The organism is Bacillus sp. M5A3_1b (assembly GCF_053345335.1).
This window is the reverse complement of sequence record NZ_JBKEZY010000002.1, coordinates 461,374-576,716: the sequence shown is the minus strand read 5'-3', so window position 1 is coordinate 576,716 and position 115,343 is coordinate 461,374. Positions and strand designations below refer to the sequence as shown.

Below are 115,343 nucleotides of genomic sequence, written 5' to 3'. Positions count from 1 at the left end.
AATTTGTGCAGCACATAACGAAACTCGGTGAGCTTAGACAAGCGAGACCATCTTTACGCCATGGAACGTTTGAGCTTTTATACGATAAAGATGGAATGAGTGTACTGAAACGAAAGTATAAAGATGAAGTAACATTAGTAGCGATTAATAATACGAAAGAAACACAAAAAGTTGCTTTACCTGTAAGTGCAATTGGCGAAAAACAAGAGTTACGAGGATTGTTAGAAGATGAAATTATAAGAGAAGAAAACGGAAAGTTTTATCTTGTTTTAAAGCGTGAAGAATCAAATGTATATAAAGTTAACGGGGAAACAGGTGTGAATTGGCTATTTATCTCTTTAATCGTCGGTGTGAACGTATTGTTTATTGCTTTTTTAATTGTGGTTAAAAAGAGACGGAAATGAGTAGCGTTTTTTTTAGTAGTTCTTCAGTTTAAGGTGGTGAGGTATTTGCGGAAAAAGAAGTGGTTCGTTCTATGCTTATGTGTTTTTATCGTATTCGTAAGTTTTTATTTTTGGGAAAAGCGTGATGATGGGGAATTTGTTCGGTGGGGCGATAGTATTCATTCTGTTGATACGGCAGTTCTGAAGAGAAACGATATAAAATACAAAATCGAAAATGATAAAGTATACATACCTAAAAAATCATTTGATAAAGCAATATGGTGTTGCTCTTAATAAATGCGAAATCTCGGTGGGACAGGCTAAGGAGAAAACTTTCTCCCTAGTCTGTTTTTTTTTTTGTGAAGTAAGACTCTCGCCTCAAAATGCAGCTGAGCAAGGAAGTGAAAAGACCGATAGAAGAAACAATAATTGCAACTATATTGATTTTACATTACATTAAAGGATGAAGAAATATTCTGATACTCATTGAGGGCTATATTTGGGGAGGAAAAATGGGATTTTACGATTTGGGTATTACTATTAAAGAACTTAGAATGAAAAAGAATATATCACAATCTGAATTGTGTCATGGAATATGTTCACAAAGTCAAATTAGCAAAATAGAAAAAGGTATAATTTATCCATCTAGTATATTGTTATATCAGTTATCTGAAAGACTTGGTATTGATCCAAATAATATTTTCGCACTAACTCAAAACAAAAAACTAAAGTATGTAGAAAATGTAAAATATGTAATGAGAGACTGTATAAAGCAAAAACAATATAATGAACTTTACGAAATAGTGAAACAAGAGAAAAACGAAAGTAATTTCCAGTTAAAAGAAGATAAACAATTTCTAATATGGCATGAAGCAATTGCTATATTTCATGTAAATACATCAATAAAAACTGCTTTAAATCTTTTAAATAGTGCATTAAAACTAACTGTAACGAATGGTGATTTTTTATCAGAAAGAGAAATAGATATTATGCAGTCAATGGCTATATTTTATGGGGAAAATAAAGAGTATGAAAAGAGTATTAATATATTAAGAAGATGTTTAACTAATTTTAATAAGTTAGATTTTCCTAGAGATAAAGAGATTAAATTAAAAATCATTTTTAATTTAGCCAAAATTTTAGGTCATGCAAATCAACATGAAGAGGCAATAAAATACAATGATATGGGTATCAAATTAGCTATTAATCTAAACACGTTATATTTATTAGGTGAATTATATTATGGGAAAGCTTGGAATTTACTAAAGCTGAAACAATATAATGAAGAAGATGTAGCTGATAACATGAAAAAAGCATTATTTATCTTTGAACTAACAGAAAAAGAAAATCTGATCAAAATAGTTAAAGAAAAATATTTTGAAAAACAAAATAAAAAATGACTCATAATTTCTGATGAATATCTTATTAATTTCTATAAAAAAGGCACCTTATGGTGTCTTTTTTATAACTTATATCATCAATTATTACATTTTATAGGTTTCTTATACCAAGCTTTGTTGATGTATTTACACTTCGCAGGTGTTGAAGTTTTAGGTGTATCCCCGGGTGTAGTTATATTATTAGAACACCCTGCAATATATAGACAGAATGTAGTTAATAAAAAACATAGTATTAATTTCTTCAAATAACCACTTCTAACTCTTTTTTAATTAACATTTGTTCATAAAATAAATTCCTTACTAATTTTACATTACATGAAAGGGTGGAAAATATTCTTATACTCATAATTTGTTACATTTGAGTGGGGAGGGAGGTTTTTGCGCCGATTATTAAAAGGACCTTCTTCGTTTATGCATAATAATTAAATACCCATTCTAAAAATCTGATTGCTCGTAAGCTTAGACTTTGTAATATTTTCTCTACAAGCTAAAAAGAAAAACACCCTCTGCACAGAGGATGTTTTTCTTTTTAGCGGTAGTTAATAAATTGTACGTCAATCGGTAAATCAGCGCTGCGAACTGCTGCGATAACTGCTTGTAAGTCATCACGGCTTTTCGCTGTAACACGTACTTGGTCATCTTGTACTTGTGTTTTTACTTTTAATTTCATTTCTTTAATGATGTTGTTAATTTTTTTCGCGTTATCTTTATCGATACCTTGTTGAAGTGTTGCGCGTTGGCGAACAGTGTTACCAGTCGCAGCTTCAACTTTTCCGTAATCCAAGTTTTTAATTGGAACGTTACGTTTTACAAGTTTAGAAATTAGAACGTCTTTTACTTGGTCTAATTTGAACTCATCGTCAGAAGTTAAAACAAGTACTTCTTTTTCTAATTTAATATCACTTTTACTTCCTTTAAAGTCATATCGGTTTTGGATTTCCTTTAATGCGATGTTAATTGCGTTTGTTACTTCAGGTAATTCTACTTTCGAAACGATGTCAAAAGAACTATCTTTTGCCATAGTTAGCACCTCCAAATAAATTTCTAATCTTTTTATGTACTGTACATACTAAAGTATAGCTGAAAACGAGCCTAGACTTAAGTGTTTTCATACTTATATTTATGTAACCTCATTTTATTATAGTGAATTTTGGGCAGTTGGACAAATAAAGGAAAAATCGTGTTATAATTAACTTTTGTTTGGAATGATAAAAAATATAAAAAAGTTAATTTTATATATATAGAAGGGAATTAAAAAATATGTATTTACAATTAGGATCGATTGAACAGGTAACTGTTTTACGCGAAACGGAAATCGGCTATATGGTTGGGAATGAAGAAGAAGAAATCTTCTTACATAAAAACGAATTAGTTGGAGAAATTGCAGAAGGCGATACGATTGATGTATTCTTATACCTTGATCACCAAAATCGTATTTCAGCAACAATGAAGGAGCCGCTTATTACAACTTTTGATTGGAACTGGGTAAAGGTTGTAGAAGTTATTCCTAGTTTAGGTGTGTTTGTTAATATTGGTGTATCAAAAGATATACTAATCCCAGCTGATGAGTTCCCGATTTATATGCCAGTATGGCCAGAGGTTGGAGACGAATTATATTGTACGTTAAAATTAACGAATCGTGATCGCCTTATCGCTCTTCCCGCAAGAGACAGTGATATGCAAGAAATTATCGTAGATGCGACGCCATCTATGCGTAATAAAAACGTAAATGGACGTGTGTATCGTTCACTTCAAGTTGGTTCATTCATATTAACTGATGAGCATTTCCGTGCTTTCTTACACCATACTGAAAGAAAAGAACAAGTCCGCATCGGTGAACGTGTAACGGGCCGTATTATTGATGTGAAAGATGACGGTACAATTAACATTTCACTTCTTCCTCGTAAAGAAGAAGGAATGGAAGATGATGCTACTGTAATTTATGCATATATGGAAGAACGAGGCGGAGCAATGCCGTTTTGGGATAAGAGCCACCCAGAAGACATTAAAGAACGCTTTAACATGAGTAAAGCTGCATTTAAGCGCGCACTTGGTAAGTTGATGAAAGAAGAAAAGGTTTACCAAGAAGAAGGTTGGACTTACTTTAAGAAATAAAGTGAATGAAAAAAGAACTATTTTTTCTCTAAATTTTTAAGAGAAGAGATAGTTCTTTTTTATTATAAAGTAGATAAAAAGTAAATAAGGTGTAATAAAACGTTTAATCTACAAATATTTTACTGTATTTATAAGGAAAAAGGAATATAAAATGGTAAATTGTCGGAAAATATACATTTTTAGAAAAAATGTCATAATATTGTCGTTTTTATGTTGAAGCCCCTTGGAAAATTCTTTAAATTGTTAATTGTAAGAATAAAACCGATGCGAATTAGGGGTGAATGTATGGAAAAGAAGCAAGTTAAGAAAAAGTGGTATAGGTACTTCATGCAGCTTATGGTAGTTGCATTAATTGTTACTTCTATACCGATGAATGGACTGGCGGAAACGGTACCGCCGTTTACACCGTCGCCAAATTCAGAACCGAGTCCACAAGTAGAACAGAAAGACGAGAAGGAATTACCAGCTCCACATCCAGATCAGATAAAACAAAAAAATGCGAATGCAAAAGCTAAGCCGACTGAAGTTGTAGAAGAACGGACGGAGACAGAAAAGGTTTTTGATAATCAAGATGGTACGTTTACTAAAAAAATATATACGGAACCAATTCATGCAGAAAAGAATGGGAAATTAGAAGAGGTTTCTACTAATTTAGTAGAATCACCAGATAAAAAAATCGTAACAGAAAATACAGCATTAAAGCCGAAGTTTGAGAAAGTAGTAAAGGATGGAAAGTATGTTCAATTCGAAGTGGATGGACATACGATTCAGTATGAATTGACAGGCGCACGTGGTGAGAAGGGTGAATTAAAACCGACAGCTGTTACAGCGTCGCATGAAGAGAATACAGTATGGTATAAAGGGATTTTTCCAAGTATTGATTTAAAAAGTACAACATTTAATGAAAATGTAAAGGAAGACTTCGTTCTTCATCAATATACAGGGCATCACATTTTTTCATTCGAATTACAGACAGATTTACAGCCGAGTTTAAAAGAAGATGGTTCTATTATTTTTCAAAATGAAAAAAAGGAGAATGTATTTGTACTACCAAAGCCTTATATGGCTGACTCAAATATTAATCAGGAATCCGGAGAAGCTGTTACATCTCAAGATGTGAAATATGAGATAACTCCTGCTGGGGGGAAGAAATACAATTTAACAGTTACTGCAGATCCAAAATGGTTAGAATCAGCCGAACGTAAGTATCCTGTTTTTATAGATCCCTCGGTTACGGTAAGGGGATTTGAAAATGCGTATGCATCAAATGCAGATCCTAATATTAATTATTCAGGCGGTAGTTTATGGGATGAAGGACAAAAGGCATATACGTTAAAAGTCGGTTATTTTAATGCAGGAACAGGCACAAATGATGCTTTTATTAAACCTGATATTTCTAATTTAAAAGGCGCAACAATTCAAAGTGCAACATTTCATACGTATGCTATATGGCATTATTACGGGGATAGCCCAAATGGTGTATGGCTTGATGAAGTAACGGGAAATTGGAATGTTTCTAATATTAATTGGAGTAATAAGCCAGGATCAAATAATATTGCTCAAACAAATGTAGGTCGGGGGAAGTGGGCGCAATTTAATGTAACAAATACAGTAAAAGCGTGGGTAGATGGAACGAGACCGAATTATGGATTCAAATTACATGCTAACGGAAATGGACAGACGCATTGGAAGAAATTTGTCGCAGCTCAAAATGGTTCGAATGCGCCATATTTAGCGGTTAATTATTCATATGAAAAATTGAATAAACCGAGGGTACAAGCGTATTCGAATGGAACTGGAAGTGAATCAGGGCATTTCAATATACAATGGGACGCAGTTCAAGGTGCAAAAGGATATAAAGTTGCCATTTTTAATGGATATGACTATGAATATATTCCTGTCGGAAATGTAACAAGTTGGAGTACGAAAGATAAGAAAATCTTCCCTACACAAGATGAAATAAATGCAGGGAAATTTGAGTTTCATAAAGATGGAAAGGGGACGGATTTTTCCGTAAGCCCTGGCCCAATATACAAAAATGCTTATTTGGCAGGTAGCCCATATGGGGATTATAGTTCAGCTCGTGGGTACTGGATTCGAATTGTAGCGGAATATCCATACGGTGATAGTCCGCTGTCTGATGAAACAGTTTCCTATGTTCCGCTAGAGCAAGTAAAGAGGCCATCTGGATCAGCTTATACAAATGGGCCGGGTAGTAATACAGGATATGTATCAGTAAAGTGGGATCCTGTACCAGAGGCAAGTGGTTATAAAGTATGGATTTATAACGGGAAAGACTATGAAGCATTTGATGTTGGTAATACAACAACTTGGACAACGCAAGGACAAAATATTTGGCCGACAGAAGCGGAAATTTCTAGTGGGAAATATCAACTTCATCATGACCAAAAAGGAAATGAGCTTTCGCTAGATCCATCTCCAGTCTACCGCAATTCTGGTGGTATATATGGTGGTTCCAAAAACTATTGGCTCCGGGTAACAGCGTATAGTAAAGCGGGTCATGCAGAAAGTGAAATTTCACAAGAGTTTACACCAACTTTTTCGAATGAAGTTTCTTGGCTTGGCACGAAAGATTATTGGGCGGCAGTGAATGTAATTGGCGGAAAGGTTACTGCTATTAATGGAAACTTTGTTATGGATGAGACGGATTTTAATCTGTCTGGAAAAGGCCCGAATGTATCTATTGATCGAACGTATAATAGTCAAGATACCGGAACTGGTTTATTCGGAAAAGGCTGGCATAGTTCATTAGAAGAAGTGATTAAAGAAGAATCTTCTGGAAATATTTTATATACAACGAGAGACAAATCCACATTACTATTTACTAAAACAGGTGATAATCAATATCAAGCACCTAATGGTATTCATTTAGAAGTAAAGAAAATAGCTGATGGATTTGAATTAAAAGATAAAGATCAATCTGTTATAACATTTTCAAAGCAAGGAAAAGTACAACAAGAGAAAGATAGCTTTGGAAATGTTGTGAAGTATGAATATGATACAAATCAAAGGCCGATTAAGATTACAGATGCATCAGGACGTACTATTACTATTACGTATACAGGGAAATTCGTTTCTCAATTTATAGGGCCAGAAAATAGAACTGTAACGTTCGAATACGAAAATGATCAGTTAGTAGGATCTACGACACCAGAAGGAAAGAAGTATCGTTATGGCTATGAGAATGGAAAACTACGTTATACGTTTGATCCGAAACATACGGAAACAAAACCATATAAAACGACATATACGTATGAAAATAATAAATTAGTAAAGGTAACAGACCCGCTAGGAAAGGAATCGGTATTATCTTATAACGATGCAGCTAAAGAGGTAACGTTGACGGATGCTAAAGCTCGTAAAACGGTGCATAGCTATAATCAAGCTGGTAATCCAGCAAAAATAGTTGTAGATGCAGAGCAATTAAAGTTAACGACAACATATGAATATAAAGCGAATCACTTGGAGAAAACGACAACGCCTAAAAATCAAGTGGAAACAGTCACGTATGATAACAATGGTAATGTGACTTCTGTAACAGATCCAACAGGGACTGAAAAGTTTGAATATAATAAAAATAATGATGTTATTAAAGCGACAGATGTAGAAGATCGGAAAACTACTATAGCGTATCAACAAGCAAATGCAGCTGTTTCAGAAACAAATCATGTCTCCGAAACAGCTGAAGTAAAACAGTATGATAAATTTGGGAATGTCATTCAAACGAGTAAAAATATTGGTGTAGGAGGAAACCTTCTAAAAAATCCAAGCTTTGAAATGGACACATTACAAAATTGGACAATGGTGAATAAAGATAGTAAGGGCTCTATGACAAAGGATGTGGAAGGAGCACCGGGTGGGCTTGGTGGCTCAGGTTCATTGAAGCTAACTGCGCAAATAACTGGGGCTAGTTCTTGGGGGTATACAGCCATAGCACAGGAGGTAGAAGTAGAACCTAATACGAACTATACATTAACGGGTATGGTGAAAACTACACTGAAAAATGCAGATGCCTATTTTAATGTCATGTTCTTAGATGAAAACGGAAATCCGACTGGTGGAACGGATTGGTTCGACCATCGCTCAAATAATTTAAAATCAGAAAATGGATGGTCGAATCGGCAATTGACGTTTAAAACGACAGATAAGGCAAGTAAAGCAAAAATACATTTAGTCATTGAACATGAAAGAGAATCTGTAAGTGGAGCAGCTTGGTTTGATAAGTTGCAGCTTGAAAAAGGAGATGTATCATCTAGTTTTAATCCAATTGTAAATAGTAGTTTTGAAGAGTATTCGGAAACTGGATCTGTTCCGAATTGGACTAGAAATTGTCCGGAAAATTGTAATCGAAAAGATATAGCAACAGAAGGATTTCATGGTGGTTCTTCTATTGTATTAGAAAACTTACAATATAATCAGAAGGACATTAGTTACCAAAGTCGTGTTGTACTAAATCAAAAACAAGAACAAAACTTAACTTTAACTGCTATGTCAAAATCCGAGAAAGTAGAGAATAGTGCAGGAGAAAAATTATCGAAAGATTATGCAGTACGAGCAGATGTAACGTATCAAGATGGTAGTACTGCCAATTTTACAGCTATGTTTCCGAATGGAACGAATGATTGGAATCGTAGTGCGGTATTCATTCCAGCGACAAAGCTGATTAAACATATCGATACTTATTTGTTATTTAGAAATGAAAACAAAGGAAAAGTATGGTTTGATGATATTCGGTTATTAGAAGGGAATGTGCTTGTCAAAAATGAATATGACAACGATGGAAATGTAACAGCTTCGTATGATGAAGAAGGAAATAAAATAGCCTTTTCTTATGATGGAGTCGGAAATAAAAAGTCAGAAACCGATGAGAGAGGGAATACAAAATCTTTCGATTACAATAAAGATAATCAACTTAAAAAAGTGACATTAAAAAATGGAACTTCTGTTGGTTATAATTATGATCATAATGGCAATACAACTGAAAAATCTATAATGTTTGGTGGGAAAACACAAACACACAAATATGAGTATGATGTAGATAATAAAATTACAACGTATATCGATGCGTTAAATCGCCGCATTGAATATGAATATGATGCAAATGCAAATAAGACAAAAACGAAAATGCCAAATGGCTCACTGATTGAATGGGGTTATGATACAGCGGATCGCATTATGGGTGAAAAGCGAAATGGAAAAGATGCCTTTACATTCGAACGCGATGCTAATGGGCAAGAAACGAAAGTGAAAGATCACGTAAATGGGGTTGAAAAAAGCAAAACATATGATACAGCAGATCGGATCACGAGTATAACGGATAGCCGAGGTGGGAAAATTGATTGGGCATATCATGATAAAGCAAATAGCAAAACAGAAAAGTTAAAAGAACAGTCAATTACACACGGTGGGTATAACAGTAAAATAAAATATGAATATAATGCTTTAGATCAAAACACATCTGTTTGGGATGAAATGTGGGCACATTATAATTTCTATTATGATGAGAACGGCCACGTACGTACGTATATCGCACCGAATGATGCTAGTGCAACGTATAATTATGATCAAACAGGGAAACTATCAGATTTAGCTATTGCAACACCAAAGCAAATGTTACTATTAGAGAAATATGAGTATGACAAAACAGGAAACCGTACGAAGATTAAACATGAAAGTCCTGATGGGAAAATAACGGAAACAAATTATGTATATGATCCAATTAATCAATTATTAAAAGAATCTACACCAAATGGAACAGTTAGAGACTACACGTATGATGGATTTGGCAATCGTACGAGTGTGAAAGTAACAGAAAATGGAAAAGAAACGAAATCAGTAATCGCAACATTTAACGAAGGAAATCAACTTCTAAAATTCGGAAACGAATCGTTAACGTATGACGCAAATGGTAACCGTACATCTGATGGGAAATACACATACACATGGAACGAAGCAGACCAACTTGTTGCTGTAACGAAAAAAGGGGAAGCCAAACCGTTCGCAACATATAAATACGACAACGAAAACCGTCGTATTGAAAAGAACGTAAACGGACAAGTAACCCGTTACTTCTACGACGGTGACAGCATTAACCCGCTATACGAAACAGACGGGAACGGAAAAGTCCTCCGTCAATACGTTTACAACAAAGACGGCGTCCGCCTAGCAATGAAAATACAAGGTCAATCGGTATACTACCACTACAACCCGCGCGGTGACGTAATAGCAATGACCGACAAGGACGGACAAATAGTCGCAAGCTATGAATACGATGCATGGGGGAACGTCTTAAAGAGTGAAGCAAAAGGAATCGCAGCGGACAACCCATTTGGATATGCGGGATACATGTATGATAAAGAAATTGGGATGTATTATCTGATCGCGAGATACTATAACCCAGAGCATGGTGTGTTCTTATCGGTGGATCCGGATCCGGGTGATGAGGATGATCCGGTTACAATGAATGGATATACGTATGCGGACAATAATCCGGTAATGATGGTGGATCCGGATGGGCATTGGGCATATCGTCCTTGGGGAACGACACAATTGTGGGTTTATGATAAGAGAACGGCTTATGCCAATGATAGGGGAGTAAGAGCGGGAATAAAAAGTTGGGTTGAGAGCTATGGTTTCAATTTTTCTGGAGCTGGTAACATAGCGGGGAAGGTTATGCCTTTTGGAATAGCTGGATATGCAGGTTGGTCTGGATCTATAAAACAATCCAAACAAAAAGCAGGTAGCGTAAAAGTTGGCAATCGAGTCGGAAAACATGTAGTTGTGAATAATGCGAAAAAAACAGCGACTAAAGCACTAATTATGAGGGGGAGTAAGGCTTTGGGGGTATATGGATTTCTTCCAGATGCAGGAGTATTTTTAGATGGATATTATAAAGGGTATAAAACAGCATATAAAAATTATAATCCTAAAAGAAACTCTAAGAAAAGTAAGAGATAGGAGCGGTATATGTCTAGTAGTGAAATTATTTATGGTGTTTTTGCTTTTGGCTGGATTATATATGCTGTAATTATTACTTGGAGGGCAAAAGAATATAAGAGATTGAGTGTAGTGTTAATATTATTAGTTTATATGATTTTGATAGCTTTTACTTCTTATTTTGATTTTTTTAGTTGGAAGGTTAAATGTTTAGTTGTATTTTCTTTATGTGTGCTTTTTATCGTAGCTGGCTTTTTTGAAAAAGAAAAGTAAAGTTGACTCAGTGTATCTCAAAATTTAAACAGTTAGTTTAATTTTGGGGTACACTTTTTTATTTAAAATAACACCTTCATTCTTTAAGAATAGAGGAGGATAAAAGATACATGGATAAAGAATATGAACAACTAATAGTTAGGAGCTTTTTCCAAAAAAAAATCCAGGATAGAATTATTTTTGAACTAACTTCACCCCAAAAAAGAATGAAGGCATTAGGTCGTCTGGCGCATAATTATGATACTATCTTAAATTCTATGTATTTTGAAGCTATTCCAAAAAATATGGTATACGCTGAGGGAATATCAACTCAATTAAAAAAATATGGAGCAAATGATTTTTGTTACGTAATGTCCCTTATTAGTGAAATTGATGGGAGTTTTATGAAATTAGAATGTGCAATAGAAAAAGTTATGTGGCGTGGTTTACCTTGCTTAATTTCATGCATACCGAATAAATTATTATATTTTCAATCTGAGCAGGTGAGCGGTCCCCCTGAAAGATATATTCTACGTAAAAGTTGAATAAACTAAAAAATTCATTTCTATAAAAATATATACAAGGCACAAGAAATAGTGACACCATCAATACATTATATGAATTATATGGAAATGGAACTATACTTTGTCAATATGTATATGCTACAAGTGGCACGCGCTTTGCTATGGAATCGCAAGGACAATCGGTATACTACCACTACAACCCGCGCGGTGACGTAATAGCAATGACCGACAAAGGTGGGCAAATAGTCGCCAGCTATGAATATGATACATGGGGTAACGTCTTAAAGAGTGAAGCAAAAGGAATCGCAGCGGACAATCCATTCGGATATGCAGGATACATGTATGATAAAGAAATGGGTATGTATTACTTGATCGCTCGTTACAGCAATCCAGATCATGGTGTGTTCTTATCGGTGGATCCTGATTCGGGTGATGAGGATGATCCGGTTACAATGAATGGATATACGTATGCAGACAATAATCCGGTAATGATGGTCGATCCTGATGGGCATTTAGCGTGGTTTATTCCAGTCGCTGTACACGGGGCGAGAATCGCTGCTCCGCATGTAGGTCGTTTTGTTGGTAAACAATTGGCTAAGCGTGCTGTAAAGCGACCATTAAAATACAAAAATACGAGAGCAGTAGCAGGTAAAATTACTGGATATACAAAACATGGCATAAATCAAGCAATTAGTCGTGACGGTGTAGGAGTATCATCTAAGGCCATTTTAAATGCTGTTAAAACTGGTAAAAAAGTTATACAAAGTGGTGGTAGAACTAAATATACTAGTAAACAAGCTGTAGTAGTTTTAAATAACAAAGGTAAAGTAATTACAACTTTTGCTAAACGTACAAAATACACAAGGAAAGGAAGAAAATAAGTTTGTTTAAATTAAATAAAGAGATGCAGATTTTATTGAAACAGACATTAGAATCACAAAAAAAAGATTTACTATGGCTAAATATCTATGAAGACCTAAGTGTGATAGAAACTGAAAAAATAAATGAATTGAGAGATATTATAGCAGATGAATTAATAGAGAAAGGTTTTGATGAACGAGACAATATAAACGATTTGGGAAGAGCATTAGAAGAGCTAATTGATAACTTAGGAAAATTAATACCTTAGAAAATGTTAAGATGTATTGCGAAGTTTTTAGCAGATGGAAAGTTCCATTAATTACAGAATTAAAGATTATATAACTTTTAATAATGCGCTTAATACCAGCGTAGCTATGATTAGAGTCAAAGTAATTTCTTTTGTAACAAAAATGATTGAGTGCTGTGAAAAGTAGTTATGCGGGCTTTGTTGGATTTGGAAATATAATGAATAAGGTGCTAGCCTTTGGTGTTGGTGCAACTTATGGATGGAAATCATCTAGAAGTAACTCAAAAAAACAAATCGCAAATTTATCGCCGGGACAGCGCGTTCAAAAGCAGCAAATACTAAAAATGCAGTGAAATTAGCGGCTAAAGGAGCGTTATTCACTGGTAGTAAAGCTGTTGGCGGGATAGGGCTGATTCCGGACATGGCGGTTTTTGTAGATGGGTATTATAAGGGGGATAAAAAAGGATATAAAGATTATAAGCCGAAAAAACTAATTCTAAGAAAAGAAGGAGATAGATTAGTAAAATGGAGACGACACATACGATGACTGGTGTATATAATGTTGTTTTTATTGTAGCATTATTGGTGATTATGTTAAAAAGGAAAAACTATCTAGTTACAATAGTGTTAGTAGTAAGTCTCATATATACAATTCTAGTAAGTTTTACTTCATATATGTCGTTCTTAGGTTACACAATTAACGTGATAATTGTAATTTTTCTGGGGATTAGTTTTATCTTAGCTAGTATTTTTGAAAAAGAAAAGTAAAGTCTATTCGGTGTATTTCAAAACCTAAACAAATAGTTTAATTTTGAGATACACTTTTTTATTTTAAATTACTTATTCTTCTATGACGGTAATAGAACCAATCCATGAGGAGAAGGGAGGTATGATAATGCAAGATAATGTACTAGAACAATTAATAAAAAGACTTTCCGTATTATCCCCTGAAAAAGAACGTGAAATATTAGCGGTCGATTTAAATGATATATATGAGAGTAGTAAAAGTTTTGAAAAATTACTTGAAAATATTATAAACTCTCAGCAATCTAAAGAAGACTTAATAGATGGGCTAATTGAAGTGGAGATAGAATTAGATCACATCAATTGGCATTATAAAAGCGTGAAGACAAAGTTGAAAATATTGATGAAAGATTAAAAAGCACGATCTTATTTAATTAAATAAGATCGTGCTTTTTTAATTCCCTTGCTCATGCGCAAGAGTAAACGTATCTTCCAATTCACTATCGTTTATTTTAATATTTGCCTTTTTTAATTCCTTTTGTATTAACTTATGACTGAATGTAGGGTCGGCAATACGTTCTGCTTCTAAGTTTTTACGGATGGAGTCTTTCACTTCATCGTAAGGTTGTAAATCTTTTTTATCAGTTAATTTAATAATATGATAACCGTTTGGTGATTTAACGGGATTGCTAATTTGTCCGACTTTTAGTTTATAGGCAGCTGTTTCAAATTCAGGCGCCATTCTGCCTGAATTGAAGTATCCGAGGTCTCCACCTTTATCTTTTGATAGTAGATCTTGCGATTCTTGTTTTGCTAATTCTTCAAATGAAGCGCCAGCATCTAATTTTTTCTTTATTTCTTTCGCTTCATTTTCGTCACTTACTAAAATATGACTCGCTTTAATTTCTGGTTTATAGTGGTCTTTCACGTCTTTTTCTGTAACACTTTTCTTAATTGCTTCATTCATAGCAAGTTTGAACTTAATTTGATTTTTGAAATCAGCTTCATCTTTTAAACGATTGTTTTCGAGTACTGCTGTGAATTGATCTCCATATTGATTTTTCGCTTTTTGTACTTCTTTATCTACATCATCGTCAGATACTTTATATTTTTTCGTGATAACGTCTTGTGCCATCATTTCGTATAGCATGTCTTTTCCGTAACGATCTTTCAACTGTTTTTCGAAGTCGCTCTTCGTAATGGTTGAGTCTGTTGCTGTAGCGACTGTAGCTGAGCTGTTTTTTTGTCCACAAGCAGCTAGCATTAATATACTTATTAGTGCAGTAATAATGAAAATGTGTTTTCCTCTCATGCCAACACCTCATCCGAATATGTTATCGCTATTGTAGAATATAGAAGTGAACATGAAGTGAATTTTTAATGTTTTTTCCCTGTAAAATGTAAAAAAAGTACATCAACAATATTGTTGATGTACGATGGGATCAAAGGTGATCAGTCTTTTTAGAATAGGCACGCTTACCTTGCTGAATATTTTTTTGTTCTTGCTCATTTTTTTGTGTACGCTTTGCATTATTATCGCGTGCTTTTTTGTCGTTATCACTCGTATGTGGCATATGTATCAACTCCATTTCTAACCGTTGTACGTTTATCATTTCCTTTTTCGTAAAGACTATGTATAGCAGTGCATTCATGAATAATAAAGGTGGATTAGAAATGGATTTCAAGTTGAATTATACCGAACTTATAAAGAAGTTAATCGTTGTAATTGTCGCAGGTTTGTTAAACGCGATTGGAATGAATTTATTTTTAACGCCAGCGAAAGTGTACGCGAGTGGCTTTGCTGGATTGTCTCAATTGTTATCACAAATATTAGGGGACTTTTTATCTATTCACATATCAACGGGGGTATTGTTTAGTTTGTTTAATATTCCCGTCGTTATTTTAGCGTGGAAAAAGGTTGGAAAGGCCTTTACTTTTTTTAGTTTTCTTTGCGTCATATTTATGACTTTGTTTCTAGAAATCATCCCGGTTAGAGCGGTTTCGAACGATATTATATTAAATGCGATTTTTGGTGGGATTATTTCAGCGATTGGGGTAGGGATTGCGTTGAAGTGGGGGGCTTCTACAGGTGGTTTAGATATTATCGCCATGATTTTATCAAAGATTAAAGATAAGCCTGTCGGTACGTATTTTTTCTTCTTTAATGCACTGATCATTATTGCGGCTGGCTATGTGTATGGATGGGAAAAAGCATTATATACTTTGGTGACTTTGTATGTGTCAACACGAATTATCGATGCGATTCATACGCGTCATGTGAAGATTACAGCACTGATCGTTACGAAGAATGGGGCAGATGTACGAAAGGCGATTCAGTCTCGCTTAGTGAGGGGGATTACAACTATACCAGCAACAGGCGCTTATACAAATGAAAATAAGGAAATGTTAATGATTGTTATTACGCGTTATGAGTTATATGAATTAGAAAGGGTTATTAGGCAAGTGGACCCAGGTGCATTTACAAACGTATTACAGACGGTTGGGGTGTTTGGCTTGTTTCGAAAAGATTAAAGAGGACCAAAGCTGGTCCTCTTTTTTAATGTAAATTCGTAATATTTTGCAACTGCTCCTGCATTTCACGTAGCTGAACTTTTTCAGCTGTTGAAGAGTTTGCATAAGCAGAGTGCAAAGCGTTTTTTGCTCTATATACGAGATCTTGTTGCTCAGTACCGCTTGAACAAGTGACGGCATTTGCAACGGCATCTCTAGCTTGTTGGAATAGTAAGTTCCCCATTTAAACCCCTCCAAAAGAAGAGTTACTTCTCGCTTTTTCTGCCTCAGCTAATGTACCACGGTACGGGAATCTTGCATCATGCTTCATAACAGCATCGGCTCCTTGTTGGATAAAACGTTTTGATTTGTTCTTTTTACCCATTCGAAAAACCCCCTTTATTTAGCTGAAAACAATCGACGCGCTGACTTTTGCGTCTAATCATAGTATGAGCGTTTGGCGAAAAACTATAAGCAGGGAATTTTTAGATTACAACCCAAGAACCTCTTCTAAATATAGTGCAATACCATCTTCTTCGTTCGTTAATGTCGTATGGTTTGCGAGTGATTTTAATTCAGGGATGGCATTTCCCATTGCGATGCCGTGACCAGCAAATTCAATCATTTCAAAGTCGTTATCTTCATCACCGAAAGCGATAATTCGCTCTTGTGGAATGTTGTAATGACTAGAAATTTTTTGTAATCCGACAGCTTTATTTAACCCGCTTTTTACGATTTCAATAATCGGCCAAGGTGCGCCCCACTTTCTATGGTCGATTACTTCAGCATGCATATCAGTTAAATGTTGACGAATTGCACTGGAATGCTCGTCATGTGCGTCAATTAATAAGCAGGTTGGATGATCGTTTAGAGTATTTAATAAGTCTCCTGTAAAAATATTTGGAGAACCGAATTCGAAAATATGTTTTTTATCTTCATCAATTTCACGAACATACACATCGTCCATTACTTCAGCGTATATATTTTTCACGCCAAAATCAAAGCAAGCTCGGACAATTTCTTGGGCTGTTGCTAGCTCAAGAGGAGAGTGATGTGTTCCCCACTTTGAATCAAGAGGGTGATGTACGTAAGCGCCATTAAAGTTTACGATTGGTGTACTCAGACCAAGTTCTTTATAGTAATCATAACTAGCGCGGAATGGACGTCCTGTTGAAATAACGACAATATGTCCTTGTTCCTTTGCTTTTGCAATTGTATGTTTTGTGCGAGTGGAAATTATTTTGTTGTCTGTTAATAAAGTGCCGTCTAAGTCTAATGCGATTAAATGCTGTTTATTCATAATTTCACCTCTTATAATATTTTTTTGTTTCTATCTGTATTTCCGTTTTTAATATGCAGAAATAAGAGGTTAAACTGGGTGAGAACACCAAAGATGGAAAGTTCACTATATATCCATCTTACGTCGCAAAGTGCTGTGGTGTCTACTATTTCTCGCTGGAAATTAAGAAAAGTCAACATCTTTTTAGAAAGTTCAAACAATGTTTCTTTCGTTATGTACAAATTGTGAAAAGGGTTACATTGCTCGTATGATGAGGCTTATAATGAACATGTAATCTTCTCGTATATGTTTGACTCTCCTTTGAAGCTGGCCTATAGTAGGTTGGTTTCTTTTTTTTCTACAAATAGGAAAGAAATCCCTTCCTAAGCTTGTGTCATTCATGTATATGTACAAGAACGAAATGTAGTACTTGTTTCCTAAACATGACAGAAAAGCTTTCTTTTAAAATGGATATACTAATGAGGCAAAGACGTCATGGAAGGAGAATGGAAATGGGACAAAATCGCAGGTTTCGTTCTGGACAAAAAGCGCCAAACGATGGTATTTACGTAGAAATTGGTGAAACAGGAAGTATGGTAAAAGATCCGCAAATGGTGAAATTAACTGCGGGTGAAAAGTTTCCAGATAACGCGAATCATAACCGTCAGTGGACATATAAAAGAAAACCGTAACAGGAGCCGCAATTATTATTGCGGCTTTTTTGTCGTTACGCATTGCGTATATTTTTTCAGTTGTATAATGAATGTTCCCTTTTTCTTTTTCCAATAATAAGTTTGAAAATACATAAGCAAAATTATTGTATAAAAAAGTCAGTTGGCGTATAATCAAATCAAAGGTCAAAGAAAGTCAAACATTTGGAGGACTGTAAAGATGGACTTAAATCAAATGACAACAAAAACACAAGAGGCGATTATGAGTGCCCAATCTTTAGCGGTATCTCATCATCATCAAGAAGTAGATACTGTTCATCTCTTGTTTACATTATTAGAAGAGCAAGATGGATTAGCAGTGCGTATTTTTCAAAAAATGAATGTCGATATAGAAGCGTTAAAGCAAGGCGCCGAAAGTTTAATTAAGAAAAAACCTTCTGTAACGGGAAGCGGTGCAGAAGTAGGAAAATTATATATAACAGGTGCTCTGCAACAACTACTTGTAAGAGCAGGAAAAGAAGCAGAGAAATTGCAAGATGACTACATTTCAGTTGAACATGTATTGCTTGCTTTTTCAGAAGAAAAAGGCGATATAAATCAATTACTTACAAGATTTCACATTACGAAAGATAACTTATTACAGTCTTTAATGACAGTTCGGGGGAATCAAAGAGTGACTAGTCAAAATCCAGAAGCAACTTATGAAGCGTTAGAAAAATATGGTCGTGATTTAGTGGCGGAAGTGAGAGCAGGGAAAATTGATCCTGTTATCGGTCGCGATAGTGAAATTCGACGTGTAATCCGCATTCTTTCACGTAAAACGAAAAACAACCCGGTTTTAATTGGTGAACCCGGTGTTGGTAAAACAGCAATCGTTGAAGGATTAGCACAGCGTATTGTGAAGAAGGATGTACCAGAAGGATTAAAAGATAGAACAATCTTCGCATTAGATATGAGTGCGCTTGTAGCTGGAGCGAAATTCCGTGGTGAGTTTGAAGAGCGTCTGCAAGCTGTATTAAATGAAATTAAAAAGAGTGAAGGTCGCATTTTATTATTCATTGATGAACTTCACACAATCGTCGGCGCTGGTAAGACAGAAGGTGCGATGGACGCAGGAAATATGTTAAAACCGATGCTTGCGCGTGGTGAACTGCATTGTATCGGGGCAACAACGTTAGATGAGTATCGTAAATATATTGAGAAAGATCCGGCGCTAGAAAGACGTTTCCAACAAGTATTAGCAGAAGAACCAACTGTTGAAGATACAATTTCCATTTTACGTGGTTTAAAAGAGCGTTTTGAAATTTATCATGGTGTAAATATTCATGACCGCGCGATTGTAGCAGCATCCGTTTTATCAGATCGATATATTTCGGATCGTTTCTTACCAGATAAAGCGATCGATCTTGTTGACGAAGCGTGTGCAACAATTCGAACAGAGATTGATTCTATGCCAACAGAATTAGATGAAGTAACGCGCCGCATTATGCAGCTGGAAATTGAAGAAGCGGCTCTTGGAAAAGAGAAGGACTTTGGTAGCCAAGAACGCCTGAAAACGTTGCAACGTGAATTATCGGATTTAAAAGAAGTTGCAAGTGGTATGAGAGCGAAATGGGAAAAAGAAAAAGAAGATATTCATAAAGTGCGTGACTTACGTGAACATTTAGAGCGTCTGCGCCGTGAATTAGAAGAAGCAGAAGGTAATTATGATTTAAATAAAGCAGCGGAACTTCGTCACGGGAAAATTCCTGCAATTGAAAAAGAGTTAAAAGAAGCAGAAGAAATGGGCGCACATAATAAACAGGAAAATCGTTTGTTACGTGAGGAAGTAAGTGAAGAAGAGATTGCTGATATTGTTTCACGATGGACTGGTATTCCTGTCGCAAAACTCGTTGAAGGTGAACGCGAGAAATTACTACGCTTAGAGCAAATTTTATCAGAGCGTGTCATCGGACAAGAGGAAGCGGTAAGCTTAGTATCAGACGCAGTTCTTCGTGCACGCGCTGGTATTAAGGACCCGAACCGTCCAATTGGTTCCTTCATCTTCTTAGGACCGACAGGTGTTGGTAAAACAGAACTTGCAAAAACGTTAGCGCAGTCTTTATTCGATAGTGAAGAGCAAATGATTCGTATCGACATGTCTGAGTATATGGAGAAACATGCTGTGTCACGCTTAATTGGTGCGCCTCCTGGATATGTTGGATATGAAGAGGGCGGTCAATTAACAGAAGCGGTAAGACGTAAACCGTATTCAGTTATTTTGTTAGACGAAATCGAAAAAGCACATCCAGAAGTATTCAACATTTTATTACAAACGTTAGATGATGGACGCATTACAGATTCGCAAGGGCGTACAGTAGACTTTAAAAACACGGTTATTATTATGACTTCAAATATTGGATCTGCTCATTTGTTAGATGGATTAGAAGCAGATGGCTCAATTAAAGAGGAATCAAGAGAACTTGTAATGGGGCAATTAAGAGGACATTTCCGACCAGAGTTTTTAAACCGTGTCGATGAAATTATTTTATTCAAACCTCTTACAACGAATGAAATTAAAGGTATTGTTGATAAAATTGTAAAAGAATTACAAGGTCGTTTAGCTGACCGTCATATTACAGTAGAATTAACAGACGCAGCGAGAGAATTTGTTGTAGAAGCTGGCTTTGATCCGATGTACGGAGCTCGTCCATTAAAACGATATGTACAGCGTCAAGTTGAGACGAAATTAGCGAGAGAATTAATTGCAGGAACAATTACTGATAACAGTCACGTAGTTGTTGATGTAGAAAATAACGAATTAGTCGTTCATGTAAAGTAAAATAAAAAAGAGTTCGGATAAAATCCGGACTCTTTTTTTAGTGTTGTTCTACTGGCTCGTTTGGAATTGTAGCTGAAATTGCTAGTACTAACACCGCAAGAACAACCGAGAAAATAGACGCTTGGTTAAAATCGTATGTACCGCCAGTCATAGAGCCGATTACGTAGCTCATCATATGTACAAGCGCGAACGACCAAATTAATGCCCAAATGAAACGCATATTTTACACCTCTATTCGTTCAATCTGTCCTTATTGTAACACAATTGAAAAAAGAATATAGAAAAATATTTGTAGATTTTTCAACGCAAATTTGCATTCCGCTCATACATTATAGAAGAGTACTTTTATACGTTTAGAAAATAAGGCGGGGGAAAAATGAGTATTACGGAACGTTTTTTTTATTTAGAAAAAGAACCATGTGTCATTTATTTACCGGAGAAGCCAAATGGATTTTCTGTTATGCTTCTCGGTGATTATAACTACTTTATTGAGAATGGTACAAGTTTATGGACACAGCATGCAGGTAGATCTTATTTTTTACATGGCCTTATTGAGGAAGGCTACACGGTCTTTTCTTCTAATTTATACGGAAGACATTGGGGAAACGACCAATCTGTTCGTCTAGCAAAACGTTTATATGACGTTGTTTTGAGAAAAGAGACATTAAATGCGAAAATGCACATTATGGCAGATGGTATGGGTGCACTTGTAGCACTTGAAATGATGAACAAATACCCTGAATGTATACGCTCTGTCATTATGTTAAATCCGTGTTTAGATTTACCAGAATATGTGGAGTTTGAAAAAGAGCATAAGTTTTTTTACAAAAGATTAGTGAAGGAATTAAGTTTGGCGTATGATTCCAAAGAAGAAGAATTAGAATCCAAAATAAATAAGAAATCATTTACGCTTCTTCCGTCTTGTGTACCTGTTAAAGTTTTCGTATCAACACAAGAAAAAAGAGGAAGAAAACAGTTGTTACGTAAATATGAGAAAATGAGGCAATTCAATCAATGCGATACTTCTGTCTTATTCCATCTGCAAGATGTGAAATATAAAATGGTTAGGCAAACGACTGATTTCTTTAAAAAATATGAAGAAGAATTGTGAAGCTCCCATATACATAAATGAGGAGCTATTTGTTTCAAGGAGAAAGGGTTGGTGGTATGGAGCGCGTGCTAATTATAGGTGCACTTACGTTTGTAGGTTATCACCTTGTGAATAAAATGATTGCAGAAGAAGTAGAAGTGTACGGTCTTGATTTTGATGAATTCGAGAATATGAAAAAAATTAATGAAGAGAAGTTATTGTTGATTGGACGAAATGCGTTATTTACGTATTATTCGATAAGAGATGAAGATGGATGGAGATCAGTAGAAGGAGAGAAGTTCGATACTGTTTACTTTTGCTTGTATGAGCCAAATCAACAAAGTGGTTTTCGGAATGAAAGAGTTATATTACAGTATTTAAAGCGGATTATAAGGCTGTGTGCAGAGCAGAAAGTGAAGTTAAATCTAATTTCTTCTATTGAAGTAGGAAACGCAGATGAATCTGAAAATAAACGTTTATTTTTGAAAGTGGAAGAAGGATTGAAAAAAGGAGAGGCACCATATAGTGTATTTCGAGTTCCTACATTATATGGGCCATGGCAACCATCTTTTATGATGTATCATCAGCTCATTTTATCAGAACTGGATGAGAAAGAGTGCCATTATGCGAGCGAGGAAAATGGAAGTGATCTATTGTACGTGGAAGATGTATGTGAATACTTATGGAACAATGGAATGAACGCGGAGCATCTCGGCATATACAATTTACTTAGTGGTAAAAAGTCATTATGGAAAAAAGGTATGAACCTTTTACGTGCAGCGGATAAAGTGAATAAAAAGAATGAGGAAGAACGAAATGATGCTGTCGAGGTTATTTCGATAAAAAGAAATACCCCGTTAGAATACGGTTTAAATAAACAATTGGCACATATGAAAAAATATAAAGAGTTATACGAAGGATAGCGAGCGTGTTACACTATGTATGTGAAAGTTTTAATGGAGAGGAAGAACATAATATGAATGAGAAAAGCATGCAATTTTTACAAATCGCAATGAAGCATTTACCAGAAGCAAAGGCCATCTTAGATTCGAATGGAATTGCGCTTGATATGGAGAAAGCACAACCAGTATTAGAGTTATTGATGAAAGTTATGAACGAAGCATATGAGCTTGGGAAAGCAGATAAAGAATAAAACCTTCTTTTTTGGAAGGGAAGAGAGGCTCGAACCGTGGATAGAAGCGGTTCGGGCCTTTTTATATTTCAAAAGAAACAGGAAAGGTATGTTTCTGTTTCTTTTAATAAACAATAAAGTGAATAATGCTGGATTTATGTTTTAACTGAAATATATTCTAGACAAAAATACATTTATGTTTTAAAATTAGTACCAAGTCATAATAATTGATATAAAACGGAGGGCTGCGATGTGAACGTGGGCATTTTAGGGATCGGAAGATATGTGCCAGAAAAAGTAGTCACAAATCACGATTTAGAGAAAATCGTAGATACATCGGATGAATGGATTCGTACGAGAACGGGAATTGCAGAAAGACGCATTGCCGATGATACAATAGATACTTCATATATGGCGGTAGAGGCTTCTAAAAAAGCACTTGAAGATGCCGGGATTAGCGGAGAGGATATCGACCTGATTTTAGTGGCAACAGTAACACCAGATCGCGCATTCCCAGCAGTAGCTTGTGTCATTCAAGAAGCCATTGGCGCAAAACACGCAGCCGCAATGGATTTAAGTGCAGCGTGTGCTGGTTTTATGTACGGAATGATTACAGCGCAGCAATTTATTCAAACGGGAACTTATAAAAATGTATTAGTAGTTGGTAGTGATAAACTATCTAAAATTGTAGACTGGAATGATCGAAATACAGCAGTACTATTTGGAGACGGAGCCGGTGCTATCGTAATGGGGGCGGTTTCAGAAGGAAGAGGCGTTCTATCTTTCGAATTAGGAGCAGACGGAAGCGGCGGTAAGCATCTTTATCAAGACGAGTATGTTATGATGAACGGCAGAGAAGTCTTTAAATTTGCTGTTCGCCAACTTGGTGATTCCTGTCTTCGCGTGTTAGAAAAAGCGGGACTTACGAAAGAGGATGTGGATTTTTTAGTACCACATCAAGCGAATATTCGTATTATGGAATCTGCAAGAGAGAGATTAAATTTACCACAAGAAAAAATGAGTATGACAATTGAAAAGTTTGGTAATACATCAGCTTCTTCAATTCCAATTGCAATGGTAGAGGAATTGCAAAATGGACGTATTCAAGACGGTGATTTAATTATACTTGTTGGTTTCGGCGGCGGATTAACATGGGGAGCAGTTGCTCTTCGTTGGGGTAAATAAGGACTGAGAGAAAAAAAGGAGTGTATTTTGTATGGAGAAAAAGAGGGTCGTAATTACAGGACTAGGAGCTGTTACACCGATCGGAACAGATGTTGAAACAGCGTGGGAAAACATTAAAAAGGGTGTATCTGGAATCGGACGACTTACAAGAATTGATCCGGAACTGTTTCCAGCAAAAGTAGCAGCAGAAATTAACGACTTTGAAGTCGAGAAATATATTGATAAAAAAGAAGCGCGCCGTATGGATCGCTTTACACAATATGCAGTAGCAGCAGCGAAAATGGCAGTTGCAGATGCAAAGCTTGAAATTACAGAAGAAAACGGACCTCGAATTGGTGTATGGATTGGTTCTGGTATTGGCGGTATGGAAACATACGAAGAACAATTTAAGATTTTTACTGAGAAAGGTCCGCGCCGCGTGAGCCCATTCTTCGTACCAATGATGATCCCAGATATGGCAGCAGGTCAAGTATCGATCGCAACAGGAGCAAAAGGAATTAACACTTGTTCTGTAACGGCTTGTGCATCTGGTGCAAACTCAATTGGTGATGCATTTAAAGCAATTCAACGCGGTGATGCTGATGCAATGATAACAGGCGGAGCAGAAGCGCCGTTAACAAGTATGGCATTTGCAGGATTTAGTTCAGCGAAAGCATTAACATTTAATGAAGATCCAGCAACAGCTTGCCGTCCGTTTGATAAAAACCGTAGTGGTTTCGTAATGGGTGAAGGTTCAGGTATTTTAATTCTCGAAGAATTAGAGCACGCATTAGCTCGTGGTGCTCACATTTATGCGGAAATCGCTGGTTACGGTGCAACTGGTGATGCATTCCATATTACAATGCCGGCTCCTGGCGGTGAAGGCGGCGTGCGTGCAATGCGTCAAGCTTTAGCAGATGCAGGTCTACAGCCAGAAGATATTGATTACATTAATGCGCACGGTACAAGTACGGATGCGAATGAAAAGTATGAAACGATGGCAATTAAAGAAACGTTCGGTGAGCATGCGTACAAAGTAGCAATTAGCTCAACGAAATCAATGACAGGTCACTTATTAGGAGCAGCTGGTGCTGTTGAAGCGATCTTCTCAATTAAATCAATTACAGACGGAGTAATCCCTCCAACAATTAACTATGAAACACCAGATCCAGAATGTGACTTAGATTACGTACCGAATAAAGCGAGACAACAAGAAGTAAATGCAGTATTAAGTAACTCACTAGGATTCGGCGGTCATAACGCAGTATTAGTATTTAAATCGTATAAATAATAGATGAGATAAGGAGTTTTTTCGCACTATATTGCGAAAAAACTCCTTATTTATTTTTACGCCTTTTTCTCCTTTTGCATATACATAAGAAAAAGGAGGGATAAAGATGGGGATTGTTGAAACTGCTGAGTGGTTACATCTATATTATGGACGTCCAGAAAAGCTGTGTGAAAAGTTTACGAAGTATATCCCGCTGCCAAAAGAAAGATTGTATCGCTTTTTAATTTCTAAAGGTATGTACCGCCCAGTTATACGGGGAGAACAAGAAGTTAAAGAGTTAGAGAAAAAGGAAGTTTGGAAAGAGTTACGTACGGAGTATGAGAAACTAAAAAATTGGTTAAAAGGTCCGGATGTCCCTGTCTTTATTTTATTATCAGATTCATATAATCGAACTGTACAAGAAGAGTATAACGGTAGGGCTGGATTATCTATGCGTCATGTTATTTTCTTATTCGTATGTGGACGGAATTCGGTGGAAGAATTAAAGGTGTTATTGGCGCATGAATATCATCACATATGCAGGTTACATCAAATTGAGACGAAAGAAACAGAATATACATTACTTGATACGATGATTATGGAAGGGCTAGCTGAGCAAGCGGTAACGGAAAGATATTCAGAAAAAAACAATGCACCGTGGACGACGTATCTTTCAAAAGAAGAGGCTATTTATTATTGGAAAAATGTTGTACATGAAAGAATAAGTATAAAACGAGGAACAAGGGAGCATGACATCTTATTAAATGGATTTCACTCTTATCCGAAGATGCTTGGTTATGCGCTTGGATTTCATATTGTCAAAGATTGTGTAACATTGGAAGGAGAAGATACACTTTCTTTATTATCTACAGATGCAAAAGAAATATTGAATAAAGCAAATACATTTCATATATAAAAAACAGGAGCTCTATTTCCTGTTTTTTTTAGTATTAATAGAAGAAAAAATAATAATTAGAATATATTTCCTTAGGTGGAATAAAGTTAAGAAAAATTGAACATAATGATTGATACAAACAGTAGTGAAGTGAGGGGTAATGAATGTTATATCTACATGATGTATGGGTAAATTGGTTTGAAGGTGAAGAGAATGGGTATAACGTTTGTCATTTTTACGAATGGCGGAAAGATGATACGATTGAGCTATTAGATCAAGTGCCATTATTAAAAGTAGATGCCACATTATATCATTACATCGAGGACGAATTGTTAGAGCTTCCACAAAAATTGTTGGAAGACGTACATCATAAGGCATATATTCGTAAAAATCATGAACGTTTGCAGCAAGAGTATTGCTTTGTTGTTACAGATGGAAAAGGAATTATTGCGATTGACACAATTGGTTACAATGTACCAATTCGAAAGAGTAGACTTATACCGCGCCAAGAGCAGATGGTATATGAGATGGTAGAAAACGTACAAGCAGAAAAGTATGAGTTCCAAGTAGAAGAAATGGAAAAAGAACATCATATTTTATCACCATCACCTTTCATTATGAATGGTTTAACTCGTAAAGAAAGACAGCTGAAACAATTATTATTTATGGCGTTAGATCAATTACATACAACGAAAAACACAGCAGAAATTCGCTATTGGTTCACAGAGTGGGATCCATCAGCATATGGAATGGTTCAACATATGGAATTTGAAGATATTTGGGCTAAACTGTATGATGAGGCGAAAACAGGCTGGTCTGAGAAGCACGAACAATTATGCGAGCGTCTCGTAAAAGGACAGCCATTTTTTGAAAAGTTATGGGAAATGGAAAACGAGCAAAAGGTAAATTAAAAAACCGCCAATTGGCGGTTTTTTTAATTTGTTGTAACTTAGCTCCAGCGGCAAGAATGTTCGGTGGCTTCGCGCCTTCCTGCGAGGCAAAAAGCGCCTCTACGTCAGGAGCTCCATCCCCCTCACATTCTAAGCGAGCCGCTTCCGCTTTATATAGAAATCCAGCTCCGGCAGCAAGCTCTTCGTGTCTAAGAACCTTCCGCATAAGAAGATGAAAAGCGTCTTCTATGCGAAAGAACCTTAGCCAGTCAGAGCTGAACGAGCTGCCTCCGCTTTATATGTTACCTACGTTTTCTACTTAGTCCCATTGCGTTTTCTACTTTGCGTAGTTGTTTGAATGCAACGCGGTTTGCTTTTTCTGCACCTTTGTCTAGAATTTCGTCTAGTTCTGGTGAGTTGATTAGTTCGTTATATTTGTCTTGGATTGGACGAATTGCTTCTACGACTACTGCTGCTAGGTCACCTTTGAAGTCTCCGTATCCTTTTCCTTCGTACATTGCTTCTATTTCTTCAACTGTTTTTCCAGAGAATGAAGAGTAGATTGTTAATAAGTTAGAGATTCCAGGTTTGTTTTCTTTATCAAATTTCACGATACCTTCAGAATCAGTTACAGCACTTTTAATTTTCTTTTCAATTGTTTTTGGTTCATCAAGCATACTGATCATTGCTTTTGGATTCGGATCAGATTTACTCATTTTTTTCGTAGGTTCTGTTAATGACATAACGCGAGCCCCTACTTTTGGAATACGAATTTCAGGAACAGTGAACACTTCACGGAAGCGTTTGTTGAAACGCTCTGCTAGGTCGCGTGTTAATTCCATATGTTGTTTTTGATCATCACCAACAGGTACGATTTCAGTGTTGTAAAGTAAAATATCAGCTGCCATTAATGGTGGATACGTTAGTAATCCAGCTGGAACTGAATCTCTACCAGAAGATTTATCTTTATATTGCGTCATACGCTCTAATTCTCCAACGTAAGCAACTGATTGCATAATCCATCCTAGTTGAGCGTGTGCTGGTACTTCTGATTGTACAAATAAAGTAGCTTTTTCAGGATCGATGCCGCATGCTACATAAAGTGCAGCAAGACTGCGAATGTTTTTACGAAGTTGTACGGGATCTTGAGGTACTGTAATCGCATGTTGGTTTACAATACAGAAATAACAGTCGTGTTCATTTTGAAGCTCTGTAAATTGCTTCATAGCTCCTAAATAGTTTCCAAGTGTAATCGTTCCACTCGGCTGAATACCAGAAAAGATAACTGACATAAGTAATTCCTCCTAAATTTGAATGCGTGATGGGGAAGGGAAGGCAAACAAAAAAGCCCATTCATCCCAAAAACTATAGGGACGAATGGACCGCGGTACCACCCTAATTATTTCACTACTGTGAAATCTCTCTAATCCATAATAACGTTTGGATATAACGCCAAAGCCTACTACTTTCGGTTCGGTTTGGTGCTCAAAAGCCCATTCCATACTGCGCAATTACTTGTTCACACCAGCCACAAGCTCTCTGAAATTGCCTCAATATGTACTCTTCTTTATCATCGCATACATGTAAATTTATTTATTGTTACTTAAGCTCTTTTAATATGAAAGAACTAAAGTTTTATAACAAAATGTTTTGCTGATTATTATATCATATGGGATAGTGTTTGCAAACTACATCAAAATAGTAAAACTAATGAGGGTCGAGAACAACCCAAGAACGATCCCGGTAATGCAAATTGGATACGTCCATTTGAATGAATATGTTTTATAAATACGTTCTTTCTTATCGACAGGTTCCTCTACTTCTTCAATTAAAGACTCAATTTTTTTATTCGTACCAAATACTCTTTGGAATGCGTAAATTGTTACGTTAAAAAATCCATTTTGAAATATGAATAAAAAACCGCCTATAAGAATAAAAAATAGTGCGACATAAAACGATATATTGACAAAATTCAACAAAAATTGCGATGAAACGAGGAATGCGCCAATACTAGAAGCGATTATCGCTATGAAAATTAGTATACAAGTATGAAAAAAAACTTTATCCAAAATGTTCCCCTCCGTCAAAATATTACTAGAATTATTATACTATAAAAGCTATAATATGTACTAGAATTAATTTTTTGAAAATTATACGCAATTAAAGGTCTGATTTCAAGATGATGGTAGCAATGTTAACGTATCCCTTTACAAAAAAATAAAAAAATAAATATTTTATTAAAAATTTTAACAAAAAAACAAAAAACTATATTCACAATTGTTATATTATATGTATAATGAAAATTGTAGAAACTTGGAGATTATTCTTTCAATTCTACTTTTTTACAAGTGAGGGTACAGGAAGTGCAATTAGGGGAGGCAACACAACATGAAGAAAAAGATACCGTTATTACTTGCATCGACGTTGACTGTCAGTATGTTAGGAGCTTGTAGTTACCAAAAAGAGGATAATAAAGCAGGCGCAAAAGAAAAATCCTCAAACAAGCAAGTGTTAAATCTAACCGAGACAGCTGAAATCCCAACTATGGATACGACGTTATCAACAGATGCAGCATCTTCTAACATCATGAATAACACAATGGAAGGATTATATCGTCTGGGGAAAGACGATAAGCTTGTTCCAGGTGTCGCTAAATCTTATGAGAAATCAGAAGATGGCAAAAAGTATGTATTTAAGTTACGTGAAGATGCGAAATGGTCTAATGGTGAACCTGTAACAGCGAAAGACTTCGTTTATTCTTGGCGAAGAGCTGTAGATTCAAACACGGGTGCCAAGTTTGCTTACATACTATTTGATGTTAAAAATGCGGAGAAAGTTAACAAAAAAGAATTACCAGTTGAAGAACTTGGTGTAAAGGCAATTGATGATCATACACTTGAAGTGGAATTAGATAACCCTGTTCCTTATTTTGTAAGTTTAACAGTCTATCCAACATTGTATCCTTTGAATGAGAAGTTTGTAACAGAACAAGGAGCAAAATTTGGATTAGAATCCAATACGACACTTTATAATGGTCCATTCGTATTAAATGAATGGAAGCATGAACAAAGTTTCCAACTTAAGAAAAATCCAACGTATTGGGAAAATAAAGAAGTAAAACTTGAGGAAATAAACTTCAATATTGTTAAGGATCGTTCAACTGCTATAAATTTATATGAAACGAAAGCAATTGATCGTGTAGTCTTAACATCAGAGTTTGTAGACAAATACAAATCAGATGCTGACTTTAAAACGATTAAGAGACCATCTACACAATTTATTCGCTTAAATGAAAAGAATAAATTTTTAGCAAATAAAAATATCCGAAAAGCAATTGCAATGTCCTTTGAGCGTGAAAATATCGGGAAAGTTATTTTAAACGATGGTTCAGAGGGGATATATGGTTTTGTTCCGAAAGGCTTAGCAAAAGGTCCGAATGGAAAAGACTTCCGTGAAGAAAACGGAAAGCTTATAAAAGAGGATATTAAAGAAGCGCAAAAATACTGGGAAGCTGGTAAAAAAGAACTTGGTGTAGACAAAGTAGAGTTAGAGCTATTAAACTTTGATACTGATGATGCTAAAAAAATCGGAGAGTATTTAAAAGGCCAATTTGAAAAGAACTTACCAGGTTTAACAGTTTCAACAAAAATGCAGCCATTTGCACAAAAATTAAAACTTGAAGCAAGTGGAGATTACGCAATGTCATACGCGGGATGGAGTCCAGATTATATGGATCCAATGTCATTCCTTGAAATGTATACGACAGGTAATGCGCAAAACAAAGTAAATTACGCAAATGCAGCGTATGATGATTTAATTAAAAAAGCGAAAACAGAAGTTGATGTACAAGCTCGCTGGGATGCATTATTACAAGCAGAAAAACAACTGCTTGAAGATGCAGCGATTGCTCCAGTATATCAACCCGGAAAAGCTTATTTACAACGTGGCTCAATTACTGGCCTATTAGAACATAAATATGGCGGAGAATTTAGCTATAAGTGGGTTGAACTAAAAAACTAAAAATGGTTTCCATCATGAATAAGGGTATATGCCTATGATGGGCATGTGCTCTTATTTTAAAAAAATAAAAGTAAGAATATTTTAAACTATCTTATTGCTTTTGAGAAAAACGGGGAGGTGCTTGACTATGGGACGTTATGTATTAAAACGTTTCGTGTACATGGCTTTGACATTATTTTTAATTACTACACTGACTTTCTTTTTGATGAAATTACTTCCGGGTTCTCCGCTTAAAAACCAGGAGAAACTATCACCGGCACAAAAAGAAATCATTCTTGAAAAATATGGCTTAAATGATCCAGTACCAGTTCAATATGCACGTTACTTAGGTAACTTAGCAAAAGGTGATTTAGGGGTATCATTCCAATATGATAACCGTCCAGTAACAGATATGATTGTGGATCGCATTGGACCATCAGCACAACTTGGTTTACAAGCGATTATATTAGGAACATTTATTGGTTTAATTTTAGGAATCGTTGCGGCACTTCGTAACAATACGTGGGTCGATTATGGGGCGACAATTATTTCCGTACTCGGGATGTCGGTACCATCGTTCGTATTCGCCGCATTACTACAATATTTTGTAGGGGTAAAACTTGGGTGGTTCCCAGTAGCATTCTGGAAAGGACCAGAGTTTACCGTAATGCCTACAATCGCTTTATCGATGGCAGTTATCGCAACAATCGCACGTTTTGCTCGTGCAGAGTTAATTGAAGTTATGCAAGCTGATTACATTTTAACAGCGAAAGCGAAAGGAATTAGTCAAGGCGTTATCATTATTAAACACGCACTTCGTAACGCGTTAATTCCAGTAGTAACAATTTTAGGACCAATGGTTGCAGGTTTAATTACAGGGACATTAGTTATTGAGCAAATTTATGCTGTACCAGGACTAGGGGAACAGTTCGTTAAATCTATTACAGTGAATGACTATACAGTTATTATGGGAACTACAATTTTCTATAGTGCGATTTTCATCTTAGTTATTTTCATTGTCGATATTTTATACGGAATTATTGATCCTCGTATTCGTTTAGCGGGAGGGAAAAAATGATGAAAGATGTACAAAAATTATCTCCAGATTTATTTCAACAAGCCAATCAAAATAATGTTGATAATGAAGTCATTGCCCGTCCAAGCTTAACGTTTTGGCAAGATGTAAGAAGACGTTTGTTCCAACATAAAGGAGCAATGTTCGGTTTCGTTTTATTAGCGCTTATTATATTACTAGCAATCTTAGGACCGATGGTAAGTAAGCATTCTTATAAAGAGCAAGACTTAGGTCGTGCGAAATTACCACCGAAAATTCCTGTTATTGAAAATGTTCATTGGCTACCATTTGACGGTACGGATCAATATGGTGTTGACCAATATGAAAAACGTGATATTAAAGAGTATTTCTGGTTTGGTACAGATGATCTTGGCCGCGATTTATGGACAAGAACATGGGAAGGGACGCGTGTATCATTATATATCGCTCTTTTAGCAGCGGCGATTGACTTAGTAATTGGAGTTGCTTATGGAGGTATTTCAGCGTTCTATGGCGGTAGAGTAGATAATATTATGCAACGTGTTATGGAGATTATTAACGGTATTCCATACTTAATCATCGTTATTTTAATGGTAATCATTATGGGATCTGGTATATGGTCAATTACACTAGCAATGGCGATTACAGGTTGGATAGGGATGTCACGTATCGTTCGTGGACAAATCCTGAAATTAAAAAATCAAGAATATGTATTAGCATCTCGTACATTAGGTGCAACAAATACACAATTAATTGTAAAACACTTAATCCCGAACGTAATGGGACCAATTATCGTAATGACAATGTTTACAATTCCAACAGCAGTGTTTGGTGAGGCATTCTTAAGCTTCATCGGTTTAGGTATTCAGCCACCATTCGCATCACTTGGTTCTCTTGTAAATGACGGTTATAAATCAATTCAAACGTATCCACATATGATGTTCATCCCAGCGGTTGTCATCAGTATGTTAATCTTAGCATTCAACTTAATGGCAGACGGATTACGCGACGCGTTAGATCCAAAAATGCGTAAGTAAAAGAGGGGAGAAGTAAAAATGAAAACATTGCTAGAGGTAAAAGATTTGCAAGTCTCCTTTGATACACATGCAGGTGAAGTACAAGCTGTACGCGGTGTTACTTTTGATTTAAAAAAAGGAGAAACATTAGCGATTGTAGGAGAATCTGGTTCTGGTAAATCAGTTACTTCTAAAGCGTTAATGGGATTAATTCCGAATCCTCCAGGGCGTATTAAAAACGGTGAAATCGTATTTGAAGGTCGTGACTTAACGAAACTGACAGAAAAAGAAATGCAGCAAGTGCGCGGGAAAGATATCGCGATGATTTTCCAAGATCCAATGACATCATTAAATCCAACGATGACAATTGGGAATCAAATTATGGAAGGTCTTATTAAACACCAAGGGATGAGTAAAGCAGACGCACGTAAAGTTGCGTTAGAATTAATCGACCTTGTAGGTATTCCGAATCCAGAAGCGCGTTTAAAACAATATCCTCACCAATTCTCAGGTGGTATGAGACAGCGTGTAGTTATTGCGATGGCGTTAGCTTGTAACCCGAAATTATTAATTGCCGATGAGCCGACAACAGCGCTAGACGTTACAATTCAGGCGCAAATTTTAGAGCTTATGAAGGACATTCAGCAAAAAACAGAAGCGGCAATCATTTTCATTACACATGACTTAGGTGTAGTGGCAAACGTTGCGGACCGCGTAGCAGTTATGTACGCAGGTAAAGTTGTTGAAATTGGAACGGTTGATGAAATTTTCTACAATCCAAAACATCCATACACTTGGGGCTTAATCGCATCTATGCCAAGTTTAGATGGTTCAGAAGAAGAGTTATACGCAATCCCTGGAACGCCTCCAGATTTATTAAAGCCGCCAAAGGGAGATGCTTTTGCACCACGTAATCCACAGGCATTGAAAATTGATTTTGAAATGGACCCACCTTTATTTAAAGTAAGTGATACACACTATGCGGCAACTTGGTTACTTCACGAGCAAGCTCCAGAAGTAAAACCACCGGCAGTCGTTGAAAAACGCATTCTTCAAATGAAAGCAGGTGAACAACATGACTAAACAACGTGAGAAATTAATTGAAGTAAAAAATGTAAAACAGCACTTCGACGTGAGTGGTGGTGTTGTCAAAGCGGTTAATGATATTTCATTTGATATTTACCGCGGAGAAACATTTGGTCTTGTAGGAGAATCAGGTTGTGGTAAATCGACAACTGGAAGAACGATTATTCGTTTATATGATGCAACTGCTGGTGAAGTGTTGTTCGATGGTGAAAATGTACATGGTAAAAAATCACGTGCAGAGCTGAAGAAATTCAACCGTAAAATGCAAATGATTTTCCAAGATCCATATGCATCATTAAACCCTCGTATGACAGTAGGGGATATTATTGCAGAAGGTATTGATATTCATGGACTAGCAAAAGGCAAAAAAGAGCGTATGGACCGTGTTCATGAATTATTAATTACAGTTGGTTTAAATAAAGAGCACGCAAACCGTTTCCCGCATGAATTCTCAGGTGGACAACGTCAACGTATCGGTATCGCTCGCGCACTTGCTGTAGAGCCTGAATTTATCATTGCCGATGAGCCAATCTCAGCACTTGACGTATCAATCCAGGCGCAAGTTGTAAACTTACTGAAAAAGTTACAAAAGGAAAAAGGTTTAACATACTTATTCATTGCCCATGATTTATCAATGGTAAAATACATTAGTGATCGCATCGGCGTAATGTACCGTGGTCAAATCGTTGAGCTAACAACAAGTGAAGAGTTATATGCGAATCCAATTCATCCATATACGAAATCACTATTATCAGCAATTCCGCTTCCAGATCCAGATTATGAGCGCAATCGTAAACGTATCGTATACGATCCATCTCAGCATGATTATGCTAGTGAAGCACCAACAATGCGTGAAATTCGCCCAGGACATTTCGTATTATGTTCTGAAGCAGAGTATAAGAAATATAAAGAGATTTATCAATAATAAAAAAGCCAATCTTCCGTTAAGAAGATTGGCTTTTTTCTACTATATAATAGATTTGTCAACATTTCTCGGTAAGTCGATATATTTAAAGAATCGCAGATATAAGTTTCCTTTACGAATGACTACACCTTAATTAAACGAGTGTTACTGTGCTTGAACAGAAACAATTTCCTCTTGTTCTTCAGGTTTAACGAGTGCATAACGTTCCCACGCCCTACTTTTCCAGCGGAAGAACATAATAATGGCACGTGTCCATTCATCAATAGCAATCGCTAACCAAATACCAACGAGCCCCATATCTAAATGGAAGGCGAAAAAGTAACCGAGTGGTAAACTCATTAACACCATAGAGAATGCTCCGATCAAAACTGGGTACTTTGCATCACCAGCTGCGCGAAGTGAATTGATAATGACGATATTCATCGTACGTCCCGTTTCAAGTAGCACACTTAGTAAAAGAACTGACGCACCTAGCGTAATAATGTGCGGATTATCTGTAAATAGTCCCATTAATTGTGTACGGAATGTAACGACGAGAGCGACCATACATAAAGTGACGCCAATTGCCCATTTTACACTTTTCCATACGCGTTCATACGCTTCATCTTTTTCACCACCGCCAACGAGGCGTCCGATAATAATGGCTGTTCCCATACCGATCGCAATCGCGAATAAATAAGTGAACATAGAAATGTTCGTAGCGTATTGTCTAGCCGCTAATGATTCCGTTCCTAAGTATGTTGCATAGTATAAGAAGACAATTTGGCAAGCTTGATACATAACCTGCTCAAATGCAGATGGAATCCCGATTTTTAAAATTTTTCCGATGTATTCCTTTGATAAGGTGAAGTAATATTGTAATTTCACACGGTATTCCATAACGCGGTACAGTAACCAGAAGAAAACGATAAGTGCGATAAGTCGGCTGACAGCAGAAGAAATGGCAGCCCCTTGTACACCGAGTTCTGGGAAACCAAATTTCCCGAAAATGAGTACGTAGTTTCCAGCGATATGAATAATATTCATTCCAAGTGAAATAAACATCGCTTGCTTTGTGAAGCCGTGTACGCGGATAATTGCGGCTAATGAATTAATAATAGCTTGAAGGAAAATAGCGCCTCCGACGATGGATAAATAGTTTTGCGCATACATGAGTACATCGCCTTGTAAGTTCATTGCCATCATCATATGTTTTGAAAATAAAAGAAAGCCAGCGCTTATAATGAGTCCGACCACTAAATTTAATGTGACGGCTAAAGCTGATATTTTAGATGCTTCCATAAAACGTTTGGAACCGAGGTATTGAGATACGACGATAGCTGCGCCGTTCCCGATGACTTCTAGTACCAAAATAGCGATATGGAGATATTGATTCGCTGCACCAACCCCAGATACAGCATCGTCTGATAATGCACTTAACATGAAAGTATCAGCGATCCCCATTAACATAAATAGAAAAACTTCTAGAAAAATAGGCCATGTTAATAAGAATAAACTTAATTTCTCTGTCGGCCCGTTTTTTGCCTGAATTGCTGCCATGTCCGTCCCCTCTTTACCGATATCTATTTTTAGCAAGGTGTATCGTAACATACTTTCTTATCCTTTGCACTCATTTTAACCTACATATCTTTATTATGAAGGGAGCGCTATTTTATGATAAAAAGAGAAGGATAATTATGCACAAAGTATTATGGAATATAAAAATTGTTTTTCTCTGATAATTTAGAAAAATATAAAAATATTTATTTTCAACACTTTAGTAAGGATAATCAGTAATATGAAACGTTTACAAAGGTTTATTTTTTAACAGAAAATTTTAATAAAATAGAAATATAAATATACAAAAAATATATTTGTGTGTATAATATGAATTGTTAGAACATATATATATTTCTTTTTGTTTGAAAATGAAAGGGCTAACATTTTTGTGGAGGGTGGAAGTATGAAAAAAAAGATGCCAGTTTTTGTAGTATCAACAGTAGCGATGAGCATGATGTTAGGGGCATGTAGCTACCAAAAAGATGAACCGCAAGCGAACGCAAAAGGGGATAGCGGGAAAAGCGGTGCGAAGCAAGTTATTAATCTAACAGAAGTGTCTGAAATTCCGACAATGGATACAACACTTGCCTCGGATGCTGCTTCTTCAAAAGTTATGAATAATACGATGGAGGGGCTATATCGACTTGGGAAAGGCGATAAGTTAGTTCCAGGTGTAGCGAAATCCCATACGAAATCTGAAGATGGTAAAAAATATACATTTAAATTGCGTGAAGACGCTAAATGGTCGAATGGTGATCCTGTAACAGCAAAAGATTTTGTATATGCATGGCAAAGAGCTGTTAACCCTGATACGGCAGCGAAATCAGGATATATCATGCTAGATGTGAAAAATGCAGAGAAAATTAATAAAAGAGAGCTATCACCAGATCAATTAGGTGTAAAAGCGATAGATGATTATACATTAGAAGTTGAATTGGATAATCCAGTTCCATATTTTCTTGATTTAACGGTGTATCCACTATTTTTCCCATTAAATGAGAAGTATATGAAAGAACAGGGACAAAAATTTGGTTTGGAAGCAAATACAACTTTGTATAACGGTCCATTTGTATTAAATGAATGGAAACATGAACAAAGTTTCCAATTAAAGAAAAGTCCAACCTATTGGGATCAAAAAGAAGTGAAGTTAGAAGAAGTTAATTTTAATGTTGTAAAAGATACAGGAGCAGCTGTTAATTTGTATAATACGAATGCGATTGACAGAGTCGGTTTATCAGCGGAATTAGTTGATAAGTATAAAGGGCAAAAAGATTTTAAAACAATTAATGATCCAACTGTGTTCTTCTTGCGTTTTAATCAAAAAAATCCAGCGTTAGCTAACAAAAATATTCGTAAGGCTATTTCTAGTGCATACGATCGAGATGGTATTGGTGAGGTTATTTTAAACAATGGTTCTAAGGGAGCTTATGGTTTAGTACCATCTGATTTTGTTAAGGGACCAGATAAGCAGGATTTCAGAAAAGAAAATGGAAAAATTTCAAAAGTAGATGTGAAGGAAGCTAAAAAATTCTGGGAGGCAGGAAAGAAAGAATTAGGTAAGGATAAAATAGAACTAGAATTTTTAAACTTTGATAATGAAGAATCTAAGAAAATTGGTGAGTATGTAAAGGGGGAATTAGAAAAGAATTTACCAGGTCTAACAGTAACGATTAAAATGCAACCATTTGCACAAAAATTAAAACTTGAAGATAGTGGACAGTTTGATATTTCATTTACTGGATGGGGACCTGATTTCCCTGATGCAATCACATTCCTTGATATGTTTATAACAGATGGTTCACAAAATAAAATGAGCTATTCTAATGCCCAGTATGATGGCCTTATTAAAAAGGCAAAGCAAGAAGGTTCAGATGTAAAAGGACGTTGGAATGACCTGTTAAAAGCGGAAAAAATCTTATTTGAAGATGCAGCAATTGCACCAGTATTTCAACGCGGTAGATCTATATTAGAAAGAGAAACAATTAAAGATGTATATATCCACAAATATGGCGGCGAATTAAGTTTTAAGTGGGCATCTGTAGAAAAATAAAAAAAGCAGGCTAACCGCCTGCTTTTTTTTAATACGTACGTTTCTTATAAATGCCTTTCCCGCCAACTTGGTTCCAGCCGGATTGTACATCCAAACTTTTATTAACAAACTTCATCTTTTCTTTTCCGCCAAAGAGTTTTTCACCAATGCTATTTGTAATGACACCAATCAATGCTGTGATTCCGATGATGAGGGCAGCAACAGTGACAAAATCAATAAAAAAAGCAATCATTTGCAAATTCCCCCTTTGCCTGTCTGTATGTTTATTGTATGAGATAAAAGATAAAAAAGAAAGAAATGTCAGAAAAATAATTGATTTATTTTAGAAATCGTATAGACATGGATGAGGATGTTTGTTAAAATAAGAACAAATGTTCCTTTCGATTCTCACTTGTATAGTCTTACATTTCTTAATTGATTTATGAAGAAAAGGTAAGAAAACGTTCTCTTTTTCATAGAGAAGATTATGGAGAAATAACTGTATATCACATGAAAAATCTATGACAAGCCAGTATTAAGAGGGTTGAAGGTTATTGTTAAATTACAGCTGAATTGAGTGTGATCATGTTACATAGCAGTGGAATACACGGAAGAGTTTTCTCAATTAGAAGGAAATTTACTGTATATTTCTTGCAAAATCTATTGTATAATGATTATAGAAGTTACTTATTAAAAGTAATTGTTGTTTGCTCAAAGTTGTTGCTTACATGAAATGAGATTTTTTGCACTTTGTTATAAGACAAGGTATCGTAAAAAATTGCTGAATTTAGAAATTTAAACTGTAATTAGTACAGAATTTGTACTCTTTAAGGAGAGTGAGCTTTGTATGGTAACATTATATAGTTCTCCAAGCTGTACGTCTTGTAGAAAGGCGAAATTATGGCTAGAGGAAAATCATATTCCTTATACAGAACGTAATATTTTCTCAGATCCATTAACGATTGAGGAAATTAAAGAGATTTTACGTATGACAGAAAGCGGAACGGATGAGATTATTTCTACTCGTTCGAAAGTTTTCCAAGAATTAAATGTAAACTTAGAGTCTTTACCACTTCAAGATTTATATAAGATGATTCGTGACTATCCAGGGATTTTACGTCGTCCAATTATGATTGATGAGAAGCGCCTTCAAGTAGGTTACAATGAAGACGAAATCCGCCGTTTCTTACCACGTACAGTAAGAACGTTTCAATTACGTGAAGCACAGCGTCTTGTAAATTAATTATAATAATATGAAAACCTTCTACCTATTATATAGTAGAAGGTTTTTTTTAATGTTTCACATTTCGTAATCGAACTTGTTGCACGATAATACCGATGCATAGAACAGTGAAAATGAATAAGAAAGGCATGCTTGTGGTGAAATTTGGATTATTATGAAAGAACGTTGCAAGCCTGTCTTCATGTGTAACCATTTTTCCTGCTGTATAGGCGAGAATCGCTGCTCCGCAATAAATGAGGAATGGAAAGCGTTCCATAAGTATTAAAATAAGTTTGCTGCCCCAAATAATAATCGGGATAGAAATGAGTAAGCCGATTATTACGAGTAAAAATCTTCCGTGAGCTGCACCTGCAATGGCAATAACGTTGTCAAACCCCATAACGAGATCTGCGAATACAATTGTACGCACAGCTTGAAATAAAGTTGTTTTCCCCTGAATAGCAGAAAGATCGTTGCTATTATCAGTTAGTAAATTTACTGCAATTAATGTAAGTAAAACGCCCCCGATAAGTTGTAGAAATGGAATGTCGAGTAAATAGACAGCTAGTATAGTAAGGATAATTCTTAGTACGATTGCTAAAAGAGTACCAATCAAAATGGCTTTATTTCGTTTCGATTCAGGTAAATTTCGACTAGCTAGTGCGATGACGATTGCGTTGTCACCACCTAATACAACATCGATACCGACAATCATTAGTACAGATGTTAAAAACTCTAAGTCCATTCGTCTGCCTCCATTTATGATGTTTTAATAAGCGAACTGTATGTATGTGGTGAAGAGAGAGACTAAATCACCTTCTCTAATAAAAGTTTCACTTTATTACAGTGTACGGGGGAGGGGGGAAATGTATGTCCAAATTTTTCATGAGTGAGAAATCGCTATAATGATATATTTGTGTAGATGGTCGAATAAAGATAGGCATATAACTATTTTTGTAAAATAAATCGATTTTATTTCCATTCTGGAGAATCTTATCATAAAATGAGAGTACAAGAATCTATTGATTTGTCATATGAGTGGGGAATCCCTTCATAACAATTCTAAGCAGGAAGGGAGAGTTGTATTTTGGATATTGAAAGAATTAATGACCATACGATGAAATTTTTTATTACGTACATTGATATAGAGGATAGAGGGTTTAATCGTGAAGAAATTTGGTATGACCGCGAACGAAGTGAAGAGCTCTTTTGGGAGATGATGGACGAAGCTCGTGATCATGATGATTTCTTTATTGATGGACCGTTATGGATTCAAGTGCAAGCAGTCGATAAAGGGATTGAAGTACTTGTAACGAAAGCAGAGCTTTCAAAGGATGGACAAAAGCTAGAACTACCAATAGGTGTAGATAAAATTATAGACATTCCTCTAGATGAAGGCATTGAATCATTATTCCAGCAAGAATTAGTGGAAGAGGTAGAGGAACAAGCAGGAACAAACTTTAACGAAGATGGTACGTTTGGATTTTTAATTAAATTTAATGATTTTGAAGATGTCATTTCATTAAGCCACCGTCTTATCTTTGAAGATATAAAAGATGAGCTGTATTCATTTGAGAACCGCTATTATGTATATGTGGAATTCGATGAAGTGCTACATGATGAAGAAGAAATTGATCGTATTTTAAGTATTGTTTTAGAATACGGAGAAGAATCAACTTTAACAATTCATCGTGTAAGTGAGTATGGGAAACAAATTGTGAAAGAGCATGCGCTTGAAACAATTCGCAATAATTTTCCTGCTAAAACGTAGGCCGATTTCTGTAGTATGAAATCGGCTTTTTATATGAAGAATAGGAAAGCTTTCTTAGTAAGGAGGTAAGAGATGAAAAATACGTTAAAGTTGATTTTCTTTGTTTTACTATTGTTCGCGTTATTTGTTTCGTTACGTATGTTTATTGATGTAGCATTTTATTCGGATGTAATTGGTATAAAAGATGTTTCGATTTTAGGTATTATTAGTATTTTATTTACGGTATCTGCATTTTTAATTGGCTGCGTTATTTTCTTAGAGAACCGTCATCCGTCTAAAACACTTACATGGCTCATTGTGTTAGGTATTTTTCCGGTATTTGGATTCTTCGCTTATTTATTATTTGGACAGAACTTTCGGAGGAAGAGAATGTTCCAAAAGAAGGCGTTGCTCGATGAACAAGCATTTTTACAATATAAAGGGCATGAAGGTTACGAAGAACGGATTTTGCGCAATCATAAGCACCAAGAGCTGTTATTTCGTTTAGCGGACCGCTTAGGCGCTTTAAATATTTCATTTCAAACTGAAACGAGAACATTAACAAATGGAGATGAAACGTTTCAGGCCATTTTAGATGGATTAAAACGAGCGAAACACCACATTCATATGGAATATTACATTGTGCGTGATGATAAGCTTGGAACAGAAATTAAAGATATTTTAATACAGAAATCAAAAGAAGGTGTTGTCGTTCGTTTTTTATATGATGCGGTTGGAAGTTTTAGATTATCGAATTCATATATTGAAGAATTGAATGATGCAGGAGTAGAAATGATTCCGTTTTTCCCTGTGCGCTTTCCGATTTTAAACGATAAGATTAATTATCGAAACCACCGGAAAATCGTTATTATTGATGGAAATGAAGGATTTGTCGGTGGATTAAATATTGGTGATGAATATTTAGGGAAGGATAAATATTTCGGTTTTTGGCGAGACACGCATTTATATTTGCGTGGTGAAGCTGTTCAAAGCTTGCAACTTATTTTCCTTCAAGATTGGTTTTATATGACTGGTGAGGCTGTGCTGGCCCCTGAATATTTACAAGCGAAAGCAGTTGAGGGTGATCATTGGGGAGGCGTACAGCTCGTTGCAGGTGGACCAGATAATAAATGGGAAACAATTAAACATTTATACTTTGCCATGATTTCATCTGCACGGAAATCAATTTGGATTGCGACGCCGTATTTCATTCCAGATGATGATATTTTATCCGCATTAAAGGTAGCTGCACTTGCGGGTATTGATGTCCGTTTGTTAATGCCGAGTAAGCCTGATAAGCGCACCGTCTTTTACGCATCGAGATCGTACTTCCCAGAGCTTTTAGATGCAGGGGTAAAGATATATGAATACGAAAAAGGCTTTCTTCATAGTAAAGTTGTCATTGTTGATTCTGATTTAGCTTCAATTGGGACTGCTAATATGGATATGAGAAGTTTTCATTTGAACTTTGAAGTAAATGCCTTTTTATATGATACAGACAGCATTCGAAAACTTGTTCAAGATTATAAAGAGGATATAGAAGAATCAAGTGAAATTCATGTCGATCGTTTTCATAAAAGGCGTCTTCATAGACGAATTGTTGAATCGACGTATCGATTATTATCACCTTTATTATAAAAAGAGATGTCCGAAATTGGGACATCTCTTTTTTAAAAGGAATTTGTAATAAATTGTAGAATATAAGGAGCTGAAAGGGTGTGATTCCGATGTTTATCGCCAAAAGAGAAAGCGGAGAAAAAATCCATCTACTCTATCATCATGATGAAGAGCTTTTACATCGTATGCGTAAAAAGGAAAGCTTCTTTTGCATAGCTTGCGGGAAGGAAGTGCAAATGAAATTAGGGAAACAAAAAAGTTGGCATTTTGCTCATAAGAAAATGGACGCGTGTCTTGCCTTTTATGAAGCAGAATCTATGTATCATATGCACGGTAAAGAATTGTTATATAGGTGGTTCAAACGTCAAAACTTTCCTGTGTATATAGAGCACTATCTTCCAGAAATTCAGCAACGACCAGATATTTTCATAGAGAGAGCAGGGAGAACAATTGCGATTGAATACCAATGCGCCAATCTCTCTATAGAGCAGCTGTACAATCGAACCTATTCGTATTGGCGAGCTGGTATACAGGTTATTTGGATCATTGGTGGAAATCAATTGAAAAGGCAATCAGCATATTGGATGAAATTCTCCTCACTTATGGCTTTCTCCTTACAATCTTATCCTCAGCCATTTCTTATTTTCTTCTGTTCGAAACAAAAATCATTTATGAAATGCGCGTTTCTCACTTCATTTTCTACAAGCGTCTCTTTCTCACATATTATCTATTTACCAACTGAAACGACTACTTTTGAAATGCTCTTTTCTCCCGTCTCTTTCCGAAAAGAAACATTAGGTGAGGAATGGAAAAAGCGAAAGAGCTATTTTCGGCAAAATGCTCTGCCGATTTGGAATTACAATCATAAGTCACTATTACGCCTTTTATATCAATGTAAATGTACCCCAGCAAATTTTCCTTCTGAAATCGGTGTGCCACTCCCGTCCTCCTTTGCTTTTCAAACAAATCCATTTATATGGCAAGCTTTTCTATATATAAAGTGTATAGGTGAGCTTACGGTAGGGGATTGTATTTCTCTTCAATATGTATGTAGTTATGTGAAAACGTATACGAAAAGGCGCATGCTCCCGTACTTTTCACGGCATATATGGAAAGTAGCAGTTGCTGAATATATGACATTTTTATGTTATGCAGGTGTATTGCAGAAAGTAGGGACTTATAAGTACCGGAAAAAAAGAGAAGTAGTTATGTTAAAAACAGAGGAGGAAGTTATAAAATATGATGAAATTTGCTTAACGTATGCCTTATCTTTATTTGAGGCAAAGTACAACATGAGAGAAGGAAAAGGGGATATAATAAAGACTGATCATGAAGGAATTACATAAGAAAAATCGAATTGTATGTAAGTAGAGATATTTAAAGGAGGGCTTAAAGGATGTCTGAACAAAACACAACAAAAACATTACCAGATCGCAAAGAGATTGAAGAATCAAGTACGTGGCGACTAGAAGATATTTTCCAAACAGATGCAGAATGGGAAAAAGAATTCCAAGCCATTAAAGAGCTATTACCGAAGTTAACTGAATTTAAAGGGAAACTTGGTGACTCTGCGAACAATTTACTTGAAGCATTGCAATATGAAGACGAAATTTCAATGCGATTAGGTAAGCTATATACATATGCACATATGCGTTACGATCAAGATACAACAAACTCTGTGTATCAAGCATTAAATGACCGCGCAACAAATTTATATTCACAAGTATCTAGTAGCACAGCATATATTGTGCCTGAGATTTTATCGATTTCAGAAGATACACTGCAAACATTCTTGACAGAAAATAGAGACTTAAGTGTATATGAACATGCATTAGAAGAAATTACGCGTCAACGCCCGCACGTATTATCTGAAGCGGAAGAGGCTCTATTAGCAGAAGCATCTGAAGTAATGAGTGCGTCAAGTAATACATTTGGTATGTTGAATAATGCGGATTTGAAATTCCCATCTATTAAAGGTGAGGATGGAGAAGAAGTGGAAATTACACATGGTCGTTACATTCAGTTTTTAGAAAGTGATGATCGTCGTGTGCGCGAAGATGCATTCAAAGCTGTATATGAAACGTACGGGAAATATAAGAACACATTTGCAAGCACGTTAAGCGGAGCTGTGAAACGTAATAATTTCAATGCGCGTGTTCGTAAATACGATTCTGCACGTCAAGCGGCATTAAGTAATAATAATATTCCTGAAGCGGTGTATGATCAACTTGTTGAATCTGTAAATGATAATTTACACTTGCTACATCGTTACATTGATATTCGTAAGCGTGCACTAGGACTTGATGAGCTTCATATGTATGATTTATATACACCACTTGTACCAGAAGTGAAAATGAACGTGAAGTATGAAGAAGCACAAGACATGTTATTAAAGTCTTTAAACGTACTTGGTGATGAGTATGTTGACATTTTAAAAGAAGCATATGAAAATCGCTGGGTAGATGTGTATGAGAATAAAGGAAAGCGAAGCGGAGCATATTCATCTGGTGCATATGGAACAAATCCGTATATTTTAATGAACTGGCATGATAATGTAAATAATTTATATACACTTGCTCATGAGTTCGGTCATTCCGTGCATAGTTACTATACAAGAAAGACGCAGCCGCACGTATACGGTGATTATTCAATCTTCGTTGCGGAAGTAGCATCAACTTGTAATGAAGCACTTCTAAACGATTATTTATTAAAAACGACAGAAGATAAGAAAGAGCGTCTATACTTATTAAATCATTATTTAGAAGGATTCCGTGGTACTGTATTCCGTCAAACGATGTTCGCAGAGTTTGAGCATATTATTCATAAGAAAGTACAAGAAGGACATGCGGTTACGCCAGACATGTTAACGGAGATCTACTATGATTTAAATAAGAAATATTTCGGTGATGCTTTAGTAATCGATGAAGAAATTGGTTTAGAGTGGTCTCGTATTCCGCACTTCTACTACAACTATTACGTATACCAATACGCAACAGGATTTAGTGCAGCAACGGCTTTATCTAAACAAATTTTAGAAGAGGGGCAACCAGCAGTAGAACGTTACATTAATGAGTTCTTAAAAGCAGGAAGCTCAGATTATCCAATTGAAGTGCTGAAAAAAGCTGGAGTAGATATGGCATCTCCAGAACCGGTAAAAGAAGCATTGCAAGTATTTGAAGAGAAATTAAATGAATTAGAAGCATTATTATTTGAAGAGAAGTAATTGTAAAGACGAGGAATTTACCTCGTCTTTTTTTGTTTTAAATATTTTTGTCGATATTTGTCGAAAAAATAAGGTGGATTTCTTTCTTTTTTCTAAATTAGAAGGCAGTTTTACAGGTGATTTTTGTAGTTAAAACCCTTTAAATCGTTTTTTATGGTTGAAATAAGAGAGAGCGATGACAATGACTCCAAATAAAAGAGGGAAGGCAATAATTTTAGGAAAAGCTTGTAGTAGAGAGAGGATGTACAAGAAAAAAGAAACGATGACAGCTAGTAAGATAAGTAAAATATACGTTTTTTTCATACGGAACACCTCCAAAATAGCTTTTTTATAGCTTATTCAGAAATGAAAACGTTTAGAATGTGACAAAAGTGTGAAATTCGACAAAAGGGGTTGTCATCTGACGTCGAATCTTGTAATATAATAAGCGTGAACGAATTCACATACAAACATATACCCCTTTGTTTGAACGTGAAAATTTCTCCCATCCCCTTTAATATTTTTATAAGCCGTAAAGAAGAAGACCTGGTGTTTTACACCAGGTCTTTTTCTTTTGCTATCCATTTCCAATAACGTTCACATTTTACGTCAATCATTTGTACTTTTCGTTTCAGTTGTAATTTTTTCAGTTCACGCTCGATCTCTTGCTGCGAGCAGTCATATATAAATGCTACTTCTTTTGAAGATATAAATTGCGTTGCTTCTAGTAACACTTCTAAAGGTGGTAATGGTTCTGGCTCGATTTCACATTTTACAAGTTCTTTCAATAATTGTACGTATACGTCGTAGGAATAAGTTCCAGCGATTTTAATACCTTCTTCATCTGAATTCGCATGAAAGAATACGAGAGAAGGTATTTCTGTAATATGCATCTCATTTGTAAATTTTAAGTCACATTGGAAAGCTTTTTTTGCGCTAGCGGAATGTAGGTCTTTTTTAAATTCTTCTACATCAATATCGCTATCTCTTGCACATGCAAGTAATAATTCGCAGTCAGGGTTTGATACATTTTCAAGGAAAATGTATTCTTGGAGTTTTCGCAAAAACTTCGAACCTGCTTTTCGGCCCTGTAACTCCGCTGCCTTAATTGCCATCGAAACTAAATATGGTGTTGACGATGCTTCTTGCATATGTACCTTTCCATCACATGAAAAACCTTGTAAACTTGTTGTCTTTTCCCACACAAATCGAATATTAGCAGGTTTATTCCATTTGTGTGAGGAAGCGTTCGTTCCATCCACTTTTCCTGTTACGATATGACGAATAGAGAAGTATTTCCCGTATTCAAGCCATAGTTTAATAATAAAGGGCTCAATTTCCCAGCAATCTTTGCAAAGTGGATCAATAAATAAATATGCTTCTACAGACTTATGCTCGCATGCGGAAGGAGATGGCATATTTATATGCGTTGCTTCCTGCTTATCCATTACACTTCACCTGTTTCGTTTGGAGTATTAACCATATGCTGAGCAGTTAACGCTAAACGTTCAAAAACGAACTCTCTTATATGACCGTGCACTCCTGTGTCATCCATTGCTTGCTCCATACATGATAGCCAAGCCTCTGCTCGTTTTGGAGTAATCTCAAACGGAAGATGGCGTGCTCTTAACATAGGATGACCATGTTCTTCAGTGTACAAATTAGGACCACCTAAATATTGCGTTAAAAATTGTTTCTGCTTCCTAGCGGTTTCTGTTAAATCATCCGGGAAGATGGGAGATAGGTCAGGGTGTTTACTGACATAGGAATAAAACGTGTCTACTAATATTGCAATGCATTGTTCACCGCCAATTGCTTCAAATGGTGTCATCGGTTGCTTGCTCATCCTTTATAAACTCCTTTTTCCATGAAATGTATATCTATTGTAGCAATGGAATGTTCTAGAGGGCAAATAAACAGCCTTCATAACGTTCTTTGCTTATTTTTCAAATGTAAAAGAATCTTTTCCTTTTAAAAAGTGAGATATATCCACTAGTAGAACGTATTCACTAGTGGAATTTTCACTTTAGCGTGCTTTGTTTTGTTTGGCAAGGAAAAAGCGTTTTACTTTATTATTTGTATGACGGATTGGTATGTCGTGCTGTTTTAATAAATGAATAAATGCAGCTTTTCCTGTTTCTTCATCTTGCACTTCAAATTCAATTTCATAATCATCGTGATTGTAATAGAAACTATGATCAAAGACAAGCGTTCCGCCTTCAAATAGTGTTTCGGCTCTTTCAGTTGTTAAACTACCCATATAAGTTAAAGTGGAAACAGGAATTTGTAATTTGTGTAGTTGATCCATTACAGCCCCTGGAATGATTCCGTTTGTTTCCATCATCATTCTTGCTTCGTCTTCTGTTACGACTTGATGCGTCTCTAACAAGCCGATTTCTGCAGGTTGTTTCAATGTTAATGTATAAGTTTCTCCTTTATGACGAATACGAAGTGCAGAGCCAGCTTCTTTTAACGAGAAGCCCGGTGTTTCAAAGTAGTGATTCACCTGTTTCGTAAATACCTCAATAGAGAATGATTTACATAATGTATCGAATTCTTCTTCTGTAACAATATTTTTAAATTCAATTTCAATTTCTTGTGTCATTGTATGCGCGCTCCTTTTAAAAAATAATTCTTTACACATTATCGCTTTTTCATAAATTTGGTTCAATGTTTTATTTGTTTGCGTCCATGTTATGATACAATAATACTGTTAAGTAAGACAGGAAGTTGAGATGGAGGAGTTAGAGCATGCAAAATAAAATTCAAGTTAAGAGCGTAGAAAAGAGAGAGAATGCGCTTATTTTTTGTGCGGAAAATAATGAAATAGAGGTAAAGGAGTTAAGTGCGCGTAATCACGTACTTGTAGACTCAGACAATTTATCATTTTTATATATTTTAGAAAACGAATCATCTTTCATTTATGTAAGTATTCCGCACACATGCTGGGAAGCAATGCATGAAGCGATGAATAACGATATAGTAATGTTCGTTCGTGTGAATGACGTTGAAATGGAATTAGAAAATTTAAAAGAAGAAGTAGAATATTTAGTTGAAAATATTGAAGGTAATGCAAATTACGGAGAAGAACTAGTAACTGCTGTAGAAAAAGTATTTCTATAAGCAAATGGATTGATTTTGGTGGTGGTTGAAATGAATCGAAATTGGGAAGAATTTTTAGCACCTTACCATCAAGCGGTGGCAGAGCTGAAAGTGAAACTAAAAGGAATGCGTACTCAATTTGCAATGTTAACAGAGCATTCTCCAATTGAGTTTGTAACAGGAAGGGTAAAGTCGGTTGCTAGTATTATTGATAAAGCGGAGAAGAGAAATGTACCGCTAGATCGGCTGAGAGAAGATATGCAAGACATCGCGGGCCTTCGAATGATGTGTCAATTTGTTGATGAGATTAAGCCTGTTGTAGAATATCTTCGAAAACGAAATGACTTTGAAATCGTGGAAGAACGTGATTATGTCACGCAAAAGAAAGATAGCGGCTATCGCTCTTATCACGTTGTCATTAGTTACCCCGTTCAAACGATTCAGGGAGAAAAAAAAGTATTGGTAGAAATCCAAATACGCACGTTAGCAATGAATTTTTGGGCAACAATTGAGCATTCTTTAAATTATAAATATAGTGGACGTTTTCCTGAAGATATTAAAATACGCTTGCAACGCGCAGCGGAAGCGGCGTTTTTATTAGATGAAGAAATGTCTTCTATTCGTCTTGAGATTCAAGAAGCGCAGAAAGCTTTTTCAAGAAAACAAGAAACGAAAGATTCCGAATCATAAACTAGAGGGTGTTGGGCGATGAAATTTACAATTATGTCAAAGGGAGATCAATCATCAGATACACTGGCAAGCACGATGAAAGAATACTTGCTAGATTTTGGATTTATAATGGATGAAAAGGAACCCGATATTGTAATTTCTGTTGGGGGAGATGGAACGCTTTTATATGCATTTCATCGTTATTATAATCGATTGGATGAAACAGCATTTGTTGGTGTACATACAGGGCATTTAGGTTTCTATGCAGATTGGTTACCGACAGAAGTAGAGAAATTAGTAATTGCAATTGCTAAAACACCATTCCAAGTGGTGGAATATCCGCTTTTAGAAGTGATTATTCGCTATGTGAATGGGAGTAAAGAGTCACAGTATTTGGCGATGAATGAAGCAACTGTTAAAAGTGCGGAAGGTACATTAGTAACAGAAGTGGAAATACGCGGAGAGTACTTTGAAACGTTCCGCGGGGATGGCCTTTGTATTTCTACTCCTTCGGGAAGTACTGCGTATAATAAGGCGCTTGGCGGAGCGATTATTCACCCTTCTATTGAAGCGATTCAAATTGCAGAAATGGCATCTATTAATAACCGTGTGTTTCGTACTGTAGGCTCGCCACTCGTATTGCCGAAGCATCATACATGTGTATTGAAGCCGGCTGCAGGAATGAACTTACAAATTACGGTGGACCATTTAACGATGGTTCATCAAGATGTGAAATCAATCCAGTATCGCGTTGCAAACGAGAAAGTACGATTTGTTCGTTTCCGTCCGTTCCCGTTCTGGAAACGAGTTCGTGACTCGTTTGTTGCAGATAAATAGAAAGGGTTTATATATTTGAACAGATTTACATTGAAATGGGATATAGAATCGGCTGAAGAGGGAACTTTAGTTAGAGAATTTTTAAAAACAAAAGGAATTTCTAAAGCCGCCTTAACGGATATAAAATTTCGCGGCGGAGCTATTGAAGTAAATAATCAACATGCCAGTGTTCGTCATCAGTTGCAAGCTGGTGAAGAATTACGTGTCTTTTTTCCAGTGGAAGAAAGAAGTGAAGGGATGATTAAAGAAGATATCCCTTTATGTATTGTATATGAAGATGATGCGGTTCTTGTCATAAACAAAGAGGCGAACATGTCAACGATTCCGTCTAGAGAACATCCGGCAGGTAGTGTTGCGAATGCGCTCTTATCTCATTATGATAAGCAGCATCTTGCAAGTACGGTGCATATCGTAACAAGATTAGATCGTGATACTTCAGGGCTTATGCTTATTGCAAAAAATCGTTTCGTGCATCATCTTTTATCGAAACAGCATCAACAAAAAGCTGTGAAAAGAACATATGAAGCAATTGTTCACGGTGAGATGATAGAACGAGAAGGAACGATTGATGCACCGATTGGACGAAAATCGGATAGCATTATTGAGCGAACCGTTTGTGAAAATGGGCAAAGAGCAGTTACTCATTTTAGAGTGATGGATAGCGCCAATCATAAGACGCATGTATCACTTGAGCTTGAGACCGGAAGAACGCATCAAATTCGTGTACATATGGCTCATATAGGCCACCCGTTACTTGGTGATGATTTATATGGAGGAAGAAGAGATGTGATAAAACGTCAAGCACTTCATAGTACATCTTTGGCGTTTTATCATCCTATTTTAGAGAAGGAAATGTCTTTCACTACAACGATTCCAAACGATATGGAAGAGGTATTAAGGCATACTTAAAAAGGGAACAAAATTCTTATGTAACGAAGAATTTTGTTCCCTTTTTTCTTAGCGGAATAATATTAAAATTTGATTTTCACCCGTGCGCTTTATAACGAAAAAGCCACTTTCGGATTTTGTAGCAATGCCATCGTTATTTGGACGACAATATCCATGCGTTTCGCAAGTGCCGTCATCGCGTACTAACATTTGTCCAATTAATCCGACAGGAAGCCACTCGGTACGATCTTTTCTTGCTATATATTTGCAAGTTGGATCCCATTCTGTATTTAAAAGAGGTTGTATGTCTTGCGATTCCGTACGTACATATTGGCGTTTTCCAAAGTTATCTGTTTTATAGCGTTTTTGCCAACTTAAAGCACCGCTATTTCCTATAAGGGCGGGGGTTGCACTAGATATTCCTAAAATGAATGAATCGTTTGAAGTAGCGATCCGAATTTTTTCTTCGCTACTAAATGTAACGAAATAACCTACATCAATAAAATTATTGTCTGTTGTTTCAAACATTTGTGCAAAATCAGTTCCACTTGCATTGTAAGAAGCGCCATCAATATACATTTCCCCATTATGAGCAAGCCACTTTGCACCGATATTATGATCGGTTTCATTTGTGCCGTTTGCAATAAACCAAGAATAAGATTCTTCTGCTGTGCCGAAGCGCCCCATAATATGGCTACCTGCAAAATGAGCTGTTGATGTATGATTACCTTCCGCATGAGAAGAGAATCCGTTAGCGATAGTCGCGGTTCCTTCTGCATGTGCTGCTTCGCCTAAAGCGATTGTATGTTTACCTTCCGCATGAGAATAAGAGCCACCTGCTGTCGTTTCACTTCCTTCACTATGGGAACTATGTCCAGTTGCTTTCGTTTTTGATCCTTCCGCATGAGAGAAAGAAGCTTTTGCGTGTGTAAGAAGTCCTTCTGCATGTGAAGCTGTACCCTCTGCATTAGAGTGAAGCCCCTCTGCATGTGCATATCGTCCCCCTTTTTTTACTTTTGTATTTTCAGGTGTAGGAGTTTGAATTATAATCGTTTTTTCTGTTTGTATATCATTGGATGGTGCTAATGCTTCTCTTATTTTTTTCACTTGATTTATAATAGCAGCTGGAATTTCTGATTCTGCTTTTTTATTTATTGCTACAGGGATGTCTTCTTCTGTATTTTTCTCTGTTTGCTCAGAAGGCACAACCTGTTCAGTGTGAGTAGAGTGAGGTTTATTTTTTTGCTGCATCTTTGTTTTTCTATTATCGATTATGCGGCTCATTACAGCATTTTCTAAAGAGACATATTTTGGTTTAGCTTTGTTTTTGGGGGAAGCCCCTTGTCCGTCCGGTTCTTCTAAAGCTGCAGCTCGAATGCTGCACCAGTTGTTAATTCCGTACATGGGCAGATAAAAAGGCGGGCATTTTCTTTTTTGTTTAGAAGATTTTTTCTTCATTCTGTCACCTCCTGCGACAGTATATGCCGTGTAATTAAAAAAAGATGCACTTTATTGCATCTTTTTTTAATTACTTTACCTAGTTTTTATAGGAGAGCCGCCTAAATGATACGGTAATCCTCGTAATTTGTGAATGATATCTAAATAAGGGTCGTTATGAAATTGGGCGAAATTTTTCAGGGACAAAAGACAGGGAGGAAGGGACGGAAACGGTCTCCATCTCAGGATAACGTAGTCCGGTTAGTTTGCCACCAAATACAGCGCCAGTGTCAATATTGACTGTATGATTTACGAAGCGAGGTTCTTTAACGGGTGTATGTCCATATACAATCCAAGCTTTTTCTTTATATTCTTGTGCCCAGTCGCGACGGACAGGAGAGCCGTCAGCATGTTTTTCTCCTGTAATATCGCCATATAATACAAAGGTTTGTACTTTTTTATCTTGTCTTCCTATGTAATCTTGCCGAATTCCAGCGTGACATACAATTAACCTTTTCTCATCGAGTACGTGATATAAAGGGGATTGCTCATAAAGTGTGATGAATTTTTCTTTTATAATGTTTTGTTTATGAGAAGGCAGTGCTTCATATTCGGCAACAGTTGTTTCGAGTCCATGAGCGATTGTCACATTACGCCCAAGGAAAAAACGGTATAGTTTATTACAGTGATTTCCCGGAGCGTAATAAGCTGCTTTTTTATTTATGACAAGTTCCCATACAATTTCAATCATACGTAATGAATGAGGGCCGCGATCTGTAATATCACCAACAAAAGCAAGCCTACGTTGGTCAGGGTGAAACGGCAGGTCACTATTCCAGTTGTATCCGAGTTTCGTCGTTAAATCTTGAAACTCTTGAAAGCATCCATGAATATCCCCTATAATGTCAAATTTCATATTTAAACCTCCACCATATTTTTCATTAGTATATCTAAAAAAGGATAGAGATAAAAATATACTTTTTTTGCTCGTCATTTAAACATAAAGATTTTCGTTCTTGAGCGAACGTTTAAAACGAATCCAATCGCTATCATGTATGTGAGTAAAGAACTTCCTCCGTAGCTCATAAGGGGTAATGTAATTCCTGTAATAGGTAGTAATCCGATGGTCATCCCGATATTTTGAAATACTTGAAAGGTAAACATTCCGATTGTACCAGCACAGATGTAACTACCGAAAGGATCATTACTTTCTAAAGCGATATGAATCATGCGGAAAATAAGTAGGAAAAAAAGTGAAATAATGACACTTGCACCTAAAAAGCCGAATTGCTCAGCGACATTGGTGAAAATAAAATCTGTATGTGGTTCTGGAAAGTATACTTGTCCATTTTCCCAACCTTTTCCTTGCATTTCCCCTGATCCAGTAGCTAAGAAAGCTTGTCTTAATTGATAGCCTTGCGCATCATATTTGTATGGCGCTAACCAGCCGTAGAAGCGATTTAGTTGATATTCTTGTAAAATGTGTGCTTTAAAGAATTTTGTATGAGTAAAAAAAATATACGTTAATGTAACGCCAGCTACAAAAATACCAGAAACTAATCCGAAAATAAAACGCCAACGTATACCAGAAACTAGTATCATTGCTGCGAGCATAGCTGAAATTACCATTGTGTTTCCTAAATCAGGTTCCTTTGCAATAAGTAGTAGTGGCGGCAAACTTGTTGCGCATATTTTTCCGAGTAATAGAAAATCGTCGTGTATTGTTCGGAAAAAATATTTCTCATTGTGATTTGCTATAATTCGTCCGGTGACGATAATTAAAAACAATTTCATAATTTCAGAAGGCTGGAAATTTCCGATGCCTGGAAGCCTGTACCAAGCGGTCGCACCTTTTATTGTAACGGCACCTGGTACTTGAAGTTCTAGTCCAATTAGTAGTACCAGTGCAAAGCTATATAAATACCAAGCAATTTTTTGATAACGATCGAAATCGATAATCATAATAAAACCGATGGCTATAAATCCAATGAAGTACCATTGGATTTGCTTTAATACAAAATTTACATTTTGCAAAAATGGTGGTAAAGAGGCTTGTGCACTTGCAATTGCAAAGCAACTAACAGTCCCAATGGCAAATAAGATGAATAGTAATACGTAGTCTATTTGATATTGAGAATTCGGATCTTTCAATGTATGTATTCCTTTCTATCGCCTAGTAAGTATATGGATTATGTCATGAAAAAAATAATATACAAGCAGACTATGCATACATTTATTCCACTATTTGTGGGAAGTCATACATCACACGGAAGGAATAGTGCCTACCGTGTGATGGACTATATTTCCCGGAGTTCTTTTGTAATGATATTTAAACAATAGGAGAGACGGGCATATGTATTTTTATCTGGAATGAGGTTTGGAAATAAATCGTAAAATTTGGTCGCATTTTTATACCATCCGTAAGCTCTTATCAAACCTTTTTTATAATATTTGGCGTCTTGTAAGAAACCATACTTTTTCGAGGTTAAAACGAGCTGAGAAAAATCTTCACAGCCCTCAAGGAATTTGTGACGTACTTGCTGTCCAGTATGAAGACGGAATGAGCTTAAGGGTTCAGTTATATACATCGCATCACCTTTTGAAAGTAAACTTATCCAAGAGGCCATATCAACACTACAACCATATTTTCTGCCATTTAAAGTGCCGAAAGGTTCCGTTAATAGGCTTTTTCTAAAGAGTACGATTGTAGGCTCACCGATAATATTTTGTCCTGCTAGAAGCATACGGTTTCCAAAATCTTTCCCATTTAGTAGAGTATCTTCATCATATAATTTTTTCATGGAGGGATGTTGTTCAATTATATCTCCATTATCATCAATCCAAGTGCGATAGGATGTGATAAGCGCGAGATTCTTATTTAAGTCTTGTTGGAAATGAAACATCATTTTTTCGATTTTATTATTATAAAATGTATCATCGTCCATTAAGAAATTTATGTACTCTCCATTTGACTGTTCTAAGAGCATGAGGGCGTTATGAAATTGTCCTAGAGTAGAGGCATTTCGAATGTATGTTATATGTTTATGCTTATGTAAATAATGTCTGTATATTAATTTTTCTGTTTCATTAGTTGTACTATCGTCCCCTACAATAATTTCAATATTTGAATACGTTTGCGCTAATGCACTTTCTAAAGCAATTTTAAAATAATGTGGTCGATTATAGGTGGGAATAAGGATGGAAACGAGAGGCGGATTTTTTATATTATTCATATACAACTACCTTTCAGAAGTTTTTTGTGTAAGAATAATATCTTGATAACTTGTATGTTCAGTTCTGCTACACCATGAACCATAATGAGGAGGGGACTGTATTTCTAGCCCATGTTTATTTAATAGGGCACGAATATCTTCCTCAGGATAGGCAACTGCGAAGTTCGGGATATCTTTATTTAGAACATAACAATTGTCAATTTGATGATAAAAACCTAACGTACTTAATCCTGTATTTAAGTAATAGGATGATTCAGGGTTAATTAAAAAGAAAGTAATAAAACATCTCCCATCTTTTTTCAGAACTCGTGCAATCTCGCATACGTAATGTTCTAATTCTTTCGGAAGGAGATGGGTAAATACAGACGTTAAAAAAATAAAATCGAATGATTCATCTTCATATGGAAACTTGTATTGGGAAGCGTCTTCTTTTCCATCGGGATTGTAGAATTGATTATATATATCGACATGTTCAAAATGGAAATTGTTACGGCGTGTAGAAATGTTATTTTTGCACCATGTAATTCCCGCATTGAATAAGTCAAATCCATAATAAGTACCTTCATCGCTTAAATAATTCATTAATGGAACCGCCATTCGGCCAATGCCACAGCCTACATCTAACACTGTTTCATTTGATTTTAAATTGCCAATTTCAATAAAATACTGCATAAATTCTTTTCCAACTTCTTCAAAATCACCACCTACATATTGAACAAGTTCTGGGGGTGGAATTAATGTGATTTTTTTCTCGTTTTCGTTCATACATTCACTCCGTCCTTGTAGTAAAGTAGGGGATTTCTATTGTATATATAAGTTAATCATTTATAGTGAGGGGAACTTTACACAATTAGTTCTTATGAATAAGTAGTGTAATAGAACCCCTCAAAAAATAAAATTGTATTCTATTCTTTTCGCCAATAAATACCGAAATCATCAATCTTAGTAATAGGAGCTTTTAAGTTTCTTTCATTTCTAAAATCTGTTACAGCCTCTGCGCATGTTACCAATCCGTAATCATCAATAATAATATAGCCGCCTGTTGAAACTTTATCGTATAAGTTGACAAGACTATCCATCGTTGATTCATACATATCACCATCAAGGCGAGCGATTGCAATTTTTTCTATCGGTGCTGAAGGTAATGTATCTTTAAACCAACCCTTTAAAAATTTCACCTGATCATTTAATAAATCGTATTTTCTAAAGTTTTCTTGCACTGTTTCTAAAGAAACTCGTAAGTAATCGAATGTGTGCAAATAATCACCGTAATCTTTCGGATATTGTTCTAAGTTAGGTGCTGGCAGACCTTCAAACGAATCGGCAACCCACACAGTACGATCCGTAATGTTGTTTGCTTGTAAAAAACCATTCATAAAAATGCAAGATCCTCCGCGCCATACACCCGTTTCAATAAAATCACCTTCTATATTTTCCCTTACAACAGCTTCCATCGCCTCATGCAATTGATTCATACGTTTTCGACCAACCATACTGTGTGCTGCTCTTGGCCAATCCTTGCCACCTTGACGCTCACTTTGTGAAACGTGAGGATCAACGATTTTTAAATTGTGATTTTCTACGTACTGTTTAAGAAATAAAGGAAGCGGAACTGTAACTGGTTCATATGATAGCTCTTTAGATATATGTAAAGAAGCAGGTAAGTATGGTTCGTATTCTAACCATATTTCAAATAAAATTGTTTTCTTTAATAATTCAAGATAAAGCTGAACAGCTGATTTATTTTCCATATAGGTGCCTCCTGCGGAATGTCATACAACATTATGACTATGTAGAAAAGAAAGATTTAATGATTGAATTTACAAATGAAAAAGCAGTAAGACTGATATCAGTCTTACTGCTAAGTACAAAATTAAGCGATTTTCTCAATAATAATGGATGCACTTGTACCAAGAGCTAGTGATAATCCAATTCCTGTAACAACTGCTTCAACGAGTGATGGTGTTGTCGTAATTTGTGTAATGGCTTGGATAACGATAGGAGCTCCAAGTGAAATTAAGCTTGTGCCCCCACCCGGTACAGTAACGCCATTAACTTGAATTGCAAGACTTCCTAATAAACTTACTGCTGCTGTATAAGCAATAACAGTAATTTTATAGAAACCAGTTTCACTAATTACGAAGGTATCGGCATCCATTTGAGAAATTGCCGTACCAAACTGAGATCCAACGGTATTAAATGGTACTGGATCATTAATCCCAAGAGCTAAAGAAACTGTAGCTGAGTTAAAGGCATATAATCCTGCTGGAAGTCCTAAGCCAGAAGGTCCAGTTGGCCCAGTCGGTCCAGTAGCACCGGTAGCGCCAGTAGCACCAGTTGGTCCAGTAGCACCGGTAGCGCCAGTAGCACCAGTTGGTCCAGTAGCACCGGTAGCGCCAGTAGCACCAGTTGGTCCAGTAGCACCAGTAGCGCCAGTAGCACCAGTTGGTCCAGTAGCACCAGTTAGCCCAGTCGGTCCAGTCGGTCCAGTCGGTCCAGTCGGCCCAGTCGGTCCAGTCGGTCCAGTTGGTCCAGTCGGCCCAGTCGGTCCAGAAGGTCCAGTTGGTACAGTTGGCCCAGTCGGCCCAGTTGGTCCAGTCGGTCCAGTCGGCCCGGTAGGAAGGGTAAACGGTGGTATTGGTGGTAATGTTGGTCCTACAAGATTAGGGTCAAATGCACTAGCTGATAAAGATTCATCGGGATTTAATCCATCTGAATAATTATTATTTGACATAAATTCACCTCCATAAAGCGTTCATTATATAGTAGATGCAAAACCGGAAGAAAATGACACGGACATTTGAATTATTGAAAAGAAATCTTAAACAGCTTGTGCAAGTTAAAAAAATGGAAAGTTTATTGTATGTATAACATATGATTGATTTGGAAGAGGGTGATTATGTTGAACAAGCAAGGAATTACAATTAGTTTATGTATGATTGTTCGAGATGAGGAAAATACAATAGGTCGATGTTTAGACGCAGTGGAAAAAATTGTGGATGAAATTATTATAGTTGATACAGGTTCCATTGATCGAACGAAAGAAATTGTAGCTCAATATACCTCTAACATATATGACTTTCCATGGATTAATGATTTTTCGGCAGCTAGAAATTTTTCTTTTTCGAAAGCAACGCAAGAATATATATTATGGCTAGATGCTGATGATGTGTTATTAGAAGACGCTCAAGAGGCATTGAAGTTATTAAAAAGAGAGTTAGATCCTAATGTTGATGCTGTTTCAATGCCTTATCATCTTGTAATGGATTCTAATGGGAAACCTTTATACTGTACAAAAAGATATCGGCTTGTAAAGCGTGAAAAACAATTTGAATGGTTTGGAAAGGTGCATGAGTATTTAGCTATTTTTGGTGAGATTTTTAATAGTAATGTGGCGATTACACATAAGAAAGAAAAGAAAGTAACGAATCGTAATTTGAAAATTTTTCAAGATGCTGTAGCAGCTGGAGAGGAATTGAGTCCGAGAGATTTGTTTTATTACGCGAATGAATCTATGGATAATCAAAAATATGATGATGCAGTTCTGCTATATGAAACATTTCTTAATCAAGACGAAGGTTGGTATGAAGAGAAAATTTATGCATGTGGTAAATTAGGAGATTGCTATGCAAAGCTTGGAATGTGGGAGAAGGCAGTTGAATCTTGTGTAAAGTCATTTCGGTATGATGTCCCTAGAGGAGAGAATTGTACAAGAATAGGATATATATATATGGATCAACAAAAATACAATGAAGCAATTTTTTGGTTTAAACTTGCAACAGAAGTGACAATGGCAACAGAGAGTCCTTTTCACAGTCCAGCTAGCTACACATGGATTCCCTATTTACAAATGTGTATTTGTTATAGCAAGTTAGGCGAGCAAGATAAAGCTTATTATTACAATGAATTAGCAGCTTCTTATGTTCCGAATAATGCTGCAATTGAATACAATCGCAAATATTTTCGGAGTGTTTTTGATGAACAATATAAATCGTTATAGGTTGCGTTTTTATTACGATTCTAACTCTAATAGATTGGCTATATAGTAAAGTATCGGCAATGTAACCAGTACTGGTTACATCTATAGACTTTAGATGAGATTTATATTTCAAATTCAATTTGCATAAGGAGTGTGTAAAATGAATTCCCCAAAAAATTCTTTATACGAAGAAAAGTCCGGGCATTATTATAATGCAGTGAATCCGAATTTATTAAAGCATATAAAAAAGGAATGGAAAGAAGTTCTTGATATCGGTTGCTCGAGTGGTGCACTGGGAGCTGCCATAAAAGAAAATGGCACACGTGTATCAGGAATAGAGGCATTCCCAGAGGCGGCAGAACAAGCAAAAGAAAAACTAGATCATGTTGTTTTAGGAGATATAGAAACAATGGATATGCCGTATGAGGAGGAGCAATTTGATTGCATTATATTTGGTGACGTATTAGAGCATTTATTTGATCCGTGGGCTGTAATAAAAAAAGTAAAACCATATATAAAGCAAAATGGTGTGATTTTGGCTAGTATCCCGAACGTTTCACACATTTCAGTATTAGCTCCCTTACTTGCTGGAAATTGGACGTATACAGAATATGGTTTATTAGATAAAACACATATTCGTTTCTTTACATTTAATGAAATGCTACGAATGTTTTTAAAAGCAGGCTATTCAATTAGTAAAGTAGATCGTGTATATGTTGATCATAAAATGTATGAACCGCTTATTGAGGAATTATATGGAATTTGTAAAAAATATCGTCTTGGAAGTGGCTTCATGGCTGAGACGGTTGTATTTCAATATATTATTGAAGCAGAAAAATCACAATTATGAGTGCTGCAGATAAAACAATATTATTTGTTACGTGTATAAATGATCGGCAAATGTATGCACAATGTGCGCGACATATATTACAATTGCCAGTTCCTCCAGGATATACGATACAGTTTATGCCGATTCGGAATGCAAAAAGTATGACGAGCGGATATAATAAAGCGATTTCGCATCCAGCGAAATATAAAGTGTATATACATCAAGATGTTTTCATTGTAAATATGGGATTTTTATACGGATTAATTCAATTGTTTCAGGAACATGAACATCTTGGAATGATTGGTATGGTTGGAGCCCAATATGTTCCTCCAAATGGAACATGGAATGTAGGCAGAGGAGTTGTTGGGAAAGTAATTGGTTATATGAATGATTTATTTTATATGGCCAGTCAAGAAAAACCGTACCATGAGTCAAAAACATTTATGCCCGTTGAATGTATTGACGGTTTATTGATGGCAACGCAATACGATATTCCGTGGCGGGAAGACTTGTTTGATGGGTTTGACTTTTATGATGTGTCTCAATCATTTGAATTTAGAAAAGCTGGCTATACAGTGGGGGTTCCTGTACAGCGTGATGCGTGGTGCATTCATTATCATATTGATGTGAATATGACGAACTATGAAAAGTATAGAAAGATATTTGTGGAGCACTATATGTCAGATGTAAATCAAGACGAATAGAGGGGCTACAAAATGAAAGATCATACAATATTAGTCGTTGTTTGTATAAATAATGAAGAGCTATTTGAACAATGCGAGAGACAAATACGAAACCTTTTTGTTCCCCCTGGTTATGTTGTACAAATTTTTCCGATACGGGATGCGAAAAGTATGGCAAGTGCATATAACCGAGCACTTGCATATCCCGCGAAGTATAAGGTTTATATACATCAAGATACTTATCTTATTAATCGAGAGATGTTTTATACACTCATTTCTCTTTTTAAAGACAACGAAAAACTTGGTTTAATTGGCGTAGCTGGTGCTCAGTTTTTACCGAGTAACGGGATATGGTGGGAAGGAAAAAATTTAGTAGGGAAAGTGATTGAGTACAGAAGACAGAATTATCAACTATTAAATTTGGATCAGCTGTTTTATGAGAATCAATCATTTATTTCGGTTCAGGCAATTGATGGATTATTAATGGCTACACAATATGATATTCCGTGGCGAGAAGACTTGTTTCAAGGATTCCACTTTTATGATGTGTCGCAGTCTTTAGAGTTTCAAAAGGCGGGTTATTTAATTGGTATCCCTAATCAAGCAAATTTGTGGTGTATTCACTACAACGGGGATGAGTTTGATGCGGATACATATGAGAAGTATCGGAAAGTGTTTGTAGAACATTACAAAGATATACTATCTCCATCATAAGGGAGAGATGCAGGATGAAAGGAATTATTTTAGCTGGTGGAACTGGATCGAGATTATATCCAATAACGAAAGTAACGAATAAACATTTGCTTCCTGTTGGACGTTACCCAATGATTTATCATGCGGTATATAAACTAAAACAATGCGAGATTACAGATATTATGATTATTACAGGTAAAGAGCATATGGGGGATGTTGTTAGTTTTTTAGGGAGCGGTCAAGAGTTTGGCGTGTCCTTTACGTATCGTGTGCAAGATAAGGCTGGCGGAATTGCACAAGCATTAGGGCTTTGTGAGGATTTCGTTGGGAATGATCGCATGGTAGTTATATTAGGGGATAATATCTTTTCTGATGACATTGGTCCGTATGTTGAAGAGTTTGCAAATCAAAAAGAAGGTGCGAAAGTACTGCTGCAATCTGTAGATGATCCGGAGAGATTTGGTGTAGCAAATATTCAAAACCGAAAAATAATTGAAATTGAAGAAAAACCGAAAGAGCCGAAAAGTTCCTATGCAGTTACAGGAATTTATTTGTATGATTCGAAAGTTTTTTCTTATATAAAAGAATTAAAACCTTCTGCAAGGGGAGAACTTGAGATTACTGATATTAATAATTGGTATTTAAAACGAGGGGTACTTACTTATAATGAAATGAGCGGTTGGTGGACTGATGCGGGAACTCATATTTCTCTTCAAAAGGCGAATACGTTAGCGCGGGATATAAACTTTGGTAAACAGTTTAACGGAGAATAGGTGAGAATATGAAAGTTGTAGAAACAAACTTTACCGATGCAAAATTGTTAGAACCGAGGTTATTTGGAGATGAGCGTGGCTTTTTTACTGAAAGTTATAATAAGAAGGTGCTAGAAACATTAGGGGTTACGTATTCGTTTGTGCAGGATAATGTTTCTTATTCAGCAGAAGCGGGAACGATTCGGGGATTACACTTTCAAAAAAATCCGAAAGCACAAACGAAACTTATTCAAGCTATGCAAGGAGCAATCTATGACGTTATCGTTGATTTGCGAAAAGATTCACCAACGTTTAAACAGTGGAGAGGATATATTTTAAGCGCGGATAATCATCGGCAATTGTTAGTGCCAAAAGGATTTGCACATGGTTTTTGTACACTTGTGCCGCATACTATTGTTATGTATAAAGTAGATGAGTATTATAGTGCTGATCATGACTCAGGGGTACTTTGGGAAGATAAAGAATTAGCAATTCCATGGCCGGTAACAAATCCTATTTTGTCTGACAAAGATCGAATATTACCGTTGCTTCAGGAATGTGAAGATAGCTTTTGAGTAGGAGAGTTGTTTATGAATATATTAGTAACAGGTGGGGCTGGATTTATTGGAAGTAACTTTGTTCATTACATGTTACAAAACTATGAAACATATAAAATTATTAATTACGACGCATTAACATATAGCGGGAATTTAAATAATGTGAAGTCTCTTCAAGGGTATACTAATTACTCTTTTGTAAAAGGGGAAATTCAAAATGGAGAGCTGCTAGAGCATGTCATAAAAGAGCGAGACGTCCATGTGATTGTAAATTTCGCAGCTGAATCACATGTGGACCGTAGTATTGAAAATCCGATCCCTTTTTATGATACAAATGTAATTGGGACAGTCACATTATTAGAATTAGTAAAAAAATATCCACATATTAAACTCGTGCAAGTATCAACAGATGAGGTGTACGGCTCTTTAGGGAAAACAGGGCGATTTACCGAGGAAACCCCGTTAGCTCCAAATAGTCCATACTCTTCAAGCAAGGCGAGCGCCGACATGATAGCTTTATCTTATTATAAAACATATCAATTACCAGTTATAGTAACGCGTTGCTCCAATAACTATGGGCCGTATCAATATCCTGAAAAGTTAATTCCGTTAATGGTTACGAATGCGCTGGAAGGAAAAAAACTACCGTTATATGGCGATGGATTAAATGTAAGAGATTGGTTACATGTAACGGATCATTGTAGTGCGATTGACGTTGTTCTGCATAAGGGACGTACAGGAGAAGTATATAATATAGGTGGAAATAATGAAAAAACCAATGTAGATGTTGTGGAACAAATTATCTCTCTCTTAGGAAAAACGAAAGAAGATATTGCGTATGTTACAGACCGTTTAGGGCATGATCGTCGTTATGCGATTGATGCACAAAAGATGAAGAATGAGCTCGGGTGGGAACCGCAGTATACGTTTGAACAGGGGCTAAAAGAAACGGTGGAATGGTATGAACATCATATAGAATGGTGGAAACCACTAAAAGAAAAATAAGGGGCATATAAATGAAAGAGCGGATTATCATAACGGGAGCAAATGGTCAATTGGGAAAGCAACTACAAGAAGAGTTAAATGCTGAAGAATATGACATATATCCATTTGATAAAAAGTTACTAGATATAACAAATATATCCCGAATGCAGCAAGTGATACAAGAAATAAGGCCACATATAATTATTCATTGTGCAGCGTATACGAAGGTTGATCATGCTGAGAAAGAACAAGACCTTGCTTATGTAATAAATGCAATAGGAGCTCGAAATGTAGCGGTTGCTTCACAAGTAGTAGGGGCGAAATTAGTTTATATTAGTACCGATTATGTATTTCAAGGTGACAGACCAGATGGTTATCATGAGTTTCATAATCCATCACCAATAAATGTATACGGGGCTTCTAAGTATGCGGGAGAGCAGTTTGTCAAAGAGTTACATAATAAATATTTTATCGTTCGAACATCGTGGTTATATGGTAAGTATGGAAACAATTTTGTGAAAACGATGATGCGGTTAGGAAAAGAAAGAGCAGAATTATCTGTTGTAGCGGATCAAATTGGTTCTCCTACTTATGTGGCGGATTTAAATGTGATGATTAATAAGCTCATTCACACTTCTTTATACGGTACGTATCATGTATCAAATAGAGGCTCATGTTCTTGGTTTGAATTTGCCAAAAAAATATTCTCGGATGCAAATATGAAAGTGAATGTATTACCTGTTTCAACCGAAGAATTTGGATCGGCGGCAGCTAGACCGAAATATTCTGTTTTCCAACATAACATGCTACGATTAAATGGTTTTTCACAAATGCCTTCTTGGGAAGAAGGATTAGAGCGGTTTTTTATAGAAACAAAAAGTCATTAACAAAATTTAAGTTAATGACTTTTTTGTTTGCCTTTAAGAGGTTTTATGGTACTATAATTATAGTATCAGGTACTAATAACAAGTATAAGCAATTCTGGGAGGATATATCATGGAACTATTACAAGGGAAAACATTTGTTGTTATGGGCGTTGCGAACCAAAGAAGTATTGCGTGGGGAATTGCTCGCTCTTTGCATAATGCAGGTGCAAAATTAATATTCACATATGCAGGAGAACGTTTAGAAAGAAACGTTCGTGAATTAGCGGACACATTAGAAGGACAAGAATCACTTGTATTACCTTGTGATGTAACAAATGATGAAGAACTTACAGCTTGCTTTGAAACAATCAAGCAAGAGGTTGGTACAATTCACGGTGTTGCACACTGTATTGCTTTTGCAAATCGTGATGATTTAAAAGGTGAATTTGTAGATACTTCTCGCGATGGATTTTTACTTGCACAAAATATTAGTGCATTCTCTTTAACAGCTGTAGCAAGAGAAGCGAAGAAAGTAATGACAGAAGGCGGAAATATTTTAACGTTAACATACCTTGGCGGCGAGCGCGTTGTGAAAAACTATAACGTTATGGGTGTTGCGAAAGCTTCATTAGAAGCGAGCGTAAAATATTTAGCTAACGATTTAGGCCAACACGGCATTCGCGTTAACGCTATTTCTGCAGGACCAATTCGTACGTTATCTGCAAAAGGCGTAGGCGACTTTAACTCAATTTTAAGAGAAATTGAGGAGCGCGCACCACTTCGTCGTACAACAACTCCAGAAGAAGTTGGGGATACAGCAGTATTCTTATTCAGTGATTTAGCACGCGGCGTAACAGGAGAAAACATTCATGTTGATTCAGGGTATCATATTCTAGGATAAATATAATATTAATTTCTAAAGGACAATCTCTAAATGCTGAGATTGTCCTTTTTATTTGTTCTTAGAAAGAACGATTTTTAACGAAAGTTCTTACCACGTGATGAATATAACTATAATAGTACACGATTTATTCAGCTACGTATGGAAGTGGGAGGGACGAGTGTGAAGAATAAAAATAAAAGTTCAACAGTTGGAAAACCGTTGTTATATATCACGCAAGTAAGTTTAGAACTTACTGCACCAAAAATAAAAAGGATTATCCTGACAAACTTTGAAAATGAAGATCCAAAAGAGAAAAGTAATAGAAATGAAAATATTGTAAGCAGTGCTGTGGAAGAGGTAATAGAACAAGAACAACAAGAAGAGCAGCAAGTGGAAGAAAAAATAGAAGAAGAGGAAAAAGAAGAACACGCAGAACAAGAAGAACAAGAACAGCAAGGGCCAGTAAGAACTGTCCCGTATAATAAATCATTTAAGGATATGAATAATGAAGAAAAAATTCATTTTTTATTAAACCGCCCTCATTACATTCCAAAAGTAAGGTGCAGAATAAAAACAGCTACAGTTTCTTATGTGGGATCGATCATATCGTATCGTAATGGCATTGTATCTATTATGCCGCAAAATAGTATGAGAGATATTAAGTTGTCTATAGATGATATCCAATCGATTAGTATGGCCGGCTTTTAAATATGTAAAGGTGGTAGAAAGCTTCTACCACCCCAATAGTTTTTTAGTTTACTTAACGATAGAAACGTCGCGTAAGCATTGAATCGCACAGAAACAACTTAAATCAACAGTAATGCAAGTAGTTGTCGATATTAATCTTGCATTTGGTACAGCTAAAAACGTACAAATTGGATCGTCACCAGGTGGTACCGGAGAACTGTCACCTAAAACTACAGTTAATACACGTAGTACAGCACAGCTATCATCATCTACACTTTCCACACGGAAAATTGGAGATCGGCAGCTAGTAAGGCTTGCAGATGGTGCGAATGCTTCAAAAGGTTCTCCAGTTTTTGTGTATAAAATAAAAGGGCGTGTATTTGCTACTGACGCAGTATTGTGTGCACCTAAAAATGGGATTTCACAACCAGATCCACACGTTGTTGTAGAACAATCTTGTAATTCATTGATGAATTTTACAACGTCAACTACACAATGAGAAGAGCCATGGTGTTTATTTTCGTTACAACTCATTAATGTCACTCCTTATCTTCTTGTTTGTATTTACATTAATAAGATATTGGAGTCGAGGAGATTTGGTCACAATCTCAAGACCTTTTTTTTTAAATAGGCGAAAGAAGATAAGGGAAGGTGGAATCATGCTGTTTACAAGCTGGCTTTTATTTTTTATTTTTGCGTTAGCTGCCTTTAGGCTCACTCGTTTAATTGTTTATGATAAAATTACAGCCTTTTTGCGAAGACCGTTTATTGATGAGTTAGAGATTACAGAGCCAGATGGAAGTATATCAACTTTTACAAAAGTAAAAGGTAAAGGATTAAGAAAGTGGGTTGGCGAATTATTAAGCTGTTATTGGTGTACAGGTGTATGGGTTAGTGCTTTTTTATTAGTTTTATATAATTGGATTCCTATCGTTGCAGAGCCTTTACTTGCATTATTAGCTATTGCAGGAGCAGCGGCAATCATTGAAACGATTACAGGATATTTTATGGGAGAATAATATATTTTCATAGTACGAGAAAAAGCGGAGTTTAAAAGAATGAGGGAACGGAAATACAGAGTTGTTCATATAGTGAATAGACAGAATTGACAGTAGAGGAGATGTTTGCTGTGAGTAATAGTCCAAGGCAAAATTCATATGACCTGCAGCAATGGTATCAAATACAGCAACAGCACCATGCACAACAACAGGCATATCAAGAACAATTACAACAACAAGGATTTGTGAAGAAAAAGGGATGTAATTGTGGGAAAAAGAAGAACAAAATAAAACACTATGAAGAATGAAACACTCATGCTACTGTGAGTGTTTTTTATTATACATATAAAAAGCGGTATTTCTGTATTAGAAATACCGCTTTTTACTAGCTAATTTGAGCAACTGTTAATGCTGCTGCACGGATGTCTACAGTTCCAATTAACTCAACTGGTACAATTTGAATTAAGTCACCAGGATTTAAGTTAATAAGAATAACCCCACTGGATACGTCTACTTCACCAGTACCAATAACGTTAGAACGAACTGCTGTACCTGATCCAGGAATAATGTTAGCTGGCGTGTTTAATGATAAGAAGAAACGACCAGCTTCTGGTGCAGTAGGTACGTTATCAAGACTAATTGTTAATGTATAACTAATTTGATAAATACCAGCTCGTAAAATTCGAATACCATCTCCGACACTTACTGTATCGTTGATTACAGGAACAGTAATATTTGGATTTGGACTTACGCTAGGTAATAGTAGTGGTGTAAATAGTGAAGCGAACTGAGGTGCAGAAGCATTGAAAGCAAAACCAAAGGCAGGTAGTGTACTAGCTGGTTTCGCCTCGCAATCGATTTTAGTAAATTCGCAATCAGAAGAGAACATGTTTTTCACTCCTTTATCTGTTTCTACTTTCAGTTAATGAAAGGGACAGGTTCTATGTTCTAGACAAGTTCCCAATTTTAAGAAATTTACATAATAATACTCTTTAAGCATGGATTGGGTGGCAGATAATTCTGCCACCCAATCCATGCTTAAATCAGTATTTAGTTTTATATAGAAACATCGCGTAAGCATTGAATAGCGCAGAAGCAACTTAAATCAACAGTAATACAAGTGGAGGTTGATATTAGTCTTGCATTTGGTACAGCTAAAAACGTACAGATTGGGTCGTCACCAGGTGGTACAGCGGTACCATCACCTAAAACTACAGTTAATACACGGAGTACAGCACAGTCATCATCATCTATACTTTCTACGCGGAAAATGGGAGATCGGCAACTAGTAAGGCTTGAAGATGGTGCAAATGCTTCAAAAGGTTCTCCAGTCTTTGTGTATAAAATAAAAGGACGTGTATTCGCTACTGATGCATTGTTATGTGCACCTAAAAATGGAACTTCGCAACCGGATCCACATGTTGTAGTTGCGCATTCTTGTAATTCATGTATAAAACGAACGACATTCGATACACAGTTGAAATCACAATCATGGTGATGATGGTCTTCGTTACAATTGCAGCTCATTATGTTCACTCCTTATCGTGAGTTCTGACATACACTATTACAATATGAATGAGATATGGTTGATATTACGTTAATTCTTACGATAAAAGCAGGGAATTTATATAGTAGGGATGTACATAATGCAATATAAAAAAAGACATCCTTATTTAGTGGATGTCTTTTCAGGTAAATCATTTCGCGCAGTATATAAAAAACGAGATATATCTAATTTTTTTCCTCTGAAAAATTGCGGAGAGGAAATGTAAAGTTCTTCTTTCGCACGTGTAATTGCGACATAAAGTAGTCGACGTTCTTCTTCTAAAGCTTCAGAAGTCTCTGTAACACGATCATTTGCATCTTTTAAAGAAGAAGTATGGGGAAGAATACCATCGCTCGCTCCAAGTAAAAAGACGCATGGAAATTCAAGGCCTTTTGCGTTATGAATAGACATAAGCGAAACAGCATTTTTTTCCGGCATTGTTTTTAATGCTTCCATTTCTTTTTGACCTTGAATTGCTTCATCAATAAATTGTAAATAAGCTGGAATATCGGTGAAACGAGTTGCTGACTCCATTAATTCTTCTAACATTTCTTCTTGTATATCTTTATGCATCGTAAAGGAAGAACGATCGTTACTTTGTAAGTACTCTAAATACTTTCCTTTACCATGAATAATTTCTTTTAATGCTTTTTTCGGTTCTAATTCTTTTATAAATTTAATAAAATCGATACGCTCATTTACCTTTTTTACTTGAAAAGGTTTTAAGCTCGGATTTAATAATAAGAAATGAAGAAGAGAAGGGAACCGCCCCTCACCATATTTCCATTGTTCACGTTCAATAAATGAAATACAATCATCACGCCCGATATACATAGTTGGCAATATATTTGAAAGTGATTCTAGTCGAAACGGTTCAATCACCAGTCTTAAATGATCTAATACAGGCTTAATTAAAGAATGTTCATAAAATGATTGACTCGCCCCGTGCTTAATAAATGGGATTTTGTGAATTGTAAGCTGATCAAGTAACGAACGGCTTACAGAATGTGTGCGATACAGTAAACAAAAATCTTTATAGTTGCGTTCGCCGCTATCTACTTTTTCTTGAATGAGCTGCAAAATTTGATTTGCTTCATCAAGAGTCGTAGCAGGTCTTGCGTAAAAAGGTTGTACACCTTCTTCACGCACAGAATATAGCTCTTTATCAAAACGTTCTTGATTTAGTTTGATAACTTCATTTCCAAGTCCGACGATAAAAGGATTGGATCGATAATTCGTATTCAGTGCGATAATCGTAGTGTTATCAAATTCTTTTGGAAAAGATAAAATAATTTGGTGACTTGCTCCTCGCCAGCCATATATCGCCTGGTCGTCATCACCCGCGATAAATAAATTATTTCTTGGCGTGGCTAACAATTTTACAATTTCATATTGTGCATACGATGTATCTTGGAACTCATCTACTTCAATATAGTGGAAACGTTGTTGTAATTGGGTAAGCAAAGGAGCGTTATTTTCTAACATATAATATGTTTCTAATAAGATGTCATCGAAATCAATATAATTATATCGTTGTTTCACTTCTTCAAAACGCTCGTATACTTCTTTAAATTCTTGTTCAACGGGTGTTTTTGCTTTTACATCTTTCGGACGATTCAATTTGTTTTTCTCAAGTGAAATCATAGCGAGCATTGTTTCAGCATCATAATCGTCTTTTAGACGCAATTCTTTCAAGATTTTCTTTATCATAATTTGTTTATGTTTTTCATTTGCTAAAATTTGCTGATTATATCCTTGACTACGAAGCAATTTTAAAAAGACAGAGTGGAATGTACCAGCAACAACGTAGCTACTTGCAGCACGATTCATACCTGGTAAATTTGCTACACGGTTTCGGATTTCTTCAGCTGCTTTTTGTGTAAATGTAAGCAATAAAATATTTCGGGGATGAACTTGTTTTACATTTACTAAATAACCTACGCGGGTTGTTAAAACAGATGTTTTCCCGCTTCCGGCACCAGCCAATGTAAGGACAGGGCCTTCTGTCGTTCGCACAGCCTCTAATTGTTTTTCATTTAAAAAAACATTTTGTTGTTCGAGAGCGCGAAAATACGCCGCATCTGCATCTTCTTCCATAATTAAATGGGTAGATGTTTTCGGAATATGGTATGTTGCACGCGGAATATCAGCGTGCGTTAATGATTTTTGTGAAAATTTTTCTTGTGTCATATATTCACCTTCAAAACTATAGCATCAACATTTAACTTTAGCGGAAGAAAAAGAAAATAGCAATGTAAAAAACAGGAGGGGATACCTCCTGTTTTCAAATTACAATTCTTTTATCATAACGATGTGAGGAATATTTGCTTCCATGAATACATCAGAATGCGTTACATATCCAAGTTTCTTATAGAAATCTTCAGCATGTGTTTGGGCATGCAGCTTTAATTTTGATAGCGAGTTTTCATTCGCATACGCTTCAAGTGCATCCATAACAATTTTTCCAATGCCTTTTTTACGATGGGAAGCTAGTACGCAAATGCGTTCCATTTTTCCTATTCCATCCAGTATGCGAAAACGACCAGCACCAACTGGAACATCATTATCATATATAACAACGTGTGTTGAAGTTTCTTCAAACTCATCATACTCTTCGTCAGCAGAAACTTTTTGTTCATTTACAAATACTTGTTTACGTACAGAGAATGCATCTCTTAGTTGTTCGTCCGTTTGTACGATCTGTGCGTGCAAATTAGTTGTTCCCCTTTCCAAGGTGGAATGTTTCGTATACAGTCCACGTTCCGTTTTCTAATTGATATAGAAGATGGAAGCGATCAATCGGTTGTTCATAATAGAAATCTTTCATACGTAATCGACCTAATACATCAGCATGCTCTGCATCGGATAAGCCTTGTCCGATTGTTAAATGAGGTACGAAAGCGTACTCGCGTTCTTGTATAAAGAATTCGCTATGCATTTCCTCATTTAAGAAAGTAAGTTCAGGTGTTTTTTCTACTTTAAAATAAAGAACATTATTAACAGGTGCGAATGAACCAACTTTTCCGACATGAAGGGTGAAAGGGTTCGTTTTACTTGCGATTGTATGTAATTCTTTTACAATCGATTCTAATTGTTCATCTTGCGTCTCAAAGGGTGTTTTCAATGTAATATGTGGCGGAACTAATGCGTAGTGCGGATCATAACGTTTACGCAATCCGTTCGCTTTATCTTGAATCATTTTAGATGGAAAAATTACAATGCCTAATTTCATGTTCCAATTCCTCCCTTTGTAAGTCTAGTTAGATTTTGAGAAAATAACTCTCTTAATCCATTATATCAAATTATTCTGAATACTGCTCTCTATTATTTCATTGATAGAATATGAGAGAAAGCTTTCGGTAAATCAGTTTGCCAATATTTCCACGTGTGGTTACCTTCAAATTCTTCGTAATGCGTGATGAAATTTCTATCTGTAAGAAGCGTATTGAGCTCACGGTTCGGCCCTACGAAATCGGATACTTGTCCATCAGTGCGTTTTACAGCTGTTTCTTCTGTCCCAATAACGTGATAAAGGTCTAGCGCCTCCGGATTTTTAAAGTCTTTTGCTAAGTTCATCACTGTTGCATCCACAAATGGCGATTGCATAACGACTTTACCGAATGTATGCGGATACATAAGTGCAGTCATGAAGGAAACTGTCCCGCCAAGAGAATCACCAATTAACACACGACCTTTTCCCATTTGGTATGTTGGATAATTTTCATCGATATATGGTGCAAGTTCATGAGCAAGGAAACGAATATACGCAGCGTTTTTCACTTCATTTGGGAAATATTTTTCTTTACGATCGTGTACATTTTTATATGGAATACCGACAATAATTGTACGGTCAATTTCTTCAGTTTCACGAAGGCGCTCAATTACACGGTGCGCTTTACCAAGCTGAAAATAATCTCTACCATCTTGTGCAATTACAACTGTATGTTTGTGCAGTGGTGTGTAATTTACTGGTAAGTAAACGAGAAGTGTAACATCTTCTTGAAGTGATGCGCTATAAAATGAAATTTCTTCAATTCTCCCTATTGTTTGATTCATGTGGATCCCCCTAAATAAAAATTTACTGTAATGATTGTAAGAGCGACGCTTGTAGTGAAAAAGAAAGAAATATTCACTAATAGGTGCTTTCGTTTCTATTTTACCATAATGGTACGAAGAATCTAAAAAATTAGTATTTAAGTTATAAAAGAAAACGGATATAATGAAGTGGGATTTTTGACAGGTGAGAGGGGAGACGGAATTTGAAACAAGAAAGATCAATCGCACTACCATTAGCAATTTCCATTATAGCCATTTCATTCGCAGCAGTTTTTGTAAAGATGTCCTCAGCACCATCTTCAATATTAAGTATGTATCGATTATGGATTATCGTACTTATTATGCTGCCTATCGTTTGGAAAAAAAGGGAAGAGTTTAGTAAGATTCAAATAAAAGATTGGGGATTTTTAATTGGATCTGGTTTCTTTTTAGCGCTTCATTTTCTTTTGTGGTTTGAATCTTTAAAGCATACGACAGTTGCTAGTTCGACGATTATTTTAGCACTTCAACCAATCGTATCTTTAGTTGGAGGTTTTTTCTTATTTAAAGAAAGAACAACATACTCAGCCATTGCGACAATGGGAATAGCGATACTAGGCGTAATGTGTATTGGGTGGGGAGATTTAGGATTAAGTGAACAAGCAATTTATGGAGATATATTATCCTTTTTAAGTGTAATAGCGGTTGTCGGTTATTTATTTATCGGGCAAACAACAGTAAAGAAAGTATCACATTGGATTTATAGCTTTACAGTTTTTGCATTCGCAGGTATTTTTATGGGGATTTATAATATAGTATTGCAAGTGCCTTTTACAGGTTATACGAAGTGGGATTGGACCGTTTTTCTTTTACTTGCGGTTGTGCCGACAGTGTCACACGTCATTAATAATTGGTTATTAAACTACGTAAATGCAACAACAATTTCAATGAGTATTTTAGGTGAACCAGTTGGAGCATCTATATTAGCGTTCTTCTTACTCGGTGAAAGACTAAATGCCATGCAAATTATCGGTAGCATGCTCGTATTGTTTGGTGTATCTGTTTTCTTACTACAGCAACAAAAACGAACAGCAAAAAATGTAGTAAATGAGCCGGCGTATACACAGGAATTATAGTATTAGGGGAAGAAAAGAGAAGTTGTAATACTTCTCTTTTTGTTTTATAGAAATATAGAGGAAGAAGGGGGAGGAAAATGGAAGAGGTATTAAAGAAGTATATGCAGAACCTTACAACACTAAGTGAAGAAGAGCAGCACATGATTCTCAGTGAATTACAAATTGAAGAATATAAAAAAGGAACAGTGCTCCTAAGGCAAGGAGATGTTCCTTCGAAATGTTATTTTGTATTAAAGGGATGCATTAGGCAATATTGTATAGATGAAACAGGGAAAGAGGTTACATCAAACTTTTATACAGAAGAACAAGCAATCGCAAATTTTAATCATCATAAACAAGATAAATCATCCCCGCATACGTTAACGTGTTTAGAAGACTGTCTAGTTGTAGTTGGCGACCTGCATAGTGAAAAGGACATGTATAAGAAATATTCACAATTAGAAGAAATGACACGCCAAATGATTGAATACAACTTCGGTGAGGTACAAGAAGAACTTTTATTATTTATTGCATCGACACCAGAAGAGCGCTACAAATCATTATTACAAAAACGACCTCATTTAATCAATCGTGTTCCTCAATATCAATTGGCAAGTTATCTAGGTATTACGCCAGAATCATTAAGCAGAATTAAGAAAAGACTCAAACAGTAGCGTTTTTTCCACCCCTAATCAATAGCCATATACTAAATCCGAGTTCACCTGCAATCATTGGCAATTGGAACAGTGTGTGTACGATTGAGATTATTATATCGTATTGTGAAAACAGTGTATTCATGACGTGAATTACGATATAACCGATAGACGCGAAGAATAGTAGTATACTAATACATTTCGGTATATGTTTAGATAGGAAAGCTACATAACCTAAAACGAAAAGGTGTAAGCCGAAAATGATTAACCCTACAGACCAAATGCATTCGAAGACACTGAGAGACAACATCACATATGTTTCTGGATTCGCAATCGTACTTTTTGAAAGTAGCAATGCCAATATTAGATTGAATATGGCGATTCCAAGTATCGCTGTATACATAAGACGAAGCAAGGCAGCTAGTAATGAGAGGCTAGTATGAATTGGTTTTAGAAAGAAATAAAGAGCCCACGCGGCGACAATATCAGTAATAAAAATGATAATCCACCCAAAGATTTCTGCTTTGAAAAGTGAATTTGAAGTTTGGATATTATGGAATGTTATACTCGCGTCTTCTTGTACAACGAGATTTCCATGAACAAAACCGTAAGAAAAAAATGCAGTGAATGCCATAACAAGAAGAGAAGCGCCAGCAAATAAGGCATACTTTCGTTCACTCATAATATGTCCTCCTATTCTAATGTTGTTTTCATTGTAATAAGGAAGAGGAGGGAATTCATTGACTTAAATCAAGAGAGGGGGAGTTTAGTGGAATTTTCATCAAAAAAAGATATATGGTTATATCCGATTTTTTTCGTTATCATTGGAGCGTGTTTTGCTCCTCTATTTGCAGGAAAAGAGTATTTTCTTTTATTTTTTACAATTCCGTTAGCAATATTATTTATGTGGAGTTGGTTTTCGACAAAATATATCGTCGGAGAAGAAACAATTACAATTAGATCAGGTCTCGTTAAAAAAAGCATATTTATACGAGATATAAAACAAATTTCAAATACGAAAAATCCAATAGCTGCTCATGCATTGTCATTGGATCGACTTGAAATTGTTTACGGCGCACATAAAACAGAAGTTATTTCTCCTAAAGATAAAGACCAATTCATCAATCTTGTTACAAGTAAAAATCCAAAGTAAAAGAGTGGCTAGGAAGCCACTCTTTTACTTTGGATTTGTCATATAAGGTTGTACATGAATAATACATAGGTCACGGAACTTTCCTTCAGTAGTTGTGACAATTACGACTGCTCTTCCGGCACTTTTTCCAGTAATCGTTACCGTATCACCTTTTGGATACATTGTGATAACATCAGCATTCATATTTGTCCAAATAAGTTCTTTATTCGTTGCTTGCACTGGCAAAACGGAGGCTGATAACTCAGTGCTTTGTCCAGTTCTTACTTTCAACTTATTTTTTTCCATATGAACACCAATGACTGAAATAACAGAAGGAGCGATTGAAATTTTAGGTGGATTAGGTTGTATGTTCAAACGAGACGCAGAAGTATTTGTAATAGGTGAAAATTTTCGTGTTTGTTGTTGCTGGAAAGCTGCTAACATGTTGGAGTCCCCTTCCTGTATAAGTGCTGATAGTACTACTATAAAGGACTAGTGTTATGTTTAATTTAACGAAACATAAAGAAATTGTTAAATTCGAGTAGAAGATTGTCGAACTTTCATAAAAAGAAAGCTCTGCTGATACGATAACAGCAGAGCTTTTCCTTTATAGATTATGACTATGTTGTTTTTCGAAATTCTCAAATTGCTCTTCAACTTCTTTTGAAGGTTGTGTTAGTAAACTAACAATTACGATGGCTAGTAAACTAATAGCGAAACCTGGAATCATTTCATATAAGAAATCTTTTAAGAATTCGAATTGAGTCCATATAATAACAGTAGCGGCACCAGAAATCATACCAGCAAGTGCGCCCCACTTCGTCATACGTTTCCAATATAAGCTTAATAAAATAGCAGGTCCGAATGAAGAACCGAAACCAGCCCAAGCGTATCCAACAAGAGCTAAAATCGTATCATTTTGTTTAAACGCTAATGCGCACCCAACTAATGCAATAACAAGTACAGCCATACGACCGACAAATACAAGCTCTTTATCAGAAGCAGAGCGTTTAAAGAATGTACGATATAAGTCTTCGGTTATAGCACTAGAAGTAACGAGTAATTGAGATGAAATTGTACTCATAATAGCTGCTAAAATAGCTGCTAATAAAAATCCAGTAATAAGTGGGTGGAATAAAATTTTTCCTAGTTCAAGGAAAATTGTTTCTGGATTAGATAATGTTAACTCTTGTTGTGAGTAGTAAGCGATACCGATAAGACCAGTAAACATAGCTCCAACAACAGAGAAAATCATCCAGCTCATACCAATTCTTCGTGCGCTTTTAATCTCTTTTACAGAAGAAATCGCCATAAAGCGTACGATAATATGAGGTTGTCCAACATAACCAAGGCCCCAGGCGAATAAGGAAATCATTCCTAAAGTAGAGGCACCTTTAAAAATATCTAGACGTGTTGGATCTACAGAACGAATTGTATCAAATGCAGGTCCAAGTCCGTTCGAATTCATAATTGTTACGATAGGAACAAGAATAAGAGCAATTACCATAATGATTCCTTGTACGAAGTCTGTCCAACTTACTGCTAAGAAACCACCAAATAATGTGTAAGCGACAACAACGCCTGCAACAATGAATAATCCAACGTGGTAGTTCATACCAAATGAATTTTCAAATAATACAGCGCCTGAAACAAGTCCTGAAGCTACATAAAAAGTAAAGAAAATCATAATAACAAGTCCGGATACTAAGCGTAGCATGTGAGATTTGTCGTGGAAGCGGTGTTCCAAAAATTCTGGGATAGTAATAGAGTTGTTTGCAATTTCAGAGTAGGTACGTAAGCGAGGAGCGACATAAAGCCAGTTTGCGTATGCACCTAGTGTTAGGCCAATCGCAATCCAACTACTACTCAATCCAACGCTAAACATTGCACCGGGTAAGCCCATTAAAAGCCAACCGCTCATATCGGATGCTCCAGCACTTAATGCTGTTACTGCGGGGCCTAGTGTACGCCCGCCAAGCATATAATCTGTTAAGTTGGACGTTCGTTTATAGGCGAAATAGCCAATGACTAACATCCCGAGCATGTAAATAGAGATTGAAGTTAAAGTTAACATCTGCGTACTCATGAAGTTCCCCTTCCTTTTGTCATGTCTTTTGATGCGTTATGCATATTTATAATCTATCATGATTATTCTGAAAAATCCATACAGAAATATGAATTTTCAGAAATGTAAGCGTTTTTTGATATCATTTTACTTTTTTAATATATAATATTCAAACAAAAAACCTTATTTTTAATAGAGTATTTATTATATTTACATAAAAAGAGGTTGTTTTGTCAATATAATATTGAAAGGAGAGAAAAATAAATTTTTTTTAAAAGTATTGACTTATGAAAAAAGTAAGGTCTATAATGAGTGCAACTTAAAAAAATGCAAGCGTTGATGAAGAAGAGTACACATGATGAACATGTCAGAGAGCTGATGGTTGGTGCGAATCAGTATGGAATTGATGTGGAATGGGCTTCGGAGCTTCCAAACCGAAACGAAAGAAGTAGGCTTTGGCGACATGATCTCATCGATACAAGAGACACGTATTGTTTTTGATACGGTAAAGTGCGTTACATTCGTAACGAATTAAGGTGGCACCACGGGAGTACCCGTCCTTTCTATAGGATGAGTACTCCCTTTTTGTGTACAAAAAATTAAATAAATGAAATCGTTGAAGTAAGAAGAGTACGTATATTGGAGACGTTACAGAGAACCGGGGATAGGTGGGAGCCCGGTGCGGTGCCATATACGGAATGGGCTTACGAGAGGTATGCTGAACAATTATTTTCAGTAGGCAACCCGGGTTCCGCCGTTACAAGGATAAGGTATATATTTTGTACCTGAATAAAGCGGGATGCTTTTGCGTCCAACATGAGGTGGTACCACGGTAAATTTATCGTCCTCTACATATTTTCGATATGTAGGGGACTTTTTTATTTTTCAGATTGAGGTGAAAGGCATGATGACAAAAGAGGAATTTATGAAGCAAAAAGAACAGGGAAGAGCATTTTTAGTAATCGCTGAAGAAGAAGGAGATAGCATTACGCCAATTTCTTTATATAGACGTATGAAGGGAAAGAAAAAGTTTTTATTAGAAAGTTCGCAGCTTCATCAAGATAAAGGACGCTATTCTTACTTAGGATATAATCCATATGGTGAAGTGAAAAGTGTTGGTACGGAAGTGGAACGAACGATTTACGGCAGGGCAGAAAAGCTGCAAGGTAACGTACTACAAGTGTTAGAAGAAGTAATCGCGTCAGCACAAGTAGACAGTCCATTCCCGTTTTGCGGAGGAGCAGTTGGTTATATTGGCTATGACGTCATCCGGCAATATGAAAACATTGGAGCAGATTTACACGATCCATTGAATATTCCGGAAGTACACCTTTTACTGTACCGTGAGTTTATCGTGTATGACCATTTACGCCAAAAATTATCATTTGTATATGTATGCAGGGAAGACGATTCAGCAGATTATGAAGAAGTATATGAAAGATTGCAAGTATACAAAGAGGAAGTGCTGAGGGGAGAAGAAGCGGAAGTAACTGAAATAAAATCAACATTATCATTTACTTCTTCAATAACTGAAAAAGAATTTCGCGCGATGGTAGAAACGGCGAAAGAACATATAAGAACCGGGGACATATTCCAAGTCGTACTGTCACAACGTTTGCAAAGTGAATGTATGGGGGATCCATTCGCGTTATACCGAAAGCTTCGAATTACCAATCCGTCACCATATATGTTCTATATCGATTTTCAAGATTATGTTGTACTCGGTTCTTCGCCAGAAAGTTTGTTATCAGTTAGAGAAGATAAGGTGATGACGAATCCAATTGCGGGTACGAGGCCGAGAGGGAAAACGAAGGAGCAAGATGCGGAAATTGAAAAAGAACTGTTAGAAAATGAGAAAGAACGAGCGGAGCATATGATGCTTGTAGATCTTGGTCGGAATGATATTGGCAGAGTAAGTGAAATTGGATCCGTGACGATAGATAAATATATGAAAGTAGAAAAATACTCTCACGTTATGCACATTGTATCTGAAGTTTACGGAACATTGCGAAAACGAATGAGTGGATTTGATGCATTAGCGTATTGCCTACCAGCAGGAACAGTGTCGGGAGCTCCGAAAATTAGAGCGATGGAAATTATAAATGAGCTAGAGAATGAAAAAAGAAATGTATACGCAGGTGCAGTTGGATACGTTAGTTTTTCAGGGAACCTTGATATGGCGCTCGCCATTCGAACGATGGTTGTAAAGGATGAAAAAGCATACGTTCAGGCAGGAGCGGGAATTGTTTATGATTCAGACCCAGTAGCTGAATATGAAGAAACGTTAAATAAAGCGAGAGCACTATTGGAGGTAATGAAATGATTGTACTAATTGATAATTACGATTCATTCACATATAACTTGTATCAACTGTTAGGTGAATGCGAGGAAGAAATTGTTGTCGTAAGAAATGATCAAATAACGATAGAACAGTTAGAAGGGATGAATCCAACAGGAATTGTACTATCACCAGGACCAGGAAAACCAGAGGATGCTGGCATTTGTATCGAAGTGATTCGTCATTTTTATAAGAACGTTCCCATATTAGGTATTTGCCTTGGTCATCAAGCAATTATATCAGCATTTGGAGGAGACATTGTAAGAGCAGGACGCATTAAACACGGTAAAACATCACGTGTAAAACATAATGGAACTTCAATCTTTTCATATGTAACACAGCCATTAACGGCGATGCGCTACCATTCCCTTGTTGCAGCGCAAACGAGCTTGCCAGAGTGTTTTGACATACTAGCGACAGCGATGGACGATGGAGAAATTATGGCAGTTCGTCACAATTATTATCCGCTATTCGGATTACAGTTTCATCCGGAATCAATCGCGACAGAAGAAGGTGGAAAGTTAATACGTGCCTTTTTAACAGAAGTGAAGGAGGAGGAAAGAGTATGAATAACTATCTTCGTAAATTAGTGGAGGGACAACATTTAACAGAAGAGGAGATGTATAGAGCAGGGCTTCTTTTATTAAATGAAAACATATTGGAGAGTGAAATTGCAGCTTTCTTAGTATTACTGAAAGCGAAAGGTGAAACAGCAGAAGAAATATACGGCCTTGTTCGAGCTCTTCGTGAAAAGGCATTACCGTTTTCGAACCATATACAAGGAGCGATGGACAATTGTGGGACGGGTGGTGACGGTGCCCAAACCTTTAATATTAGTACAACATCGGCATTTGTACTGGCAGGAGCTGGCGTAAAGGTTGCAAAACATGGTAATCGAGCTGTTTCTAGTAAAACAGGAAGTGCAGATTTATTAGAAGAACTCGGTGTAAATATTAGCAGTACGCCAAACGAAATTGATTATTTATTAGAGCATGTCGGCATCGCATTTTTATTCGCACCAGCGATGCATCCAGCATTAAGACGCATTATGAAAATAAGAAAAGAATTGAATGTGCCGACGATTTTTAACTTAATTGGTCCTTTAACAAATCCGGTAAATTTAGAAACACAATTTGTCGGCATTTATAAACGAGATATGTTACTACCAGTTGCGCAAGTATTACAGAAACTAGGCAGAAAACAAGCGCTTGTCGTAAACGGAAGTGGATTTTTAGATGAAGCATCATTACAAGGAGAGAATTATGTTGTCATTTTGAAAGATAATGAAATAGTAGAAACGAGTATTGAACCTAAGAAATATGGTTTCTCAATAGTGAAAAACGAAGAGATTAGAGGCGGGGATTCGAAAGAAAATGCAAAGATTACGCTCGGAGTATTAAGCGGAGAAAAGAATGTTTACCGCGATACAGTTTTATTAAATGCAGGTCTAGCCCTTTTTGCAAATGGAAAAGCAGAAACGATTGAAGAAGGAATTACATTAGCGGCATATAGCATTGATTCTGGAAAAGCATTAGCCAAACTAAACTTATTAATTGCAGCAAGTAATGAAAAATTAGAAAGGGTGAATTAACGTGGGGACGATTTTAGATAAAATTGTAGACCAAAAGAAAAAGGAAGTTGCGGCATTATATGAAACGTATACACCATTAAAAGAAAGTAGAAAGACACATTCACTTGTAGAAGCATTACAGCAGTTTACTGTCATTGCAGAAGTAAAGCGAGCATCACCATCAAAAGGAGATATTAATTTACACGTTGATGTACGAAAACAAGTGAAAATATATGAAGAATGCGGCGCAGGAGCAGTATCTGTTTTAACAGATGGTCAATTTTTTAAAGGGTCGTTTCACGATTTACAAACGGCAAGAGCAGAAAGTAACATTCCGCTTTTATGTAAAGATTTCATAATTGATACGATTCAAATTGATAGGGCGTATGAAGCTGGAGCAGATATTATTTTATTAATTGTAGCGGCGTTAACGAAAGAAAAATTAAAAGAGCTGTACAGCTACGTACTAGAAAAAGGATTAGAAGCAATTGTTGAAGTTCATGATGAGCAGGAATTAGAAATTGCAATTCAATTAAATCCGCACGTTATCGGTATTAACAACCGTAATTTAAAAACATTCGAAGTCGATTTAAGCCAAACAGAAAAGCTTGGAAAACGATTAAACGAGGAGAAATTACTTTGGGTTAGTGAAAGTGGGATTCATTTAAAGGAAGATATTATCCGTGTTAAAAAAGCTGGAGCGAAAGGTGTATTAGTTGGAGAAGCACTTATGACATCATCTTCTATTCATACCTTTTTTGAAGATTGTAAGGTGAACATATGAAAGTGAAAATTTGCGGTATCACTGATGTTGAAACAGCAAAACGTGCTTGCGAATACGGAGCTGATGCACTCGGATTTGTTTTTGCAGAAAGTAAGCGGAAAATTACTCCAAGGCTAGCGAAAGAAATCATTCAGGAGCTTCCAACAAACGTGTTAAAGGTTGGTGTTTTCGTAAATGAATCAGTAGAAGTGATCGAGAAAATTGCAGATGATTGCGGGTTAACACATGTGCAACTACATGGGGATGAAGACAATCATCAAATTAGAAGATTGAATATTCCGTCTATAAAATCGATTGGGGTAACTTCAGAGAGTGATATGAAAAATGCTCAAACATATGAAACGGATTATATATTGTTTGATAGTCCGAAAGAAAAGTTTCAGGGGGGAAATGGAAAGACATTTTCATGGGAGTTACTCGCACATATGCCAAAAGAGTCGCGAGAGAAAACGATATTAGCTGGTGGGTTAAACGCTCTTAATATAGAAGAAGCGATTCGAACGATTCAGCCATACATGGTCGATGTAAGTAGCGGAGTGGAGACAGAAGGAAAGAAAGATGTAGAGAAAATAAAACAATTTATTATAAAAGCGAAGGAGTGTTCCAAATGAATTACGCATATCCAGATGAAAAAGGTCATTACGGTATATACGGAGGACGATACGTTCCAGAAACGTTAATGCAATCTGTATTAGAACTAGAAGAAGCATATAAAGAAGCAATGCAAGATGAAGGGTTTCAAAAGGAATTAAATCATTATTTAAAAACGTACATCGGAAGAGAAACACCGCTTTATTTCGCTGAAAATATGACGAAGTATTGCGGCGGTGCAAAGATTTATTTAAAACGTGAAGATTTGAACCATACAGGAGCTCATAAAATTAACAATACAATCGGTCAGGCACTTCTTGCAGTACGAATGGGCAAGAAAAAAGTTGTCGCTGAAACAGGAGCAGGACAACACGGAGTTGCAACAGCTACTGTATGTGCCCTACTCGGATTAGAATGCGTCATCTTTATGGGAGAAGAAGATGTGAGACGTCAAAAATTAAATGTGTTCCGAATGGAATTACTCGGAGCGAAAGTAGAAAGCGTAGCGGCAGGTAGCGGCACATTAAAAGATGCGGTAAACGAGGCGCTTCGCTACTGGGTTTCACATGTACACGATACACACTACATTATGGGATCCGTTCTTGGACCACATCCATTCCCGCAAATTGTTCGTGATTTCCAAAGTGTAATTGGGAAAGAAACGAAAAAACAATATGAAGCGTTAGAAGGGAAATTACCAGAGGCAGTCGTTGCATGTATTGGTGGTGGTAGTAATGCGATGGGCATGTTTTATCCGTTCGTACACGATGAAGAAGTCGCTCTTTACGGCGTAGAAGCAGCTGGAAAAGGCGTTCACACAGAAAAGCACGCAGCGACTTTAACGAAAGGAAGCGTTGGTGTTTTACACGGATCGATGATGTACCTTCTGCAAAATGAAGAAGGACAAATTCAAGAAGCGCATTCTATTTCAGCGGGACTCGATTATCCAGGTGTTGGGCCAGAACATAGCTTGCTAAAAGATATTGGACGCGTTTCTTATCATTCGATAACAGACGCAGAAGCGTTAGAAGCATTTCAATTATTAACGAAAAAAGAAGGGATTATTCCGGCGTTAGAAAGCTCACATGCTGTCGCATACGCATTAAAATTAGCGCCGCAAATGAAGAAAGACGAAGGGCTTGTCATTTGTTTATCTGGCCGCGGGGATAAAGATGTAGAGAGTATAAAAAGTTATATGGAAGAGGTGTAAAAAATGGGAGTAGAAAAAATTAAAGCAGCGTTTGAAAATGGTAAGAAAGCATTTATTCCGTACGTAATGGGCGGAGATGGTGGCCTTGAAAAATTAAAAGAAAGAATTTGTTTTCTAGACGAAGCAGGAGCAAGTATCGTTGAAATCGGTATTCCGTTTTCAGATCCAGTCGCAGACGGTCCAACGATTCAAAGAGCAGGGAAACGAGCGCTAGATAGCGGTGTAACATTAAAAGGCATTTTTCAAGCATTAATAGAGGTAAGGAAAAAAGTACAAATTCCGTTTGTACTCATGACATATTTAAATCCAGTACTTGCATTCGGAAAAGAACGATTCATCGAAAACTGTATAGAAGCAGGTGTAGACGGTATGATCGTTCCGGATTTACCGTATGAAGAACAAAATATTATTGCCCCGTTACTTCGAGAGGCAAACATTGCGCTAATTCCACTCGTTACAGTAACGAGCCCAATTGAGCGAATTGAAAAAATTACGAGTGAATCGGAAGGGTTCGTTTACGCTGTTACAGTAGCGGGCGTAACAGGAGTACGTCAAAACTTTAAAGGTGAGATTCATAGTTACTTAGAAAAAGTAAAATCACATACACATTTACCGGTAGTGGCAGGGTTCGGTATTTCAACGAAGGAACATGTAGAAGAAATGATTACAATATGTGATGGAGTAGTCGTTGGAAGTAAAGTCATCGAGCTGTTAGAAAATGAAAAGCGAGAAGAAATATGTGAATTAATACAGGCAACAAAACAAAAAGAAGAGGCATAAGTCTCTTCTTTTTGTTTTACGTAATAAATGTTAAAATATACAGAAAATACATATAACTTAGAGGGTGAGAAAGCATGCTAATACGTAAACTACTATATCTTCTTCTAACTGTACCATTATACGCTTGGCTCATTAGCATGACGAAAATAGAGGTAATGGCTCTATTTTTAGGATATGTATTCATCTTTTCCAACTTAAATCGCATTCAAGAGCAATCTATTTTAGAAATATGTATATTTTCGATTAGTATAGAACTATTTAGTATCGTTTCGATTGTATTATTAAACGAATTATTTCGCTGGATCCATTCATTTGAATTAATGAAATTTGGAAATGTTGTATTGCAAGTAATATGTGCTTATATTGTGTTTGTTATGTTAGACAAAATAGTTGGACAGCAGAGCGTTTTTCAGGATAAAAGAAAATGGGAGTGATTCAAAAAAGGAGCTAAATGGCTCCTTTTTCGAATCTGTAGTAAAAACAATTGAAAATTATGACATCTGTTATATAATAGTTAAAAATTGTATTTTTAATGAAAAGAGATGATAACATGGCCATATTGTTGGCACTTATCCCAATTATGATGATTTTCATTTGTTTATTTTTATTTAAACAAACGTCATTAAGGTCCTCTTTAATTGCTTACGTTGTGTCTATTGGAATCGTTTTACTCTCGCCAACGTTTCAACTAGGGATAAGTGAAACTGTGCACGCAACGATTAAAGGTTGGTTAATTTGTTTTATTGTCGGGTACGTTTTATTTTTCGGTATTTTTTTATTTCACCTCATGAACAAAATGGGGTACATCGATCAAGTAGCACGTTTTCTAGAAGAAGTGACGCACGATCGTTTATTACAAATGCTTCTTATGTGTTTTGGTATTTGTCCGCTAATCGAATCAGTAAGTGGATTCGGAATTGGCTTTATGGTTGCAGCACCTATCTTTCTATCATTAGGCTATAAACCGTTTCAAGCTGTACTGCTTTCATTTATCGGCTTACTAGCTAGTTCGTGGGGCGCAATGGCAACTGGTACGATTATCGGTTCGCAGCTTATAAACATGCCTCTTACAACACTTGGTACGAATACGGCACTACTAAGTATTCCGATGTTTGCTTATTTCGTCATTCTTTCTTTACACGTTGTTGGTGGTTGGCAGGCTGTTATTGAAAAGTGGAAAGAAGGATTCGGTTTCTTTCTATTATTTTCTCTCGGAATCTATCTTTCTAACGCATACGTAAGTGTTGAACTAGCAGGTATATTAAGTTCTATCGTTACAATTACATTTGGCTTTCTTATCATTAAATTAAAAGGAAAAAGTGAGCAAAATTTAATAACAGAACATGCGGCTGCAGCGGAGAGAGAAATATCTATTATAAAAATTATTAGCCCTTATATATTCCTAACAGTTTGTATTTTACTTTCTCGCCTCGTACCAGCATTACATGATGTATTCAGATCATATGCCGTTCTTGATTTGAAATCATACTCTTACAAGCTAGAGCTACTATATTCACCAGGATTTTGGCTCGGTATGACATGCTTATTTACTATTATCTTCTTCCGTATTCCATCTCATATTATTAAACAATCACTCTCGCAAACGATAAAACAATGGATTCCTTTTGCGATTACAACGACGATGTTTATCGCCATTTCAGAACTAATGGGTGCATCTGGCATGCATTCATTACTGGCAAAAACAGCTGGTGAAACATTTGGAACGTTTTTCGTTTTCGTTGCTCCGTTTATCGGCGGAATCGGTGGCTTTTTAACAGGTAGTAACGCAGGATCAAATGCGATGTTTATAAAACTACAAATGCAAACTGCACAAAACGTAGCACTTCCGTGGCAATACGTCACAACACTTCAAAACACCGCATCATCAGTAGCGACAATCGCTTGCCCGTCACGGATTACGTTAGGTGCTTATTTATGTAATATACCGTATCGTGAAAATGAACTATTAAAGAAGACGACGTTAATGATTTTTGGTGCGGTGTTGCTTGTAGTGGTAGAGGTTAGTGTTTGGTATATGTTGAGAAATTAAAAATCCTCCTAACATAGGAGGATTTTTTTTATGATTGGATAATGTTTTAATTATGTAAAGCTTCTACTAAATGAATAGGAGATGAAATGTATGCCCCTAAAAAACTACGGCGTGTTAAAAGGTACAGTTATACAATCAAAGATTGGAAAAGGGAAAACACCTCATTATCAAGTTCATTTACAAGGCGAAGCAGGAGTAGATTATCGTATTGCAATTAACGTGAAATCGCAAAGTTATCCGTCAGAGGTGTTATATTTTGCGAGTAACAATATTAGGTCAGAGGCGATTCATATTTTACCGACATTACCATTTGGTTTTACGGAAGTTAAAAACAATGAGCCGAAAGTGGCTTTAGATTATGTAAGAGGAAATCTATTTGACTCAAAACAAATGATTCCTTTACCTCCCGAAAAAGCAGGAACAGATAATGATTTAAACGAAAAAATAGAACGTTATATAAAACGAGCGATAGAAGAAAAGGCAACTATTTATGCGTTCGGTGAAAGATGGGGACCAGAAGAAAATACACCAGATTCCTATTTTCATTTCAAACCAGGAAACGGGATACACGATATTCACATGAATCAAGGGAATGTAGAGAAATGGAAAGGTGATAATGGTATATGGCAAGACGGGGGAATACTCATTCAATTTGAAAAGGAAGAAGAATGGATTGGTATCTTTCTTGCCTTCCAGTCGCAGTCATGGTGTACAGATGAAGAAGGACATGCTCGTGTTCCGGTTGAGCATTGTGATTATAAGGGAAATAAATGATGAGAGGAGAGCGTTCAAAACGAACGCCCTCCTCTTATTTTATAAAACCCAAAACTAACAAGTGTAGAAAGGCAAGAGAACAGCAGTGCCACACTAGAAAACGCAATGAGGTACATATTATACTTCATCACTTTGCCAATTAGCTGATTACTGTCGTATTGAAATAGTCCTGCGATTATGTTGAATAAAAATAATACGATAAACATGACGATAACACCGTCTATTGATCCTTTAATATCTGGTTTACTTAAAGCGATATGTGCAGAAATACAAATGGCGATAAATAAAAATAGCCAAAAGGAAGGATTCAATAAATTACTTATTGTAAATAAGCTTTTCAATAATACAAACGTCGACAAGAGCATGTTTTGAACCATTTCTATATTAATAGAAGTAGAAGCGATTGTTTTTTCGAGAGTTGTATTAAATAAGAAATATGAATTCGGTACGAAATAGCGCATTAAAAGGATTAACGCAGTAATACCAGAAATAATAGGACCAATTCCAATGAAGAAGTTCCCAATTCGTTGATATACACTTTTTTGATTGTATTGATGTTGTACGTATCCTAAAGCACCTTGACTTGTATCTGTTGGGAAAAACTGCGTTCCTATAATTTTATGACGAAATAGCACACACATAATGGCATGTCCAAGTTCGTGAATCGGAACACCAATCCAAGCCGTTAAAAGGAATCCTTTTCTTCCGAAAGCTCTCGACCAATACATGCGTGTGAGAGATTCTAAATATCCTAATAAAAATCCAATTACAATGATAACGCCAATTAAAGAAAATAATTGGATTACGCTTGTAAGGAGTATTTGAAAAATTGAGTTTACCAATTCCATTGTCTTTCATCCAATCTGCTAAAAATGTTATTTGTTCTGTTTCATAATAGCATTATTTTTCAAGATTGCTAGCATATATATTTTCTTTTGAAAGAAGGATTTCATAATCTTTTTCTTGTAGTCATGTTTTATGTACAAAGTCATATATTGAATTTGTAACACCCTATATGGTATCTGCTTAAGGGGGGGATGCGATAATGAAATGTCCGGCGTGTCATACGGAAAATACAGCAGAGGCAAAGTTTTGCGGGAATTGTGGACATTCGTTGACGGAGGAAGTAGTGGCAAGTAGTGGCCAAGAAGAAGGGCCAGAACAAGCACGCGTAGCAAAGGCAAAGGAAACTCGCCCCAATGAAACGGTAGAGCAGGCGAAGCGGTTTGCGAGTGGCTATTTTCAGTTCTTTAAAAATGCTTTTAAATCACCGTCTGCCAGTATAAAAAGCGGCAATATCGAAGTGCGAAATGGAATTACAAGCCTTGTACTTATTTGTTTTTTAGGAGCGTGTATTTTTTATAGAATCATGAGCGTAGCGGCGAATGTTACAAGAACATTTGCACCGGATGTATCTACGCCTTCTTTCTTTGGCGAGTCTATAAAGGTCTTTTTATTTTTACTAATTTTAACTTTATTTGTCGGATTTATTATTTTTGTAAGTGGTAAGATGATGAAATCACCTTTTTCGTTTCTTGAAGTATTCGGTATATGGGGAACGATAGCGACGCCAGCTATTGCTATATTAGTTCTTTCTTTTCTTTTTAGTTTTTTATTAATCTTCTTACCAATCTTATTAGGGTTGGCTACAACATATATGGGAATTAGTATAATTGTAGCTATAGTAAAATTAGATAACGGCGGATTAGATCCTATTTACACACTTCTTATCGCAAATGTTTTAATCGGAATTGCAACATTCATTGTACTGTGGTCTTACATTAGCACGATAATTCGAGCCTTTACACAGGGATTAACTGGCCTCTAAAGAAAAGGTGGTTGAATGGATGAATGTATGTATGTACAAAGTGTGGGACTCAGTTTGAAGATTGAATCTTATAATGTTGAACTAATCAAATCAAGAGAATAGAACACGTGAAAAAGGTACAGTGCATAGCTGTACCTTTTTTATGGTTTTTTAGCTGAACCAGGATCCCTTGAAAAAAAGATATGAAAGAGGAATGTGACTTTACTTGCTCCTCCTGATGTACTTGCTTGCACATCAGATAATGCGCTAGATGTTAACACACCTTCAGAATGAGGGGGGACGACTATTTTGAGAGTATCATCTGATTCTGATGAGGCAGTAACTGTTATTGTATCATCGGATAAGTTCAAAATTTTTACAGTACCGATTGGTAAGATGGACTTGCCAGCGTGTGATGCTGAAGCGAAGTGAGAGCCTTTCCAAATCGTTTGTGGGAAAGTTTCATCATTAGATAACCAAGCACGAGCACTATAAATGGTTGCGTTAATAGAAAATTCTTGATCAAGCGACAAGGCGGGTTTTGGTTCTTTCGGTTCCTCTGGAGTTTGAGCGAGAAGGCCGGCACACATATATGTTTCACCTACTTTCAATAGTTACTGTTATAGCATATTAAACATGTTATTTATAAGACACGACGGCTACCTATTCAGGCATAGGTTTGTGCACCAAATTTGAAGATGAAATTATCTTTCTTTACAATGGAAGTAGGTGTTATTTCTGAAAAATATGGAAAACGTAAAGAGTATGTAGAAAAGAAGGAGTGGTAAAGTGAACTATGTCATTATTGGCGGAGATGCAGCTGGTATGAGTGCAGCTATGCAAATTGTAAGAAACGATGAAAATGCAAATGTTGTAACGTTAGAAAAAGGTGAAATTTATTCGTACGCGCAGTGTGGGTTACCGTATGTCATTAGTGGTGCTATCGCTTCAACGGAAAAATTAATCGCGCGTAATGTAAAGACGTTTCGTGATAAATACGGAATTGATGCGAAAGTGCGTCATGAAGTAACGAAAGTAGATACGGAAAAGAAAATGGTGTACGCAGAGCATACGAAGACGAAAGATGTTTTTGAATTTCCGTACGATCGATTATTAATTGCGACTGGAGTGCGTCCTGTTATGCCAGAATGGGAAGGCCGAGATTTGCAAGGCGTTCATCTTTTAAAAACAATTCCAGATGCTGAGCGTATATTAAAAACGCTAGAAACGAATAAAGTTGAAGATGTAACCATTATTGGCGGTGGTGCGATTGGACTGGAGATGGCAGAAACATTCGTCGAACTTGGTAAGAAAGTAAGAATGATTGAGCGAAATGATCATATCGGTACGATTTATGATGCAGATATGGCTGAATATATACATAAAGAAGCAGATAAACACAATATTGAAATTTTAACGAATGAAAATGTGAAAGCATTTAAAGGAAATGAAAGAGTGAAACAAATTGAAACGGATAAAGGTACGTATAAAGCAGATCTTGTTTTAGTATCGGTTGGAGTGAAGCCGAATACTGATTTTCTTGAAGGAACAAATATACGTACAAATTATAAAGGAGCAATCGAAGTAAATGCATATATGCAAACGAATGTGCAGGACGTATATGCAGCTGGTGATTGCGCAACACATTACCATGTTATAAAGGAAATTCATGATCATATCCCGCTCGGAACGACTGCTAATAAACAAGGCCGACTTGCAGGACTGAATATGCTTGATAAACGAAGAGCCTTTAAAGGAACGTTAGGTACAGGCATTATTAAATTTATGGATTTGACGCTCGCAAGAACAGGTTTAAATGAAAAAGAAGCAAAAGGGCTACATATTCCGTATAAAACAGTCAAAGTAGACTCCACAAATATGGCGGGCTATTATCCTAATGCGAAACCACTTTACTTGAAATTATTATATCGTTCTGACACGAAACAATTATTAGGTGGACAAGTAATTGGAGAAGAAGGTGTAGATAAACGAATTGACGTGATCGCAATGGCACTTTTCAATAAAATGGGCATTCACGAGTTAGAAGATGTCGACTTAAGTTACGCACCACCATATAACAGCGTTTGGGATCCAATTCAGCAAGCGGCAAGGAGAGCAGAATAGCACTTTTTAAGTGCTATTTTTTTTCGTTAAAGGGGAATCATTATTTTTGGCGAAAGAAGCGAATTGGAAATAGTTACATATAGGGAAGGGGATTATTAAAAATGTTTGTAACACTTCAAACAGTTCAAGAATCAGAAAAAGAAATATTACGTAATTTATATGCACTATATCTTCATGACCTCTCTACATTCACTCCTAATATAAAGATTGGGGCAAATGGATTTTTTGAATACGAAGATTTGTACATGTTTTGGGAAAATGACGGAATCACTCCGTATTTTATTAAAAGTAATAATGATATTGTAGGATTTTTATTACTACTGGAACGTCCATTTTTGAAAAAAGAAAATGACTTTTGTATTAATGACATTTTCATATTGAATCAGTACAAGGGAAAAGGAATCGGTAAACAAGTTATTGAGAATGTACTAAAAGAGAAACGAGGACAATATTTCGTTATCGAACTTGTGAAAAATGTACCAGCTGTTTCTTTTTGGAAGAAAGTATATAGGGAGCTAAACATCGAATTTGATGAAAAAACAAAGTTAATCGATGATGAAGAATGTCTCGTTCAAACGTTTAAAATATAATGAAATCGGTGCCTCTAATAGATTAATTTGAAATTTAACTTTATCCCGCTATTTGTGGGCAGTAAGAGCCCGATTAGTGAGGGCTAATAATCAGTGGGGGATGAAGAAAACCCCCACTAATTAAAGTTTCACTTTATTTCGAATATACCGTTCACCCTTGAAAACATAGTACTTATCGCTTATATTTTCATATAGTATTTATTTTTTAATAAAGCAATGAACGAACCAGGGGGCACAGTATGGCAATTAACATGAAAACAATCGAAGAATGGATTGCTGAATCAAACGCAAGACAGGAAGAAGACTTTGGAAACGTTGTTGAAGAAATGAAAGAAGTATGCGTCGGACTTGATAATGCGACATTAATTTATACGAAAAATGTATTTTGTTTCGGTAAGAAAGTAGAAGTATTGTTCTTCTTCCAAGATCATGTCGTGATTGGACAAGAAAAAGATGAATATGTTGAAATCGAAAAATTAAAGTATGAAGCAATTACACATAGCAACTTAAAAACAAATGACAAAAATACAACGTTAGAATTAAAGTTTGCTAACGGACAATCTATCAATTTAGATAGTTTAAATGATAACTACGGTACGAAAAATTGGTTATTCGCGAGACAAATTAAGAGTATTTTTAAATTAATCTAGTAAAAAAGCACGCCGTCCACCGGCGTGCTTTTAATTAAGCAAATCCCCTTTTAACCAATTCCGTGCTCGATACGCCCCAACAGGAATTTGAATAAGAGACGTTTCAGTTCCAGTATCTATCCCGTATAACTGATCACATGAATTTGTATCAAAACTTAGTAATGGATGCCCGCCCATCCTCATCGCGGTTGCGGCGAAAACGAGTTTATGAACGAGTATACCAGCTTCCATTTGGTGAATACGGTATCCTCTATAGCCTAATGCACGTGTATAGTAATCTTTCTTTCCGACTACATGTAGGCAAAGCGGTACTTGAAAAAGATTTACGTTATCCATCGTCATACTGGATTGAAGGGGATAACGAAGGTCTCCATATCGAAGTGGCTGTATGGAATGATTTTTGCTGTTATAAGAATAAGCGCCGTTTTCTATATCTTTTACGTTATAAAAACATCCATATAAGGAGACGCGCGCATTTTCATTTATATACTGACCATCAAGGTCGTTGTAATAAGGGAAGGAGAGACTAGCTTCTTGTAGTAAAGTAGCGAGCTCGGCTGCATCCCATTTCGTGAAAGTAAAGTCAGCATCAGGGGAATACCGTTCTTTACAAAGTTGTAAGAAATCATACGATAACCGTTCTACTTGCGGCAACTGTACAGCGTGCGCATGATGTTGATAGTGCTCTTCATGATGTAGTGTTTGGAAGTGTGCTGTCGATTCAATCATAGAAGCTTCATTTATTTTTGTTATCATTGGATATTCATTTACATGTTTTGAGCGAACGAAATGTTCGTGTGCTAACGGCGGAATTTGCTGTAACAACTCATGAGAAGTAACTGTTTTATTTTCACGGTAATCATTGTGAAACCAATTCGTTTGCGGTTCTGTACTTAAAGGAACGACAGCATACACACTTTCTTCGCCTTCTGACAGTCCGAGTAAATGATTGATTGCCCGGTCTAGAAACTGAAAGTATACGCCATTTGTGTAACCGAATTGTTTGGCACATGCAAGTAATTGTCCGATGAGAACACCACTATCTAATCCTTGAAGTCGATACGAAAAATTATTGTATTTAAAGTAGTTTTTCCAAAACATAGTGGATACGAATGTAGCGCCAAAACAAGACTGTATGTTACAACGGTTGCCAAGTGCTTCTGTAATGTAAGAATCGAAATTTCCTTCGCGAAGTAAAATAAGTCGGTGGTGCGCAGCGTCGTAATGGTAAATACCGTCTGGATAATCATCAATCTTTAAATATATATACAATTCATTTGGATATAAAGCGCCGCCTGAAGGGATAGATCTTCGGAATAAAATTTTCTCGCTATTTAGCTGACATAACTGTGTTAAACCAAATGAGGACCAAAGGTAATGACCAATCTCTTTTAAAGTAGGTGTAGTAGAAGAGTTAGGTAAAGATAATGGGATTTCTAAAGAGAGTGGAATGATAGGGACATTTCGATATAATTTATAAGGGAGCGGTGCATCTTCCCAGTCCACTTCATGGTTTGGCATAATTTCGTCTATAGAAAAATGAAGATGATGTAAAAAAGTATCCAGCTGCATAGAATCCCCTCCTTTACTATGGAAACGGATGCGGATGTGGATTTAATCGTTCATTCGTTAAAGGTTCGTTTGTATATCCAAGTGTCATCGGCACAGTATATACTCTATCCAGTCCTGTAACCCGAGTGAGATGGTGGCCGAACGTCATCGGTAGCATGCCTGGAATAATGACTTTTACACAATGTAATCCGTTTTTTTCTATAAGAGGTACTGTTTGATTTACAACGATTACGTCAAGTCCAGATTGCTGCAGACGGTTTAAAAGTTGATGAAGATCGGATGTTAAATCTAAATCAACTGATTGTAATGCATTCATTTCTTGGAACGACTGCACCGGGGCATCGTCACGTAAAAGAAAGTGAAGACGTTCTTCTGCTTCTTTCAATCCGTACAGCATACTATGGTCTTCCATTTTATTAACGAGATAAGGATCGTGTAAGCAGTTTTCGTAATGCTCTCTTTTTTGTTCGAGTTCATCGTCTGCTATTAGTAACATGCCTGCTATTTCATGGATGGCACTCTTTAAAGCGCGGACAGGGTCTAAATGAGAGCCCCCCGCACAAACAACGTTCATTCCATTTTCACGCGTATTTTTCGCAATTACCCATAAGCTTGGGATACCGTGTTCCATCGTTGCGTTAAAAGCATGTAATTCATACCCAGTAATCGTGTACAGCCGCTGAATCATTAATTGTAATTCTGTATCATTTGCTGAACTAAGATCAAGGCGGGGGAGAGGTAATTCGGCATACCAAGTGAGCAAAAAGGCGTCACGCTCTACAATTTCTAAAATGCCATGAAAAATTGCTTCTTCTAAACTACCACCAATTGCACATCCATTTGATGTTTCATACACGAAAGCATCTCGATGACCGAGGCTATAATAAGCAATTGATTCAGGAACTAAAATTGGCTGGTTTTGTAATAAAGAGTAGCCCCATACCCAGTTTTGTTCATAGTCAGGATCAAACGGTTTAAACGGAAAACTATTCCGATTATAATGTTCATTTGTATGTACACCGAGCAAGAGGGGATTAAGTGCATGGTCCTCTAACTCACGAAAACTGCCGTGTACATTTGTCTTTTTTCCTCGAGGTGACATACCACAATATCGTTCTAAACCTTCTAAAATAGCAGTCGCTTCACTCATTGCAAATGAATGAGTTCGGCCTGCAACACCTTCGTTTCCAAACATTAATGGCATGTTTATAATAACGTCAGCAAATGGTAATAAAGAATGCTGCATTTTTCCGTTCAACATACCGACGCGATAATCGAAATAATCTCTCGTTAAAAATGTGTTTAGTTCATGAATGGAACGACAGCGATATGTTGCTTCGCTTGTTTTTAAGCTCGGTTGTAACGAAATCGTTGCTGCATCTGCCGTATCATCAGGCAAATTGCTACATACAGGGCAGAGCGGATCGGGAAGAAAAGAATGCCGCGTACATTGCAGTGTTTGTAAGTTTAGTAAAATGAGTTCATTTTCTAAAGAAGAATGGTTATGAGTTAATATTTTCTCTGTTTCTGCACGAATAAGATGGCACATTTGTAACATACCATTTTGGGTGGCACGTACATCACGCCTTGTTACATTATCTGCTTTTAACGCATATTTCCGCTGTAGTGCCCACATTTCTTGTTGATCAAATCCAGCGATAAATCGGCGTCCATCAGAGCAGTTGGAACAGCCAGTTGCAAGAGGATGAATGTAAGGACCGATAATACCTTCACCAAATGAAGTGAATGCACGTAGCCATGGAATATGATTCGATCGAAACATTAGCTCGGCATCATGATGAATAGTAGAAGGAGAGCCATCATGTAATACGAGAGCGAGATGAATATTTTCAGGGAGTTCTTCTGTAAGGTTATGTTGGCGAATGATAGAATATTGTTTGCATAGTTGATCATGTACATAGTTTGCAAGTAAGCCATCTCCTATAAGCAATATATTTTGAGTCATAGACTGTCCTCCTTTGCAATTAATACACCGTACACACCATCTAAGTTTTCTTTCAAAAATGATTCAATGGCTAAATCAAACACGAATGGATAAAAATTATGTTCTTCTAAATGTTGCAAGGCAAGCTGCACAGATTGCACACCTGGAACTTCTTCTTCCGCTTGTATTTCCAATCTAAAAGAATCCGTGTCATATAAAATAATAGAGGATTCAGGCAAGATATTAGCTCTGTAAGGAGTCTCTTCATTTTGAATATGAAGTAGTGATAGTTGTAGTGCGTTTCGTAAGGCTAACGTCATATTAATATTAGATGCACCGTACCAGCGATCATTTATACCGACCCAAACGACAGGAAAGCTGAGAATCTCTTCACTTACTGCTATTTTAGGTGTTTCATGAATTGTAGAGAGAGCATCGTAATAAAATCTACAATGTTTATCATGAATTGCAGTTAAATCAATCGTCGTAATTTCTTCTAGCATATGTGACTGCCGCTCATACAATTTATTATTTAAATGTTGTTGTAGCGCCCGGTATACACCTTCTGTCATCGTTTCTCCAGCGCCAATACCGATATCATTATGTTCAGGAATAAGGCGGTGCATAATTTCCGCTACATATGTTTCAATTCCTGCTAAACCAGCTTCTCGGCGCGCTTCATTATGAGTTAAACCACCACAAGTCATAAGAGGCAGGAGGGAAGCAGGACCATCTGATAGTGGAGTAGCTACTTGAATATGGCATTGTGATAACGGTAATTGATATGAATCTTGTTCATCCCATACATGGAATAAACCAGCTTCTTTAGAAGTTAATGAGTCGAAAAAGCGGAATAAATCAGTTGAGGTATGTTGGTTGGACCGCTGCTCAAGTTGTTCAGAAAGATTTTCTATCGTATCAATTGTAAAACTTTCATCAGTTGCGAGAGGATGTTTTATAAAAGGATGCCATGCTCCTTCGAGTGTTTCGTAATTTAATAAAAAGAATTGTGGTTCTTTTTCTCGGTAGGAATCATCAGCGACATGCTTAAGTAATTCAAATACGATTATATTTGCTAACATTGCAGATGGAAGTGGTGAAAATGATGCTGATGAATGTTCATTTTGTAAAGCCGTTTCATGTAGCCGATGCCATGCGGATTCCCAGCATTCTTCACGATTAGCTGTTACGATAGGGCCGGCTATACCAAGTGCTGATAAACAGACGGCAGGTATGAAGTTCTTTCCTACTTCTCTACAAATCGTGTGAACTGCTCTTAGGCCTTCAATATCTCCATTTTGAGAAACATACAAAATCCAGTCGAAAGGCTCGAACACTTCATGCAGGGGACGATCAATTGTCGTATCTATTTCCTGAACAAGGACATGATCATCAACTTCATGTGCAAGTTCTACTAGCTCATGAATGCGATCGTAATTTGTTTCCTCATAATCTGTAACAAGGTAATGAAAGGTAGGTAATCCTGATTCTAATAAAGAAGAAACTAAGGAAGTAAGCATATCTCCAGAACCAATTATAAGGACGTTTGCCGCGCGATACGTTTCGAATTTTAGAGCGCCTGAATGAGAATCAGCTTCTAAAAATTCAATTTGTGAAGCGTATCTATCAAGTAATGCGCTATTTAATTCATGAGGTGCATCTTGACTTACATCCCGAACGAAACCATTTTCATATAAAATCTCTCCAATTTCAAATACACGATTTTGATAGGGGAGAGGGAGACCATCGGTTATTTCTGCTAAAGAATAATTCCCGTTAAACATTGGCATTAATTTTTCAATCCAGTTGTAAATTCCATCACCGTCCATACGAAATGAACTGGCATTATTTCGAAAATAGACACCCCCGTTTGAGTCGGGGAGGAAAAAAGTATCCTTATTTGCTTTAAGTTTTGCATCAATTGGAAGGTTATTCATTTTAATCCTCCTTACGTTTTAGGCATACATTATTAGCTTATGTTATGAAATTTGTCCCATATGAACGCAATAAAAAAAGGCTGTAGAATAATTCATTCTACAGCCTGTAATAGATTATTAATCTATCAACCTTCTAATAATAATGATTTTGGATCTTCAAGCATATCTTTAACAGCAACAAGGAAGCTAACTGCTTCTTTACCATCAACAATACGGTGATCGTAAGATAAAGCGATGTACATCATTGGACGGTTTTCCATACGTTCTGCATCAATTGCAACTGGACGTACTTGGATTTTGTGCATTCCTAAAATACCTACTTGTGGGCTGTTTAGGATTGGTGTTGACATTAGAGAACCGAATACACCACCGTTTGTAATTGTGAATGTACCACCTTGTAACTCTTTTAATGAAAGTTTGTTATCGCGTGCTTTCATACCTAAATTACGAATTTCGCTTTCGATTTCAGCGAAGTTTAATTGGTTAGCATCGCGTACAACTGGAACAACTAATCCATCTGGAGCTGCTACTGCAATACCGATATCATAGAATTTTTTAATGATAAGCTCATCGCCTTGAATTTCAGCATTTAATAATGGGAATTGTTTTAATGCTGCAACAACTGCTTTTGTGAAGAATGACATGAAGCCAAGACGTACATCATGTTTTTTCTCGAAAGCATCTTTACGCTCTTTACGTAATTCCATGATTGCAGTCATATCAACTTCGTTAAATGTTGTTAACATTGCAGATGTTTGTTGAACTTCTACAAGGCGTTTTGCAATTGTTTGACGGCGGCGGGACATTTTCACGCGCTCAACTGGTTTTTCGAATTCCGTTTTTGCAACTGGAGCAGGAGCTGGACTTTTTGGAGCAGCTGGTGCTTCTTTTGGAGCTGCAGCATGAGCTTGTACATCGTGTGGTCTCACACGTCCAAGTGGATCTGTGCTACGTACGTCGTTTAAGTCGATACCTAATTCACGAGCCATTTTTCTAGCAGCTGGTGATGCGATAGGACGGTTCGTATTCGGTAAACCTTGTAAAGTTGTAGTTTGCTCAGCATTTGGTGCCGCAGCTTTCGGTGCTTCAGTTGTTTCTTGTTTTGGCTGTTCAGCAGCCGGTGCAGGTGTACTTACTGCAACTGGTGCTCCGTTTGCATCTAAAATTGCGATAGTTGCACCAACTTCAACTGTATCCCCAGGTTCGCCTAGTAACTTCGATACAATACCTGAATCTTCTGCAATGATTTCTACATTGACTTTATCAGTTTCAAGCTCAACAACGCTGCCACCTTTCTCAACTTTGTCGCCTACGTTGATAAGCCATTGTGAGATAGTTCCTTCAGTAATAGATTCTGCAAGCTCAGGTACTTTAATTTCGATCATTTTAAATGTCCTCCCCTTATTTGCCTAACGGTGTGTTTTTTCTTCTTTTGTCTTCGGTAATCTCCATTTGTTAGCCTGCCCCTGGGCAGAAGATCTGCCCGGGGAACAAGCTAGAAACCTTCATTGTTACTTTCAGTTGCTGAAAACTTCAATTTCTTGTTTATCTTGACGGAAGTTATACTTCACATCTAAAGCGTGTGCAACAATTAGTTCTTGCTCAGCTTTGTGAGCGAATGGATCGCCACCAGATGGGCTAGAGCGATCTGGGCGTCCAATGTAACCTGTTTTCACTTTATCTCCAGCAAGTTCGAACAGAATTGGAGCCATGTAATGCCATGCGCCCATATTACGAGGTTCTTCTTGAACCCAAATAATTTCTTCTAAGTTTTTAAAGCGTTTAATAATAGATTGAACTTTCTCAGCAGGGAATGGGTACAGCTGTTCAATACGAACGACATGAACTTCATCTAAGTTATACTCATGTTTACCAGACTCAATTTCTGCTGCTAAGTCAATCGCCATTTTACCTGTGCTTAAAACAAGACGTTTTACTTTAGTTGGTTTCATGCCAAGGTTTTCTTGTTCTAGAGCAGGTTGGAAACGTCCTTCGCTTAACTGACTAGCAGTTGAAAGCGTAAGTGGGTGACGTAATAAACTTTTTGGCGTCATCAATACTAATGGTCGAACAGCTTCTGTTCCTAAGATAGATGCTTGACGACGTAAAATATGGAAGTATTGTGCCGCGCTCGTTAAGTTTGCAACTGTCCAGTTATTCTCAGCGGCTAACTGTAAGAATCGCTCTGGACGTGCACTAGAATGCTCTGGTCCTTGACCTTCATAACCGTGCGGTAATAGAAGAACTAAACCAGATTTTTGACCCCATTTTGCTCTTCCTGCTGAAACATATTGATCGAATAATGCTTGCGCAGTATTTGAGAAGTCACCATATTGCGCTTCCCACATAACAAGAGTTTCTGGAGCGAATACGTTATAGCCATACTCGTAACCAACAACAGCAGCTTCTGATAATGGACTGTTATGAACAGAGAAGGATGCATTAATGTTTGGCAAGCGATGTAATGGTGAATATGTTTCATTTGTATCAGTATCGTGTAATACGATATGACGGTGCGCGAATGTACCACGCTGTGAATCTTGACCAGTTAAACGAATTGGCGTACCTTCTTGTAAAATAGAAGCGAATGCTAACGACTCAGCAAGTGCCCATTCAATTTTACCGTTCTCTTCAAGAGCGTCTTTACGGCGTTCAAGAATTTTCTTTACTTTCGGATATACGTTAAAGCCTTCTGGCCAAGATAGTAGACCTTCATTAATTGCACGAAGTGAGTCAATCTCAACACCAGTATCAATTGGCTGAATGCCTTTTGCAACAACATCTGGCACCTTAACGTCAATTGTTGCAGCGCTCGTATCAGCTGGCGGTACTTGTGCATAGTCAGATTTTAATTGCTCTTGTATAAACTGAGTCATTGTTTCAACCTCATCTGCATTTAGAACACCAGCAGCTTGTAATTGATCTGCATAAATCGCTCTTACAGTCGGGTGATTTTTAATCTTTTTGTACACTTGTGGTTGCGTAACTGCTGGGTCATCCATTTCGTTATGTCCGTAGCGGCGGTAACCAATTAAATCGATTAAGAAGTCTTTTTTGAACAATGTACGATATTGAATCGCAAGGTTAGCAGCAGCAAGACAAGCTTCTGGATCATCAGCGTTCACGTGAACAATCGGAATATCGAAACCTTTTGCAAGGTCACTTGAATATTTCGTAGAACGAGAATCATAGCTATCAGTCGTAAAGCCAACTGCATTGTTTGCGATAACATGAATTGTTCCGCCTGTTTGGTACGCGTTCAATCTGCTTAAGTTCAACGTTTCAGATACAATACCTTGACCAGGGAATGCAGCATCACCATGAACTAAAATTACGAATGATTTTGAAGTATCTTGTTCTGGAATACCAGATTTTTTACGATTCTCTTGAGCCGCACGTGCAAAACCTTCTACAACAGGGTTAACGAACTCAAGGTGACTTGGGTTATTTGCTAATGTAACGCGAGTGCTAACTTCTTCGTTACTAACGACTTGTTCTCTACCTAAATGGTATTTCACGTCGCCAGTCCATCCAGAATTTGCCACTGCGCCTTCTATTTTTGCATGTTTGAACTCAGCAAACATGTGACTATATGGTTTTTCTAATACGTGTGCAAGTACGCTTAGACGACCGCGGTGAGCCATACCAATCATGACATCTTCTACGCCGCCCTTTGCACCTTCGAGAACAATTTCATCTAGAACAGGTACAAGCATATCAACGCCCTCGATAGAGAAACGCTTTTGCCCAACGAATGTTTTATGCAAGAATTGCTCGAAACCTTCAACAGCTGTTAAACGTTTTAAAAGAGCAGTTCGTTTTTTATTTGATAGTGGTTGACGCAATGAATTTGATTCCACCATTTGATGCAACCACGCGCGTTCTTCACTATCTTGTATATGAGAAAATTCATAAGCTAAAGATTTTGTATAAACGTCTTTTAATCTATGAATTACATCAAGTGCAGTGTGAATACCTTCTGGTGCATCTTGCCATACTGTTTTTGCTGGAATCGCTTTCAAGTCAGCATCGCTCAGTTCGTTCATTGCTTTCTCAAGAAGAGATTGTCCATTAGCAGCATCTTCCATCGGATTGATGTGAGCCAACGTATGCCCGAATGAACGAATTTGTTCAACAAGCTGAACGACTTTAAGAATTTTTTCAATGTTCCCTGTGTTTTGAGGAGAAAAATGTGTTGCTGTGTTGTCCCCTGTTACGACATTATCTTGAAACGAAGGAGCTCCAAAAATTTCAAAAAGCTCTTGTAATTCCGGATCAACAGAACCTGCTCCAGTTACGTAAAGATCATACTGCTCAATAACATAACCAAGGTTCGGACCATGGAACTTGGCCCAAGGGTTTGTCGTTGTATTCTTCCTCGTCATTTGTTTAAACCTCCCAATGCATATAATCCTTTTTCCAAACAAAAGGTGCATTTTGCTCTTTTCAATAATTGATGAACCAATAATCAATGTAAATGTTTTCTTTACTCTTATGTTATTACAATAATTTACATAATACCAAACACTATTACTTATCTGTTTTGTAAAAAAACATTCACAATAACTTATCACCCAAGTTAATCTTTCATGTTATAAAGTAATTTTACAGAAAAATGGGGTGGATATATTTGGTATACCTATACGAATAACTAAAATTGTTGCATGTAAATATAAGTATAATAATTAGAATGTTTCGATAAAAATGAGTTCGAATTATGTATATTGAAATAATAAGCGCTTTCATTGATATTATACAACAATATAACGGAATATAGTATAAAAAATAAAAAATTATGAATTTATCGTAAACTTTATTTAGATAGTGTTAAATATTGAAAGGAAAGCGAAGGATTTCTACAAAAAAAGTTGCTAAACATAAAAAATGCTTCATAAACAGTTAGTTTCTATAAATATGACGAAAAACACCGTAAAACCAATAACGCATTTTGTGGAATAAAGAGATAAATGAAATATTTTAAAAGGATAAAACAAATAGGGAGATATTAAATTTTAAAAATTGAGAGGAGGAAATATAGTAACGGTTCATTACAGTGTTCCATGTTTCATTTCAAAATAGACGTGCTGAAAATGAAAAAGTTTCTTCTATATAAATAGAACGAAAAATAAACAAAATGAATGTAAAGGAAACTTGACGTAAAGTTTACTTTACATATATACTCGATATAAGGGAGGAGGGAGAAATTTCCTTGGAAAATAAAATGGTCGAATACCGAAAAAAATTTGGACTGTCTCAAGAAAAATTGGCTGAGAAACTTGGAGTTTCCAGACAAACCATCATTTCAATTGAAAAAGGAAAATATGATCCATCACTTCCATTAGCATTTGAAATAGCGAAAACATTTCAGACAACGATAGAACATGTATTTATTTATGAAGGAAAAGAAGAGGGGGAATAGGGATGAATTATTCACAAAAGTACTTTTTAATTATGGGAATTATTTTCTTTATTATGAGTGGAACCATGATATTAGCGGGCATAATGACGCATTCCGCACCACCGGCTCCAACGTATACAGTACTTGCGATGATGATTATGTGTTTCTGCTTAAGTTACTTACATCCGCAATTTAAAGAAAAAGATGAGCGAATGAAACTCATTCGTTATAAAGGAATGTTCTTCAGCTTTTTTGCGCTAACGGCATATTACCTTCTTTTCTCTTTCGGTTTAAATCTACACGTAATTACACTATCTGCGGTTGAACTATTAAACATACTTATGGCACTTACGATGAGTACAGTTTTTATCTCATTTGTTGTTTTATCGAAAAGATATTAAGATGGAAGAGAGAAAGGAAGATTAACATATGCAAATGATGTATGCTTTTGGCATTGGGCTTGTATTATTTTTAGCCGTATTCTTATTTATTCGGAAAGACGTTCAAGGTGGGACGTTAACGAAAAGAGGCTTTTATAAAATGATCGGCTGTTTAGTCGTTATGTTTATAGCGATTATCGTAATGATCGTTTTAATAAATCAATCACTATAGAATATAAAAATGGAACCTTACTGTAGTAAGGTTTTTCTTTTTGATATAAAATCCGAAAATTCCCATTACATCCATTTACTACATATAATGGATATTATATAATTTAATAAAATGATAGATAGGGAGCATAGTATATGAATAAAAAAACTATCTTCTTTTTATTAACATGCCTACTACTTATAGCTAGTATTACTTATATAATATGTAACAAACGAAAACAAGTGCCACCTATGTTAGTATGGGAGGATCAAGAATACTACGTTACGAATGAACCTGCCGAAGCTGAAAAAGTTGGACAAAGGCTCGGAGAAGTAACAAAGAAAATCGAAACAAGTAAAAAACCTACTAAAAACAGTGAATCCAACATAGTACAAGAAAAAACAGAAGTATTCATAATGATAGAAGAAGAGGGAGATCCTCACCTACCTTTAATCATAAAGGAGCCTTATAGTGACGAATATAGAATAGCAAGACCGATGTTACATGTACTATAAAGTGAAAAGGAGACTCATATGCAGACAGTAACTTCATATCCATGGTCGTTAAGAAAAATGTTTGTTTTTTTCCTTTGCTTCATCCTTCCACCAATCGGTGCGATTTATATTTTGATGAATCGAGAGGCGCTACAAAAAAGAGACTTCATTTTATATGTATTATTTGCTGCTATTAATATATCGCTTTGGTTATCGCTTATGATCTTTGATCGGAGTATGTGGATGGTAGCGGGGCATTATATAATTGGAGCAATTGTTATTGTTTTTTCGAATATGAATAAGAGATAAGCCAGCAATCTTAAAGTTGCTGGTTTTTATTTTGCTATTTATATGGAGATAGAGAATTATCTCATTTTAGTTTAAATAGATCAGCAGGCGCTAAATTAGGTGAGAGATATTTGCCACCAACTAAAAAATAATTGGAGGTAAAGAGAATTGGAACTAGATGACAAAGTATACAATCAAATTTTACAACTGTGTGAAGAGGGAGATATTCTATTTGAAGTAGAACAATTTGATCAAGCAATAGAGAAATATTTAGTGGCTTTAGATATGGTGCCAGCACCAAAGACGGATTGGGAAGCAAGTACTTGGTTATATACAGCAATAGGCGATACTTATCTTATTAAAGATGACTATGAAATGGCAAAAAGTAATTTTTATAATGCTTTAAACTGTCCAGACGGTATTTCGAATCCATTGATTTTATTGAGACTTGGAGAGAGCTTGTTCGAATGTGGAGAACTTGAAAAAGCTAAGGAATATTTATTAAAAGCATATATGCTAGAGGGTTACAAGATATTTTTTGAAGAAGATGATAAATATTTTGAATTGATTAAAAACATTATTTGAGGAGGAGCAATATGGCCATATTACAATCACCTATAAAAGAGAAATTCGAAAGTCTCGTTAATCAGAGTAATGATGAGTTTGATAAAGGTAATCATAATGAGTCTATTACATTATTAGAAGAGGCTTGGAGTGTATTGCCTAATCCGAAAGGTATTTATAATGAAAGTTATGATTTAGTGAATGATATTATTGATACTTGTTTTATTGTAAAAGATTTTAAAACAGCAAAAAAATGGTCAGATAAAATGTTTTTAACCGGATTTATGCGTATTGATACAGGTGAAAAAGAATTTATTTCAGGAAAAGTTGCGTATGAATTGGGTGATTTAGAAATAGCAAAAGAGTTTTTCAGCTTTGCTAACAAAAAATCAGAAGGAAGATGTTTTGAAGATGAGGATGTTAAGTATCTTAAATTCTTCAAAAGTTAAGAGTGTAGGCTAGGTGGTAGATAGCTAAACATTTTATGTATGACGAAGGTGAAGAATAAATAATGGCAGAATAATTGAAATATAGGCGTGAACTGCGGTTCACGTCTTTTTTGCGTTCTTTTCAGTTTCTCCGTTACAAAATCAACTTAGGGTCGGATTTAATAGTGTAAGAGACGAGTGGTAGCTGGCCATCTTTCTACCGGCGCCTTTTCCAAGATATACGAACAAGAAGTTTTGAAGTTTTTTTGAAATTAACGTTACGAAGCAATTCAGGGGTCGGATTTATACATAGGAAAAAGAGTTCAATAACAATCGGAGGTAGTCACTATTGAAAAATCAATTTCACCATAACCAGGACGGCACAACGTCGATTTGCGACAATAGGGAAGGGCATCTGATGAAATGGATAGCTAATGAAATCATGAATCGCAATACCACAGACAAACAGATATACACCTATCTATCGAGGGATGGATACCATGATAAAGATATGATAACTAAGCATATCAACTGGGTTCGTAAATACAGAAGGTTTTAGAAATTATATATGAGAATCCGAATTTTGGTTATAGAAAAATTAGTGATATACTCGGCATTCATATGGAACAGGTAAGAAGGACTTTAGGTCGGATCGAGAGGAAACTGAAGTGCTACGAGTATTGTTTCAATTAACTTGGTACAGCCCGTCCGAAAACGTCACTTTACCAAATATCGAGGGGTACCGTTTAACTTGAAATTTGCATTGAGAAAGAGAGGTAATAAGCGTTCTCCCAATTTTGTTGAAGTATTTGTAAGGGGAAACTAGTTAACGGTATGACATTGACCATAAAGGAGATGCTGGTGACAAAAATTAACACCGACGAACGGCTACTAAATGAACGTATGCGAACAAGAAGAATGAACAATCAAATCACCAAATGTACACCAAGCGTTCGGAACGTGTACGCCGAACGCTTGAAAATAGATGTAAAACAACTACAAACCGTATAGCGACGGGCGTTAAGCTACCAAATGGCCGACCGCCACCCTGCGTCAAGTCAACGGAAAATAAAAACCGCATCAAACGTTAAGTTGACACGGTTTCTAACGGTATGACCCCGGAGAGGCTCGAACTCACGACCTCCACCCTGTCAAGGTGGCGCTCTCCCTGCTGAGCTACGGGATCTTCAAAAATGATTATGTATTTGTAATTTTAATCATTATGTTAAAGCAATTATACATAATTAACTGAAAATTTACAATATTTTTGTGTAGTAAGTTTTTAAAGAGGTAGTGTAATAGAAAATAGTTTTTATTTTAGAGGTGTATTAGTATGTATGTTTTTATATGTAATAAATAGAAGATACTGAGGTGTTATGACTTCCGATACCAATCCAAAGGCCCCTCATCACTCAAATCAACTAGAAAAGGGAATAAGAAATGTAAAGGTAAGCTTATAAGTTCTGGCATAGCGTTCAATGTTTTCTTTGATAGATATTGTCTTCTGAAACAATACGGACAATCTTTTTCAAATGTCACGAGTATTGACCATACATCTTTTATTGTCCACTTCGTTTTACAATACGTACAACGCGCCATAGAGTTCCTCCTCATATTAAGGTTTTTTCTAGTATATTCCATTATATTGTACGAAATTCATTTGTATTTGGTGTGATAAAATGTAAGTTGTTTTGTTTTTTATGTGGATTTATTTAGTCATTTATGATCATTTATATACCGTTTGATATTTTTGCATGTTGATAGGTTTTCAGTTTCAATATGCAAATTGGCCAATATATCCTTTTTACAATTTACTTAAAATCATGTATAACAGAGATACAAGATTATTTTACCCCGCTATTTGCGGACGGTAAGATCCCCACCTCAAAATTTATCGAAAGCAAAGAAGTTAGGTGGTGGCAGGCTGCTCGTAAAAGCCCGATTGGTGAAGGCTGATTAAAGTTTCACTTTATAAATATTCAGTAGTAGAGGGAGAATTATTGTAATGGTAAGAAAAACGTTCAAGATGCGTGTATCTAAAAATAGAACGATTTCGATTAATGGCTCGATTCTTGATGTGGATGTTACACATGATGAGTTTTTACAAGAGTTTGTTGAGTGGGTCGATTCTAAAGGTTGGTCGTTTATGGGGATGACAGATGAGATTACACCCGAGGAAGCTAGTCAAAATTTAATAGATTCGTTGATTGATGAGAAGGATAAGAAAGAATAACTCCTTCTTATTTTTTATTGTATATTTATGTTCTTCATCGTAAAAATATGATATAGTAAAAAACAGTGAATATTCTTCCAATTTAATACAAATTACATATGGATTGGTAGATTCAGTTTTTAAACTGTGAGAGTATAGTGAAAAGGGAGAGTCATATGGTAAATTTTAAGAAAGTTTTGGCTTTTATTACCGTTATTTGTTTATTTTTTTTGACACCTATGACGTTACGTGCGGAGACGAATGTTGGAGTGAATCCAGAACAAGTGGCACCACCACCTGCGGAAGGACCAAATGTTTTTAGTCAGTTTGCAACTACGATTGATGCAAAAACTGGAGATGTTTTGTATAACAAAAACGCACATCATCGTGCATTTCCGGCTAGTATGACGAAAGTGTTAACAGCGATTTTACTTATGGAGCATACGAAGCCAGAGGATCAATTTACGTTTTCACAATTAGCATTAGATCAAGAGAAGAGTAATTATCAAATTGAATTTCAACCTGGTGAGACGATTAATAGAAATACTGCGCTTATGATTTTAATGGTGCTGAGTGCAAATGATGTGTCGTATGCGATTGCGGAGCGTATTGGCGGAAATGTTGAGAAGTTCGCTCATATGATGAATGAGAAAGCAAAGCAATTAGGGGCTACAGATAGTCACTTTGTAACGCCAAATGGATTGCATGATCCAAACCATTATACGACGCCGTATGATATGGCTATGATTACGAGAGGTGTACAAAAGTATCCTGAGATTTTACAAGCGATGAATACGAAAAGGACGACGGTTACGACATCTAGCCAGACGGTTTCTATTTTTAATAAGTCTACTTATTTTGAAAATCCATATAGCATTGGCGGGAAGACGGGTTTTACAAATGAAGCGCGTAATACACTCGTTCTATTAAATGAGAAGGATGGCAATCGCATTATAAATGTAGTAATGGCTTCCCAAAGACCTGAAATTTATGAAGATTTGAAGCAGATGGCGGATTATTCTTTCGGTCAATTTGTGAAGCAAACTGTATTAGATAAACATAGCTGGCATCAAAAGGCAACGTATTTAAATAAAGATATTGATAGCGAGCTTGAAAAAAGTGCAGAGCTTATGCTTAAGAAAGATGAAGGTAAAAATGTGAGGACGATTTTCCGTGCGGCTTCATTAGATAAAGATTCTTTGTATCATAAAGGAATTCATCGTGGTGAGGTAGTTGGTGCAGTTGACATCACGAAAAATAATCAAACAATTGCGACGATAAATGTTCTTTCAAAAGAAGATGTTACTTTTGCGATGCCTAAAAAAGATACGGCTACGCCTGAAGTAAATGAATCAAATGTGAAAATAATAAGCATTGGGATAGGTGCCGCTGTACTATTTGGAGCCATTTTATTTGTAGTGCTACGCCGAAATACAACAGAAATGAAATCAGAAGAAAAATAAATTACTAGTAAAAAGACTGTGAAGAGACTTTGTCACAGTCTTTTTTGTATATGCAAAATAACTAATAATTGTAAATTTTCTTATTGCATTTACGAGTTGTTCGTTATATTATTTAGTTGTGTTCTTGTTAAAGAACCGATTTAGTATTATATACTCCAAATAATATAAAACAACGGAGAGGGAGAGAGACGATGAAATTAATTTGGAAAGTGATTAGCAACGTTATCTCGTTTGTTTTATTTGCATTAATGGTTTTTCTAGCTTTTATAGTTATTTCGTCAAAAGCGAGTGGCGGAGATCCAACAGTGCTGGGATATCAATTTAAATCAGTGCTATCAGGATCGATGGAACCGACATTTTTAACAGGATCAATCATTGCGATAGAACCGACTAAAGATGGTTCGAAATATCAAAAAGGTGATGTTATTACCTTTAAAGAGAAAGATGAAAAAATTATCACTCACCGTATTATCGGTGTGAAAGATACAAATGGAAAAGTAACGTATGAAACAAAAGGGGATAACAACAACGGCCCTGATTTAGAACCAGTACGTGCGGAGAATGTCATTGGGAAATATGCGGATATTACAGTTCCTTATGCAGGATATGCATTAAATTATGCTAGTTCAAAGGCTGGAGCTGCATTGCTTCTTATTATTCCAGGGGTCTTTTTACTGGGCTATTCCGCGATTTCTATTTTTGGCGCGATTCGCAGCATTGAAGGGGAAAAGAAAGAGAAAAAAGTAGAACAATCCGTCTAGTTTGTTTGGTTATACTTTCCGTTTAGGAAGTTAACAAATATATAGATTAAGGGGATATGGACATGACTTTAAAGAAAAAATTAGGTATGGGTATCGCATCAGCAGTGTTAGGGGCAGCATTAGTTGGCGGAGGAACATTTGCATTTTTCAGTGATAAAGAAGTGTCAAACAATACATTTGCGGCTGGTACACTGGATTTAGCATTAAATCCATCAACAGTTGTTAATGTATCGAATTTAAAACCTGGTGATACAGTTGAAAAAGAATTTAAATTAGAAAATAAAGGTACATTAGATATTAAAAAAGTTCTATTAAAAACAGACTATAGTGTAGAAGATACGAAGAAAGATAATAAAGATGATTTTGGTAAACATATTAAAGTAACATTCTTAAAAAATGTAGATAAGCATGAGACGATTGTGAAACAAACTACATTAGATAAATTGAAGGGTGATACACTTACAGCAGTAGATAATGATTTAGCTGCTTGGTTCTGGGATGAAAAAGGTATTTCTGCAGGTAAATCTGATAAATTCAAGGTGAAATTTGAGTTCGTTGATAATAAAAAAGATCAAAATGAATTCCAGGGTGATAAGTTACAATTAACTTGGACGTTTGATGCACAACAAACAGAAGGTGAAACAAAATAATATGAAAAAGGGCTATCAAATGGATAGCCCTTTTTCTATTTTTCTAGTATATAGCTATCATTTTGTATCGTTCTTTATTATAATAAAAGTAACGTTCTATATAGAGAACATCTTGTTCGATGGGAGAGATTAAGATGCTGAAAACACCTCGCAAATTAAAAAAGATGCTTATATTGCCTTGTATGTGCTCCATTACGTTTTATTTAGGCTCTCAAATAATGACGTATACAGAAGCTGCATTTATTCATGAAACGAAAGTGGAAGCCGCTCTTTCTACAGCGATTATATTTCCAAAGACAGTTGATACATTAAAAGAGGAAGCTGAGAAACATAAACAGTTTATTGAGCATCAGTATGGAGAAATGAAGGGGAAGTTGGCAGTAACTTCTAGAGAAGAAATTGAACAGGCAATTGTAGTGTGGCAACAAGGACGTGAGAAAATTGCTTCTGAGGAGGAAGCGCTGCAAAATGTATATACTGCAATAGAAACTCCTTATAATCAAATACAAGAAGAATTAAAAGTGAATAAAAGTGAATCGATTCAACAAGTGGCCGTATATGTGAATGAAGGTTTTCTCAGTATAAAAGAGAAGCGAGATTATATCGTGAAAGAAGTTAGTTTGCAAGCTATTGATGAACAAATTCAGACTTTACAAAAACTATTAAAAGATGAAACAGTAAAGAAACAGAATGAAATAGAAGAACAGAAGAAAGTAGAAGAACAGAAGAAAGTAGAAGAACAGAAGAAAGTAGAAGAACAGAAGAAAGTAGAAGAGCAGAAGAAAGTAGAAGAACAGAAGAAAGTAGAAGAACAGAAGAAAGTAGAAGAACAGAAGAAAGTAGAAGAGCAGAAGAAGGTAGAAGAGCAGAAACAAGTAGAGACAGCTAAAAAACTTGAGCAAGGAACTCATGAAAAGGCTACTACCACGGATCATAATGAGAAATCATCAGAATAAACTGACGACCGGTATAAAAATGATGTATATGAGTGTGAGGGAGTATTTGCCCCCGCACTTATTGTATTTCTTAAAATATAAACATAAGAATTCAGAAAAAACGAAATAATATTGAGAAATAAAAATAATTGAAAATACTAATAAATATTTGTTGTATTTATAGAGTGATGTTCGTTATAATGAACTTAAGGTTTTTAAAAGAGAACGAACATTAGCTAAGCTAATATAGTTTTCTTTATATCTCTTATTGAAAAATAAGAGACAAAAATATAATAAACAGCTAGGGGGAATTGATTGTGAGTCTGAAAAAGAAATTAGGTATGGGAGTTGCATCAGCAGCATTGGGGTTATCTTTAATTGGTGGAGGAACATTCGCTTACTTTAGCGATAAAGAAGTATCGAACAATACATTTGCAGCTGGGACGTTAGATCTTACATTAGACCCTAAAACGCTTGTAGATATTAAAGATTTAAAACCAGGGGATTCTATTAAGAAAGAGTTCTTATTAAAGAATAGCGGTTCATTAACAATTAAAGACGTTAAACTAGCGACAAAGTATACTGTGAAAGATGCAAAAGGCGATAATGCTGGTGAAGACTTTGGTAAGCACGTTAAAGTGAAATTCCTTTGGAACTGGGATAAACAAAGTGAGCCTGTATATGAAACAACTTTAGCTGATTTACAAAATGCTGATCCAGATCTTTTAGCTAAAGACATCTTTGCTCCTGAGTGGGGAGAAAAGGGTGGATTAGAAGCAGGCACAGAGGATTATCTGTGGGTACAATTTGAATTTGTAGATAATGGGAAAGAACAAAATATCTTCCAAGGTGATTCATTGAATTTAGAATGGACATTCAATGCTAACCAAGAAGCTGGCGAAGAAAAATAATAAAAAAGCGGGTATCCCCCGCTTTTTTTATAAAGAAAAAGAAGTGCTGGTTGTTAGCACTTCTTTCTATTATTATTTTTGATTTTGCTTCCATTTTGTAAATTCAAGAAATTCACGAAATTGTTCTTTGGAGACACCAGAGTTCATTGCATCTTTAACAAGCTGTGTCCATTCGGAGTCTAGATTAGTTTCCTTTGTTGTTTCATCATGAAGTAAAGTATCAACTGGAATTTGTAGAACTGCTGCAATTTTTTCAAGAAACTGAATGGAAGGGTTTTTTTGTAAATTTCGTTCTATAGAACTAATGTAAGATTTAGCAACACCAGCTTTTTCGGCAAGTTCAGTTAATGAAATACCTTTTTGTAAGCGAAGGCGTTTTATACGTTCTCCAATCATATTTGCGCACCTTTCTATCAATATGTAGTCGTCTTATGATGTCATTATTATAACATAAACTTCGTTAAAAAGAACAAGCCTATTGAGCCTGACTGGATGGCTTCATACGTTGGAAAAAATGTTCGATATCTTGCAGGGCGATACCAGCGTCTAGAGCTTCAAGTATTAAATCAATCCATTCTTGGTCCAGTGCGTCAGTCTTATCTTTGTACAAATGTAATTCCTCCCTAATTATCGGTCATAACTGCTGCTACAGAATATA

The 115,343-nt window shown here is 36.2% G+C and carries 122 protein-coding genes, 1 tRNA gene and 3 other annotated features (1 of these 126 running past the window's edge); of the genes, 79 read left to right on the top strand and 44 right to left on the bottom strand.

Annotated elements, in window-relative coordinates; genetic code table 11:
* The 3 genes from ACLBWW_RS09225 to ACLBWW_RS09215 all read left to right on the top strand — a co-directional run.
* Positions 1-404: the 3' portion of an alpha-amylase family glycosyl hydrolase gene (locus tag ACLBWW_RS09225; protein ID WP_447614000.1), read on the top strand. Its footprint begins 898 nt before the window's first position; only the last 404 of its 1,302 coding nucleotides appear in the window; its start codon lies beyond the left edge, outside the window; it ends in the stop codon at positions 402-404.
* 45 nt (positions 405-449) lie between these two features.
* Complete coding sequence (locus tag ACLBWW_RS09220) at positions 450-677, top strand: hypothetical protein (protein ID WP_048545209.1); 228 nt, start codon at positions 450-452, stop codon at positions 675-677.
* Between the two features lie 218 nt (positions 678-895).
* The gene (locus ACLBWW_RS09215; protein ID WP_048545206.1) at positions 896-1,783 is read left to right on the top strand and encodes a helix-turn-helix domain-containing protein; all 888 of its coding nucleotides are present in this window, start codon (positions 896-898) and stop codon (positions 1,781-1,783) included.
* A 529-nt stretch (positions 1,784-2,312) separates the two neighbouring features.
* Here the strand turns inward: ACLBWW_RS09215 and ACLBWW_RS09210 are convergent.
* A complete protein-coding gene (locus ACLBWW_RS09210; protein WP_001040146.1) occupies positions 2,313-2,804 on the bottom strand; it encodes a YajQ family cyclic di-GMP-binding protein in 492 nt (163 codons plus the stop codon).
* 239 nt (positions 2,805-3,043) lie between these two features.
* Between ACLBWW_RS09210 and ACLBWW_RS09205 the strand changes: the two genes are divergently transcribed.
* The 9 genes from ACLBWW_RS09205 (at position 3,044) to ACLBWW_RS09165 (ending at position 13,898) form a co-directional block, all read left to right on the top strand.
* Complete coding sequence (locus tag ACLBWW_RS09205; RefSeq protein WP_048545203.1) at positions 3,044-3,898, top strand: CvfB family protein; 855 nt, start codon at positions 3,044-3,046, stop codon at positions 3,896-3,898.
* Between the two features lie 285 nt (positions 3,899-4,183).
* Positions 4,184-10,876, top strand: a complete 6,693-nt coding sequence (locus tag ACLBWW_RS09200) for a DNRLRE domain-containing protein (protein WP_447613999.1) — start codon at positions 4,184-4,186, stop codon at positions 10,874-10,876.
* Positions 10,877-10,885: 9 nt separating this feature from the next.
* Positions 10,886-11,128 (top strand): hypothetical protein, encoded by a 243-nt coding sequence (locus ACLBWW_RS09195; protein WP_048545189.1) that lies wholly within the window; start codon positions 10,886-10,888, stop codon positions 11,126-11,128.
* Between the two features lie 110 nt (positions 11,129-11,238).
* The gene (locus ACLBWW_RS09190) at positions 11,239-11,652 is read left to right on the top strand and encodes a hypothetical protein (protein ID WP_447613998.1); all 414 of its coding nucleotides are present in this window, start codon (positions 11,239-11,241) and stop codon (positions 11,650-11,652) included.
* 140 nt (positions 11,653-11,792) lie between these two features.
* Positions 11,793-12,512: an RHS repeat-associated core domain-containing protein gene (locus ACLBWW_RS09185; RefSeq protein WP_447613997.1), complete on the top strand. Its 720-nt coding sequence runs from the start codon at positions 11,793-11,795 to the stop codon at positions 12,510-12,512.
* Between the two features lie 2 nt (positions 12,513-12,514).
* Positions 12,515-12,760 carry a hypothetical protein gene (locus ACLBWW_RS09180; RefSeq protein WP_098047557.1) on the top strand — a complete coding sequence of 82 codons (246 nt, stop codon included), beginning with the start codon at positions 12,515-12,517 and terminating at the stop codon, positions 12,758-12,760.
* Positions 12,761-12,957: 197 nt separating this feature from the next.
* Positions 12,958-13,092 (top strand): hypothetical protein, encoded by a 135-nt coding sequence (locus tag ACLBWW_RS09175; protein ID WP_447613996.1) that lies wholly within the window; start codon positions 12,958-12,960, stop codon positions 13,090-13,092.
* Between the two features lie 172 nt (positions 13,093-13,264).
* Positions 13,265-13,507: a hypothetical protein gene (locus ACLBWW_RS09170; RefSeq protein ID WP_447613995.1), complete on the top strand. Its 243-nt coding sequence runs from the start codon at positions 13,265-13,267 to the stop codon at positions 13,505-13,507.
* 127 nt (positions 13,508-13,634) lie between these two features.
* Positions 13,635-13,898 (top strand): hypothetical protein, encoded by a 264-nt coding sequence (locus ACLBWW_RS09165; protein WP_141497522.1) that lies wholly within the window; start codon positions 13,635-13,637, stop codon positions 13,896-13,898.
* A 39-nt stretch (positions 13,899-13,937) separates the two neighbouring features.
* Here ACLBWW_RS09165 and prsA read toward each other — a convergent pair whose 3' ends face one another.
* Together prsA and ACLBWW_RS09155 are read right to left on the bottom strand one after the other, a co-directional pair.
* Positions 13,938-14,795: a peptidylprolyl isomerase PrsA gene (gene prsA, locus ACLBWW_RS09160; protein ID WP_048545182.1), complete on the bottom strand. Its 858-nt coding sequence runs from the start codon at positions 14,793-14,795 to the stop codon at positions 13,938-13,940.
* A gap of 130 nt (positions 14,796-14,925) precedes the next feature.
* Positions 14,926-15,057: a DUF3941 domain-containing protein gene (locus ACLBWW_RS09155; protein WP_001120851.1), complete on the bottom strand. Its 132-nt coding sequence runs from the start codon at positions 15,055-15,057 to the stop codon at positions 14,926-14,928.
* Positions 15,058-15,157: 100 nt separating this feature from the next.
* Here ACLBWW_RS09155 and ACLBWW_RS09150 point away from each other — a divergent pair, with 100 nt between their 5' ends.
* A complete protein-coding gene (locus tag ACLBWW_RS09150) occupies positions 15,158-16,015 on the top strand; it encodes a YitT family protein (RefSeq protein ID WP_048545180.1) in 858 nt (285 codons plus the stop codon).
* Between the two features lie 25 nt (positions 16,016-16,040).
* On the opposite strand, the gene ACLBWW_RS09145 is transcribed toward ACLBWW_RS09150, so the two are convergent.
* From ACLBWW_RS09145 to ACLBWW_RS09135, 3 genes are all read right to left on the bottom strand, one after another.
* Complete coding sequence (locus ACLBWW_RS09145; protein ID WP_046957006.1) at positions 16,041-16,238, bottom strand: DUF3813 domain-containing protein; 198 nt, start codon at positions 16,236-16,238, stop codon at positions 16,041-16,043.
* Positions 16,239-16,379 (bottom strand): hypothetical protein, encoded by a 141-nt coding sequence (locus ACLBWW_RS09140; RefSeq protein ID WP_000516816.1) that lies wholly within the window; start codon positions 16,377-16,379, stop codon positions 16,239-16,241.
* Positions 16,380-16,484: 105 nt separating this feature from the next.
* On the bottom strand, positions 16,485-17,294 hold the full coding sequence (locus tag ACLBWW_RS09135; RefSeq protein ID WP_098221468.1) for a Cof-type HAD-IIB family hydrolase: 810 nt from the start codon (positions 17,292-17,294) through the stop codon (positions 16,485-16,487).
* A 491-nt stretch (positions 17,295-17,785) separates the two neighbouring features.
* On the opposite strand from ACLBWW_RS09135, the gene ACLBWW_RS09130 reads away from it, so the two are divergent.
* On the top strand, positions 17,786-17,965 hold the full coding sequence (locus tag ACLBWW_RS09130) for a YjzC family protein (protein ID WP_000531420.1): 180 nt from the start codon (positions 17,786-17,788) through the stop codon (positions 17,963-17,965).
* A gap of 199 nt (positions 17,966-18,164) precedes the next feature.
* Positions 18,165-20,765, top strand: coding sequence for an ATP-dependent chaperone ClpB (clpB, locus tag ACLBWW_RS09125; protein WP_447613994.1), 2,601 nt, complete (start codon positions 18,165-18,167; stop codon positions 20,763-20,765).
* A gap of 37 nt (positions 20,766-20,802) precedes the next feature.
* Here clpB and ACLBWW_RS09120 read toward each other — a convergent pair whose 3' ends face one another.
* Positions 20,803-20,985, bottom strand: a complete 183-nt coding sequence (locus tag ACLBWW_RS09120) for a YjzD family protein (protein WP_001211113.1) — start codon at positions 20,983-20,985, stop codon at positions 20,803-20,805.
* Positions 20,986-21,141: 156 nt separating this feature from the next.
* Between ACLBWW_RS09120 and ACLBWW_RS09115 the strand changes: the two genes are divergently transcribed.
* From ACLBWW_RS09115 to ACLBWW_RS09085, 7 genes are all read left to right on the top strand, one after another.
* Complete coding sequence (locus tag ACLBWW_RS09115; protein WP_048545174.1) at positions 21,142-21,876, top strand: hydrolase; 735 nt, start codon at positions 21,142-21,144, stop codon at positions 21,874-21,876.
* A gap of 29 nt (positions 21,877-21,905) precedes the next feature.
* Complete coding sequence (locus ACLBWW_RS09110; protein ID WP_116443099.1) at positions 21,906-22,778, top strand: NAD-dependent epimerase/dehydratase family protein; 873 nt, start codon at positions 21,906-21,908, stop codon at positions 22,776-22,778.
* Positions 22,779-22,831: 53 nt separating this feature from the next.
* Entirely contained in the window at positions 22,832-23,008 is a 177-nt protein-coding gene (locus ACLBWW_RS09105; RefSeq protein ID WP_001003337.1) for a ComZ family protein, read from the top strand.
* A 231-nt stretch (positions 23,009-23,239) separates the two neighbouring features.
* Positions 23,240-24,172, top strand: a complete 933-nt coding sequence (gene fabH, locus ACLBWW_RS09100) for a beta-ketoacyl-ACP synthase III (protein WP_001100551.1) — start codon at positions 23,240-23,242, stop codon at positions 24,170-24,172.
* Between the two features lie 31 nt (positions 24,173-24,203).
* On the top strand, positions 24,204-25,442 hold the full coding sequence (fabF, locus tag ACLBWW_RS09095; RefSeq protein WP_000412643.1) for a beta-ketoacyl-ACP synthase II: 1,239 nt from the start codon (positions 24,204-24,206) through the stop codon (positions 25,440-25,442).
* A gap of 106 nt (positions 25,443-25,548) precedes the next feature.
* The gene (locus ACLBWW_RS09090; RefSeq protein ID WP_447613993.1) at positions 25,549-26,337 is read left to right on the top strand and encodes a DUF2268 domain-containing protein; all 789 of its coding nucleotides are present in this window, start codon (positions 25,549-25,551) and stop codon (positions 26,335-26,337) included.
* 143 nt (positions 26,338-26,480) lie between these two features.
* Positions 26,481-27,227, top strand: a complete 747-nt coding sequence (locus tag ACLBWW_RS09085) for a YjbA family protein (protein WP_000966116.1) — start codon at positions 26,481-26,483, stop codon at positions 27,225-27,227.
* 281 nt (positions 27,228-27,508) lie between these two features.
* On the opposite strand, the gene trpS is transcribed toward ACLBWW_RS09085, so the two are convergent.
* Both trpS and ACLBWW_RS09075 read right to left on the bottom strand, forming a co-directional pair.
* Positions 27,509-28,498: a tryptophan--tRNA ligase gene (gene trpS / locus ACLBWW_RS09080; RefSeq protein WP_000110998.1), complete on the bottom strand. Its 990-nt coding sequence runs from the start codon at positions 28,496-28,498 to the stop codon at positions 27,509-27,511.
* A gap of 74 nt (positions 28,499-28,572) precedes the next feature.
* Positions 28,573-28,789 (bottom strand) — a binding site (T-box leader).
* A 105-nt stretch (positions 28,790-28,894) separates the two neighbouring features.
* The gene (locus ACLBWW_RS09075; RefSeq protein WP_048545166.1) at positions 28,895-29,275 is read right to left on the bottom strand and encodes a DUF3899 domain-containing protein; all 381 of its coding nucleotides are present in this window, start codon (positions 29,273-29,275) and stop codon (positions 28,895-28,897) included.
* 319 nt (positions 29,276-29,594) lie between these two features.
* Between ACLBWW_RS09075 and ACLBWW_RS09070 the strand changes: the two genes are divergently transcribed.
* From ACLBWW_RS09070 to ACLBWW_RS09050, 5 genes are all read left to right on the top strand, one after another.
* The gene (locus ACLBWW_RS09070; RefSeq protein ID WP_000727226.1) at positions 29,595-31,226 is read left to right on the top strand and encodes a peptide ABC transporter substrate-binding protein; all 1,632 of its coding nucleotides are present in this window, start codon (positions 29,595-29,597) and stop codon (positions 31,224-31,226) included.
* Positions 31,227-31,353: 127 nt separating this feature from the next.
* Positions 31,354-32,283 carry an oligopeptide ABC transporter permease gene (gene opp3b, locus ACLBWW_RS09065; protein WP_000534165.1) on the top strand — a complete coding sequence of 310 codons (930 nt, stop codon included), beginning with the start codon at positions 31,354-31,356 and terminating at the stop codon, positions 32,281-32,283.
* The gene (gene opp3C / locus ACLBWW_RS09060) at positions 32,280-33,296 is read left to right on the top strand and encodes an oligopeptide ABC transporter permease (RefSeq protein WP_000974096.1); all 1,017 of its coding nucleotides are present in this window, start codon (positions 32,280-32,282) and stop codon (positions 33,294-33,296) included. Before opp3b ends, opp3C begins: the two co-directional genes overlap by 4 nt.
* Before the next feature lie 18 nt (positions 33,297-33,314).
* Positions 33,315-34,358 carry an ABC transporter ATP-binding protein gene (locus ACLBWW_RS09055; protein ID WP_000854346.1) on the top strand — a complete coding sequence of 348 codons (1,044 nt, stop codon included), beginning with the start codon at positions 33,315-33,317 and terminating at the stop codon, positions 34,356-34,358.
* Positions 34,351-35,286 carry an ABC transporter ATP-binding protein gene (locus tag ACLBWW_RS09050; protein ID WP_000166340.1) on the top strand — a complete coding sequence of 312 codons (936 nt, stop codon included), beginning with the start codon at positions 34,351-34,353 and terminating at the stop codon, positions 35,284-35,286. Before ACLBWW_RS09055 ends, ACLBWW_RS09050 begins: the two co-directional genes overlap by 8 nt.
* 144 nt (positions 35,287-35,430) lie before the next feature.
* Here the strand turns inward: ACLBWW_RS09050 and ACLBWW_RS09045 are convergent, their stop codons facing one another.
* Positions 35,431-36,876 (bottom strand): MATE family efflux transporter, encoded by a 1,446-nt coding sequence (locus ACLBWW_RS09045; protein ID WP_046957012.1) that lies wholly within the window; start codon positions 36,874-36,876, stop codon positions 35,431-35,433.
* Positions 36,877-37,228: 352 nt separating this feature from the next.
* Here ACLBWW_RS09045 and ACLBWW_RS09040 point away from each other — a divergent pair, with 352 nt between their 5' ends.
* Positions 37,229-38,875, top strand: coding sequence for a peptide ABC transporter substrate-binding protein (locus ACLBWW_RS09040; RefSeq protein WP_141498612.1), 1,647 nt, complete (start codon positions 37,229-37,231; stop codon positions 38,873-38,875).
* A gap of 28 nt (positions 38,876-38,903) precedes the next feature.
* Here the strand turns inward: ACLBWW_RS09040 and ACLBWW_RS09035 are convergent, their stop codons facing one another.
* Complete coding sequence (locus tag ACLBWW_RS09035) at positions 38,904-39,107, bottom strand: hypothetical protein (RefSeq protein WP_000559978.1); 204 nt, start codon at positions 39,105-39,107, stop codon at positions 38,904-38,906.
* A gap of 594 nt (positions 39,108-39,701) precedes the next feature.
* On the opposite strand from ACLBWW_RS09035, the gene spx reads away from it, so the two are divergent.
* Positions 39,702-40,097, top strand: a complete 396-nt coding sequence (spx, locus tag ACLBWW_RS09030; protein ID WP_000258267.1) for a transcriptional regulator Spx — start codon at positions 39,702-39,704, stop codon at positions 40,095-40,097.
* Between the two features lie 49 nt (positions 40,098-40,146).
* On the opposite strand, the gene ACLBWW_RS09025 is transcribed toward spx, so the two are convergent.
* Positions 40,147-40,821, bottom strand: a complete 675-nt coding sequence (locus ACLBWW_RS09025; RefSeq protein ID WP_000362605.1) for a TerC family protein — start codon at positions 40,819-40,821, stop codon at positions 40,147-40,149.
* 342 nt (positions 40,822-41,163) lie between these two features.
* Here ACLBWW_RS09025 and mecA point away from each other — a divergent pair, with 342 nt between their 5' ends.
* From mecA to pepF, 4 genes are all read left to right on the top strand, one after another.
* Positions 41,164-41,847, top strand: a complete 684-nt coding sequence (gene mecA, locus ACLBWW_RS09020; protein WP_000350711.1) for an adaptor protein MecA — start codon at positions 41,164-41,166, stop codon at positions 41,845-41,847.
* A 72-nt stretch (positions 41,848-41,919) separates the two neighbouring features.
* The gene (locus ACLBWW_RS09015) at positions 41,920-43,464 is read left to right on the top strand and encodes a cardiolipin synthase (RefSeq protein ID WP_048545162.1); all 1,545 of its coding nucleotides are present in this window, start codon (positions 41,920-41,922) and stop codon (positions 43,462-43,464) included.
* An 80-nt stretch (positions 43,465-43,544) separates the two neighbouring features.
* On the top strand, positions 43,545-44,789 hold the full coding sequence (locus ACLBWW_RS09010; RefSeq protein ID WP_098641653.1) for a competence protein CoiA: 1,245 nt from the start codon (positions 43,545-43,547) through the stop codon (positions 44,787-44,789).
* A 50-nt stretch (positions 44,790-44,839) separates the two neighbouring features.
* On the top strand, positions 44,840-46,666 hold the full coding sequence (gene pepF, locus ACLBWW_RS09005) for an oligoendopeptidase F (RefSeq protein WP_048545158.1): 1,827 nt from the start codon (positions 44,840-44,842) through the stop codon (positions 46,664-46,666).
* Positions 46,667-46,795: 129 nt separating this feature from the next.
* Here pepF and ACLBWW_RS09000 read toward each other — a convergent pair whose 3' ends face one another.
* The 4 genes from ACLBWW_RS09000 to ACLBWW_RS08985 all read right to left on the bottom strand — a co-directional run bounded on the left by ACLBWW_RS09000 (position 46,796) and on the right by ACLBWW_RS08985 (position 49,250).
* Entirely contained in the window at positions 46,796-46,969 is a 174-nt protein-coding gene (locus ACLBWW_RS09000) for a hypothetical protein (RefSeq protein ID WP_046957017.1), read from the bottom strand.
* A 230-nt stretch (positions 46,970-47,199) separates the two neighbouring features.
* Positions 47,200-48,093: a ClpXP adapter SpxH family protein gene (locus tag ACLBWW_RS08995; protein WP_000360672.1), complete on the bottom strand. Its 894-nt coding sequence runs from the start codon at positions 48,091-48,093 to the stop codon at positions 47,200-47,202.
* Entirely contained in the window at positions 48,093-48,491 is a 399-nt protein-coding gene (locus tag ACLBWW_RS08990; RefSeq protein ID WP_000043382.1) for a globin domain-containing protein, read from the bottom strand. The genes ACLBWW_RS08995 and ACLBWW_RS08990 overlap by 1 nt, the downstream gene beginning before the upstream one ends.
* A gap of 180 nt (positions 48,492-48,671) precedes the next feature.
* Positions 48,672-49,250 carry a CYTH domain-containing protein gene (locus tag ACLBWW_RS08985; RefSeq protein WP_048545155.1) on the bottom strand — a complete coding sequence of 193 codons (579 nt, stop codon included), beginning with the start codon at positions 49,248-49,250 and terminating at the stop codon, positions 48,672-48,674.
* A gap of 146 nt (positions 49,251-49,396) precedes the next feature.
* Between ACLBWW_RS08985 and ACLBWW_RS08980 the strand changes: the two genes are divergently transcribed.
* The 4 genes from ACLBWW_RS08980 to ACLBWW_RS08965 are packed head-to-tail and all read left to right on the top strand — an operon-like array spanning position 49,397 to position 52,162.
* Positions 49,397-49,768 carry a UPF0738 family protein gene (locus tag ACLBWW_RS08980; protein WP_001179996.1) on the top strand — a complete coding sequence of 124 codons (372 nt, stop codon included), beginning with the start codon at positions 49,397-49,399 and terminating at the stop codon, positions 49,766-49,768.
* 30 nt (positions 49,769-49,798) lie between these two features.
* The gene (locus tag ACLBWW_RS08975; RefSeq protein WP_001081480.1) at positions 49,799-50,437 is read left to right on the top strand and encodes a GTP pyrophosphokinase; all 639 of its coding nucleotides are present in this window, start codon (positions 49,799-49,801) and stop codon (positions 50,435-50,437) included.
* Positions 50,438-50,455: 18 nt separating this feature from the next.
* Entirely contained in the window at positions 50,456-51,253 is a 798-nt protein-coding gene (locus tag ACLBWW_RS08970) for an NAD kinase (protein ID WP_000673190.1), read from the top strand.
* Positions 51,254-51,268: 15 nt separating this feature from the next.
* Complete coding sequence (locus ACLBWW_RS08965) at positions 51,269-52,162, top strand: RluA family pseudouridine synthase (protein ID WP_048545153.1); 894 nt, start codon at positions 51,269-51,271, stop codon at positions 52,160-52,162.
* A gap of 48 nt (positions 52,163-52,210) precedes the next feature.
* On the opposite strand, the gene ACLBWW_RS08960 is transcribed toward ACLBWW_RS08965, so the two are convergent.
* From ACLBWW_RS08960 to ACLBWW_RS08930, 7 genes are all read right to left on the bottom strand, one after another.
* On the bottom strand, positions 52,211-53,599 hold the full coding sequence (locus ACLBWW_RS08960) for a peptidase G2 autoproteolytic cleavage domain-containing protein (RefSeq protein ID WP_048545151.1): 1,389 nt from the start codon (positions 53,597-53,599) through the stop codon (positions 52,211-52,213).
* Positions 53,600-53,753: 154 nt separating this feature from the next.
* Complete coding sequence (gene prpE, locus ACLBWW_RS08955; protein WP_098221464.1) at positions 53,754-54,494, bottom strand: bis(5'-nucleosyl)-tetraphosphatase PrpE; 741 nt, start codon at positions 54,492-54,494, stop codon at positions 53,754-53,756.
* Positions 54,495-54,568: 74 nt separating this feature from the next.
* Positions 54,569-55,729 carry an FtsW/RodA/SpoVE family cell cycle protein gene (locus ACLBWW_RS08950; protein ID WP_048545147.1) on the bottom strand — a complete coding sequence of 387 codons (1,161 nt, stop codon included), beginning with the start codon at positions 55,727-55,729 and terminating at the stop codon, positions 54,569-54,571.
* A gap of 146 nt (positions 55,730-55,875) precedes the next feature.
* A complete protein-coding gene (locus ACLBWW_RS08945) occupies positions 55,876-56,811 on the bottom strand; it encodes a glycosyltransferase family 2 protein (protein WP_098221463.1) in 936 nt (311 codons plus the stop codon).
* Positions 56,812-56,817: 6 nt separating this feature from the next.
* A complete protein-coding gene (locus ACLBWW_RS08940) occupies positions 56,818-57,576 on the bottom strand; it encodes a class I SAM-dependent methyltransferase (RefSeq protein WP_048545145.1) in 759 nt (252 codons plus the stop codon).
* A 140-nt stretch (positions 57,577-57,716) separates the two neighbouring features.
* The gene (locus tag ACLBWW_RS08935) at positions 57,717-58,562 is read right to left on the bottom strand and encodes a TylF/MycF family methyltransferase (RefSeq protein ID WP_048545144.1); all 846 of its coding nucleotides are present in this window, start codon (positions 58,560-58,562) and stop codon (positions 57,717-57,719) included.
* Between the two features lie 122 nt (positions 58,563-58,684).
* Complete coding sequence (locus ACLBWW_RS08930) at positions 58,685-59,545, bottom strand: BclA C-terminal domain-containing protein (protein ID WP_098047548.1); 861 nt, start codon at positions 59,543-59,545, stop codon at positions 58,685-58,687.
* Between the two features lie 165 nt (positions 59,546-59,710).
* On the opposite strand from ACLBWW_RS08930, the gene ACLBWW_RS08925 reads away from it, so the two are divergent.
* The 10 genes from ACLBWW_RS08925 to ACLBWW_RS08880 all read left to right on the top strand — a co-directional run bounded on the left by ACLBWW_RS08925 (position 59,711) and on the right by ACLBWW_RS08880 (position 67,745).
* On the top strand, positions 59,711-60,811 hold the full coding sequence (locus tag ACLBWW_RS08925) for a glycosyltransferase (protein ID WP_098047547.1): 1,101 nt from the start codon (positions 59,711-59,713) through the stop codon (positions 60,809-60,811).
* Positions 60,812-60,950: 139 nt separating this feature from the next.
* Positions 60,951-61,640, top strand: coding sequence for a class I SAM-dependent methyltransferase (locus ACLBWW_RS08920; RefSeq protein WP_048545138.1), 690 nt, complete (start codon positions 60,951-60,953; stop codon positions 61,638-61,640).
* Positions 61,637-62,323, top strand: a complete 687-nt coding sequence (locus ACLBWW_RS08915; protein ID WP_048545136.1) for a glycosyltransferase family protein — start codon at positions 61,637-61,639, stop codon at positions 62,321-62,323. The genes ACLBWW_RS08920 and ACLBWW_RS08915 overlap by 4 nt, the downstream gene beginning before the upstream one ends.
* Before the next feature lie 12 nt (positions 62,324-62,335).
* On the top strand, positions 62,336-63,016 hold the full coding sequence (locus ACLBWW_RS08910; protein WP_048545134.1) for a glycosyltransferase family protein: 681 nt from the start codon (positions 62,336-62,338) through the stop codon (positions 63,014-63,016).
* Positions 63,017-63,030: 14 nt separating this feature from the next.
* Positions 63,031-63,768 carry a sugar phosphate nucleotidyltransferase gene (locus ACLBWW_RS08905; RefSeq protein ID WP_048545132.1) on the top strand — a complete coding sequence of 246 codons (738 nt, stop codon included), beginning with the start codon at positions 63,031-63,033 and terminating at the stop codon, positions 63,766-63,768.
* An 8-nt stretch (positions 63,769-63,776) separates the two neighbouring features.
* Positions 63,777-64,322 carry a dTDP-4-dehydrorhamnose 3,5-epimerase gene (gene rfbC / locus ACLBWW_RS08900; RefSeq protein WP_048545130.1) on the top strand — a complete coding sequence of 182 codons (546 nt, stop codon included), beginning with the start codon at positions 63,777-63,779 and terminating at the stop codon, positions 64,320-64,322.
* 15 nt (positions 64,323-64,337) lie between these two features.
* The gene (gene rfbB / locus ACLBWW_RS08895) at positions 64,338-65,309 is read left to right on the top strand and encodes a dTDP-glucose 4,6-dehydratase (RefSeq protein WP_048545128.1); all 972 of its coding nucleotides are present in this window, start codon (positions 64,338-64,340) and stop codon (positions 65,307-65,309) included.
* 11 nt (positions 65,310-65,320) lie between these two features.
* Entirely contained in the window at positions 65,321-66,175 is an 855-nt protein-coding gene (rfbD, locus tag ACLBWW_RS08890; RefSeq protein WP_447613992.1) for a dTDP-4-dehydrorhamnose reductase, read from the top strand.
* Between the two features lie 109 nt (positions 66,176-66,284).
* Positions 66,285-67,055: an enoyl-ACP reductase FabI gene (gene fabI, locus ACLBWW_RS08885; protein ID WP_000421885.1), complete on the top strand. Its 771-nt coding sequence runs from the start codon at positions 66,285-66,287 to the stop codon at positions 67,053-67,055.
* 141 nt (positions 67,056-67,196) lie between these two features.
* Positions 67,197-67,745 carry a spore coat CotO family protein gene (locus tag ACLBWW_RS08880; protein ID WP_088110175.1) on the top strand — a complete coding sequence of 183 codons (549 nt, stop codon included), beginning with the start codon at positions 67,197-67,199 and terminating at the stop codon, positions 67,743-67,745.
* Positions 67,746-67,793: 48 nt separating this feature from the next.
* Here the strand turns inward: ACLBWW_RS08880 and exsY are convergent, their stop codons facing one another.
* A complete protein-coding gene (exsY, locus tag ACLBWW_RS08875; RefSeq protein ID WP_001277740.1) occupies positions 67,794-68,258 on the bottom strand; it encodes an exosporium assembly protein ExsY in 465 nt (154 codons plus the stop codon).
* 125 nt (positions 68,259-68,383) lie between these two features.
* On the opposite strand from exsY, the gene ACLBWW_RS08870 reads away from it, so the two are divergent.
* Positions 68,384-68,743: a DUF1360 domain-containing protein gene (locus ACLBWW_RS08870; protein WP_000899655.1), complete on the top strand. Its 360-nt coding sequence runs from the start codon at positions 68,384-68,386 to the stop codon at positions 68,741-68,743.
* Between the two features lie 101 nt (positions 68,744-68,844).
* On the top strand, positions 68,845-69,030 hold the full coding sequence (locus ACLBWW_RS08865) for a hypothetical protein (RefSeq protein WP_048545121.1): 186 nt from the start codon (positions 68,845-68,847) through the stop codon (positions 69,028-69,030).
* A gap of 77 nt (positions 69,031-69,107) precedes the next feature.
* On the opposite strand, the gene exsF is transcribed toward ACLBWW_RS08865, so the two are convergent.
* From exsF to ACLBWW_RS08835, 6 genes are all read right to left on the bottom strand, one after another.
* A complete protein-coding gene (exsF, locus tag ACLBWW_RS08860) occupies positions 69,108-69,611 on the bottom strand; it encodes an exosporium protein ExsF (RefSeq protein ID WP_000492942.1) in 504 nt (167 codons plus the stop codon).
* A 167-nt stretch (positions 69,612-69,778) separates the two neighbouring features.
* Positions 69,779-70,249: a spore coat protein CotY gene (gene cotY, locus ACLBWW_RS08855; RefSeq protein WP_048545119.1), complete on the bottom strand. Its 471-nt coding sequence runs from the start codon at positions 70,247-70,249 to the stop codon at positions 69,779-69,781.
* Between the two features lie 142 nt (positions 70,250-70,391).
* On the bottom strand, positions 70,392-72,458 hold the full coding sequence (locus ACLBWW_RS08850) for an ATP-dependent helicase (protein WP_098641651.1): 2,067 nt from the start codon (positions 72,456-72,458) through the stop codon (positions 70,392-70,394).
* Positions 72,459-72,557: 99 nt separating this feature from the next.
* Positions 72,558-72,980, bottom strand: a complete 423-nt coding sequence (locus ACLBWW_RS08845) for a GNAT family N-acetyltransferase (protein WP_048545116.1) — start codon at positions 72,978-72,980, stop codon at positions 72,558-72,560.
* A 1-nt stretch (position 72,981) separates the two neighbouring features.
* Positions 72,982-73,500: a YjcG family protein gene (locus ACLBWW_RS08840; RefSeq protein WP_000765870.1), complete on the bottom strand. Its 519-nt coding sequence runs from the start codon at positions 73,498-73,500 to the stop codon at positions 72,982-72,984.
* 92 nt (positions 73,501-73,592) lie between these two features.
* Positions 73,593-74,324 carry an alpha/beta hydrolase gene (locus ACLBWW_RS08835; RefSeq protein ID WP_048545113.1) on the bottom strand — a complete coding sequence of 244 codons (732 nt, stop codon included), beginning with the start codon at positions 74,322-74,324 and terminating at the stop codon, positions 73,593-73,595.
* A 203-nt stretch (positions 74,325-74,527) separates the two neighbouring features.
* Here ACLBWW_RS08835 and ACLBWW_RS08830 point away from each other — a divergent pair, with 203 nt between their 5' ends.
* Together ACLBWW_RS08830 and ACLBWW_RS08825 are read left to right on the top strand one after the other, a co-directional pair.
* On the top strand, positions 74,528-75,439 hold the full coding sequence (locus ACLBWW_RS08830; RefSeq protein ID WP_000808244.1) for a DMT family transporter: 912 nt from the start codon (positions 74,528-74,530) through the stop codon (positions 75,437-75,439).
* Positions 75,440-75,516: 77 nt separating this feature from the next.
* Complete coding sequence (locus tag ACLBWW_RS08825; protein ID WP_048545112.1) at positions 75,517-76,092, top strand: Crp/Fnr family transcriptional regulator; 576 nt, start codon at positions 75,517-75,519, stop codon at positions 76,090-76,092.
* Here the strand turns inward: ACLBWW_RS08825 and ACLBWW_RS08820 are convergent.
* The gene (locus ACLBWW_RS08820; RefSeq protein ID WP_048545110.1) at positions 76,082-76,753 is read right to left on the bottom strand and encodes a DUF4386 domain-containing protein; all 672 of its coding nucleotides are present in this window, start codon (positions 76,751-76,753) and stop codon (positions 76,082-76,084) included. The genes ACLBWW_RS08825 and ACLBWW_RS08820 overlap by 11 nt on opposite strands.
* Positions 76,754-76,840: 87 nt before the next feature.
* Between ACLBWW_RS08820 and ACLBWW_RS08815 the strand changes: the two genes are divergently transcribed.
* Complete coding sequence (locus tag ACLBWW_RS08815) at positions 76,841-77,224, top strand: PH domain-containing protein (protein WP_048545109.1); 384 nt, start codon at positions 76,841-76,843, stop codon at positions 77,222-77,224.
* A 24-nt stretch (positions 77,225-77,248) separates the two neighbouring features.
* On the opposite strand, the gene ACLBWW_RS08810 is transcribed toward ACLBWW_RS08815, so the two are convergent.
* Together ACLBWW_RS08810 and putP are read right to left on the bottom strand one after the other, a co-directional pair.
* The gene (locus tag ACLBWW_RS08810; protein ID WP_046958298.1) at positions 77,249-77,647 is read right to left on the bottom strand and encodes an Ig-like domain-containing protein; all 399 of its coding nucleotides are present in this window, start codon (positions 77,645-77,647) and stop codon (positions 77,249-77,251) included.
* Positions 77,648-77,810: 163 nt separating this feature from the next.
* Complete coding sequence (gene putP / locus ACLBWW_RS08805; protein ID WP_048545108.1) at positions 77,811-79,289, bottom strand: sodium/proline symporter PutP; 1,479 nt, start codon at positions 79,287-79,289, stop codon at positions 77,811-77,813.
* A gap of 306 nt (positions 79,290-79,595) precedes the next feature.
* Positions 79,596-79,833, top strand: a binding site (T-box leader).
* A gap of 42 nt (positions 79,834-79,875) precedes the next feature.
* Positions 79,876-80,120, top strand: a binding site (T-box leader).
* 52 nt (positions 80,121-80,172) lie between these two features.
* On the opposite strand from putP, the gene trpE reads away from it, so the two are divergent.
* The 10 genes from trpE (at position 80,173) to ACLBWW_RS08755 (ending at position 89,365) form a co-directional block, all read left to right on the top strand.
* Positions 80,173-81,591, top strand: a complete 1,419-nt coding sequence (gene trpE, locus ACLBWW_RS08800; RefSeq protein WP_048545107.1) for an anthranilate synthase component I — start codon at positions 80,173-80,175, stop codon at positions 81,589-81,591.
* Positions 81,588-82,175 carry an aminodeoxychorismate/anthranilate synthase component II gene (locus ACLBWW_RS08795; protein ID WP_000636313.1) on the top strand — a complete coding sequence of 196 codons (588 nt, stop codon included), beginning with the start codon at positions 81,588-81,590 and terminating at the stop codon, positions 82,173-82,175. The genes trpE and ACLBWW_RS08795 overlap by 4 nt, the downstream gene beginning before the upstream one ends.
* The gene (gene trpD / locus ACLBWW_RS08790) at positions 82,172-83,197 is read left to right on the top strand and encodes an anthranilate phosphoribosyltransferase (RefSeq protein WP_046957046.1); all 1,026 of its coding nucleotides are present in this window, start codon (positions 82,172-82,174) and stop codon (positions 83,195-83,197) included. The genes ACLBWW_RS08795 and trpD overlap by 4 nt, the downstream gene beginning before the upstream one ends.
* Position 83,198: 1 nt before the next feature.
* The gene (gene trpC / locus ACLBWW_RS08785; RefSeq protein ID WP_048545105.1) at positions 83,199-83,960 is read left to right on the top strand and encodes an indole-3-glycerol phosphate synthase TrpC; all 762 of its coding nucleotides are present in this window, start codon (positions 83,199-83,201) and stop codon (positions 83,958-83,960) included.
* Positions 83,957-84,571: a phosphoribosylanthranilate isomerase gene (locus ACLBWW_RS08780; RefSeq protein WP_048545103.1), complete on the top strand. Its 615-nt coding sequence runs from the start codon at positions 83,957-83,959 to the stop codon at positions 84,569-84,571. Before trpC ends, ACLBWW_RS08780 begins: the two co-directional genes overlap by 4 nt.
* On the top strand, positions 84,568-85,761 hold the full coding sequence (trpB, locus tag ACLBWW_RS08775) for a tryptophan synthase subunit beta (protein WP_048545101.1): 1,194 nt from the start codon (positions 84,568-84,570) through the stop codon (positions 85,759-85,761). Before ACLBWW_RS08780 ends, trpB begins: the two co-directional genes overlap by 4 nt.
* Before the next feature lie 3 nt (positions 85,762-85,764).
* Positions 85,765-86,541, top strand: a complete 777-nt coding sequence (gene trpA / locus ACLBWW_RS08770; protein WP_048545100.1) for a tryptophan synthase subunit alpha — start codon at positions 85,765-85,767, stop codon at positions 86,539-86,541.
* Positions 86,542-86,615: 74 nt separating this feature from the next.
* Positions 86,616-86,975, top strand: coding sequence for a DUF4029 domain-containing protein (locus ACLBWW_RS08765; RefSeq protein ID WP_098068939.1), 360 nt, complete (start codon positions 86,616-86,618; stop codon positions 86,973-86,975).
* 116 nt (positions 86,976-87,091) lie between these two features.
* A complete protein-coding gene (locus tag ACLBWW_RS08760) occupies positions 87,092-88,591 on the top strand; it encodes an L-lactate permease (RefSeq protein ID WP_098078654.1) in 1,500 nt (499 codons plus the stop codon).
* A 90-nt stretch (positions 88,592-88,681) separates the two neighbouring features.
* A complete protein-coding gene (locus ACLBWW_RS08755) occupies positions 88,682-89,365 on the top strand; it encodes a DUF2278 family protein (RefSeq protein WP_098721296.1) in 684 nt (227 codons plus the stop codon).
* Between the two features lie 14 nt (positions 89,366-89,379).
* On the opposite strand, the gene ACLBWW_RS08750 is transcribed toward ACLBWW_RS08755, so the two are convergent.
* A complete protein-coding gene (locus ACLBWW_RS08750) occupies positions 89,380-90,213 on the bottom strand; it encodes a hypothetical protein (RefSeq protein ID WP_098047529.1) in 834 nt (277 codons plus the stop codon).
* Between the two features lie 197 nt (positions 90,214-90,410).
* Here ACLBWW_RS08750 and ACLBWW_RS08745 point away from each other — a divergent pair, with 197 nt between their 5' ends.
* Positions 90,411-91,193, top strand: coding sequence for a zinc ribbon domain-containing protein (locus tag ACLBWW_RS08745; RefSeq protein WP_098131638.1), 783 nt, complete (start codon positions 90,411-90,413; stop codon positions 91,191-91,193).
* 140 nt (positions 91,194-91,333) lie between these two features.
* Here the strand turns inward: ACLBWW_RS08745 and ACLBWW_RS08740 are convergent, their stop codons facing one another.
* On the bottom strand, positions 91,334-91,762 hold the full coding sequence (locus ACLBWW_RS08740) for a hypothetical protein (RefSeq protein WP_098078643.1): 429 nt from the start codon (positions 91,760-91,762) through the stop codon (positions 91,334-91,336).
* Positions 91,763-91,961: 199 nt separating this feature from the next.
* Between ACLBWW_RS08740 and ACLBWW_RS08735 the strand changes: the two genes are divergently transcribed.
* From ACLBWW_RS08735 to ACLBWW_RS08725, 3 genes are all read left to right on the top strand, one after another.
* A complete protein-coding gene (locus ACLBWW_RS08735; RefSeq protein WP_098977474.1) occupies positions 91,962-93,296 on the top strand; it encodes a CoA-disulfide reductase in 1,335 nt (444 codons plus the stop codon).
* A 101-nt stretch (positions 93,297-93,397) separates the two neighbouring features.
* Positions 93,398-93,886: a GNAT family N-acetyltransferase gene (locus ACLBWW_RS08730; RefSeq protein ID WP_048545085.1), complete on the top strand. Its 489-nt coding sequence runs from the start codon at positions 93,398-93,400 to the stop codon at positions 93,884-93,886.
* Positions 93,887-94,125: 239 nt separating this feature from the next.
* Positions 94,126-94,536 carry a DUF3908 family protein gene (locus ACLBWW_RS08725; protein WP_000996802.1) on the top strand — a complete coding sequence of 137 codons (411 nt, stop codon included), beginning with the start codon at positions 94,126-94,128 and terminating at the stop codon, positions 94,534-94,536.
* A gap of 30 nt (positions 94,537-94,566) precedes the next feature.
* Here the strand turns inward: ACLBWW_RS08725 and ACLBWW_RS08720 are convergent, their stop codons facing one another.
* From ACLBWW_RS08720 to odhA, 5 genes are all read right to left on the bottom strand, one after another.
* A complete protein-coding gene (locus ACLBWW_RS08720; protein ID WP_048545083.1) occupies positions 94,567-96,108 on the bottom strand; it encodes a SagB family peptide dehydrogenase in 1,542 nt (513 codons plus the stop codon).
* A gap of 16 nt (positions 96,109-96,124) precedes the next feature.
* Positions 96,125-98,074 (bottom strand): TOMM precursor leader peptide-binding protein, encoded by a 1,950-nt coding sequence (locus ACLBWW_RS08715; RefSeq protein ID WP_048545082.1) that lies wholly within the window; start codon positions 98,072-98,074, stop codon positions 96,125-96,127.
* Positions 98,071-99,990, bottom strand: a complete 1,920-nt coding sequence (locus ACLBWW_RS08710) for a putative thiazole-containing bacteriocin maturation protein (RefSeq protein WP_447613991.1) — start codon at positions 99,988-99,990, stop codon at positions 98,071-98,073. The genes ACLBWW_RS08715 and ACLBWW_RS08710 overlap by 4 nt, the downstream gene beginning before the upstream one ends.
* 125 nt (positions 99,991-100,115) lie before the next feature.
* Complete coding sequence (gene odhB, locus ACLBWW_RS08705) at positions 100,116-101,375, bottom strand: 2-oxoglutarate dehydrogenase complex dihydrolipoyllysine-residue succinyltransferase (protein WP_000569906.1); 1,260 nt, start codon at positions 101,373-101,375, stop codon at positions 100,116-100,118.
* 132 nt (positions 101,376-101,507) lie between these two features.
* A complete protein-coding gene (gene odhA / locus ACLBWW_RS08700) occupies positions 101,508-104,375 on the bottom strand; it encodes a 2-oxoglutarate dehydrogenase E1 component (RefSeq protein ID WP_447613990.1) in 2,868 nt (955 codons plus the stop codon).
* Positions 104,376-105,199: 824 nt separating this feature from the next.
* Between odhA and ACLBWW_RS08695 the strand changes: the two genes are divergently transcribed.
* The 7 genes from ACLBWW_RS08695 to ACLBWW_RS08665 all read left to right on the top strand — a co-directional run bounded on the left by ACLBWW_RS08695 (position 105,200) and on the right by ACLBWW_RS08665 (position 107,774).
* Positions 105,200-105,409 (top strand): helix-turn-helix transcriptional regulator, encoded by a 210-nt coding sequence (locus ACLBWW_RS08695; RefSeq protein WP_000428506.1) that lies wholly within the window; start codon positions 105,200-105,202, stop codon positions 105,407-105,409.
* Positions 105,410-105,411: 2 nt separating this feature from the next.
* Entirely contained in the window at positions 105,412-105,789 is a 378-nt protein-coding gene (locus ACLBWW_RS08690) for a hypothetical protein (RefSeq protein WP_064476765.1), read from the top strand.
* Positions 105,790-105,817: 28 nt separating this feature from the next.
* Entirely contained in the window at positions 105,818-106,000 is a 183-nt protein-coding gene (locus tag ACLBWW_RS08685) for a DUF3976 domain-containing protein (RefSeq protein WP_001178300.1), read from the top strand.
* A gap of 134 nt (positions 106,001-106,134) precedes the next feature.
* Positions 106,135-106,494 carry a hypothetical protein gene (locus tag ACLBWW_RS08680; protein WP_098633436.1) on the top strand — a complete coding sequence of 120 codons (360 nt, stop codon included), beginning with the start codon at positions 106,135-106,137 and terminating at the stop codon, positions 106,492-106,494.
* Positions 106,495-106,512: 18 nt separating this feature from the next.
* Positions 106,513-106,782, top strand: coding sequence for a hypothetical protein (locus ACLBWW_RS08675; RefSeq protein WP_447613989.1), 270 nt, complete (start codon positions 106,513-106,515; stop codon positions 106,780-106,782).
* Between the two features lie 147 nt (positions 106,783-106,929).
* Positions 106,930-107,346: a tetratricopeptide repeat protein gene (locus tag ACLBWW_RS08670; protein WP_075308529.1), complete on the top strand. Its 417-nt coding sequence runs from the start codon at positions 106,930-106,932 to the stop codon at positions 107,344-107,346.
* An 11-nt stretch (positions 107,347-107,357) separates the two neighbouring features.
* Complete coding sequence (locus ACLBWW_RS08665; RefSeq protein ID WP_046958263.1) at positions 107,358-107,774, top strand: hypothetical protein; 417 nt, start codon at positions 107,358-107,360, stop codon at positions 107,772-107,774.
* 1,092 nt (positions 107,775-108,866) lie between these two features.
* Here the strand turns inward: ACLBWW_RS08665 and ACLBWW_RS08660 are convergent.
* Both ACLBWW_RS08660 and ACLBWW_RS08655 read right to left on the bottom strand, forming a co-directional pair.
* A tRNA-Val gene (locus tag ACLBWW_RS08660) sits at positions 108,867-108,939 on the bottom strand.
* Between the two features lie 188 nt (positions 108,940-109,127).
* The gene (locus ACLBWW_RS08655; protein ID WP_016133931.1) at positions 109,128-109,352 is read right to left on the bottom strand and encodes a hypothetical protein; all 225 of its coding nucleotides are present in this window, start codon (positions 109,350-109,352) and stop codon (positions 109,128-109,130) included.
* 406 nt (positions 109,353-109,758) lie between these two features.
* Here ACLBWW_RS08655 and ACLBWW_RS08650 point away from each other — a divergent pair, with 406 nt between their 5' ends.
* From ACLBWW_RS08650 to calY, 6 genes are all read left to right on the top strand, one after another.
* Entirely contained in the window at positions 109,759-109,986 is a 228-nt protein-coding gene (locus ACLBWW_RS08650; protein ID WP_000251858.1) for a hypothetical protein, read from the top strand.
* 155 nt (positions 109,987-110,141) lie between these two features.
* Positions 110,142-111,428, top strand: a complete 1,287-nt coding sequence (locus ACLBWW_RS08645) for a D-alanyl-D-alanine carboxypeptidase family protein (protein WP_048545066.1) — start codon at positions 110,142-110,144, stop codon at positions 111,426-111,428.
* 191 nt (positions 111,429-111,619) lie between these two features.
* Positions 111,620-112,189 (top strand): signal peptidase I SipW, encoded by a 570-nt coding sequence (gene sipW / locus ACLBWW_RS08640; protein WP_048545063.1) that lies wholly within the window; start codon positions 111,620-111,622, stop codon positions 112,187-112,189.
* Positions 112,190-112,251: 62 nt separating this feature from the next.
* Positions 112,252-112,839, top strand: coding sequence for a CalY family protein (locus tag ACLBWW_RS08635; RefSeq protein ID WP_048545061.1), 588 nt, complete (start codon positions 112,252-112,254; stop codon positions 112,837-112,839).
* 134 nt (positions 112,840-112,973) lie between these two features.
* Positions 112,974-113,795 carry a DUF4047 domain-containing protein gene (locus ACLBWW_RS08630; protein WP_048545059.1) on the top strand — a complete coding sequence of 274 codons (822 nt, stop codon included), beginning with the start codon at positions 112,974-112,976 and terminating at the stop codon, positions 113,793-113,795.
* 296 nt (positions 113,796-114,091) lie between these two features.
* Complete coding sequence (gene calY / locus ACLBWW_RS08625) at positions 114,092-114,685, top strand: biofilm matrix protein CalY (RefSeq protein ID WP_000053728.1); 594 nt, start codon at positions 114,092-114,094, stop codon at positions 114,683-114,685.
* 72 nt (positions 114,686-114,757) lie between these two features.
* On the opposite strand, the gene ACLBWW_RS08620 is transcribed toward calY, so the two are convergent.
* Together ACLBWW_RS08620 and ACLBWW_RS08615 are read right to left on the bottom strand one after the other, a co-directional pair.
* Positions 114,758-115,081, bottom strand: coding sequence for a helix-turn-helix domain-containing protein (locus ACLBWW_RS08620; protein ID WP_000578885.1), 324 nt, complete (start codon positions 115,079-115,081; stop codon positions 114,758-114,760).
* Between the two features lie 79 nt (positions 115,082-115,160).
* Entirely contained in the window at positions 115,161-115,295 is a 135-nt protein-coding gene (locus ACLBWW_RS08615; RefSeq protein WP_000276217.1) for an anti-repressor SinI family protein, read from the bottom strand.
* Positions 115,296-115,343: the final 48 nt, after the last annotated feature.

Excerpts from the sequence above, each read along its gene's own strand:
- rfbC (WP_048545130.1), top strand. The coding sequence starts at position 63,777 with ATGAAAGTTGTAGAAACAAACTTTACCGATGCAAAATTGTTAGAACCG.
- ACLBWW_RS08905 (WP_048545132.1), top strand. The coding sequence starts at position 63,031 with ATGAAAGGAATTATTTTAGCTGGTGGAACTGGATCGAGATTATATCCA.
- ACLBWW_RS08745 (WP_098131638.1), top strand. The coding sequence starts at position 90,411 with ATGAAATGTCCGGCGTGTCATACGGAAAATACAGCAGAGGCAAAGTTT.
- ACLBWW_RS08760 (WP_098078654.1), top strand. The coding sequence starts at position 87,092 with ATGGCCATATTGTTGGCACTTATCCCAATTATGATGATTTTCATTTGT.
- pepF (WP_048545158.1), top strand. The coding sequence starts at position 44,840 with ATGTCTGAACAAAACACAACAAAAACATTACCAGATCGCAAAGAGATT.
- ACLBWW_RS08630 (WP_048545059.1), top strand. The coding sequence starts at position 112,974 with ATGCTGAAAACACCTCGCAAATTAAAAAAGATGCTTATATTGCCTTGT.
- ACLBWW_RS08765 (WP_098068939.1), top strand. The coding sequence starts at position 86,616 with ATGCTAATACGTAAACTACTATATCTTCTTCTAACTGTACCATTATAC.
- ACLBWW_RS08810 (WP_046958298.1), bottom strand. The coding sequence starts at position 77,647 with ATGTTAGCAGCTTTCCAGCAACAACAAACACGAAAATTTTCACCTATT.
- ACLBWW_RS08995 (WP_000360672.1), bottom strand. The coding sequence starts at position 48,093 with ATGGATAAGCAGGAAGCAACGCATATAAATATGCCATCTCCTTCCGCA.
- ACLBWW_RS08970 (WP_000673190.1), top strand. The coding sequence starts at position 50,456 with ATGAAATTTACAATTATGTCAAAGGGAGATCAATCATCAGATACACTG.
- putP (WP_048545108.1), bottom strand. The coding sequence starts at position 79,289 with ATGAGTACGCAGATGTTAACTTTAACTTCAATCTCTATTTACATGCTC.
- ACLBWW_RS08985 (WP_048545155.1), bottom strand. The coding sequence starts at position 49,250 with ATGACACAAGAAATTGAAATTGAATTTAAAAATATTGTTACAGAAGAA.
- trpD (WP_046957046.1), top strand. The coding sequence starts at position 82,172 with ATGAATAACTATCTTCGTAAATTAGTGGAGGGACAACATTTAACAGAA.
- ACLBWW_RS08710 (WP_447613991.1), bottom strand. The coding sequence starts at position 99,990 with ATGAATAACCTTCCAATTGATGCAAAACTTAAAGCAAATAAGGATACT.
- ACLBWW_RS08730 (WP_048545085.1), top strand. The coding sequence starts at position 93,398 with ATGTTTGTAACACTTCAAACAGTTCAAGAATCAGAAAAAGAAATATTA.
- odhB (WP_000569906.1), bottom strand. The coding sequence starts at position 101,375 with ATGATCGAAATTAAAGTACCTGAGCTTGCAGAATCTATTACTGAAGGA.
- ACLBWW_RS08690 (WP_064476765.1), top strand. The coding sequence starts at position 105,412 with ATGAATTATTCACAAAAGTACTTTTTAATTATGGGAATTATTTTCTTT.
- ACLBWW_RS09055 (WP_000854346.1), top strand. The coding sequence starts at position 33,315 with ATGAAAACATTGCTAGAGGTAAAAGATTTGCAAGTCTCCTTTGATACA.
- ACLBWW_RS09190 (WP_447613998.1), top strand. The coding sequence starts at position 11,239 with ATGGATAAAGAATATGAACAACTAATAGTTAGGAGCTTTTTCCAAAAA.
- ACLBWW_RS08870 (WP_000899655.1), top strand. The coding sequence starts at position 68,384 with ATGCTGTTTACAAGCTGGCTTTTATTTTTTATTTTTGCGTTAGCTGCC.
- ACLBWW_RS08725 (WP_000996802.1), top strand. The coding sequence starts at position 94,126 with ATGGCAATTAACATGAAAACAATCGAAGAATGGATTGCTGAATCAAAC.
- ACLBWW_RS08635 (WP_048545061.1), top strand. The coding sequence starts at position 112,252 with ATGACTTTAAAGAAAAAATTAGGTATGGGTATCGCATCAGCAGTGTTA.
- ACLBWW_RS09185 (WP_447613997.1), top strand. The coding sequence starts at position 11,793 with ATGGAATCGCAAGGACAATCGGTATACTACCACTACAACCCGCGCGGT.
- spx (WP_000258267.1), top strand. The coding sequence starts at position 39,702 with ATGGTAACATTATATAGTTCTCCAAGCTGTACGTCTTGTAGAAAGGCG.
- ACLBWW_RS08960 (WP_048545151.1), bottom strand. The coding sequence starts at position 53,599 with ATGAAGAAAAAATCTTCTAAACAAAAAAGAAAATGCCCGCCTTTTTAT.
- ACLBWW_RS09015 (WP_048545162.1), top strand. The coding sequence starts at position 41,920 with ATGAAAAATACGTTAAAGTTGATTTTCTTTGTTTTACTATTGTTCGCG.
- ACLBWW_RS09155 (WP_001120851.1), bottom strand. The coding sequence starts at position 15,057 with ATGCCACATACGAGTGATAACGACAAAAAAGCACGCGATAATAATGCA.
- fabI (WP_000421885.1), top strand. The coding sequence starts at position 66,285 with ATGGAACTATTACAAGGGAAAACATTTGTTGTTATGGGCGTTGCGAAC.
- prpE (WP_098221464.1), bottom strand. The coding sequence starts at position 54,494 with ATGAAATTTGACATTATAGGGGATATTCATGGATGCTTTCAAGAGTTT.
- ACLBWW_RS08990 (WP_000043382.1), bottom strand. The coding sequence starts at position 48,491 with ATGAGCAAGCAACCGATGACACCATTTGAAGCAATTGGCGGTGAACAA.
- ACLBWW_RS09200 (WP_447613999.1), top strand. The coding sequence starts at position 4,184 with ATGGAAAAGAAGCAAGTTAAGAAAAAGTGGTATAGGTACTTCATGCAG.
- exsY (WP_001277740.1), bottom strand. The coding sequence starts at position 68,258 with ATGAGTTGTAACGAAAATAAACACCATGGCTCTTCTCATTGTGTAGTT.
- ACLBWW_RS09175 (WP_447613996.1), top strand. The coding sequence starts at position 12,958 with ATGAATAAGGTGCTAGCCTTTGGTGTTGGTGCAACTTATGGATGGAAA.
- ACLBWW_RS08865 (WP_048545121.1), top strand. The coding sequence starts at position 68,845 with ATGTTTGCTGTGAGTAATAGTCCAAGGCAAAATTCATATGACCTGCAG.
- ACLBWW_RS09135 (WP_098221468.1), bottom strand. The coding sequence starts at position 17,294 with ATGAATAAACAGCATTTAATCGCATTAGACTTAGACGGCACTTTATTA.
- trpA (WP_048545100.1), top strand. The coding sequence starts at position 85,765 with ATGGGAGTAGAAAAAATTAAAGCAGCGTTTGAAAATGGTAAGAAAGCA.
- ACLBWW_RS08675 (WP_447613989.1), top strand. The coding sequence starts at position 106,513 with ATGCAGACAGTAACTTCATATCCATGGTCGTTAAGAAAAATGTTTGTT.
- ACLBWW_RS08840 (WP_000765870.1), bottom strand. The coding sequence starts at position 73,500 with ATGAAATTAGGCATTGTAATTTTTCCATCTAAAATGATTCAAGATAAA.
- ACLBWW_RS09085 (WP_000966116.1), top strand. The coding sequence starts at position 26,481 with ATGTTATATCTACATGATGTATGGGTAAATTGGTTTGAAGGTGAAGAG.
- ACLBWW_RS09105 (WP_001003337.1), top strand. The coding sequence starts at position 22,832 with ATGAATGAGAAAAGCATGCAATTTTTACAAATCGCAATGAAGCATTTA.
- cotY (WP_048545119.1), bottom strand. The coding sequence starts at position 70,249 with ATGAGCTGCAATTGTAACGAAGACCATCATCACCATGATTGTGATTTC.
- ACLBWW_RS09040 (WP_141498612.1), top strand. The coding sequence starts at position 37,229 with ATGAAAAAAAAGATGCCAGTTTTTGTAGTATCAACAGTAGCGATGAGC.
- opp3b (WP_000534165.1), top strand. The coding sequence starts at position 31,354 with ATGGGACGTTATGTATTAAAACGTTTCGTGTACATGGCTTTGACATTA.
- ACLBWW_RS09115 (WP_048545174.1), top strand. The coding sequence starts at position 21,142 with ATGAGTATTACGGAACGTTTTTTTTATTTAGAAAAAGAACCATGTGTC.
- ACLBWW_RS08755 (WP_098721296.1), top strand. The coding sequence starts at position 88,682 with ATGCCCCTAAAAAACTACGGCGTGTTAAAAGGTACAGTTATACAATCA.
- opp3C (WP_000974096.1), top strand. The coding sequence starts at position 32,280 with ATGATGAAAGATGTACAAAAATTATCTCCAGATTTATTTCAACAAGCC.
- trpS (WP_000110998.1), bottom strand. The coding sequence starts at position 28,498 with ATGTCAGTTATCTTTTCTGGTATTCAGCCGAGTGGAACGATTACACTT.
- ACLBWW_RS08930 (WP_098047548.1), bottom strand. The coding sequence starts at position 59,545 with ATGTCAAATAATAATTATTCAGATGGATTAAATCCCGATGAATCTTTA.
- ACLBWW_RS08820 (WP_048545110.1), bottom strand. The coding sequence starts at position 76,753 with ATGAGTGAACGAAAGTATGCCTTATTTGCTGGCGCTTCTCTTCTTGTT.
- ACLBWW_RS08980 (WP_001179996.1), top strand. The coding sequence starts at position 49,397 with ATGCAAAATAAAATTCAAGTTAAGAGCGTAGAAAAGAGAGAGAATGCG.
- ACLBWW_RS08715 (WP_048545082.1), bottom strand. The coding sequence starts at position 98,074 with ATGACTCAAAATATATTGCTTATAGGAGATGGCTTACTTGCAAACTAT.
- ACLBWW_RS08850 (WP_098641651.1), bottom strand. The coding sequence starts at position 72,458 with ATGACACAAGAAAAATTTTCACAAAAATCATTAACGCACGCTGATATT.
- ACLBWW_RS09035 (WP_000559978.1), bottom strand. The coding sequence starts at position 39,107 with ATGATTGCTTTTTTTATTGATTTTGTCACTGTTGCTGCCCTCATCATC.
- ACLBWW_RS08685 (WP_001178300.1), top strand. The coding sequence starts at position 105,818 with ATGCAAATGATGTATGCTTTTGGCATTGGGCTTGTATTATTTTTAGCC.
- ACLBWW_RS08880 (WP_088110175.1), top strand. The coding sequence starts at position 67,197 with ATGGAAGTGGGAGGGACGAGTGTGAAGAATAAAAATAAAAGTTCAACA.
- ACLBWW_RS08835 (WP_048545113.1), bottom strand. The coding sequence starts at position 74,324 with ATGAATCAAACAATAGGGAGAATTGAAGAAATTTCATTTTATAGCGCA.
- ACLBWW_RS08740 (WP_098078643.1), bottom strand. The coding sequence starts at position 91,762 with ATGTGTGCCGGCCTTCTCGCTCAAACTCCAGAGGAACCGAAAGAACCA.
- ACLBWW_RS08650 (WP_000251858.1), top strand. The coding sequence starts at position 109,759 with ATGGTAAGAAAAACGTTCAAGATGCGTGTATCTAAAAATAGAACGATT.
- ACLBWW_RS09025 (WP_000362605.1), bottom strand. The coding sequence starts at position 40,821 with ATGGACTTAGAGTTTTTAACATCTGTACTAATGATTGTCGGTATCGAT.
- ACLBWW_RS08920 (WP_048545138.1), top strand. The coding sequence starts at position 60,951 with ATGAATTCCCCAAAAAATTCTTTATACGAAGAAAAGTCCGGGCATTAT.
- ACLBWW_RS09145 (WP_046957006.1), bottom strand. The coding sequence starts at position 16,238 with ATGGGGAACTTACTATTCCAACAAGCTAGAGATGCCGTTGCAAATGCC.
- ACLBWW_RS09215 (WP_048545206.1), top strand. The coding sequence starts at position 896 with ATGGGATTTTACGATTTGGGTATTACTATTAAAGAACTTAGAATGAAA.
- ACLBWW_RS09090 (WP_447613993.1), top strand. The coding sequence starts at position 25,549 with ATGGGGATTGTTGAAACTGCTGAGTGGTTACATCTATATTATGGACGT.
- rfbB (WP_048545128.1), top strand. The coding sequence starts at position 64,338 with ATGAATATATTAGTAACAGGTGGGGCTGGATTTATTGGAAGTAACTTT.
- ACLBWW_RS09070 (WP_000727226.1), top strand. The coding sequence starts at position 29,595 with ATGAAGAAAAAGATACCGTTATTACTTGCATCGACGTTGACTGTCAGT.
- ACLBWW_RS09120 (WP_001211113.1), bottom strand. The coding sequence starts at position 20,985 with ATGCGTTTCATTTGGGCATTAATTTGGTCGTTCGCGCTTGTACATATG.
- ACLBWW_RS09165 (WP_141497522.1), top strand. The coding sequence starts at position 13,635 with ATGCAAGATAATGTACTAGAACAATTAATAAAAAGACTTTCCGTATTA.
- ACLBWW_RS08925 (WP_098047547.1), top strand. The coding sequence starts at position 59,711 with ATGTTGAACAAGCAAGGAATTACAATTAGTTTATGTATGATTGTTCGA.
- ACLBWW_RS08940 (WP_048545145.1), bottom strand. The coding sequence starts at position 57,576 with ATGAACGAAAACGAGAAAAAAATCACATTAATTCCACCCCCAGAACTT.
- ACLBWW_RS08915 (WP_048545136.1), top strand. The coding sequence starts at position 61,637 with ATGAGTGCTGCAGATAAAACAATATTATTTGTTACGTGTATAAATGAT.
- ACLBWW_RS08750 (WP_098047529.1), bottom strand. The coding sequence starts at position 90,213 with ATGGAATTGGTAAACTCAATTTTTCAAATACTCCTTACAAGCGTAATC.
- ACLBWW_RS08945 (WP_098221463.1), bottom strand. The coding sequence starts at position 56,811 with ATGAATAATATAAAAAATCCGCCTCTCGTTTCCATCCTTATTCCCACC.
- trpB (WP_048545101.1), top strand. The coding sequence starts at position 84,568 with ATGAATTACGCATATCCAGATGAAAAAGGTCATTACGGTATATACGGA.
- ACLBWW_RS09130 (WP_000531420.1), top strand. The coding sequence starts at position 17,786 with ATGGGACAAAATCGCAGGTTTCGTTCTGGACAAAAAGCGCCAAACGAT.
- exsF (WP_000492942.1), bottom strand. The coding sequence starts at position 69,611 with ATGTTCTCTTCTGATTGCGAATTTACTAAAATCGATTGCGAGGCGAAA.
- ACLBWW_RS09205 (WP_048545203.1), top strand. The coding sequence starts at position 3,044 with ATGTATTTACAATTAGGATCGATTGAACAGGTAACTGTTTTACGCGAA.
- odhA (WP_447613990.1), bottom strand. The coding sequence starts at position 104,375 with ATGACGAGGAAGAATACAACGACAAACCCTTGGGCCAAGTTCCATGGT.
- ACLBWW_RS09140 (WP_000516816.1), bottom strand. The coding sequence starts at position 16,379 with ATGGGTAAAAAGAACAAATCAAAACGTTTTATCCAACAAGGAGCCGAT.
- trpE (WP_048545107.1), top strand. The coding sequence starts at position 80,173 with ATGATGACAAAAGAGGAATTTATGAAGCAAAAAGAACAGGGAAGAGCA.
- ACLBWW_RS08645 (WP_048545066.1), top strand. The coding sequence starts at position 110,142 with ATGGTAAATTTTAAGAAAGTTTTGGCTTTTATTACCGTTATTTGTTTA.
- ACLBWW_RS08680 (WP_098633436.1), top strand. The coding sequence starts at position 106,135 with ATGAATAAAAAAACTATCTTCTTTTTATTAACATGCCTACTACTTATA.
- ACLBWW_RS08720 (WP_048545083.1), bottom strand. The coding sequence starts at position 96,108 with ATGCAGCTGGATACTTTTTTACATCATCTTCATTTTTCTATAGACGAA.
- ACLBWW_RS08665 (WP_046958263.1), top strand. The coding sequence starts at position 107,358 with ATGGCCATATTACAATCACCTATAAAAGAGAAATTCGAAAGTCTCGTT.
- ACLBWW_RS08825 (WP_048545112.1), top strand. The coding sequence starts at position 75,517 with ATGGAAGAGGTATTAAAGAAGTATATGCAGAACCTTACAACACTAAGT.
- ACLBWW_RS09000 (WP_046957017.1), bottom strand. The coding sequence starts at position 46,969 with ATGAAAAAAACGTATATTTTACTTATCTTACTAGCTGTCATCGTTTCT.
- ACLBWW_RS08975 (WP_001081480.1), top strand. The coding sequence starts at position 49,799 with ATGAATCGAAATTGGGAAGAATTTTTAGCACCTTACCATCAAGCGGTG.
- ACLBWW_RS09050 (WP_000166340.1), top strand. The coding sequence starts at position 34,351 with ATGACTAAACAACGTGAGAAATTAATTGAAGTAAAAAATGTAAAACAG.
- fabF (WP_000412643.1), top strand. The coding sequence starts at position 24,204 with ATGGAGAAAAAGAGGGTCGTAATTACAGGACTAGGAGCTGTTACACCG.
- ACLBWW_RS09195 (WP_048545189.1), top strand. The coding sequence starts at position 10,886 with ATGTCTAGTAGTGAAATTATTTATGGTGTTTTTGCTTTTGGCTGGATT.
- sipW (WP_048545063.1), top strand. The coding sequence starts at position 111,620 with ATGAAATTAATTTGGAAAGTGATTAGCAACGTTATCTCGTTTGTTTTA.
- ACLBWW_RS08620 (WP_000578885.1), bottom strand. The coding sequence starts at position 115,081 with ATGATTGGAGAACGTATAAAACGCCTTCGCTTACAAAAAGGTATTTCA.
- prsA (WP_048545182.1), bottom strand. The coding sequence starts at position 14,795 with ATGAGAGGAAAACACATTTTCATTATTACTGCACTAATAAGTATATTA.
- ACLBWW_RS09150 (WP_048545180.1), top strand. The coding sequence starts at position 15,158 with ATGGATTTCAAGTTGAATTATACCGAACTTATAAAGAAGTTAATCGTT.
- ACLBWW_RS09210 (WP_001040146.1), bottom strand. The coding sequence starts at position 2,804 with ATGGCAAAAGATAGTTCTTTTGACATCGTTTCGAAAGTAGAATTACCT.
- ACLBWW_RS08795 (WP_000636313.1), top strand. The coding sequence starts at position 81,588 with ATGATTGTACTAATTGATAATTACGATTCATTCACATATAACTTGTAT.
- clpB (WP_447613994.1), top strand. The coding sequence starts at position 18,165 with ATGGACTTAAATCAAATGACAACAAAAACACAAGAGGCGATTATGAGT.
- ACLBWW_RS08780 (WP_048545103.1), top strand. The coding sequence starts at position 83,957 with ATGAAAGTGAAAATTTGCGGTATCACTGATGTTGAAACAGCAAAACGT.
- ACLBWW_RS08910 (WP_048545134.1), top strand. The coding sequence starts at position 62,336 with ATGAAAGATCATACAATATTAGTCGTTGTTTGTATAAATAATGAAGAG.
- ACLBWW_RS09045 (WP_046957012.1), bottom strand. The coding sequence starts at position 36,876 with ATGTTACGATACACCTTGCTAAAAATAGATATCGGTAAAGAGGGGACG.
- ACLBWW_RS09170 (WP_447613995.1), top strand. The coding sequence starts at position 13,265 with ATGGAGACGACACATACGATGACTGGTGTATATAATGTTGTTTTTATT.
- ACLBWW_RS08655 (WP_016133931.1), bottom strand. The coding sequence starts at position 109,352 with ATGGCGCGTTGTACGTATTGTAAAACGAAGTGGACAATAAAAGATGTA.
- ACLBWW_RS08935 (WP_048545144.1), bottom strand. The coding sequence starts at position 58,562 with ATGGAAAATAAATCAGCTGTTCAGCTTTATCTTGAATTATTAAAGAAA.
- rfbD (WP_447613992.1), top strand. The coding sequence starts at position 65,321 with ATGAAAGAGCGGATTATCATAACGGGAGCAAATGGTCAATTGGGAAAG.